This is a genomic window from Halomonas sp. 25-S5 (assembly GCF_029889845.1).
Classification (GTDB): domain Bacteria; phylum Pseudomonadota; class Gammaproteobacteria; order Pseudomonadales; family Halomonadaceae; genus Halomonas.
Map to the genome: position 1 here is coordinate 1 of NZ_JARANV010000007.1, position 110,332 is coordinate 110,332.

The window sequence follows — 110,332 nt, forward strand, 5'->3', positions numbered from 1 at the left end:
TTCATTCGATCTGATTCGTTAAATAGCGGGCTATTCGCCTCATCAGATCGATAAACTTGTCTCGAAATCCGTCTCTCTCGCTACGATCGGTCAAACCCGACAGGCTCCTAGGCGTGAGCTGAGTCAAGAAAGTGAGGCATCATCGCGGGGCGTCGTAGCGCCCCGGGCGTTCGCGCGAGAAGACCACCTGCCAGAGCTGAAGATGCCGGGCGCGGAAGGCACCGGCACAGATCGCCAGATAATAGCGGAACATGCGGTGGGTGCGCTCGTTGTAGCGATGCGCGATTTCGTGCCAGTGGGCGTCGACGTTCGCCAGCCAGGCCATCAGCGTCTTGTCATAGTCGGGACCAAAGTTCTGCCAGTCCTCCATCAGCAGGTGATCCTCGCTGGTCCGTGCGATATCCATGGCCGAGGGCAGGACGCCATTGGGGAAGATGTAGCGATTGATCCAGGGATCCGCCGTGATCTCGGAGCGGTTGGAGCCGATGGTATGCAGCAGGAAGAGGCCATCGGCGGGCATCAGGCGCCTCACCGTCTCGAAGTAGGTGGCGTAGTTGCGGTGTCCCACGTGCTCGAACATGCCGATGGAGACGATGCGGTCATAGAGTCCATCCAGGTCGCGGTAGTCCTGCAGCAGGATCTCCACCGGCAGCTCGGCGCAGCGCTCCCTGGCTAGGGCGGCCTGTTCCCGAGAGATGGTGATGCCGGTGACCTCGACGTCGTGGTGGCGGGCGGCATGCTCGGCGAAGCTGCCCCAGCCACAGCCGATATCGAGGACCTTCATGCCCGGCTTGAGGTCGAGCTTGCGACAGGCCAGTTCCAGCTTGGCTCGCTGGGCCTGGTGCAGGTCATCTGCCGCCTTCCAGTAGCCGCAGGAGTAGCACATGGTAGGATCGAGCATGCGCTCGAAGAGGTCATTGCCCAGGTCGTAGTGGGCTTCACCCACCATATAGGCGCGAGCCTTGCTCTGCAGGTTGAGAAAGCCCGCCTGCAGGCGGTACTTGAGGCGCTCTGTGGTCGAGCGGCCATGCTCGCCGAGGCCGTTGAGCAGCAGTCGGGCGGCCAGCTGGTCGATGTGGTCACACTCCCACCAGCCATCCATGTAGGACTCGCCGAGACCCAGGGTTCCTTGATGCAGCACCCGCGAGAAGAAGTCGGGATGCAGCACGCGGATATCCTGGGGCGCATCCCCGTTGAGGGTGATCCCCGACCCCTCGAGTAGTTGGCCGAAGATCCGGCGGGCACGGGTATCAGGTAAGGCAATAGGGCCGATACGTGGTTCGCTGGTCATGGCGTCCTCCGGGTCCGGTCATGGATGTCAGGCTGGCGAACGCGCCGGGCACGGCTCAGCGGCAATGTCACTATTGCAAATCAGCATAGACCAGCATGCATATGTCGTGTATTCAACGGGTTCACGAAGGAGAGAGAGCCATGAACGTGATCATCGATCTTTGTGTGGTGCCATTGGGCGTCGGGGTGTCGGTCTCGCCGCATATCGCGGCCTGCCAGCGGGTGATCGAGGCGTCCGGCCTCGAACACCGCATGCATGCCTACGGCACCAACATAGAGGGACCCTGGGACGAGGTGATGGCGGTGGTCAAGCGCTGTCACGAGGTCGTGCACGAGATGGGAGCACCGCGCATCACCACGACGCTCAAGCTCGGGACTCGCACCGATCGCGACCAGCACATGGATGACAAGGTGGCCAGCGTCGAGGCCCTGCTAGATCCCTCTTAGCCCCCGCCCGGGGGGCGACGTCGTTGGCGCGCGCGGTTGTTTATCGGCTTGTGCCGAGGGGGTAGTGGCATGCGGCGCGTCGTTTAATTACCATAACGAATAGATATTATTTATTACTGGAGATCTCGGAATATGCAGGTCGGTCACCCACACGATGGCGACCCGCTCGACCCGGGCGTCAGGTTGCCGGCCGGCTCAGCCTTTCCCTCCGGTGGCGTCAGCCTGGTAGGCGCCGGTCCCGGCGACCCGGAACTGCTGACGATCAAGGCGCTGCGCCGCCTGCAGGCCGCCGAGGTGATCCTGCATGATCGGCTGGTCAGCGACGAGATCCTCGACCTGGCGGCCCCGCAGGCGTCTCGGCTCTACGTGGGCAAGGAGCGCTCGCGTCACAGCGTGCCCCAGGATGGCATCAACCAGGCGCTGGTCGACTGGGCCCGGGCCGGCAAGCGGGTGGTCCGGCTCAAGGGCGGCGACCCCTTCATCTTCGGCCGTGGTGGCGAGGAACTCGAGACCCTGGTGGCGGCCGGCATCGAGGTGGAAGTCGTCCCCGGCATCACCGCGGCCTCGGGGTGTGCCGCCTATGCCGGCATCCCGCTGACCCATCGCGATCATGCCCAGTCGGTGCGTTTCGTCACCGGGCACCTGCGCAATGGCAGCAGCGACCTGGACTGGCCGACGCTGGCCGGCCCTGGCCAGACGCTGGTGTTCTACATGGGGCTGGGCAGCCTGGCATTGATCGGCGAGCAGCTTCAGCGCCATGGATTACCCCCCGAGACTCCCGTGGCCTTGATCGAGCAGGGCACCACGGCACGCCAGCGGGTACATGTCGGAACCCTGCAAGAGTTGCCGCCGACAGGCGAAGTGGTTACTATCCGACCGCCGACCTTGATCATCGTCGGCAGTGTCGTGACATTGCACGACCGGCTCGCCTGGTTTGACCAGGGCAGAGCCACGAGTTCGGGTTGGCTGCGGGGCAAGCACCCCGCGCCGTCAACAACCGATCATGGCGCCTGATCGCTGGACGCGAACGTCGGCGCACCACGGTAAGTCATGAGGTGATTGCATGGGGACACGATCCCGCCTGATTCTGACCTGCTGCCTGGCGGGTCTGCTGATGACCGGCTGCGCCGGCAAGGGGCAGGCCCACGAGACGACGGAAGAGACCCAGCAGGGTGTTGCGTCCTTCTACAGCGACCGCTTCCAGGGCCGGACCACGGCAAGTGGTGAGCCCTTCGACCAGCAGGCCCTCACGGCCGCCCATCCGACCCTCCCGTTCGGGACCAAGGTGGTGGTGACCCGCGAGGACAACGGCCGCGAGGTCGAAGTGCTGATCAATGATCGGGGCCCCTATGCCAAGGGGCGTATCATCGATCTTTCCAAGCGTGCCGCCAAGGCGCTCGGCATGTTGCGTCGCGGTACCGCCCCGGTGGAAATTTCCTACGTGCAGTGAGTTGACCCTGGCGGGCGATGTTCCATCGGCGCATCGGTCAGCGTGCTTCCCTGCGCGAGAACTCCCGCTGCCAGCGGGTCAGCAGCGCCTCACGCTTGAGATCGTCCAGGGTGGCCAGCAGGCCGGGGCCCAGGGTGATCGGCCGCAGTGCCTCGCCTCTTTCCTGGCGCAGTGACGTCGCCGTGCCTGGCCCCTCAAGCGCAGGATGGATGGCGCCGAGGGTGGTTTCTCGGGCGAGTACCGCTTGCCCCGTCTCGCCGATGAGATAGTCGAGGAAGCGCTCGGCCGCCGCGGGATGGGGCGCCTGGCGCGGAATCAGGGCCAGGCGCTGGGTCACCAGGGCATAGTCCTCAGGCACCACGATCCTCAGCTGTGGCTGGTCGGCCAGTCGGTCCCGGGCATAGCTCCCCAGCAGGTTGTAGCCCACCAGGTAGCGTCCCTCGATCAGTCCATCCAGCATCTCCCCGGTGGTCTCCACCAGTTCGGCCTCGGCCTGGCCCAGGGCCGCCACCAGATCCCAGTAGCGTGGCGAGAGCCGTGATTCCTCGATGGCATAGGTATAGCCTGCGCCACTGGTGGCCGGGTCATAGGTCACCACCCGGTCCTTCAGGGTCTCTGCATGGCGCTCCAGCAGGACGAGCAGGTCGGCATGGCCACGTACCTCCCCGAAGCGCTCGATGACCGCCTCGTTCACGACCATGACGATGGGCTCGAAGGTGATGGCGAAGAGCTCGTGACGCCAGCGTGCCCAGGCCGGCCAGCGCCGTGCGGCGGAACTCTCCAGGGAGCGGGCATGGCCAGCATTGGCCAGCCGGTACTGCCAGGGCATGGCCGAGGAAAGCAGCACATCGGCCTCGTCCGGCGCGGCCATGAAGCGTTCGTGCAGCGCCAGGGTGGTGAGGTTGCGGTAGCGCACCTCCAGGTCGGGATGCTCGCGGTGAAAGCCCGCCAGCAGAGGGCGCATCTGGGGCAGGTCCAGGGCGCCATGGATCACCAGCGATGCGCCGGACCCGCTGCCGGGCGTGGCGGGGACGTGCAGGGTCTGGTCGGCGCCGGCAGTCGTGGCAACCAGGATGAGAAGCAGCAGCCAGCGACAGACAAGCCGACCCGGGCGATACATATTCATGGGGCCTCTCCCGGAAATTGCAGTGCCACGCGCAGTCCACGGCCGTCATGGCCGGACGACAGCTGCAGGCGTGCGCCATGCGTTCGGGCGATACCATCGACGATGGCCAGCCCCAGCCCGGATCCTTCCGCGTCGTCGCGGTCGCGGTGGAAGGGGCGAAGCATCAGCAAGCGTCGCGACTCGGGGATCCCGGGGCCGTCGTCCTCCACGACCAGGCGGGGTGGTCCGTCCTCGACCCGCACCGTGACCCGTCGCCCGCCGTAGCGACAGGCATTGTCGATGAGGTTGCCGATGGCCTCGGCGAGCAGCCAGTCGAGGCCCGGGATCCAGACCTCGCCCCCGGTGGTCTCCACCCCCAGGTCGACCCCCTGACGGTGGCAGGACGCCCAGTGATCGCGAACGGCCTGGCGGGCGATGGCGTTGAGCTCCAGGGGTACCAGGTCCGGGCGGTACTCGGGGTTGGCCAGCCGGGTCAATGAAAGTAGCTGCACCGCCAGCCTGGCGGTGCGCGCGCTGGTGGCCTGCATGGCGACCAGGGCCTCCTTCCAGCGTGCCGGATCGTCCTGGCGAAGGGCTAGCTCGGCCCGGGCCGACAGGCCCGCCAGGGGGGTGCGCAACTGGTGCGAGGCATCGCCGATGAAGCGTTCCTGGTTGGCGCGCACGCGGCGCATCCTGGCGAGCAGCTCGTTGACGGTATCGCGAAGCTCGGCGAGTTCCCGCGGCAGGGAGAGCTCCAGGGGGGCCAGGGTGCGCGGGTCGCGGGCACGGATCGCGCGGCGCAGGCGGGTCAGCGGCGTCAGCGCGGCACGGATCGCCAGCAGCAACCCCACCGTCGCCAGCGCCGCCATGGCCAGGATCATCGCCAGGTTGGCCCGCCACAGCTCGGCGGCCAGGGCATCACGACCCTCGCGGCTATGTGCGACGCGGACCTCGAAGGGTTCGCGTACTCGCCAGTCCTCGAGGCGCGTGCGGCGTATCCCCTGGCGCAGCGACAGGCCCTGCCAGTCGAGGTGGCGATAGAGCAGGGTGTCCGCGCCCCCGAGGCTCTGCCGCGGATCCCCGGGCAGGTCGGCATTGCCGGTGATCAGGCGACCCTGGCCGTCGACCAGGCTGTAGAAGACCCGCTCCTCGGCATCGGTGGCCAGCATGTCCAGGGCCGCCGGGGGGAGGTCGAGCCACAGTCGATCGTCCTGCCACTGTACCTGTTCGGCAATCGCCAGGGAGGCGGCCTCGAGCAGCCGGTCGAAGGCGCGGTCGGCCGTTCGCTGCGCGTCCACCCAGGCCTGGATCAGGATCAGGCTACCCAGCACCAGCAGGGGCAGCAGCAACCAGCCCAGCAGGCGCCGATAGAGGCTGTCACCTCGCTTCACTGCTCCTCCAGCAGGTAACCCAGACCGCGTACCGTACGCAAGGCCGCCCCGCTGTGACCGAGTCGCTTGCGCAGGCGGTGGACATAGACCTCGATGGCGTTATCGCCCACGGTATCGCCCTGAAAGGCCTCCTCGGCGAGCCGGGCCTTGTCCACCGGCTCGCCGGCATGGCGCATCAGGCAGGCCAGCAGGCGTTGTTCCCGGGGCGGAAGGGCGAGCGGCGCATCCTCGAGCGTGAAACGCTGGTGCCGGGTGTCGAGCTTGAGGGCGCCGACCCTGAGCTGCGGATCAGCACTGCGGCGCCGCAGCAGGGCGCGAACCCTGGCCTCGAGTTCATCCAGGGCGAAGGGCTTGGCCAGGTAGTCGTCCGCGCCCAGGTCGAGGCCCCGCACGCGATCCTCCACGGCGCCCCGGGCGGTCAGGATCAGCACCGGGGTGTCCCGGTCGTGACGGCGCAGTGCCTCGAGGACCGCCAGGCCGCTGCATCCCGGCAGGTTGAGGTCGAGCAGCACCAGCGCGGCACCATGCCCCGGCACCGAGAGGCGTGCCCGCGCCGCGTCGCCGTCGGCGAGGTGGCAGACGTCGTGGCCCTCGAGGCCGAGGGTGTCGACCAGGGTCTCGGCCAGCAGGGCGTCATCCTCCACCAGCAGCAGGGTCATGGGCCTGCCTCCCGGGTCGGGCCGGCCGCCAGCGTCGCCATGGCATCGGCCAGGAGGCGATGCGCCTGCTGCGGGTCCAGGCGTCCGGCGGGGCCCGACAGGGCGAGCCACATCGGCGGCTCGATGGCGTCCCCGGGGAGTGGCTGGCACACCATCACGCCGCCGGGCAGCAGCGGGCGAGGGTCATCCGCCGTCGACGCCACCCAGCGGTCCCCCGGGCGCAGGTCATGACGCAGGGCGGTGTCGGGCAGGGTGACGAGGCGGCACTCCACCATGCCGTCCTCCACCTCGAGCAGGGCGGCGGTCTCGCCGCTATCGGCCGCCAGGCGGACGAGCAGGGGCTGGATCCGGGTCGCCAGGTGTCGGCCGGGGAGGTGGCGGCGTGCCAGGCGTACCGGGGCATGGCCGAGGTGCCAGCGGCCTTGCTGGTCGCGCTGCACATAGTCGAAGCGGGTCAGCGAGCCCAGCAGCCGCAGCAGGGTGCTCTTGTAATAGCCGGTGGCCTGGGCCAGCTCGGCCAGGGTGAAGTGCTCCTGGGGGGAGTCGAATGCCTCGAGCACCGTCAGTGCTCGCTCCACGGCTTCGACGCGGTCCTGTGCCATCGAAGGGGCGCGCCTCCTTGTGTTGTATTGAACCAGCGGTGCGTTGAACTTTGGTCGTAATCGCGACCTCGGGCGTTGACGCCCCTCGGCGCTGGGCCTAACTTTCCATCCTGAGGAATGATGTTCTGCCTTACAGAATTGTAAGGAAGGCCGACAGGTTCCGCAAGTCAACAATCACACAAGCATGACATCAGGAGAAATGCCGCCATGACTCTCAAGCGCCCCGTCCAGCTGGTTGCCGTCGCCGTGCTCGCGACTACCGCCGCTTCGGCCTTTGCCTTCGAGCCCAAGGGCAAGGTGGAATGTATCGCCCCCTCCGACCCGGGTGGCGGCTGGGACTTCACCTGCCGCAGCGTCGGCAACGTGCTCCAGGAGCTCGACCTGGTGCCGGGTAACGTCCAGACCCTCAACATGGCCGGCGCCGGCGGCGGCGTCGCTTACGCCCACGTGGTCAGCAAGCGCGCCGGCGACGAGCAGCTGCTGGTGGCCGCTTCCACGGCGACCACCACCCGCCTGGCCCAGGGCCAGTTTCCGGGGATGACCGCCGACATGGTCAACTGGATCGGGGCCCTGGGGGCCGACTACGGCGTGATCGCCGTGTCGGCCGATTCCGAGTACGACGACCTGAACGAGCTGATGCAAGCCATCGACGAGGATCCGCGCAGCGTCAAGTTCGCCGGGGGCAGCGCCAAGGGGGGCTGGGACCACCTCAAGGTGCTGATCACCGCCGACGCCGCGGGTGTCGATGAGCTGCCGCGCATCCCTTATCTGTCCTACAACAACGGCGGCGAGGCCATGACCCAGGTCGTCGGTGGCCATGTCGATGCCTTTACCGGTGATATTTCCGAGGCCCAGGGCTTCATGGAGTCCGGCGACCTGCGCGTGCTCGCGGTGCTGGCGGAAGAGCGCCTGCCGGGGGATTTCAATCACATCCCGACGGCCATGGAGCAGGGCATCGAGGCACTGGGCCCCAACTGGCGCGGTTTCTACATGCCGGCCGATATCTCCGATGAGGCCAAGCAGTACTGGATCGATGCCATGGATAGCGTCTATGCGAGTGACGAGTGGAAGGAGCAGATGACCAGCAACGGCCTGATGCCCTTTCACATGACCGCTGGCGAGTTCGAGTCCTTCGTCCAGGACCAGATCGCCGACATCGAGCAGCTCTCCAAGGATATCGGGCTGATCCAGTAATGACCTACAACGACCGTACCTTTGGCATCCTGATGATCGTCCTGGCCGTCGCGTACGGCTGGGGCGCCACTCAGCTTCCGGCGCCCTTCGGCGGCAGCGAAGCCGTGGGGCCCGAGACCTTCCCGTTGCTGTTGTCGGTGGTGCTGGGACTTTCCAGCCTCTACATGATCGTGCGCCCCGATCCCGACAACGCCTGGCCCTGGAGCCGCACCGGCGTCGAGCTGGTCGTCGCCGTGGTGATCCTGGTGCTCTATGCGGCGCTGCTCCAGCCGCTGGGGTTCATCCTCAGCACCACCCTGGCGGTCGGCACCCTGTGCTGGCGCATGGGGTCGGCGCCGGTGCGGGCCTATCTGACCGGTGCGGCATCGGGCGTGGTGGTGTTCCTGGTGTTCAACTTCGCCCTTGATCTGGCCTTGCCGCTGGGTCTGCTCTCGTTTCTGGAGGTGAGCTGATGGAGACCCTAGGTTTTTTGATCGACGGTTTCGGTGTAGCGCTGGCGCCACAGAATCTGATGTTCGCGCTGTTGGGCGCCTTCCTGGGTACCCTGATCGGTGCGCTGCCGGGCCTTGGGCCGGCCAACGGCGTGGCGATCCTGATTCCGTTGGCCTTCACCCTGGGGCTGCCTGCCGAGACCGCGATGATCATGCTCACCGCGGTCTATGCCGGCGCGATGTACGGCGGGCGGATCTCGTCGATCCTGCTCAATATTCCCGGCGACGAGCCGGCGATGATGACCTGCCTGGATGGCTATCCCATGGCCCAGCAGGGCAAGGCGGCCGAGGCGCTCGCGATCTCCGCCGTGGCCTCCTTCATCGGCAGCCTGGTGGCCACCATCGGGCTGATCCTGCTGGCGCCGCTGCTGGCGGATTTCGCCTTGACCTTCGGCCCCGCCGAGTACTTCGCACTCTTCCTGCTGGCCTTCGCCACCCTCGGCGGCATCACCGGCAAGAACCCCATGAAGACGGTGGTGGCGGCCGCCATTGGCCTGATGATCGCCACCGTGGGCATCGACAACACCGGGGTGCAGCGCTACACCTTCGGCGTGCTCGAGCTCTACGAGGGGATCGACTTCATCATCGCCATCGTCGGCCTCTTCGCCATCTCCGAGCTGCTGTTCTTCATCGAGGAGAAGGCCGGCGGCGGCAAGGCGAAGATGATGGTCAACAAACTCACGCTTTCCTGGTCCGACATCCGCAACATCCTGCCGTCGAGCCTGCGTGGCGGGGTGCTGGGCTTCATCGCCGGCGTGCTGCCCGGCGCCGGGGCGTCGCTGGGCAGCTTCATCGGCTACACCCTGGAAAAGAAGATCGTGGGCAAGAAGGGCTATTTCGGAAAGGGCGACCCGCGCGGCGTGGCCGCTCCCGAGGCCGGCAACAACGGCGCCTCCAGCGGGGCCCTGGTGCCCATGCTGACGCTGGGCGTGCCGGGCAGCGGCACCACCGCGGTGCTGCTGGCGCTGCTGATCTCGCTGAACATCACCCCGGGGCCCTTGATGTTCACCCAACACGCCGACGTGGTATGGGGCGTGATTGCCGCGCTGCTGATCGGCAACTTCCTGCTGCTGGTGCTCAACATCCCGCTGGTGGGCATCTTCGTCAAGCTGCTCTCGGTGCCGCCGATGTACCTGCTGCCGGTGGTGACCATGATCGCCTTCGTGGGCATCTACTCGATCAGCAACACCACCTTCGATCTGTACTTCATGGTGGCCTTCGGCGTCGCCGGGTATCTGTTCCGCAAGCTGGAGATCCCGCTGGTGCCGGTGATTCTCGGCCTGCTGCTGGGGCCGGAGATGGAGAAGAACCTGCGCCATGCCATGGACATCGGCGATGGCAACTGGATGGTGCTGTGGGACAGCGGCCTGGCCATCGGCCTGTGGGTGTTCGCCGGAATGGGGCTGATCCTGCCCTATATCGTCGGCCCGATCCTGCGCCGTCGGATGCGGGTCACCACCGGCACGGGCGGTCCGGAGGGCGACTGAGCCTCGCGACCATCGCTACTGCCCAGCGGGGGCGTCGGCCGAGCCGGCGCCCCCGTTTTCTGTTTCGGCCGCCCTGCGTCACGACGGTGCACTGCACCAGCGGCGAAGACGATCCTGGGGCAGGGCGGTTTCCTCCTTGCACCAGGATGTTGCCTTCTGGTGCATTTTCCCTTCCGGGACCCAGTGTCCAATTGACTGAATAGAAAGAAATAAACGGACATCTTGCCGATATGGCACATCCCTTGCTAAAGCAGTGAGAGGCATCTTGCGATGTTCTCCCTCGCTGGCCCAGCAAGACCCCATCAAGGTGGGCATCCTGCACTCGCTCTCCGGCACCATGGCGATCAGCGAGAACGGTGCTTCTGCCACCGCCTGACCTCATCCATCCTTCGCCTGACCAAGGAGCCCGCCTCATGAACGCTCGATTTTCGTCAACCATCCGTGCCGGACTCTCGGCAGCTGTCATGCTGCCGACCACTATGGCCCTGGCGCACACCGGACACGGTGCCCCCTCGGTGCATGCCCATACCGGCAGCCCGTCGATGCTGGTCGTGCTCGGGATCGTGACCCTGGGCGTGACCTCGGCCGGGTGCACTGCTTTTTGCAAGGCCTGTCGCTATGCTGGCCGTTAACGTCGCCCGATGGGGTGGCACGGCCGACTGAGGACGTCATGCACGGTATACACAAGCTGGGGCAGGGGAGGCGTCGAATGTGGCCATGGATCCTGATGGCGTTGCTGATGGCCTGGGCCAGCATGGCCGCCTGGCAGCGCTACAAGCCGTTGCCCGAGGGCGTGTCCCGGGCCTTCCCGGCACGCGCCGCCGCCGAGGTGCGCTTTCTCGCCGACGAGACCTGGTATGCCTCCTCGGGGGAGCGCCACACCCGGCGGCAGATCTTCGACGAGGTGCTGACGCTGATCGGCCAGGCCCGGCGCCTGGTGGTGCTCGACATGTTCCTCTTCAACGACTTCGCCGGGGCCGCCGATGGCCAGGCATTCCGCCCGCTATCGGCGGAGGTCAGCGATGCCCTGATCGAGCAGAAGCGGCGTCACCCCGGCCTGGAGGCGGTGGTGATCACCGATCCGCTCAACACCCTCTACGGGGGACTGGAGCTCGACCATCTTCAGGCCCTGCGAGATGCCGGCGTGCGGGTGGTGATCACCGACCTGAATCGACTGCGGGCCTCCAACCCGCTCTGGTCCGGGGGCTGGCATCTGGGCCCGCGCTGGCTCGGCAACGGCAGCGATGGCGGCTGGCTGCCCAATGCCCTGGGGCCGGGGCGCGTGCCGCTGCGCAGCTACCTGGCCTTGCTCAACTTCAATGCCAACCATCGCAAGACTCTGGTGGTAGACCATGGCGATGGCTGGGCGGGCCTGGTCACCTCCGCCAACCCCCACGACGCCAGCAGCCTGCACGGCAACGTGGCGTTGCGTTTCGAGGGGGCGGCGGCGCTGGACCTGCTGGCCTCCGAACGCCCGGTGGCGGGCTGGTCGGGGGTGAGCCTGGCCGGACCGGCGCCGCCCGACGTCGCGGCGGAGCCTCCCGAGAAGGCGAGACTGCAGGTGCTGACCGAGGGTGCGATCCGCGATGCGCTGCTGTCCGCCATCTCGGCCAGCGGCGAGGGGGATCGGCTGGACATCGCCGTCTTCTACCTGGCCCATCGGGAGGTGATCGCCGCGCTGGTGGTGGCCAACGCCCGAGGGGTGGCCCTTCGTGTGCTGCTCGATCCCAACCGCGATGCCTTCGGGCTGGAGAAGGGTGGGATCCCCAACCGGCCCGTGGCCCGCGAACTCCATGAGGCCGGCATCCCGGTGCGCTGGTGTGCTAGCCGGGGCGAGCAGTGCCACAGCAAACTGCTGCTGCGCCGTCCCGCCGAGGCCGGCGCCGAGGCGGAGATGATCCTCGGCTCGGCGAACTTCACACGGCGTAATCTGGACGACCTCAATCTGGAGACCAGCGTGCGCCTGACCGGGCCCGCCGAGATCCCGGCCCTGCGAGACGCCGCGGCCTTCTTCGAGCGCCGTTGGCAGTCGACCCCGCAGCACATCACCAGCGAGCCCTTCGAGGCTCACGACGACACCACGGCCTGGCAACGGCTGCGTTATCGCGTCATGGAAGCGACGGGGCTTTCAACGTTCTGACGGCTGGTGGCTTCCCACCTTCTGAGTGTGAATGGCCCGCTGGGCTTGCATAGCTAGTCGACGTGGGTCACGGCCTGGCGGAGGGGGTCGACGTGCCAGGCCAGGCCGAGGCGGGCATTGCGCTCCAGCTCGGCGATCACCTGAGCCCCGAGCAGCAGGATGATGGCGCCCACCTCCAGGCTTAGCAGCACCACCACCAGGGTGGCCAGGGAGCCGTAGACCGCGTTGACCAGTGAGATATTGGCAAAGTAGAAGACCAGAAGCAGGCGCACGCCCTCCCATAGCAGGGCGGCGACGAAGCCACCCACCACGGCACGACGCAGGGCGATCGTTACCACTGGCAGGACCTTGTAGATGGCGCTGAACAACAGGAAGACGCCGAGGAAGCTGGTCAGGTTGAGCATCGGCCCGGAGAGGCCGGCCAGCGGCAGTTCGCGCTCGAAGAGGGCCACCCACAGGGCATTCATCGTGCTGACCAGGCTGACCAGCAGGGTCAGGGCGAGCAGGCCCGCCCCCAGGACCAGCATAAAGGCATAGGGTAGCAGCACCGAGACCCAAACACTGCGCCGGCGATGGTGCGTGTCCGGCGCGTGGAAGATGATCGCCAAGGCGTCCTCGAGCATGCGAAAGGCGAAGGAGCTGAACAGCAGCAGCACGGGAAAGCCCAGGATGCCGATCACGTCCCGGGAGTCGAGGAGGGTGCGCACCGCATCGAGCAGGACCTCGGCATGGGCGGGCGCCAGGTGGCGTGCCTGGATGGTGAGCACCTCGAGCAGGTGCTGCTGGTCGACCACGCCGGCCAACAGCACCACCATCAGGGCGAACAGCGGCACGATGGAGAGCAGGATGTTATAACCCACGCCGCCTGCCAGCAGGATGCCGCGGTTGCGCAGGAACGCGCACAGCACGCGCCACAGGAAGTGCAGAATGCGCGGCAGCAGGGTGAGGATCAGGCGTCGGTAGCGAACGGGCGGTGATGTCATTGGGGCTGCCGTGCGAGAGTGCTTGCGCCATCATAGGCGTATCCGGCCTCGCTCCGTCAAACCCCGTTCCCGGTGATGCCCCACTCGATGGTCCTGAACACACGCGGAGAGAACCATGGATCCGGATTCCCAGCCCTGGCGCTCGCCCTCTACCTGATGGCGCTGGCGCACAGGCTGGAGTGATGCCGGCCAGCGTTCCGGTTGCCGCGTCATGGCAGCCATAGACGCTGCCGGATGGCATGTCGCCGCCGACCACCGCATAATGCGCGCCTCGTCACACCCCGACACGACAGCGAGAAATCATGGCCAAATTCGAGGAGATCGGCACGGCGAGCATTCCCGGGCTGGGCGGCGAGCTGCGGTTGCTGCAGCGTAATGACGAGTTTTCGATCCGCATCGCCGGCAAGGCCGGAGAGCTGATGAACACTCGCCTGCACGGCTCGGAGGATGCCCTGGCCGAACTAGCCTGCAAGCGACTCGCCGATCGCCCCGGGGTTCGTGTGCTGGTCGGCGGGCTGGGCATGGGCTTTACCTTGGCCGCGGCGCTGAAGGCGTTGGGTGAGGACGCCGAGGTCGTCGTCGCCGAGCTGGTGCCGGGGGTGTTGGACTGGAACCGGGGGCCGCTGGGTGATGCCGCCGGTCGTCCCCTCGACGATCCCCGTACCCGAATCAGCCTGGGCGACGTCGGCGAATTGTTGCGCCGCGACCCCGATGGCTTCGACGCCATCATGCTCGATGTGGACAATGGTCCCGAGGGGCTGATGCGCCGAGAGAACGACTGGCTCTACTCGCCTCGGGGGCTTGCCGCGGCCCAGCAGGCGCTGCGACCCGAGGGTGTTCTGGCGGTCTGGTCGGCCGGTCAGGACCCGGCCTTCAGCGAGCGGTTGCGGCGAGTCGGGATGCTGGTCGAGGAGATCACGGTGCGTGCCCATCGCCCCGGCAAGGGGGCCAAGCACCGGATCTGGCTGGCATACTGAGTCCCCTCACGCTTCATCACTCACTCTTCACCCCGAAAGGCCAAAGTATGCTGGAACTCTCTCGCCAGGTGAGCATTCCCGACCACGAGATCGAGATGCAGGCCGTGCGTGCCCAGGGGGCCGGCGGACAGAACGTCAACAAGGTTGCTACCGCCATCCATCTGCGCTTCGATATTCAAGCTTCCAGCCTGCCCGAGGGCTTCAAGGAGAAGCTTTTGGCGTTGGGTGACCAGCGCATTACCCGCGACGGGGTGGTGATCATCAAGGCCCAGAGCCACCGCACCCAGGAGCGTAATCGTGACGAGGCCCTGGCGCGGCTGAAGGCGCTGATCAAGAGCGTCATGTATGCACCGAAGAAGCGCATCGCGACCCGCCCCAGCAAGGGCGCCAAGCGGCGTCGGCTGGACAGCAAGAAGAAACGCGGCCGGCACAAGGCGTTGCGCGGCAAGGTCGAGACCTGACGTTGACTGTGGCGTCGATGATCGGGTGGCGACTCCACACTGGGCGTGTATGCTGAAGGTCGTGACGACGAAGGCTGGCCATCCTTGGCCGGTGACATCCAACCACGCAGGGGGATACATCGATGGCAGATACGTCGATGAGTGAGCTTTTCAAGGACAACCGCGTCAAGGGCCTGGCGGCCGTGGCGGTGGTTGCCATCATCTGGGCCCTGTTCGCCCAATCCAGCGTCAGTTCCAGCAACGAGGCCCGCGAGTCACTACAGACGCGACTCGAGAACGTCCAGGCCGAGAACGAGTCCTTGTCGGGGCGCGTCGAGGAGCTTCAGAATGCTGCCGGGAACATTGATGAACTGGCCGAGCAGCGCAGCGAGCTCGAGCAGCAACAGCAGGCCGCCGAGGCCGAACTGGAGCAAACCAAAGGCGAGGTTGCCACGGCTCGCACTCAGCTAGAAGAGGCCCAGGCCTCGGTAGAGACGGTGCAGGCCGACCTGGAAGCCCGCCAGAGTGAGCTCGAGGCTGCCGAGGAAGCCCTCGCGACCACTCGAGAGGAGCGTCAGCAGGCCGCTCAGGCCCGCGACGAGGCCCAGGCCTCGCGCCAGGAAGCCGAAGAGGCTCGTCAGGCCGCCGAAGAGGCACGCCAGCAAGCCGCAGAGGCCCGCCAACAGGCCGAGCAGGAGCGCAGCGACGCGGTTGCCGCTCGCGACGAGGCCCGTGCCGAACTCGAGGGCCTGCAGCAGGAGATCGCCTCGGCCGAGGAGAACCTGGCCGGCATCAACAAGCAGATTTCAGCCAGGCAGGAAGAGCGCGAGGCCCTTCGGCAGGAGATTAGCGAGCTCCAGGCCAGCCGCAGCGAGGCGAGCGAAGCGCTGGAGGCGACCCGCAGTGAGATGGAAGAGGCCAGGTCACAGGTCGACCAGGCTCGCGAGACGTTCAAGGACCTCGAGGTCGCCATCAAGGTCGGCCGTGAGGAAGTCGCCGAGATCGAGTCTCAGGTCGAGTCTCGCCAGACCCAGCTCGAGCGCCTGGAAGGCCAGCTCGAGACCTGGCGCAACGAGCTGTCCCGTCTGGAGAACAGCGTGCAGGGCAAGGTGGGGGACGACGCTGCCGCTCAACAACAGGCCGATGCCCAAGCTGATGGCAATGACGGTGCTGCCCAGCAGGAATCCGAAGCCCAGGAAGACGGCAATACCGACTGATCCCTTCGCGGAATGGTCTAGCATTCACGACGGCGAGCCCCTGGCTCGCCGTCACGCGTTGGCAGGCATTGCATGGCAGGGCGACCCGCCGGGTATACTGAGCCTTCGTGCCGCTTGCGTGGCAACCCCAATTACATAAGGAGCGAATCGTGATCGAAGGGGTCAAGCATATCGTCGCCGTGGCATCCGGCAAGGGCGGGGTAGGCAAGTCCACCGTCACCGTCAACCTGGCACTGGCCATGGCCGCCGAAGGCTATCGGGTGGGCATCCTGGATGCCGACATCTACGGCCCCAGCCAGGCCCAGATGCTGGGGGTGGGCGAGGGCGTGCGTCCCCAGTCCGCGGGCGAGAATCGTTTCAAGCCGCTCGAGGCCCATGGCATCCAGGCCATGTCCATGGCCTTTCTGGTCGACATCCGCGAGCCCATGGTCTGGCGCGGGCCCATGGTCGCCGGCGCCTTCCAGCAGATGCTCACCCAGACCGTCTGGGACGATCTCGACTATCTGTTCATCGACATGCCGCCGGGCACCGGCGATATCCAGCTGACCCTGGCCCAGAAGGTGCCGGTGGACGGCGCGGTGATCGTCACCACACCCCAGGACATCGCCTTGCTGGACGCGCGCAAGGGCATCGAGATGTTCCGCAAGGTCAACGTGCCGGTGCTTGGGGTCGTGGAGAACATGAGCCTGCATATCTGCTCCCACTGCGGCCACAGCGAGCCGATCTTCGGCGAGGGCGGGGGCGAGCGCATCGCCCAGGAGTACGAGACTCAGGTGCTCGGTCGCTTGCCGCTGACCCTGTCGATCCGTGAACAGGTGGATGGCGGGCGGCCCACCGTGGTGGCCGAACCGGAGGGCGAGGTGACCGCCACCTTCCGCGACATGGCGCGCCAGGTCGCCGACCAGATCCGCGGCCAGGGCACCGAGGGACCGGAGATCTCCTTCAGCGAGTGAGATGCCAGGCCATTCTGTTACGCACAGCGAAAGGCCCCGGGGACAAGCTGAAGAGGAGGTCCTACGCCATGGGTGAGGAGCACTGCTCCGAACGGGCTGGCCATGGATGGCCAGCACCGGTCCTGCAAGCGGAGCAGGATGCGAGAGCGAAGCAGGGCGTCGGTAGCGCCCACGGATGGGTCCACAGCGCCTCCTTGCAGGCTTGTCGCCGGGCTTGCCTCGAGTGATAGATCCCTCAGCAATCGCCCTGGGTGAGAGGGCGCCTCCCGTGACCTTCCCCGCCGGGGCCGCTATGATGTGGCCCCGGTTTTCTTTCTCCGGTTTCCCCAGACACAGTTCAGGACGTTTCGATGAGCATCAAAGCCGACAAGTGGATACGCCGCATGGCCGAGCGGGAAGGCATGATCGAGCCCTTCGAGCCCGACCAGGTTCGCTATGTGAACGAGCGGCGGGTGATCTCCTACGGGACGTCCAGTTACGGCTACGATGTGCGCTGCGCCAACGAGTTCAAGGTGTTCACCAACATTCACTCCGCGGTGGTGGACCCCAAGAGCTTCGACGAGAAGAGCTTCGTCGACATCAAGGGGGATGCCTGCGTGATTCCCCCTAATTCCTTCGCCCTGGCGCGCACCGTGGAGTACTTCCGCATTCCGCGCAGCGTGCTGACCATCTGCCTGGGCAAGTCGACCTATGCCCGTTGCGGCATCATCGTCAATGTCACCCCGCTGGAACCCGAGTGGGAAGGGCATGTGACCCTGGAGTTCTCCAATACCACCAACCTCCCGGCGCGCATCTACGCCAACGAGGGCGTGGCGCAGATGTTGTTCCTGGAGTCCGATGAGGTCTGCGAGACCTCCTACAAGGACCGCGGCGGCAAGTACATGGGACAGCGCGGCGTGACCTTGCCCAGGACGTGATAGCGCCGAGCTGAAAGCGCCGAGCTACAAGCAAACCCCGAAGGCCGAGACCTTCGGGGTTCTCTTTTGCACGAGATCATCAAACATTGCTGGCCGCTTGGCCGCTTGGCCGCTTGGCCGCTTGGCCGCTTGGCCGCTTGGCCGCTTGGCCGCTTGGCCGCTTGGCCGCTTGGCCGCTTGGCCGCTTGGCCGCTTGGCCGCTTGGCCGCTTGGCCGCTTACTCCTCGACGCCCTCGTCCAGCTCCTCGGCGGCATCGGCATGGGATAGCCGCATGCCGGTAGGCGGCAGGGCGACGCCGTCCATGGTGGCATTGTCGCCCTTGAGCTGTAAGCGCCCCTCCAGGAACCAGCGCACGGCAATCGGGTAGATCAGGTGCTCACGAGCCTGGACCTTGGCCTGGAGGCTGTCTTCCGTGTCGTCTTCGGTGATGGCCACCTCGACCTGCAGGGCGACCGGCCCGCCATCCAGTTCCTCGGTGACGAAGTGCACGCTGCAGCCGTGCGTGGCCACGCCATCGGCCAGCGCGCGGGCATGGGTATGCAGGCCGGTATAGTCCGGCAGCAGCGAGGGATGGATGTTGAGCATCCGGCCCAGGAAGCGGTTGACGAAGCGCGGCGTGAGAATGCGCATGAAGCCGGCCAGCACGATCAGGTCGGGCTCGTGGCGCTCGATGACCTTGATCAGGGCGCCGTCGTAGGCGTCGCGGCTGTCGTACTCGCGATGGGGCAGGGCGACGGCATCGATGCTGGCATCCCGGGCACGCTTCAGTCCGTAGGCATCCGGCTGATTGGAGATCACCGCAACGATCTCGCCGCCCAGGGCATCATGGCGCTGGGCGTCGATCAGCGCCTGGAGGTTGCTGCCGTTGCCGGAGATCAGCACCACCACCCGCCGTGTCTCGCTGGGCTCGGGGGTGAAGGTGTTCAGGGTGTCGCTCTGGTAGTCGGTCCCGCTCATGCCTTGAGGTTCTCCAGCTGGACCTGCTCTTCGGCGTCGCTCCGCGCGGTGATCTCGCCGATGCGGTGGACCGTCTCGCCCAGGGCCTGCAGGTGAGCGCGGGCCTGATCGGCCTTGTCCGCCGGGACCACGATCACCATGCCGATGCCGCAGTTGAGCACGCGGTACATCTCCCGCTCCTCGACGTTGCCCTGCTTCTGGAGCCAGTCGAAGATGGCCGGGCGCGTCCAGCTGGAGGCGTCGATGCGTGCCGCCAGGGTCTCGGGCAGCACGCGGGGGAGGTTCTCGGTGAGGCCGCCACCGGTGATGTGCGACAGGGCATGCACCGGGATGTCGGTCTCCTTGAGCAACGACAGCAGCGGCTTGACATAGATGCGCGTGGGCGCGAGCAGGGCCTCGCCCAGCGGCCGGCCATCGAGGGCGGTGTCCAGCGAGGACTCGCTGACCTCGAGGATCTTGCGGATCAGCGAGTAGCCGTTGGAATGGGGGCCGGAGGAGGCCAGGCCCAGCAGTACGTTACCCTCGCCGACCTGCTTGCCGTCGAGGATCTGGGATTTTTCCACCACACCGACGCAGAAGCCGGCGAGGTCATAGTCGCTGCCCTCGTACATGCCGGGCATCTCGGCGGTCTCGCCGCCCACCAGGGCGCAGCCGGCCTGCTCGCAGCCCTCGCCGATACCGGTCACCACATCGGCGGCGATATCCACGTCCAGCTTGCCCGTGGCATAGTAGTCGAGGAAGAACAGCGGTTCGGCGCCGGCCACCACCAGGTCGTTGACGCACATGGCCACCAGGTCGATGCCGATGGTGTCATGGCGGCCGAGGTCCATGGCCAGGCGCAGCTTGGTGCCGACGCCGTCGGTGCCGGAGACCAGTACCGGCTCCCGGTAGCCGGTCGGCAGCTCGCACAGGGCCCCGAAACCGCCCAGGCCGCCCATCACCTCGGGGCGAGACGTGCGTTTGGCGACGCCCTTGATACGGTCGACCAGGGCATTGCCGGCATCGATGTCGACCCCGGCGTCCTTGTAACTGAGCGATGCTCCGCTCGGGGGATGGGTGGAATCGGTCATGACGCTTCCTGTAGGAGAGTGGCCGTCGCGATGCCTGCTGCACAGGGCGACGCACAACGTTGGGGTACGGATTGTAGCATCACGGCGCGCGGCTGGCAGCCTGCCGGCCGCGCCGACACAGGGAGGGGGCGATGCACAGGCAGTGGTGGGTGATGGCCGCGGTGGCGGCACTGGGGCTGTGGTTCCTGGTCAGTATCGAGCCGGTGCTGACGCCCTTTTTCGTCAGCATGATCCTCGCTTACCTGGGCGACCCCCTGGCCGATCGCCTCGAGGCTCATGGCCTCTCGCGGCGCCTGGCGGTCTCGCTGGTCTTCCTGCTGCTTTCGCTTGCCATCGTGCTCACCCTGCTGCTGGTGGTGCCGATACTGGGCCGCCAGCTCGGCCAGTTGATCGAATCGCTGCCGGCGGTGCTCAACTGGCTGCAGCAGACCGTGGTGCCGCGCATTCAGTCGCTGACCGGCATGGACCTCTCCACTGATATCGACCAGATGCGCCAGGCGGTCGTCGACAACTGGAAGGAGACCGGGACCTTCGCGGCCAGCCTGCTGGCCCAGGCCTCGCGGTCCGGCCTGGCGCTGGTCGCCTGGATCGGTAACCTGGCGCTGATCCCCGTGGTCACCTTCTACCTGCTGCTGGATTGGGACATCCTGGTCGCCAAGGTGCGCGGCTCGCTGCCGCGCAGCTGGGAGCCCGCTGCAGTGCGCCTCGCCGGCGAAGGCGACGAGGTGCTGTCCGCTTTCCTGCGCGGCCAGCTGATCGTCATGCTCTGCCTGGGGATGATTTACGCGCTGGGGCTGACCCTGCTCGACGTGCGCTTCGGCCTGCTGATCGGCCTGCTCGCGGGCTTGGCCAGCATCGTGCCCTATCTCGGGGTGATCGTGGGCATCTCCGTGGCGGGGGTGGTCGCGTTCTTCCAGTTCGGCGACTGGCTGATTCTGCTCGGCGTCGCGGCGGTGTTCGGTTTCGGCCAGCTGGTCGAGAGCGTGATACTCCAGCCCAAGCTGCTCGGCGACAAGATCGGCCTGCATCCGGTGGCCGTGATCTTCGCCGTTCTGGCCGGTGGGCAGCTGTTCGGTTTCACCGGGGTGTTGCTGGCACTGCCCGTGGCGGCCGTGGTGATGGTGGTGTTGCGTTATCTCCACGAGCACTATAAAAACAGCACTCTGTATGACGCCGGACGTCAACGTACCCACGACGAGGAGTCGCCATGAGTCGGGCACCCGCGCAGTTGCCGCTGGGCGTGGGGCTGCGCGATGACGCTACCTTCGCCAACTTCCACCCCGGGCCCAATGCGACCCTGGTCGATCGGCTCGTGCACCAGCTCGACGATGACGGCGAGCCCTTCCTCTATGTCTGGGGCGCCTCCGGCACTGGTCGTAGCCACCTGCTGCAGGCCGCCTGCCATGCGGCCTCCGACCGTGACTGTCGAGCGCTGTACCTGCCGCTGGCGGAACTCGGTCACTTCCCGCCGCTGATGCTCGAGGAGATCGAGCGCCTGGACCTGGTGGCGATCGATGACCTCGAACGCGTGGTGGGGCGCAAGCGCTGGGAGGAGGCGCTGTTCCACGCCTTCAACCGCCTGCGGGATGCCGGCAAGCGACTGGTGATTGCCGCCGAGGCGCCGCCGCGACAGCTGCCGGTGAAGCTGCCCGACCTGGCCTCGCGACTCACCTGGGGCATGACCTTCCACCTGCAGGGGCTGGATGACGCCGGGCGCCTGACAGCGCTTCAGCTGAGGGCGCGGAGGCGTGGCATGCAATTGCCTGACGAGGTGGCTCGCTACATCCTGCATCGCGGGCCGCGACGCATGGATGCGCTCTTCCAGACCCTGGAGGCCCTGGATCGTGCCTCGCTCTCCGCCCAGCGCAAGCTGACCATTCCCTTCGTCAAGCAGGCGCTGGGCTGGTAGCCGCATTACCCTCTGTCAACGACTGAGCTCGATGCTGCGTGACTGGCCGTTGCCCAGGCTGACCTGGTGAATGACCACGCGGGTCTTGCCGGTGGAGGGATCTTGCCCGCTGCCCGAGACATAGAACTCTCCGGCGGGCAGGCCCTCGAGGCGGAAGTCGCCATTGCCGTCGGTGCGGGTGGTGTGGGTGTACGCGCGGGCCCGGGGATCGGCGGGCTCCACGGCGCGGCCCGCCAGGGCCTGCTCCGCGGCCTCGGCCGAGTAGGTGGTCACCGGTGCGACCGAGACGCCCGCGTTCGCCACCGGGCGTCCTCCCAGCAGCAGGCGACCACGGATTGCACCGCTGCCGCTCTTCTCCAGCGCGGCATACTCCTCGGCGGGGAAGGCCACCTGGCGGGCGACCCGTCCGGTCGTGGCAGGGCGATCGGCCCGTTGGGTCTCGCGTGGCGCCTCCATGCCGCGCTCGATCACCTCGACGCGCTGACGCTCACCGGCGGGATAGCGCGGCTCGATGATCTGACAGCCGGCCAGCGAGAGTCCCAGCAGGGCGGGAAGTATCCAACGTGTCATCTGCAGTCTCCCGGGTAGTGGACGATGCCCCGTGCCCGGTGAGCATAACGCAAAAGGGCCGCCGATCATCGATCGGCGGCCCTTCATACGTTCAAGCAAGCGCCGGCAGGGCCGGCGCCGTCAGGCTTACTTGGCTGCCTTGGTGGCAGTCTCGGTTGCCTGCTTGACGTTGTCTTCGGTCAGCTTCTGGCTCTGCTGGACGAAGTCCTGCTGCAGGGAGACGACCTTCTCGGCGTCGCCCTTCAGGCGCTCGGTCAGGTCCTTGGCGACCTTCTGCTGGCCTTCCATGTAGGTGCGCAGGCCTTCGGCATCTTTCACGTTCATCAGGCTGCGCAGCTGCGCCATGCCAGTGTCGGTGTAGGCCTTGCCGGCGTCCAGCTGGGCGTTGACCAGCTTCTCGGTGTAGTCCACGGACAGGGCAGCATAGGTGCGAGCCGGGCCGAAGAACATGGATTCGAACTGTTCAGTGAACTGCTTGGTGTCGAAGTTTTGCATCGTAAGTCCCTCCCAGGGATTTCGGATCAATTCGAAGGCCGTGGCGGTCTGCCGATGCCTTCTGCGTCTCTGTTGCAATGCACAATAGCAGAGCAGTTTGTGCAGTGCAACATTCTTTCTATGTCATCTCTATTGAAGTTGCCCCGAGCGAGGGCCACGCCGGGGGCAGGCCGAAGAGGAGGTCTCTTGCAAGGGCGTCCGCCGGACGCCATGTTGAGGAGAGCAGCATCCATCCCGAACACGAGGAGCCCGACATGAGCGACCATCGCATCGAGCGTGACAGCATGGGCGAGCTGGAGGTGCCGAGGGAGGCCCTCTACGGAGCCCAGACCCAGCGGGCCGTCAACAACTTCCCGGTCTCCGGCCAACCGATGCCCACGGCCTTCATCCACGCCATCGCCCGCATCAAGCTGGCGGCGGCAAGGGTCAACCGTGAGCTGGGCCTTCTCGACGCCGCCCGGTCCCGAGAGATCGTCGCGGCCGCCGAGGCGATCCTCGCGGGGCATCTCGACGACCAGTTCCCGGTGGATGTCTTCCAGACCGGCTCCGGCACCTCCAGCAACATGAACGTCAACGAGGTGATCGCCAGGCGGGCCAGCCGCGACGGGGTGGAGGTCGGTGCCAACGACCACGTCAACATGGGGCAGTCGAGCAACGACGTGATACCCACGGCGATCCATGTGTCCGCCGCGCTGGCGGTGACCAGCCAGCTGCGTCCGGCACTCGAGCACCTGCGCGAGACCATCGACACGCGCGCCGCGGAGCTCGATGACGTGGTCAAGACCGGTCGTACCCATCTGATGGACGCCATGCCGCTGCGCATGAGCCAGGAGCTGGGGGGCTGGTCGAGCCAGGTGGGGCAGGCCATCGAGCGTCTGGACAGCGCCCTGGTGCGGCTCTGTCGCCTCGCCCAGGGTGGCACGGCGGTCGGGACCGGCATCAATGCGCATCCCGAGTTCGCCGAGCGCATGGCGAGCGACCTGAGCGAGCAGACGGGGCTGTCGTTCTCGCCCAATGACAGTTTCTTCGCGAGCCTTGCCTCTCAGGATGCGGCGGTGGAACTTTCCGGACAGCTCAGGGGCCTGGCGTGCGTGGTGATGAAGATCGCCAACGACCTGCGCTGGATGAACTCCGGGCCCCTGGCCGGCCTCGGCGAGATCGAGCTCGAGGCCCTGCAGCCCGGCAGCTCGATCATGCCCGGCAAGGTCAATCCGGTGATCCCCGAATCGGCTGCCCAGGCCGCCGCCCAGGTGATCGGGCTCGACACGGCGGTCACGGTGGCCGGGCAGAGCGGCAACTTCCAGCTCAACGTGATGTTGCCGCTGGTGGCCAGCAACCTGCTGACCTCGATCACCCTGATGACCAACACCACGCGGTTGCTGGCCGATCGCGCCATCGCCACCTTCAAGGTGCGTGATGACCACCTCGCGGGGCCGCTGGCACGCAACCCCATCCTGGTCACGGCGCTGAACTCGGTGATCGGCTACGACGCCGCGGCGGCCATCGCCAAGCACGCCTACCAGGCGGGGCGGTCGATCATCGAGGTGGCCGAGGAGCAGACCGACCTGTCCCGCGCGGAGCTCGAACGCCTTCTCGATCCCGCCACGCTGACGCGAGGCGGCGTCCCGGAGTAGGGCGCACGCCGCGCCGGGCGCAGCTCGGCATGACGCTGGGGCACCAGTGCGGTGCCGTTGAGCTTGATCGAGCCCGAGGTGGGCGCCACCAGGCGGTCGATGCAGCGGCGCATGGTGTGGTGCATTGTCGGATATCGACATCACCGGCGGCGACGATTGATGTCGAAGCACGCCTTCCTGATCCGGAGTTCGTGACAAAACCATGTCAAACACTTTCCCCGCCGCGTCAGGCCATCGACACAACCGCTACCTGTTGATGCGCCACGGTCACAGCCAGGCCAACCAGCAGGGGCTGATCATCGGCTCGCCGGAACGTGGTCTGGCTGGCTTCGGTCTCTCGGCCATTGGCCGCGAACAACTCGAAGAGCTGCTGGCCGACTGGTGCTGGGCGACGCCCGGACGGGTCCTGCACTCGGACTTTCGTCGCACCACCGAGACGGCCGAACGCATCGCGCGGCACTTCGGCCTTTGGCTCGAGACCGAACCACGACTGAGGGAGCGCCACTTCGGGGCGTTCGAGGGTGAGGGAGACGACCGCTATGCTGAGGTCTGGGCTCGGGATGCCGATGATCCGGCGCACCGGCATGCCGGCGTCGAGGCCGTGGTTGATGTGGCTGCACGCATGGCGGGTCTGGTCGATGAACTGGAGCAGCGCCATGCGGGGGAAACGATCCTGCTGGTCAGTCACGGGGATCCGTTGCAGATCCTGCTGACGGCCCTGGAAGGCCGCGAGCTGAGCCGGCACCGCGAGCGGGCGCCGCTCGCGCCGGCCAGCATCACTGTCCTGTGATCATGTGTGAGAGTGACGCTTGACCCGTCAGCTCAGGCGGTGCGTCGCGGTTGGGATCGAGCCGCGTCGGGACGCACTCTGGCGGGCGCTTCCACAGGATGAGCGTGTCGGCTCCCCGGATGGCCGAGCCGCTCGTCCAGGTACACCGCCAGGCGCCGCGTCTCGGCGGTGGTGAGGCGCAGGGCCAACTTGGTGCGCCGCCACAGGATGTCCTCGAGGGATCGCGCCCATTCCTGCTCGACCAGGTAGACCACCTCGGCAGCGGTCAGTCCGGCGCCGAACGCCTGGCCCAGGGCCGCCTGGGAGTCTCTGCCATCCAGGAATTCCCGGCATAGCGAGCCATAGGTGCGGGCAAAGCGCCGGGCCTGGGCGGCATCCAGGAAGGGATAGGCCTCCAGCAGTTGCGTCTCGAAGGTGGCCGGGTCACCGATGTCGCCGCCCGGTAGCGGTGTCTCGGCGGTCCAGGGCTTGGCCATCGTCGGCAGGTGGGGTTCGAGCGCCGCCAGGGCGGCCTCGGCAAGCTTGCGGTAGGTGGTGATCTTGCCGCCGAAGACCGACAGCAGGGGTGCACCACGGGTATCCAGGTCGAGGGTGTAGTCGCGCGTCATCGCCGAGGGGTCGGCCGATTCGTCGTCGCACAGCGGGCGCACGCCGGAGAAGGTGCGGATCACGGCGTCCCGCGAGAGTTGGGTGCGGAAGTGGGCGTTGACGACCGAGAGCAGGTAATCGATCTCCTCCTCGCTGGCCTCGACGCGCGACGGATCGCCCGTGTAGCGCCGGTCGGTGGTGCCGATCAGGCTGAAGTCTTCCTCGTAGGGCAGCACGAAGACGATGCGCTGGTCGGTGTTCTGGAGGATGTAGGCTCGCTCGTCGTGGTTCAGGCGAGGCACGACCAGATGGCTGCCCTGGATCAGGCGCACGCCATAGCGCGATGGCCTCTTGGCCTGGCGGCGCACCACCTGCTCCACCCAGGGGCCGGCGGCGTTGACCAGTGTCCGGCAGCGGCGGGTCAGGCGTTGGCCGGAATCGACCTCTTCGAGTTCCACTTCCCACTGGCCGTCCACCTCGCGGGCGCCGATACAGCGTGTGCGGACCCGGATCTCGGCCCCGTTGTCGCGGGCCTGGATAGCATTGAGCACCACCAGGCGGGCGTCATCCACCCAGCAGTCCGAGTACTCGAAGCCACGGGTGATGCCGGGGGCCAGACCCTGGTTCGCGGTGAGCCTGATACTTCGTGATCCGGGAAGCTTCTCGCGCTTGCCGAGATGGTCATAGAGGAACAGGCCGGCACGCAGCATCCAGGCCGGACGCAGGTGGGCACGGTAGGGGAGGATGAAGCGCAGCGGCCAGATGATGTGGGGGGCCTTGGCGAGCAGCACCTCACGCTCGCGCAGTGCCTCGCGCACCAGGCGGAATTCATGGTGTTCCAGGTAGCGCAGGCCGCCGTGGATCAGCTTGCTGCTGGCCGAGGAGGTGGCGCCCGCGAGATCCCCCTGCTCGCACAGGCCGACCGACAGGCCACGCCCGGCTGCATCGTTGGCAATGCCGGTGCCATTGATGCCGCCGCCGATCACGAAGAGGTCGAGGACCCCATTCGACTCGTCGCTCATGGAATCTCCCCGCCCGGCTCTCCCGGGCCTCGATGATGTTTGATATCGAAAATAGACGAAAACAAAACGAACATCAAGGCGCCGGCGTGGCGCGACATCAGGCGATATGCAGCGCCACATCGTGCTGCGTCAGCTGACGCAGGATGGCCTCGGGTGGCTCGCGGTCGGTGAACAGGGCGTCGAGCTGCGCCAGGTTGCCCTGGCGGACTACCGGGTTGCGCTGGAACTTGGAGTGGTCGGTGGCCAGGAAGACCTTGCGGGAATTGCGGATGATGGCCTGGGCGACCCGTACTTCCTGGTAGTCGAACTCCAGCAGGGAGCCATCCTCGTCGATGCCGCTGATGCCGATGATGCCGTAGTCGACCTTGAACTGGTTGATGAAGTCGATGGTCGCCTCGCCGATGATGCCGCCATCGCGAGAGCGGACCTGGCCGCCGGCGATGATCACGTTGAAGTCCTCCTTGTGCTGGAGGATCGCCGCCACATTGAGGTTGTTGGTGATCACCTCCAGCCCCTGGTGGTCGAGCAGCGCCTCGGCGATCACCTCGTTGCTGGTCCCGATGTTGATGAACAGCGACGAGTGGTCGGGAATGTGACGAGCGAGCAGGGCGGCGATGCGCTGCTTGGCCTCGAGGTTGAGGGTCTTGCGGGTCGAGTAGGCGGTGTTCACCGTGCTCGACTCCAGGCCCGCGCCACCATGAACCCGGCGGATGCGTCCTTCGGCGGAGAGGGTGTTGAGGTCGCGACGGATGGTCTGGGGGGTGACCGTGAAGTGCTCGGTGAGCTGCTCGATGCTGGCATAGCCCTGGCGACGCACCAGTTCGATGATGGCGTCCTGGCGTTGCTGCTGGTTCATGGGATCTCCTTGGCTTCCCGGATTCTACGACATCGTTTCGGCCGATGCAGGAATGGGGCCGTGCATCTCAGGGTTGTTGAACTTGCAGGACCTAGAGGAGCGCTGGGAACAAGCCGTATAGGAGGTCCTACGCCAGGGATGGCGTCGGTAGCGCCCAGGGAGGGGTTCACAGCGCCTCCTGGAGGCTTGTTCCCAGATCAGCTCCGAGCCCAAAGAGCTAACTGCAATGGCTCTGCGGTGCCTACTTCTCCATCCAAAGTCGTAGTGGCTCCGGCGTGCGGATGTTTGAGCGGGGCGATCGGCTGGAGTAGTCTGGATGATCATAAACGAACATTAGCGTTTAAAAGCGAAATCCGCACGCCACTACAACCACAACAGGATGCTTGCCATGGCTTCATACCTTCTGGCCATCGACCAGGGCACCACCAGTTCCCGCGCCATCCTCTTCGATCGCCAGGGGCGCAGCGTCGCCTCGGCGCAGCGCGAGTTCCCGCAGCACTTTCCTCATGATGGCTGGATCGAGCATGACCCGGAGGATATCTGGGAAACCGTGCTCACCACCTGCCGCGCAGTGCTCGAGGAGACGGGCGTGGCGCCCGAGGAGATCGCCGGGGTCGGCATCACCAACCAGCGCGAGACCACGGTGCTGTGGGATCGGGCCACCGGGGAGCCATTGCACAACGCCATCGTCTGGCAGGATCGTCGCACCGACGAGGCGTGCCGGCAGCTGCGCGAGGCGGGCCACCTGGAGGGCGTCCAGGCGCGGACGGGGCTGTTGATCGACCCCTACTTCTCGGCCACCAAGCTGGCCTGGCTGCTCGAAGAGGTGCCCGAAGCCCGGGCGCGGGCCGAGCGGGGAGAACTGGCCTTCGGCACCGTGGACAGCTTCCTGATCTGGCGGTTGACCGGCGGCCGGGTCCACGCCACTGATGCCACCAATGCCTCGCGCACCGCCTTGTTCAATATCCATGAGCAGCGCTGGGACGAGGCGTTGCTGGCCCTGTTCGACATCCCGGCAAGCCTGCTGCCCGAGGTCAAGGATTCCAGCGATGACTTCGGCCACGTCGATGCCCGCTGGCTGGGGAGCGAGTTGCCCATCGCCGGGGTGGCCGGTGACCAGCAGGCCGCACTGGTCGGGCAGGCCTGCTTCTCGCCCGGCATGGGCAAGAGCACCTACGGCACCGGCTGCTTCATGATCGTCAACACCGGGGAGACCGCCGAGACTTCCCGTAATCGCCTGCTGACCACGGTGGCCTATCGGCTGAACGGCAAGCCGACCTACGCCATGGAGGGCAGCATCTTCGTGGCCGGGGCCACGGTGCAGTGGCTGCGCGATGGCCTGAAGCTGTTTGCCGATGCCGCCGAGACCGAAGCCCTGGCATGCCAGACGCGCAGCGGTCACAGTGTCTATCTGGTGCCGGCCTTTACCGGTCTCGGGGCACCGCACTGGGACCCCAAGGCGCGCGGTGCCATCTTCGGTCTGACCCGCGACACCGGTATCGCCGAGATCGTCGCCGCCGGCCTCCAGGCGGTCTGCTACCAGACCCGCGATCTGCAGGTCTGCATGGATGATGACATGTCGGCATCGCCGGGCATTTTGAGGGTCGACGGTGGCATGGTGGCGAACAACTGGGTGATGCAGTTTCTCGCCGACATGCTGGGCGTCCAGGTGGATCGGCCTACGGTGCTGGAGACGACGGCCCTGGGGGCGGCCTACCTGGCCGGTCTCAGGCTTGGCTGGTATCGCGACCTCGAGGAGATCGCCGAGCTGTGGCGCTGCGAGCGGCGTTTTACGCCGCAGATGGACGAGACGGAGCGCGAGCGGCTCTACAGCGGCTGGAAGGAGGCCGTCGAGCGGGTTCGCACCCAGTAGCCCTTGGGCTTCAGGCACGGTGCCGCGCCCTTGGGGTCTGACCCCGAAGATGCATATTACGCCAACCCTCTGATACTACTGAGCAGTAAACGACCTGGGGGTCAGACCCCAAGGGCTACGCCGAGCTCTCGCAGCAGCCATCAGAGCTTGCATTTCCGGGGCGGATGCGTAAAATGCGCATCCGTTGCCACGGCGAAGTGATGCCGCAGCGGTGAGGCAGGACCATAGCTCAGTTGGTTAGAGCGCCACGTTGACATCGTGGAGGTCGGCGGTTCAAATCCGCCTGGTCCTACCAGATCCAGATCCCGCCCGGTGACGCCAGCTTCAGGACCATAGCTCAGTTGGTTAGAGCGCCACGTTGACATCGTGGAGGTCGGCGGTTCAAATCCGCCTGGTCCTACCAGATACCGAAATGCCCCCGCAGCCCTTGGCTGCGGGGGCATTTTTCTTTATTGGGTGTCGGTTTTCGCGATGAACACCGCCACCAGCCGCTCGATGCCCGCATGGTCGGTGTCGCTGAAGCGGTCCCGCCTCGGGCTGTCCAGGTCCAGTACGCCCCACAGTCGGTCATTCACCACGATGGGCACCACCAGTTCGGCCCGGGAGTCCGCATCGCAGGCGATATGGTCGGCGACGGCATGCACGTCCGCCACGCGCTGGGTCTCGCGCGTGCGGGCGGCGGCCCCACAGACGCCCTTCGAGAAGGGAATGGGGTGGCAGGCCGGCTTGCCCTGGAAGGGGCCCAGGCAGAGCAGGTCGGGCTGGCGGTGCAGGTAGAAGCCGACCCAGTTGAGGTCGGGCAGTTCCTGCATCAGGAAGGCACAGGTCTGGGCGCTGTTGGTCAGCCAGTCGCGGCTGTCGAGCAGGGCCTCGAGCTGGCGGGCCAGCAGGGGATAGTCCGGGGTCATGGCGGCGGCTCCTTTAACGAAAGGGGCCGGCACAGCGGCCGGCCCCGAACTCATGAATCTTCAGATAGCTGGATAGGGAAATTATTTCACTTCCAGCCGGGCACCGCCTGCGGCCCGAAGAGTTCTTCCGCCTTGGCCTCGACCTCCTCGGTCTGGTAGGCCTCGACCAGCTGCTGGATGGCCTCGCGGTCCTCGTCGCCGCCGCGCACCACGATCAGGTTGACGTAGGGAGACTCCGGGCCTTCCTTGATCAGAGCGTCGTCCAGGCTCAGGCCGGCTGGCTGGGCGAAGGTATTGTTGATGAAGGCCATGTCCACGTCGGGCAGCACCCGGGGCAGCTGGGCGGCCTCGATCTCGCGGAAGTCGAAGTCGTGGGGGTTCTCGGCGATGTCCAGCGGGGTGGCTTCCAGGAACGTCGGGTCCTCGAGCGTGATCAGCCCCTCGTTGTGCATCAGGATCAGGGACCGTCCCTCGTTGGAGGGATCGTTGGGCAGGGCGATGGTGGCGCCCTCCGGTAGCGCCTCGATGCTGTCGTATTTCTCGGAGTAGGCGCCGATCGGGTAGACGAAGGTGTAGCCGGCGATGGCGAAGTCGTAGCCCCGGTCCTCGACCATGGAGCGCATGTAGGGCTCGTGCTGGTAGGCATTGGCGTCGAGGCTACCGTCGGCCAGGGCGGCGTTGGGTGTCACGTAGTCGGTGAACTCGATGATCTCGACCTCGAGGCCGTACTCACGCTCGGCAATCTCGGCGGCCACCTGCATGACGTCGGTCTCGGGGCCGGCCACGGTGCCGACCTTGAGGGAATGCTCCTCGGCCAAGGCGGTGCCGGCGGAGAGGGCCAGGGTGGGCAGAATAAGGGCGGAAGCCGCCAGGGTGCCGATCAGGCTCTTGCGCATGTCGTGGTTCTCCTCGTTGAAGATGTCGCAGACTCAAGGCTGATGATAGTGGAATAACCAGTAAAATTATAATGCATTCTGGTTATCAAGCCGAAAGCCTCACTTGTGGTCGCTCTTGCGGACCAGATAATCCCCCAGGCTCTGAAAGCCCTGGACCATCACCACAAGGATCACCACGGTGATCAGCATGATGGTGGGGTTGAAGCGGTTGTAGCCATAGCGGATGCCCAGGTCACCCAGGCCGCCGCCGCCCACGGCGCCGGCCATGGCCGAGTAGCTGACCAGGGTGACCGCCGTCACCGTGAGCGCCGTGAAGATGCCGCCGCGTGCCTCGGGGACCAGCACCTTGGTGATGATCTGCCACGGCGTGGCACCCATGGACTGGGCGGCCTCGACCAGGCCCGGGGGGATCTCGTTGAGGGCGCCCTCCACCAGGCGCGCCACGAAGGGGATGGCGGCGATGGTCAGGGGCACGGCGGCGGCATTGGTGCCGATCGACGAGCCGACCAGCATCCGCGTAAAGGGGATGATCGCCACCATCAGGATGATGAAGGGGATCGAGCGACCGATGTTGGTAATCGCCCCCAGCACCCGGTTGAGCGTCGGCTCGGCCAGTATCTGTCGCGGCCGGGTGACATAGAGGAGCACGCCCAGGGGGATGCCCACCAGGGCCGAGATCACCCCCGACACGCCCACCATGTAGAGCGTATCCAGGGTGGCCTTGAGGATCAGGTCAATCATCGCGCTGGACATGGCCGAGCACCTCCACCTGCAGGTCGTGGGATTCGAGATAGTCGAGGGCTTCGCGGGTCTTCTCCGCCGGGCCCATCAGTTCGGCGATCATCAGCCCCAGGGTGCGCTCCTGGATCGATTCCACCTTGGCCTGGAGGATGCTGACGTCCACGCCGCACTCCCGGGCCAGTCGCGAGATCAGCGGGGTCGAGACGGCATCGCCCGAGAAGGCCAGGCGAACCACCGGGTGGCTTTGTGGCCCGGGAGTCTCCTCGAGGCGCTCGATCAGGGCGCGCGGCGGGTCGAGCTCCAGGAAGTCATTGAGAAAATCGCGTCCCAGACGGGTGCGCGGGGCGGTGAAGAAGTCGCCCACGTCGGCCTCCTCGACCAGTTCGCCGTCGGAGATCAGACTGACCCGGTGGCAGATCGACTTGACCACCTCCATCTCGTGGGTGATCAGCAGGATGGTCAAGCCGAGCTTGTGGTTGATGTCACGCAGCAGGTCCAGGATCGACCCGGTGGTATGGGGGTCCAGTGCCGAGGTGGCCTCGTCGCAGAGCAACACCTTGGGGCGGCTGGCCAGCGACCGGGCGATGGCCACGCGCTGTTTCTGGCCGCCCGAGAGCTGTGCCGGGTACTGGTTCGCCTTGTCGGCCAGGCCCACCAGGTCAAGCAGTGGCGTGACCCGCTCGCGGATCTCGCCCCGCTTCATGCCCATCAACTCCAGCGGCAGCGCCACGTTGGCGAAGACGGTGCGCGAGGTCAGCAAGTTGAAGTGCTGGAAGATCATGCCCATGCGATGGCGAGCCTGGTTGAGCGCCGGCCCGGAGAGGGCGGTAAGCTCCTGGCCGTCCACGGTGACGGTGCCGGTCGTGGGGCGCTCGAGCAGGTTGACGCAGCGGATCAGGGTGGACTTGCCGGCACCGGAGAGGCCGATCACGCCATGGATCTGGCCCTGGGGCACGTGGAGGTCGGCATGCTTGAGGGCCGTCACGGCCGAGGCGGTGCTGCGCCGGCCTTTGGAGTAGTAGGTCTTGGAAACGTCGTGGAGTCGAATCATCGCAGCCGCCGGTGGGGCGCCGGTCGAGGGTTGGGCGGGCGGGGCAGTGGGCCGGCATAAAAAAGGCCACCCTGGTGGGTGGCCATCAACGCTGGACACACCCTTTTAGCTGCACTTCACGTCGCGGACTGCCTCGGGAGGCAGTCCGCGACGACGGCGCCCGCAATCCGGGGTCAAATCGGCGCCTTCAAAATGTAGCCGCCAATGCTAGGTTTCGAACGAACGTATGTCAATGAGAATGGGCCGCCATGGACGTCTTCCTCGCGGTTTCCTAGACTGGCCCTCTTTTCCCGACCCGGTCGCGGCTGGCCAGCACGAGGAGCGTTCATGTTCACAGGCATCGTACAGGGCACCGCCGAGGTGGTAGCCATCCATGAGGCGGAGGCCTTTCGCACCCATGTGCTGGCGCTGCCGGCAGCGCTGCGCGAGGGGTTGGTGCTGGGCGCCTCGGTGGCTCACAACGGGGTCTGTCTCACGGTCACTGCCCTCGATGGCGAGCGGGTCAGCTTCGATCTCATGCGCGAGACCCTGCGGGTGACCAATCTCGGTGCGGTGACGGAGGGCGACCGTGTCAATATCGAGCGGGCGGCACGTTTCGGCGACGAGATCGGCGGCCATGCCATGTCCGGCCATGTGATGGCGCTGGCCGAGCTGGTCGAACTCGACGAAGCCCCCAACAATCGCCGGCTCTGGTTCGAGGTGCCCCAGGCGCTGGGACGCTTCCTGTTCGACAAGGGCTATATCGGCGTGGATGGCATCAGCCTGACCATCGGGCAGGTGCAGTCGGTCACCGCGGACCATGGCCCGCGGTTCTGCGTCGATCTGATCCCCGAGACCCTGGCCCGTACGGTCCTGGTGGACCGGGTCCCGGGTGACGCCGTGAATATCGAGATCGACCCCCAGACCCAGGCCATTGTCGAGACAGTGGAGCGGGTGCTGGCAGCGCGTAGCGTGTGACACGAACGAAAAACCTGACCGTTCCGTCAAGTCTGCGTTGGTGGGCCGAGTGGCGAATGGCCCGCAAGTTGCTTAACTAGGTGGGACCGTGCTGCCTGTGGGCACCCGGGGCTATATGCAGGGAGCCTTGAACGCTCGGGGCTGATCCGGCGACAAGCCTACGGGGAGGCGCTGTGAATACCTCCCTGTACGCTACCGACGCCATCCCTGGCGTAGGACCTCCCCTGCGGCTTGTCTCCGGCGCCCCTCGCTTTCGACTGTGGCGAATGCCCAGGGTGTGTAGCCCGGGTGCCTCGCCACACACCGAGGCTTTGGGTACCATAGGCGGCTTTTCTCGCGGGCTTTCTCGCACCCAAGGACCATCGCAATGTCCACGCGCGCAGGAACGACAACCATGCTGAAACGCCTGATCGACAACCAGTTCAAGCTGGCCGAACACAACACCGATGTGAAGACCGAGGTCATCGCCGGGATCACTACCTTCCTAACCATGGCCTACATCATCTTCGTCAACCCGAGCATCCTCTCCCAGGCCGGCATGGACTACGGCGCCGTGTTCGTCGCCACCTGCCTGGCCGCCGCGGTGGGCTGCCTGATCATGGGCCTGTGGGCCAACTACCCCATCGCTCAGGCGCCCGGCATGGGTCTCAACGCCTTCTTTACCTACGGCGTGGTATTGGGCATGGGGTACACCTGGGAGGCGGCGCTGGGTGCCGTCTTCTTCTCCGGCTTCATCTTCTTCCTGCTCAGTATCTTCAGGATCCGCGAGTGGATCATCAACTCGATCCCGCTCTCCCTGCGCTTGGGCATCGCCGCGGGTATCGGGCTCTTCCTGGCGATGATCGCGCTGAAGAATGCTGGCATCGTGGTCGCCAACGAGGCGACGTTCGTGGCCCTGGGAGATCTTTCCGAGCCCGCTGCCCTCTATGCGCTGCTGGGCTTCTTCGTGATCACCGCGCTCGCCTATCTCAGGGTTACCGGGGCGGTGATGATCGGCATCCTCGGCGTGACCGTGCTGTCGATGATCCTTGGCCACAACGAGTTTGGCGGCTTCATGTCAATGCCGCCCGCCATTGCGCCGACCTTCATGGCGCTGGACCTGGCCGGCGCCCTGGATGTGGCGATGCTCAGCGTGATCTTCGCCTTCCTGTTCGTTGACCTGTTCGACACCTCCGGCACCCTGGTCGGCGTGGCTCACAAGGGCGGGCTGCTGGACAAGGATGGTAAGCTGCCGCGCATCGGTCGTGCGATGATGGCTGACAGCACCGCCTCCATGGCCGGGGCCTTGCTGGGAACCTCCACCACTACCAGCTACATCGAGTCCACGGCCGGCATTGTCTCCGGTGGACGTACCGGCCTGACCGCGGTGGTGGTGGCCGTGCTGTTTTTCGTCAGCCTGTTCTTTGCACCGCTGGCGGGTTCCATCCCGGTCTACGCGACCGCTGGGGCCCTGCTCTATGTGGCGGTGCTGATGACCAGCAGCCTGGCCCACGCCAACTGGGACGACCCGACCGACGCTGCCCCGGTGCTGATCGCCGCCCTGGCCATGCCGTTGACCTTCTCGGTCGCCGAAGGCATCGCCCTGGGCTTTATCAGCTACGCCGCGATCAAGACGCTCTCCGGGCGTTTCAAGGACCTGAATCCCGCAGTGATCATGCTAGCGTTGCTGTTTGCCGGCAAGTTCCTGTTCCTTGGCTGATCCGTATCTACCGATTGCATTCACTCACCGAGACTCCTCCCGATGAGCATCTACGGCGACTACATCAAGTCCGTGATCCGCACCGTCCCCGACTGGCCGCAGTCGGGCGTCAACTTTCGCGACATCACCCCGCTGCTGCAGAACAGTGCGGCCTTCCGCAAGCTGGTCGATAGCTTCGTGCACCGCTATCAGGAGATGGATATCGACGCCATCGCCGCCATCGATGCCCGGGGCTTCATCATCGGTGCACCGCTCGCCTACGAGCTGGGTTGCAGCTTCGTGCCGGTGCGCAAGAAGGGCAAGCTGCCGTTCCGTACCATCAGTGAGACCTATACCCTGGAGTACGGCGAGGCCGAGGTGGAGCTACACTCCGATGCGTTCCAGCAGGGGGATCGCATCCTGATCGTCGACGACCTGATCGCCACCGGCGGTACCATGCTGGCCGCGGCCAAGTTGATCACCCGCAGCGGCGGGCGGGTCGTCGAGACCGCCACCATCGTCGACCTGCCGGACCTGGGCGGGTCCCAGCGCATCCGTGAAGCGGGCTACGGGGTCTTCTCGGTCTGTTCCTTCACCGAGGACGAGTGAACGTCATGAGCACCCATCGCTACCACCAGCACTTCACCGTGTCCTGGGACCAGCTGCATCGCGACGTGCGCGAGCTCTGCCACCGGCTGATCGAGCGCGACTTCAAGGGCATCATCGCTATCACCCGCGGGGGCTTGATTCCCGCGGCGTTGATCGCCCGGGAGCTCGATTTGCGTCTGATCGATACCGTCTGCATCAAGAGCTACGAGCACATGGATCAGGGTGGCCTGGAGGTGATGAAGGGCGTCGACCACGACGGCGAAGGCTGGCTGCTGGTCGACGACCTGGTCGATACCGGACGAACCGCCAAGGCCGTGAGCGAGATGCTCCCCAGGGCCCACTTCGTGACCATCTATGCCAAGCCCGAGGGTAAGCCGCTGGTCGACCAGTACCTCACCGAGGTGGCCCAGGACTGCTGGATCCAGTTTCCCTGGGACATGGGCGTGGCCTACGTCGAACCGCTTGTCGACCAGGCGAAGCGCTGACTCATGGCCTGTCCGCTCCCCGACAGCTGGCAGCAGTGGCTGGGCGATCAGTTCCAAGCGCCCTACATGCAGTCGCTGCGCGACTTTCTGGCCGCCGAGAAAGCCGCCAGGAAGGTGATCTATCCGCACTCGGCAGACTGGTTCCGCGCCTTCGAGCTGACGCCGCTGGACCGGGTCAAGGTGGTGATCCTCGGTCAGGATCCCTATCACGGACCGAACCAGGCCCACGGGCTCTGCTTCTCGGTGCGCCCCGGCGTGCGCGTTCCCCCGTCGCTGGTCAACATCTACAAAGAACTGCAGGCTGACGTGGGCTTCCAGCCGGTGGATCACGGCAACCTCGAGCATTGGGCACGCCAGGGGGTGTTGCTGCTCAATACCTCGCTGACCGTGGAGCAGGGCAATGCCGGCTCGCATCGCGGTAAGGGCTGGGAGACCTTCACCGACCGTGCCATCGCCACGGTGAGCGAGCATGCCGAACCCTCGGTATTTCTGCTGTGGGGCAGCCCGGCCCGCAAGAAGAAGGCGCTGGTCGATACCTCGCGCCACCTGGTGCTGGAATCCCCGCATCCCTCGCCGCTCTCGGCGCACCGCGGCTTCTTTGGCAACCACCACTTTTCCCGGGCCAATGCCTTCCTGGTCGAGCACGCACGCGAGCCCATCGACTGGCAGCTGCCCACAACGCCCTAGGGCGATCCTCACTGACCTGAGCGAGGGGCGCCAGGGGCAGGCCGGAGAGGAGGTCCTACGCCATGGGTGAGGAAGACTCTTCCGAACGGGCTGGCCATGGATGGCCAGCACCGGTCCTGCAAGCGGAGCGCGACGCGAGAGCGAAGCAGGGCGTCGGTAGCGTACAGGGAAGTATTCACAGCGCCTCCTCATAGGCCTGCCGCTGGATCAGCTCCGAGCGGTGCTGCGGTGTCCTATTGCTGGATCGCGAGGTGCTCGCACAGCCTTAACCTCAACGCGGGATGCGGTTAGAATGATTGACAATTTGTCGTTGCTGTCCATCCGACGATAGTCGCCACGTACCCACCGCCGTCCAAGAGGTCCCCCATGAGCGTCCACGCCATCCAGCATCCCCTGGTCCAGCACAAGCTCGGCCTGATGCGCGAAGCCGGCATCAGCACCAAGAGCTTCCGCGAACTGGCCGGGGAGCTGGCCAAGCTGCTCACCTACGAGGCGACCAGCGACCTGGAACTGGAGACCCAGGAGATCGACGGCTGGAGCGGCAACAGGATTCCGGTGAAGTTGCTCAAGGGCAAGAAGGTCACCATCGTGCCGATCCTGCGCGCGGGGCTGGGCATGCTCGACGGCGTCACCGACCTGATCCCCAGCGCACGGGTCAGCGTGGTCGGCCTTTATCGCGACGAGGAGACGCTGGAGCCGGTGCCTTACTTTGCCAAGTTCGCCAATGACCTGGACGAGCGCATGGCCATTGTCATCGATCCCATGCTGGCCACCGGCGGCACCATGGTCGCGACCCTGGACATGCTGCGCGAGCGCGGCTGCAAGCACATGAAGGTCATCGTGCTGGTGGCGGCTCCCGAGGGGCTCAAGCGTGTCCAGGATGCCTACCCGGACATCGAGCTCTACACCGCCGCGCTGGATGACCATCTCGACGAGAACGGCTATATCGTGCCGGGTTTGGGCGACGCGGGCGACAAGATCTTCGGCACCCGCTGAACCGCGCCACTGCTCCTTCCTGACGCCTTTCGACCTGCAGGGCGACCGCCCCTGCAGGTGATCTCGGCATTACCTTCCTCACCTCCTGCTCGTCCCGGGGTCTCCTCCACGCGATGTTGCATGATGTTCGTTTTCGATCATGTGGCGACATACTCTCCCGCGTCGGCGTTTCGCCATCTCTCGTCATGGCTTGTTAGACAAAAGTTCAAGGATTGAAGAAAATAAAGTGATAACAAGATGTTGGGCGCCTCTTGGGGCGATTGTCGTGCCAGCCCTGGATGTTTTCGGTTGACGACATTTGTGTTTGAAAGCGAATATCGACTACGTTGTGTTCAGCAGTCTCCGAACCCATCACATAACAACGAACCGTCGAGATCTGTATGTCCTTGATCCTAGATAGCATCGATCATGTGGTCGGTGGCGCTACTCACATCGCGGGCGTGAACCTGGAGCTACAGCCGGGCTCCTTCAATGTCCTGCTGGGGCGGACCCTGGCCGGCAAGACCACCCTGATGCGCCTGATGGCGGGGCTCGATACCCCGACTCGCGGCCGAATCCTGATGGATGGGGAAGACGTGACCGGCCGCTCGGTGCGCAAGCGCAACGTCTCCATGGTCTACCAGCAGTTCATCAACTATCCGGCGCTCTCCGTCTACGACAACATCGCCTCGCCCCTCAAGCTGGCCAAGGTCGCGCGCGCCGAGGTCGACCGGCGGGTGCGGGCGGTCGCCGAAATGTTGCATATCGAGCATCTGCTCGATCGCCTGCCCCTCGAGCTTTCCGGCGGTCAGCAGCAGCGTACCGCCATGGGGCGTGCGTTGGTCAAGGATGCCGATGTCGTGCTCTTCGACGAGCCGCTGGTCAACCTGGACTACAAGCTCCGCGAGGAATTCCGCGACGAGCTGCGGTCGGTGTTCAGCGAACGCAACTGCATCGCCGTCTATGCCACTACCGAACCCGCCGAGGCCCTGGCGTTGGGCGGCAACACCGCCGTGCTCCACGAAGGGCGCCTGCTGCAGTATGGCCGAACGGAAGACGTCTACCACCGTCCGCATGACATCCTGACCGCGGAGATGTTTTCCGAGCCCCCGATCAACATCGTCGAGGGGATCATCTCCGGCGCCGAGGTGACCTTCGACAAGACACTGCATTTTCCCATCAACGACGACCTGCGCAGCCTGGCGCCGGGTGAGTACCGCTTCGGCGTGCGCGCCTCGCACATCTCGCTCGCGCCCCGGGCCAAGGATGACATCGAGGTGAAGATGACCGTCGACCTGGCGGAGATCAGTGGCTCCGAGACCTTCCTTCACGTGCACAACGACCTCTTCCACATGACGGTACACCTCGAGGGGGTCCACGAGTTCCGTGTCGATGCGCCCGTGACGCTCTATTTCCCGACCCACAAGGTGTATGCCTTCGACCGCCAGGGCGCGGTGGTGCATATACCGACGCACCTGGGGGGCATCTGACATGGCAGAGATCACCCTGAAATCCCTCGCCCATACCTACCTGCCCGACCCTCGCTCCCCCGAGGACTATGCCATCCGCGAGATGAATCACGTCTGGCACCAGGGTGGCGCTTATGCGCTGCTCGGGCCCTCGGGTTGCGGCAAGTCGACCCTGCTCAACATCATCTCTGGCCTGCTGGAACCCTCCAGCGGTGAGGTGCTCTTCGACGGCGAGGTGGTCAATGCCCTGCCACCCGAATCGCGCAATATCGCCCAGGTTTTCCAGTTCCCCGTCATCTACGACACCATGACGGTCTACGACAACCTGGCCTTTCCGCTGCGCAATGTGAAGACCCCCGAGGCGCGGGTCCATGAGCGCGTCATGGAAGTCGCCGAGGTGCTGGAGCTCACCGCCCAGCTCAAGCGCAAGGCCAAGAACCTCACCGCCGACGAGAAGCAGAAGGTCTCCATGGGCAGGGGGCTGGTGCGCGAGGACGTCTCGGCGATCCTCTTCGATGAGCCGCTCACCGTCATCGATCCTCAGCTCAAGTGGAAGCTGCGCCGCAAGCTCAAGGAGATCCACCAGCGCTTCGAGATCACCATGGTCTACGTGACCCACGACCAGCTCGAGGCCTCCACCTTCGCCGACAAGATCGCCGTGATGTACGAGGGTCAGGTGGTGCAGTTCGGCACGCCCAGGGAGCTCTTCGAGAGGCCCAACCACACCTTCGTGGGTTACTTCATCGGCAGCCCGGGCATGAATTTTCTGGATGTCATGGTCCGTAACGGGCGCGTGATGGCCGGTGACACCGAGCTGGCGGTCGGGCAGGGCGTCCATGACGCCGTGGCCCGTGCCCGCACCACCAACATCAAGCTCGGCATCCGTCCCGAATTCATCGAGGTGCATGCCGAGCCGGTCGAGGGGGGCATGGAGGCCCGGGTGGATCACGCCCAGGACCTGGGGACCTACTCGATCGTCTATCTGACGCTGGGCAGCATGGCCCTCAAGGCGCGTATCGAGGAGGACCAGGTGACGCCCACCGGCAAGGCATGGCTGCGCTTTCCCGACGAGCGACTCGGCCTTTACGTCGACGAATACCGCGTGGAGATCGAAAATGAATAAAGTCTATAACAATCGCGCATGGTGGTTGATCCTGCCCATGCTGCTGCTGGTGGCCTTTTCGGCCGTCATCCCGCTGATGACCGTGGTCAACTACTCGGTCCAGGACGTCTTCGATGCCAATACGCGCTTCTTCACGGGCACCGAGTGGTTCAAGGAGATGCTCAACGATCCAGCCCTGCAGGCGGCCGTGCTGCGTCAGTTTGCCTTCTCGCTGACTGTGCTGGCCATCGAGGTGCCGCTGGGGATCGGCATCGCCCTGATCATGCCCAAGAAGGGCTGGCAGGCCTCGGCCGTGCTGATACTCGTGACCATGCCGTTGCTGATTCCCTGGAACGTGGTCGGCAGCATCTGGCAGATCTTCACGCGGGGCGATATCGGCCTGATGGGCTGGAGCCTGCGTGAGCTCGGCTATGGCTACAACATCACCGCGAGCCCGGTGGACGCCTGGGCGACCATCATCCTGATGGATGTCTGGCACTGGACGCCGCTGATCGCGTTGCTCTGCTACAGCGGGCTGCGCTCGATTCCCGATGCCTATTACCAGGCGGCGCGTATCGACCGCGCCTCTAAGTGGGCCGTGTTCCGCTACATCCAGCTGCCCAAGCTCACCAACGTGCTGGTGATCGGGGTGCTGCTGCGCTTCATGCACTCCTTCATGATCTACGCCGAGCCCTTCGTGCTCACTGGCGGGGGCCCCGGCAGCTCCACGACGTTTCTCAGCCAGTCGCTGACCACCATGGCCATCGGCCAGCAAGACCTGGGGCCCTCGGCGGCCTTCTCGCTGATCTATTTCCTGATCATCCTGCTGGTCACCTGGGTGTTCTACACCGCGATCATGAACATGCAGAAAGACGACAACAACAAGGAGGCATGACATGAGTGATTCATTGCCCACCACCCCCGATGCCGTGCGCCAGCGCGCCGCGGCTGCCGACAACCGGCGTCGCCGCAAGGCGCGCCCGGCCTCCCGTCAGTGGCGCCGCCGGGGCCTCATGACCGCCTATATCGTGTTCGTGCTGTTGCCGATCTACTGGCTGCTCAACATGTCCTTCCAGTCCAACACCGAGATCCTCGGCGGACTGACCCTGTGGCCCGAGAGCTTCACCATCGAGCACTACGCCAAGATCCTCAGCGAATCCAGCTGGTACATGGGCTACGTGAACTCGATAACCTATGTGCTGATGAACATGCTGATCAGCATCGCGGTGGCACTCCCGGCCGCCTATGCCTTCAGCCGCTACAAGTTCATCGGCGACAAGCACCTGTTCTTCTGGCTGTTGACCAACCTGATGGCGCCGCCGGCCGTCTTCCTGCTGCCCTATTTCCAGCTCTATTACACCGTTGGGCTGTTCGACACCCATATCGCGGTCGCGCTGGCCCACTGCCTGTTCAACATTCCGCTGGCCGTGTGGATTCTCGAGGGTTTCATGAGCGGGGTACCCAAGGAGATCGACGAGACGGCCTTCATCGATGGCTACAGCTTCCCGACGTTCTTCGTGAAGATCTTCATCCCCATGATCAGCTCCGGTATCGGCGTGACCCTGTTCTTCCTGTTCATGTTCTCCTGGGTCGAGTTGCTGCTGGCCAGCACCCTGACCTCCACTGGCGCCCAGCCCATTGCCTCGGTGATGACTCAGACCAAAGGTGCCTCGGGGATCGACTGGGGGACGCTGGCCGCCGCCGGTACGCTGACGATCCTGCCGGGTATCGTGGTGGTCTATTTCGTTCGCAATCACATCGCCAAGGGCTTTGCCCTGGGCCGCACCTGAGGAGGACGCGACATGGAATGGATGGTCTGGACCACCCCCACTACGGTCTTCTTCGTGGTCATCGCGGCCATGCTGGCCAGCATGACGGCCTGGGAGGTCATCTCGCCGACGGTCGAGCGCAAGGGCTTCTTGCCGATTTCGACCACCCGCGGTGATCGGCTCTTCATCGGGCTGCTTTGCGCGGCCTATATCCACCTGGTGGTGGTGGGCTTCACCCCGCTCAACATCTGGCTGGCTCTGGGGGCATCGGTGCTCTGGTTACTGATCCTGATGCGCTGGGGCTGACAGAAACGCATGGAGCCGAATGTCCAGGGACGGACGACGACAACCCAAGAGGTCAATATGAAAGCGACAACAATGCGACTCTCTCTACTGGCGGCCGGTGTCATGCTGGCAAGCCCTGCCCTGCACGCCGACAACCACGACGCGCGCGCCATCGCCGAACGCCTGGTCGATGAACACTTCCAGAACTCGACGCTGTCCCGCGAGGATCAGATCGAGGAGCTGCTGTGGTTCGCCAAGGCGGCCGAGCCCTTTCGCGACATGGAGATCAATACCGTCGCCGAGGGCCTGACCACGCATATCTACGAACGGGATGTGCTGGCCGAGGCGTTCAGCGAACTGACCGGCATCGAGGTGACCCATAACATCATCGGCGAGGGTGATGTGGTCAACAACATGCAGACCCAGATGCAGTCGGGTCGCAACATCTACGATGGCTACGTCAACGACTCCGATGCCATCGGGACCCATATCCGCTACGGTACGACCGTCAATATCTCCAATGCCATGGAGAACGAGTGGGCCGACTATACGCTGCCGACCCTGGATCTCGATGACTTCATCGGCCTGCAGTACGGCACCGGCCCGGATGGCAGCATCTACCAGTTGCCTACGCAGCAGTTCGCCAACCTCTACTGGTTCCGCTACGACTGGTTCCAACGCGAGGACCTCCAGAAGCAGTTCCGCGACATCTATGGCTACGACCTGGGGGTGCCGACCAACTGGACCGCCTACGAAGACATTGCCGAGTTCTTCACCGAGCACGTCGGCGAGATCGACGGCACCAAGGTCTATGGCCACATGGACTATGGTCGTCGCGACCCCTCGCTGGGCTGGCGCTTCCATGACTCCTGGCTCTCCATGGCAGGCATGGGCAGCCCCGGCGTGCCGTTCGGCAATCCGGTGGACGACTGGGGCATCCGCGTCAACGAACAGAGTCAACCGGTCGGCGCGAGCGTGTCTCGCGGCGGTGCCACCAACTCGCCGGCCTCGGTGTTCGCCGTGACCAAGATGGTGGATTGGCTCGAGAAGTACGCCCCACCCGAGGCCAGCGGCATGACCTTCGGTGAGGCCGGGCCGGTGCCGGCCCAGGGCAATGTCGCCCAGCAGATGTTCTGGTACACCGCCTTCACCGCCGACATGACCGACCCCGCTCTGCCGGTCACCGACGAGGAGGGCAATCCCAAGTGGCGCATGGCGCCGTCGCCCACCGGTCCCTACTGGGAAGAGGGCATGAAGGTCGGCTACCAGGACGTGGGCTCCTGGACCTTCTTCGACTCCACCCCGGAAGATCGCCGCACCGCTGCCTGGCTGTTCGCCCAGTTCACCGTCTCCAAGACGGTATCGCTGGAGAAGCTCATGGAGGGTCTGACGCCGATCCGCGAGTCGGACGTGTTCTCCGAGCAGATGACCGAGATGGCACCCAAGCTCGGCGGGCTGGTGGAGTTCTATCGCAGCCCCAACGAGTCCAACTGGACGCCATCTTCCACCAACGTGCCGGATTACCCGCGCATGGCACCGCTGTGGTGGCAGAACCTGGCGCCGGCCGTCAGCGGCGATATCTCGCCCAAGGAAGCGCTCGACAACCTCGCCGGGGATCTCGACAGCATCATGGCGCGCCTGGCGCGGGCCAAGGTCTTCACGACCTATGCCCCCAACCTCAACGACGAGCGCGACCCCCAGTACTGGCTCGACCAGCCGGGTTCGCCCAAGGCGCAGCTGGATGACGAGATGCCGCAGGGCACCACCGTTCCCTACGACGAGATGATGGAGGCGTGGATGGCCGCCGGTTCCCGCGAATGATGGGCGGGCGGGTCGCTTGACCCGCTCACCCTTGCCCCGGGCGCTCTCGGGGCAGTTCAAGATCGTGTAACCGGTTGCCTGAACGGGACCCAGGGCCCAGCTCGGTGCAGTCCGAGCGGGGCCCGTTGCTTTGAAAAAGGGCCAGACATGCAACTCAGAGAGAACAACATCCGCAAGCTCCCCGGCCAGACCTTCGATGCGCTGGTCATCGGTGGCGGTATCAACGGCGCCGCGGCGGCGGCGGCGCTGAGCGGAAAGGGGGCCAGGGTCGCGCTGATCGATCGCGGTGATTTTGCCGGCAGCACCAGCATGCACTCCTCCAACCTGGTGTGGGGTGGCATCAAGTACATGGAGAGCGGCGACTTCAAGCTGGTGCGCAAGCTGTGCAAGAGTCGCAACCACCTGATCAGGAGCTACCCCTCCACGGTCCAGGAGATCCGCTTCCTGACCACCATCAACAAGGGCTTTCGCCATCATCCTCTCTATCCTTGGGCCGGTACCTGGCTTTATTGGCTGATGGGTAGTGCCTTCACGCGCAGGCCCAACTTCCTGCGTCCTGCGGGGATCAAGGCGCGTGAACCGATCATCGATACCCGCAATGCCCAGGGGGGCTTCGAGTATTCCGATGCCTACCTGCATGACAACGATGCGCGTTTCGTCTTCAATTTCGTGCGCGGTGCGCTGGATTTCGGCACCGTGGCCGCCAACTACGTCGAGTCACTGGGGGCGCGCCGTGAAGGCGATCTCTGGATCACCACGGTCCGCGACCGCACCGATGACCGTACCTTCGAGATTCGCTCCCGGGTGCTGATCAACGCGGCCGGCCCCTGGGTCGACCAGCACAACAGCCTCTCGGGACAGCACACCGACCACCATCATGTCTTCTCCAAGGGCATCCACCTGATCGTGCCGCGGCTGACCGACAGCAAACGTGTGCTCGCCTTCTTCGCCGACGATGGTCGGCTGTTCTTCGTCATCCCCATGGGGCCGCGCACCTGTATCGGCACCACCGATACGCGGGTCGAGAAGCCCGAGGTCGGCGCGACGGAGGAGGATATCCGCTTCGTGCTCGATAACATCAACACCCGACTCGAGCTCGAGACGCCACTGGGCAAGGAGGACATCATCGCCACCCGTTGCGGCGTGCGCCCCCTGGCCGTCAAGCCCAGCGGCGGCGGCGACCGGGATTTTCTCAACCTGTCGCGCAAGCATGCCATCGACATCGACAGCGAGAAGCGCCACCTGAGCATCTTCGGCGGCAAGCTCACCGATTGTCTCAATGTCGGCGAGGAGGTGGTGGAGGAGGTGCGCCGGTTCGGTATCGAGATCCCGTTCCCGGACTATCGTTGGTACGGCGAGCCCGATGCCTCGGTTCGCGCGGCTTTCATGCATCAGGCACGGCTGATGGAGCTGGATGCCATGACCGGCGCCGAGGCCTCCGAGCCGCTCAGCTCTCGGTTGTGGCGCCGCTATGGCGCCCAGGCACTGGAGATGCTCGAGGACATCCGCCAGGATCCGCGCCAGGGCGAGGTGCTCATCGAAGGCACCGAATACCTGCGCTGCGAGCTGAAACTGGCCAGGCGCCGCGAGATGGTGACCAAGCTCGAGGACTTCCTGAGGCGACGCGCCAAGGTCTCGCTGGTGGTGCCCGAGGAGAGCATCCGCCACTCGCCGGGACTGCGCGAAGCCTGCGATATCCTCTTCGACGACCAGGCCGAGGCACGCCTGCAGGAGTATCTGGAGACGGCGATACCCGAGCGTTGAGGGACGAGAAGCTATTGGCGCAGCCAGGCTGATAGAATGCCGCGCGATTCCTTCCCCCTCGACCCTTCCGGAGCCCTGGACCATGACCGACAACTCGGCGGCGGCCGCCATGCCCACCGACTCCCCGTTACGCACCCTGCTGACCGGGGCGCAGATGCTCTTCGTGGCCTTTGGCGCCCTGGTGCTGGTGCCGCTGCTCACCGGCCTGGACCCCAATGTGGCGCTGTTCACGGCGGGGATCGGCACCCTGATCTTCCATGGGGTGACCCGGGTCAGCGTGCCGGTCTTCCTGGCTTCGTCCTTTGCCTTTATCGCGCCCATCCAGGGCTCGGTGGCGAACTACGGCATTCCCGCCACCCTGGGGGGGCTGATGGTCGCCGGCCTGGTCTATGTGGTGATCTCCCAGTTCGTGCGCCTCAAGGGCACCGTCTGGCTGCATCGCCTGCTGCCACCAGTGGTGGTGGGGCCGGTGATCATGGTGATCGGCCTGGCCCTGGCCCCGGTGGCGGTGGACATGGCCACCGGCGAGACCAGTGAGAACATCGGCTACGGCGCGGCGATCTTCCTCTCCATGGCAAGCCTCTTGGTCACCCTGGTGCTGGCGGTGTTCGGCCGCGGCCTGATCCGCCTGATCCCGATCATGGGCGGTATCGTCACGGGCTATGCGCTGGCGCTGGTGATGGGCGTGGTGGACTTCACCCCGGTGCAGGAATCGGCCTGGCTGTCGCTGCCGTCGTTCACCGCGCCGAGCTTCCACTGGGCGGCGATCCTGTTCATGATCCCGGTCGCCATCGCCCCGGCGGTGGAGCATATCGGTGACATGGTCGCCATCGGCTCGGTGACCCGCAGGAACTACCTGGAGAAGCCCGGCCTGCATCGCACCCTGCTGGGCGATGGCCTGGCCACCACCGCCGCGGCGATCTTCGGCGGACCGCCCAACACCACCTACTCCGAGGTCACCGGGGCCGTGACCCTGACCCGAGCCTTCGACCCCCGGATCATGGTGGTCGCCGCCTGCATCGCCATCGTCCTGGCTTTCGTCGGCAAGCTCGGCGCGCTGCTGCAGACCATCCCGGGGCCGGTGATGGGCGGCATCATGACCCTGCTCTTCGGCTCCATCGCCGTGGTCGGCATGAACACCCTGGTGCGCGCCGGCAAGCCGCTCACCGCGCCGCGCAACCTGGTGGTGGTCTCCCTGGTGCTGGTCTTCGGCATCGGCGGCATGCAGTTCGGCAACGGCCAGTTCACCCTGCAGGGGGTCAGCCTCGCCGCCCTGGTCGGCATCGTCCTCAACTGGGTGCTGCCCCGCGCCGACGAGGAGTGATAGCGCTCAGGCGTGATGCAGTTCCTGGCCCGCGTCGGAGAAGGTCGGCGGGGTGCTGGCGCTGACGATCACGCACTCCTCGTTGCCGGGGTTGCGGAAGCGGTGGGGCAGGCGGGAGTCGAAATAGTAGGCGTCGCCCGCGCTCAGCACCCCCACCCCGCCATTCACGGTGATCTCGATCTGCCCCGCGATCACCACGCCGCCTTCCTCGCCGTCATGCTCCAGCATCTCCTCGCCGCTGTCGGCCCCGGGTGGGTAGCGCTCGTGGATGATCGACATGCGCCGGTCGGGCCGCCGGGCGGCCACCAGTCGCCAGGAGAGCTTGCCGTCGCCGATCTCGGTCAGCTCGCCCCTCCGGTAGAAGGGTTGTGGCTGGCTCGGTTCGTCGCCGGCGAAGAAGGCGCTGATCGACACCGGCAGGGCGTCGAGTATCTTCTTCAGCGAACTCACCGACGGGCTGACGTTGTTCTGCTCGACCAGCGAGATGGTGCTGTTGGTGACCCCGGCCCGCTTGGCCAGTTCACGCTGGGAAAATCCGCGCGACAGCCGCAGCTGCTTGAGCCGGGCGCCGACATCGAATGCCTCGTCCATGGGTCGGTCCTTGCCGCGGCCGTTGCCGCATTCGTGGAATATTTTCAACATAGTGTACCTCCTTGGCGGCACGGGGATAAGCCACGGCTTGACCGGCGTCAGGACAGGGCGCCAGCGTGGACGGCCGGCATGGCACCCGCCGCCGGGCTGAGGCATCATGACTCACGACATGACCGATTCGTCAGGAGAGCCGATGATCACCCGAGACGACCTCACCGGCCTGATCCTGGCCGGTGGCCAGGGGCGCCGGATGGGCGGTCGCGACAAGGGGCTCGAACCCTTCGCCGGTCGCCCGCTGGTAGCCCACGTTCGCGAGCGCCTGGCGGGGCGGGTCGCCGAGGTGCTGATCAACGCCAACCGCAATGCCGAGGCCTATGCCCCACTGGCCGATCGCGTGATCCAGGATGCCGAGGGCGGCTTCCAGGGTCCGCTGATGGGCATTTATAGCGGCCTGCAGGCCGCGCGCACCCCCTGGCTGCTGGTGGTGCCCTGCGACACTCCGGCCCTGCCCCGGGATCTAGTGGATCGGATGGTGGAACGCCTGGTGGCCGGCGAGTGCGATATTGCCGTGGCCTTCGACGGCGAGCGCCTGCATCCGGTGGTGGCACTGATCCGCACCGCCCTGGTTGATGACCTGGCGGCGGCCCTGGCCGACGGCGAGCGCAAGATCGATCGCTGGTACGCCCGCCACGCCTGGTGCCGGGTGGACGTCAGCGACTGCCCCGATGCCTTCGCCAACCTCAATACCGATGACGAGAAGCAGCGGCTTGAGCGCGCCCTGAACGATGGTGTACCGCGGCGCCTCCCCTTCGACGACGACCTGCCACTGCTCGGCATCGCCGCCTGGAGCGGTACCGGCAAGACCACCCTGCTGGAGCAGTTGCTGCCGCGCCTCGGCGCGCGGGGCCTGCGGGTGGCGGTGATCAAACATGCCCACCACGCCTTCGATGTCGACCAGCCCGGCAAGGACAGCCACCGCCTGCGCCAGGCCGGCGCCTCGCCGATGCTGGTGGCGTCCCGCGCCCGGGTGGCGCTGATGATGGAGACCCCCGGGCGCGAGGAGGCCGATCTGGCCGAGCTCATCGACATGGTGCGTCCCCAGCATCCCGACCTGGTGTTGGTGGAAGGCTTCAAGGCCTGGCCGCTGCCCAAGCTCGAGCTCCATCGCCCGGAGGTGGGCAAGTCGCTGCGCGTCGCCGAGGACCCCTGGGTGCGCGCCGTGGCTAGCGACGCCTCCCTCGCGCTGCCCGAGGGTGTCGAAGCGCTGGACCTCAATGACCTCGAGGCCCTCACCGACTGGATTGCTGCCTGGCCAGCCCGCTGGCCGAGCCGCCAGCTGCCCCGCGAGCACAAGTGCGAGGAGGCCGCGCCATGACGCTCTCCTGCTTCGATCTCGGCGAGCGGATGCTCCCGGTGGCGGAGGCGCGCGCGCGCCTGGCCGGCCTCGTCGAGGCGCCGCTGCCCGCCGAACGAGTGGCGCTGGGCGAGCTCCACGGCCGGGTGCTGGCTGAGGACGCGGTCTCGCCCATCGACGTGCCCCAGAACACCAATGCCGCCATGGACGGCATCGCCCTGGCCTGGCCGGCGGACGACGAGTGGCCCGGCGAGTGGCGAGTCGTCGGCGAGGTGCTCGCCGGCAGGCGCCGTGAAGAGCCGCTGGGTGAGAGCGAGTGCGTGCGCATCACCACCGGGGCGCCGCTGCCGCCGGGCGCCGACACAGTGATCATGCTCGAGCAGCTCGAGGCGCGCGGCGAGACGGTGGTGGTCAATCACCCCGAACGCGTCAGGCCCGGTCAGAATGTACGCCAGGCCGGCGAGGACATCCCCCGGGGCCAGACGGCGTTGCATGCCGGTACGCGGCTGGGGGCGGCCGAACTGGGCCTGCTGGCCTCGCTTGGCCTGGTTGATGCGAGCGTGCATCGTCGCCCGCGGGTGGCGATCTTTTCCACCGGCGACGAGGTGACGGCGCCCGGGAAACCGCTGCCCCCGGCGGGCATCTTCGATGCCAACCGCTATACCCTGGCCGGCCTGCTGGCCGAGCAGGGTGCCGAGTTGCTCGACCTGGGCATCCTTCCCGACGACCGGGAAGCCATGGTCGCGGCCCTGACTGATGCCGCCGGGCGGGCCGACATGGTGATCACCAGCGGCGGCGTGTCGGTGGGCCACGCCGACTTCACCCGCGCAGCGCTGGAGGCGGTTGGCCGCCTGGCGTTCTGGCGCATCGCCATCCGCCCCGGGCGTCCCCTGGCCTGTGGCCTGCTGGGCGAACGGGGTGTGCCCTTCCTGGGGCTGCCCGGCAACCCGGTGGCGGTGATGGTGACCTTCCTGCAATTCGTGGCGCCGCTGTTGTCCAAGTTGCAGGGCAGGCCGCTGCACGAGCCCGAGCGGCTGTTCGCCATCGCCGACGAGGCCCTGAAGAGCCGTCTCGGGCGCACCGACTTCCTGCGCGGCCGCTACCACGCCGACGCCGAGGGCCGCCTGCACGTGTGCAGCACCGGCGCCCAGGGCTCCGGGATCCTGTCCTCGATGGTGGCGGCCAACTGCCTGATCGAGCTCACCGACGACCGCAAGGGGGCGGCCCCGGGCGAGATGGTGAGCATCCAACCCCTTCATCGACTGCCATGAGACGCTGACCCCCATGCCTCTGTCCAACCAGCCACTGACCCATCTCAATGCCCGCGGCGAGGCCCACATGGTCGACGTCGCCGACAAGCCGGAGAGCCGCCGCGAGGCCAGCGCCTCGGGCCTCATCCGCATGCAGCCCGAGACCCTGGCGCTGCTCTCCGAGGGTGGCCTGCCCAAGGGCGATGTGCTGGCTACGGCGCGCATCGCCGGCATCCAGGCCGCCAAGCGAACTCACGAGCTGATCCCGCTCTGCCATGCCCTGGCACTGTCGAAGGTCGCCATCGACTTCGCGCTCGACGAGCCCGAGTCCTGTGTCCATGTCACCGCCACCTGTCGCCTCAACGGGCGGACCGGGGTGGAGATGGAGGCGTTGACCGCGGTCTCGGTGGCCTGCCTGACCCTCTATGACATGTGCAAGGCCGTGGACAAGGGCATGGAAATTGGCGCCATCCACCTCGACACCAAGGCCGGTGGCAAGTCCGGCGATTATCGGCGCGAACAGGCCCGGGGAGAGCGAGCGGTGGCGCCCTCCATCATCGAGTCTGCCCCGTCGCCGATCGTCACCGGCGAGGGCGCCTCCGGCGAGGTCTCGGTGGGGCAGCGTTGCGACATCGCCGCGCCCTGCATCCTCGTCAAGTGCCTGGCCGAACTGCGTGAGCGTCTCGGCATCGGCGATGTCTCGGTCCCCTTTGATCGCTTGCCGAGTTCCGACGTGGCCGGCCTCAAGACCGCGCTCAAGGCGATGGATCCACGTTTCGAAGGCCTCGATCAGGGCCGCGTCCTGTGTGCCGTCAATCAGGTGATGGCCGGCGATGCCACGCCGCTGACCGACAACGACGAGGTCGCCTTCTTTCCCCCGGTGACCGGAGGCTGAGCGATGATCCGCGTGCAGGAAAGCCACTTCGATGCTGGCGCTGAACAGCGCGCCCTGCTCGAGGGGCGCAGCGACATCGGGGCGGTGGTGAGCTTCACCGGCCTGGTGCGTGACTTCAACGAGCGCCCCGAGGTCCAGGCGCTGACCCTGGAGCACTATCCAGGCATGACCGAGGCGGCCCTCGGCGAGATCGTCGAGCAAGCGCGGGCTCGCTGGCCGCTTCAGGGTGTGACCGTGATCCACCGGATTGGACGCCTCGCCCCCTCAGACCCTATCGTATTGGTAGTGGTCGCCAGCGCCCATCGACGCGCCGCCTTCGAGGCCTGCGACTTCATCATGGATTACCTCAAGACCCGCGCGCCTTTCTGGAAGAAGGAGCATACCGCCAGCGGGGACTACTGGGTTTCGGAGCGCGACGGGGACCATCATGATGCCCGTCGCTGGGAGATGTCTTGATGACCGATGAGCTGATCGACGACTTCGGCAGGCGAGTGCGCTACGTGCGCATCTCGGTCACCGATCGCTGCGATTTTCGCTGCGTCTACTGCATGAGTGAGGAGATGACCTTCCTGCCGCGTGCCCAGGTGCTGACCCTGGAGGAACTGGCGATGGTCGCCCGGGCCTTCACCGAGATGGGCGTGGAGAAGGTCCGCCTGACCGGGGGCGAACCGCTGGTGCGGCGTGATATCGATCGTCTCGTCGGTGATATCGGGGCGCTGCCGGGGCTCAAGGACTTTGCCATGACCACCAATGGCGCCAGCCTGCCCAAATTCGCCGCTCGCCTGCGCGAGGGAGGGCTCAAGCGTCTCAATATCAGCCTCGACTCCCTGGATCCCGAGCGCTTCCGTCATCTCACCCGCACCGGCGACCTGCACAAGGTCATCGACGGCATTCGTGCCGCGCGTGATGCCGGTTTCGAGCGCATCAAGCTCAATGCCGTGATCCTCAAGGGACGCAACGACGACGAAGTACTGGACCTCGTCGATTTCGCGCGTGACGAGGGCCTCGATATCAGCTTCATCGAGGAGATGCCGCTGGGCGACGTATCGGACCACTCCCGTGCCGAGACCTTCTGTTCCAGCGACGAGGTACAGGCGCGCATCGAGGCCCGCCACGAACTGATCCCCACCACCGAGTCGACCCTCGGGCCGTCGCGCTACTTCATGATGCCCGACAGCGATTCCCGGGTCGGCTTCATCTCGCCCCACAGCCACAACTTCTGCGACACCTGCAACCGGGTTCGTGTCACCGTGGAAGGGCGTCTGCTGCTGTGCCTCGGCAACGAGCACTCCGTGGACCTGCGCGCCGTGCTGCGCCGCTACCCCGGCGATATCGAGGCGCTGAAGCAGGCCATCGTGCGCGCCATGCCGCTCAAGCCCGAGCGGCATCACTTCACCACCGACGGCGATGTCCAGGTGGTTCGCTTCATGAACATGACCGGCGGCTGAACTGCAGCCCCTCAGGGTCAGACCCCGGCCAAGCCGCCAAGCCCATCATGGTGCGCTTCTCCAGCGGGGTTGCCCTCCACCGGGGCTGACCCAAGGGCGAAGCACTACGCCGACAGCATGGCACAACGGGCGACATCACGATGTCGCCCGTTTGCTGGTTGGCAGGGGCAATCCTTTCGGGATATCGTGAATCACGCTTAGCTGCTTGCCGTTGGGGGTGGCAATTTTCCCTTTCTTTCTTCCGCTTTTTCCCACGACTTTCCTTGCCAATGTGTCGCAAGTGCATATACTTTCAACGTGTCATTACACAACGCAACCGTCCAACATTCGGCATGGAGACCGCCAATGTCCAGCGAATCCCTGGAGCGCATCGCCCGCAACAAGAACGTGGCTCGTGCCGCGGCACGCCAGCTGAGCATGGAACAGCTTCGCAAGCTGGCCGAGGTCATCGGAGAAGTCATCGAGCAGAAGAAGGACGAGGAAGTTCAGCGCCAGGAAGAAGAAGTCGAGAAGGCCAAAAAGCTCGCCGAGATCCGCGAGCAGATCAATGAAGCCGGCCTTTCCCTGGATGATCTGGTGACCGAACAGCCCAAGCGCAAGCGCGGTCGCCCACCGAAGAACGCCAGCAAGGCCTGAGGTGGGGTATTCCCGTCACCGCGCCTTGCCATCAGGGCGCGGTGAGGGCAGGGCTCCTGCTTCGACTTGCTGAGCGATGGGGTGCCCTTGTGGGAGCGGTGCTTGCACGGCGATGGTGTGCCCTCCGCCTATCGCGCTGCAAGCAGTGCTCCTACAACCCTGTGTAGGCTTTGAGGCCCTTGTGGGAGCGGTCGGTTCGACGCTTCGACTTGCACCGCGATTCTTGCCTTCCTCATAGCGACAAGAAGCTCTCTTCCACCAGCGAAAGCTCCCCTTACTTCCCCAGCATCTCGGCTTCCACCGCCAGGATCTGCAGATGCACTTCGGGTAACCGGTGCAGGTGATCGGCGAGCCAGCCGAGCAACCTGGGTTGCAGGGCCAGGCGCAATTCCGCCAAGGAATCCACCTGGATCTCCTCGAGGCAGTCGTCCAGCCAGTCGGCGAAGGCGGCCTCGTCCATGGGGCTCGTCTGGCTGGCGTCGAGCATCAGCCGGCCGATGCGGGTCCAGCCGGTGTCGGTGGCGGCCACCGAAATGGCCAGGTAAAGACTCCCATGGCGTGAGCGGTTGGCCCCGTCGCCGCTGCCCAGGCCGGGCAGGGCGGAGACCGCATCCTGGCTGATGATATGCGGCTGCTGGGGGTGACGCGCCTCCAGGGAAAGCCCCTCGGCATCCAGACGGATCAGGTCGCCGTTCACCGGCGACACCGGTGCCTGGATGCCGAGCTCCTCGGCCAGCGCCCGGTGGGCCTGCTGGTGGCGAGCCTCGCCATGTACCGGCAGCAGGTGGCGGGGTTTCACCCAGCCGTAGAAGGTGCGCAGTTCGTCCTGGGCCGGGTGGCCCGAGGCGTGCAGTTCGGGGTGATTCTCGTCGTCGAGGATGGCCACGCTGAAGTGCCTGAGGCCGCGCTTCAGGCGGTCGATCAGCCGCTCGTTGCCGGGGATGGCCTTGGCCGAGAAGATTACCGTGTCGCCGGCCATCAGCTCGAAGTGGGAATGGCGGCCTCGGGAGAGGCGGGACAGCGCGGCCCGCGGTTCGCCTTGGCTGCCAGTGGCGATCACCAGCACTTCTTCCGGCGGCAGATAGCCGAGGTCGGTCACCGGTACCAGCGGCGGCAGGTCGTCCAGGTAGCCAAGCTGGCGTGCCACGCCCACCATGCGCTCCATGGAGCGCCCCATCAGGCTGACCCGGCGGCCGCAGCGCTCTGCCGCGCGGCCGATGGCCAGCACCCGCGCCAGGTTGCTGGCGAAGCAGCTCACCACCACGCGTCCCTCGCAGCGGGCGATGGCATGGGTCAGCGCCTCGGCGACCTCGCCCTCGCTGCGGGAGTGGCCGGGCATCGGCGCGTTGGTGGAGTCCCCCACCACCAGGTCCACGGGCGCGATGGCGCGAAAGGTCGCGGCCGAGATCGGCGGCCCGATCAGCGGCTCGGGATCGAGTTTCCAGTCACCGGTGTGCAGCACCCGGTGGTCGCCGGCGGCGATCAGCAGCGCGCAGCTCTCGGGAATCGAGTGGGTCAGCGGCAGGAAGCGCAGGGTGAAGGGGCCGGCCTCCAGCGCCTCGCCGGGCTCGATGACCCGGATGGCATCGGTAGCCAGCCCGCGTTCGACAAACTTGGCCCGCAGCAGGCCGGCGGCCAGCGGGGTGGCATGAATCGGGCAGCCCCACCGGGGCCACAGCCAGGCGGCGGCGCCGATATGATCCTCGTGGCCATGGGTGATGATCAGCGCCCGGGGACGGATCGAGAGTGTCTCCAGGGTGGAGAGATCCGGTACCTGGAGTGGATTGTCCGGGAGGTCCTGACGGATCATCATGCCGCAGTCCACGGCGATCCAGGCCTCCTTGCCCCTCTCCCCATGACCCCTCTCTTCACGACCCAGGCCATAGAGGCTGAGGTTCATGCCGATCTCGCCACAGCCGCCCAACGGCAGGAAATGCAGGGGAGGGCGGCGACGAGGACGGATCTGGACGCGTGGTTGTGGCATCGACGGGGGAACGGGCCTGGGAAAGTGTACGAACACTATACGGGAAGCCCGCTGGGCCCCACAACGCGGCCCTCAGGCATTCGCAGGGCAATCGCAGTTAGCCGAAGCGAGAGGCGCCGGGGACAGGTCAAAGGGGAGGTCCTATGCCAGGGATGGCATCGGTAGCGTACAGGGAAGTATTCACAGCGCCTCCCCGGCGGCCTGTCGCCGGAACAGCCTCGAGCGTTACTTCCATCTGCGATAGCCTTGAAGGCAGTCGGCTCAGGTCGGAGTGTCCAGCGCTACCTGGGTCGCCAGTACCTTGCGCAGGAAGTCCCGGGTGCGGGGGTCCTTCGGTGAACCGAAGAGCTGGCCGGGTGGTCCCTGTTCGACGATGCGCCCTCCCTCCATGAAGATCACCCGGTCCGCCACGTCCTGGGCGAAGCTCATCTCGTGGGTGACCACCAGCATGGTCTGGCGCTCCCGGGCCAGCTGCTTCATCAACCCCAGGACTTCCTCGACCCATTCCGGATCCAGTGAGGAGGTCGGCTCATCGAAGAGGATCACCTCGGCCTGGGCCGCCATGGCGCGCCCGATGCCGACCCGCTGCTGTTGGCCGCCGGACAGGGAGGCGGGGTAGGCATCGGCCTTGTCGGCCAGGCCGATGCGTTCCAGGATCTCCCTGGCCCGCGCATGGGCCTTCGCCTTGGGCCAGCGGTTGACGACGATCAGCCCCTCGGCGATGTTCTCCAGCGCCGTCTTGTTGGCGAACAGCGCATAGTTCTGGAACACGAAGGCCGTGCGCCGCCGTGCCGTCAGGATGTCGGCCTGGCTGGCCCGGGTGACGTCGACATCCAGATCGCCGATGGTCAGCCGGCCGGCATCCGGCCGCTCGAGGAAGTTCAGGCAACGCAACAGCGTCGACTTGCCGGTCCCTGAAGGGCCGATGACGACGATGATCTCGCCCTGCTCGATGGCCAGGTCGATGCCGTCGAGCACGGCGGTTCCGCCGAAGCGCTTGACGAGTCCCTGTACCTTGATCATCGGCGATACGCCTTGTTGAGTCGGGTTTCCAGACGCCGCTGAAACCAGGCCAGCAGCTCGACGATGATCCAGTAGAAGACCGCCACGGTGATGAAGGCCTCGAAGTAGAGAAAGCTGCCGGCGGCCTCCTTCTGGGTGGCGCCCATCAGCTCGGTGACTCCCAGGGTGAATGCCAGGGAGGTGGCCTTGATCATGTCGATGAAGTAGTTCATCAGCGTCGGGACCGCGACCCGCGTGGCCTGGGGCAGCACGATGCGCCGCATCAGCTGGCCGTTGGTCATGCCGATGGAGAGTGCCGCCTCCGTCTGGCTGCGATCGACCCCGACGATGGCGGCGCGAATGGATTCCGCCATGTAGGCCGAGAAGTGCAGGGTCAGGCCCATGATGGTGGCGGTAATGCCATTGATCTGGGTCAGGAAGGCCATCAGCTGGGGCAAGCCATAGTAGAACAGGAACAGTTGCACCAGCAGCGGCGTGCCACGAAAGAAGGAAATGAACAGCAGGGTGGCGGCGTTCAGCCCCGGGATGCGCAGCACGCGGATCACGGCGAGGCCACAGGCCAGCACCAGGGCCAGCGCCATCCCCACGGCGGCCATCTGCAGGGTCAGCGGCAGGTAGCGCAGCAGGACGGGCACCAGCCCCAGCATGTAGTCGACATCGAGCACTTGCATAGGAGCGACTCAACGCCTCACGGGCGAGTGATGTCGGTGCCGAACCACTCTTCCGAGATCGCCTGCAGCTTGCCCGACTCGCGCAGGCTGGCCAGCGCGGCGTCGACCCGGTCACGCAGGGCGCGGTCCTCCTCGGTGTCGCGGAAAGGCAGGGCATTGCGGATCTTGGAGAACGGCTGGCCGGCCAGCGCCAGGGGCAGCGGCTTCTCCTTGATCACCTGGCTGGCACTCACTCGGTCCATGACGAAGGCGTCGACGCGGCCCAGGGCGGTGTCCTGCTCGATGTTGCTTTCGTAGGTCCGGATGTCGATCTCGTCGGCGTAGGGCAGTTCGCGCAGCAGCTGCTCGTAGTTGGAGCCGAGGTTGACGGCAACCGTCTTGCCTTTCAGGTCCTCGGCACCCTGGACTTCTTCGTTGCCCGCCTTGACCACGACCTGGGCGCCGTCGTAGACGTAGGGCTCGGTGAAGGCGTACTTGGCGGCCCGCTCCTCGGTGATGGTGATCTGGTTGGCGATGGTGTCGATCCGGCCGGACTCGAGCATGCCGAACAGCCCCGAGAAGTTCGCCGTGACGAACTCGACCTCGACGTCCATCTCCTCGGCCACGGCTTCCATGACATCCACCTCGAAGCCCTGGAGCTCGTCCTGCTCGACGAAGGTGAAGGGGAAGTAGCCGCCGGACATGCCGACCCTGATGGCGTGATCATCGGCCTGAGCCAGGCTGCCGGTGGTCATCAGGCCAGCGGTCAGGGCGGTGAGGGCAATGCGTTTGAGCATGGGATTGCTCCTGTGGTTTCGCTGAAACTAGGAAATCCGGCACGGCGTTCGTGTCGTTGATGGATAAATACACTAGGGAATAAGAAAACGTTTTTCCAATAGCCTTTGGTTATGAGCTATGCAGGGGTAGGCCGCCGGGTAGGTTCGGTGTGGTAAGCCGTCATGCTGCCTATGCGAAAGGGGATGACCGAATGTCGACTCCCCTTGGATGTGGAAGTGTTGCTCCGAGTGCTCAATTCACTTGATTCAGACTATTCGCGTCGGTCGCTGCTCTGAGGCGAGCCAGCATGGGCCTCAGATCCGGTCCCAGAGACTCGAGCGCAGGCCGTGCGTAGTAATACCCCTGCTGGCGTGTAATGCCCATGCCTGCTAGCCACAAGGCTTCGCCGCGGGTCTCGACACCTTCTGCGATCAGCAGTACCCCCAGCTCGTCTCCGAGGCCCTTGACCGCGCGGATCAGTGCCTGTCGTCGGATGTCGTGGTGGCACCCCATCACCAGCTCTCGATCGATCTTCAGCCGGTCGGGTTTCAGGTCGGTGAGCAGGTCCAGGTTGGCATAGCCGTTGCCGAAGTCGTCCAAGGCAGTCGCGAACCCCATGGATCGGTAGCTCTCGATGATCCGGTTCAGGTGGTGCCGGTCTGTGACGCGTTCTGTCTCGGTGAACTCGAAGACAAGTCGATTGGTCGGCCATCCTACGCGATGACAAACATCAAGCGTGGCCTGGATGCACGCCTCGGGCTCATAGACGGCGTTGGGTAAAAAGTTGATCGATAGGTTTTGCTTCATGCCGAGCCTGCTTGCCAGCTCGATGGCACGGACGCGGCAGGCCTGGTCGAAACGGTAAAGCAGGTCGTCGGTTACCTGGGAGAGTATGCTCCATGCCGACTCGCCCCGCGGGCCGCGCACGAGCGCTTCATAGGTGGTGATCTGTGCTTCACTGATGTCAACGATCGGCTGAAACGCCATTGTGAAGTCGAAAGGGAGTTCCCCTATGCACCTTCCGCAGTGTCCCTCAGCCCTTGCGCAATGACTCATATATTGTCCTTTTTACAACAGCTTATCGGTTTCTTCATCCGCCGCTGGTGAGCAATAGCTCGACACGACGGTTGGCCGCACGTCCACTGCTTGTCTCGTTGTTCTCAAGAGGTTGGGTATCGGCATAGCCGATGGCACGCAGACGCCCCTCGGGTAGACCGGCCGATGCAAGGTAGCGCAGTACCGAGATGGCACGGCCGGTGGAGAGCTCCCAGTTGGAGGGGAAGCGTTTCGTGGAGATAGGAATGTTGTCGGTATGCCCCTCGACCGATATTCGCCCATCGAATGTCAGAAGAGTCTCCATCAGTCCTTGCAGGACTATCCGTCCCCGAGGAGTCAGCCTGTCCTGCCCACTGGCAAACAGCAGGTTATTGTCGATGCGTAGCGTGATCCCTCTGTCGCCCTCGGCAACGCTGACACCCTCAATCTCCAGTCCTTTGAAACGCGGCTGCAGGCCCTCGTGACGAGGCCTCAGGCCGGAGGTCATTGGGGCAACGCCGGTAGCGGCAGCGATGGAGGCAGATTGAGCCTGGGGAGATACCGATGGCATTGCCTGGCCGGGGAGCTGGTTGCCACTGGTGGCCTGGCCTTTGCCTGTCATCGAAAGGAGAAGGACGAAAAGGGTGATCAGCAAGGTGAGGACGTCCAAGTAGCTCATCAGCCAACTCTCACTGTCTCCGTCACCCTGGCTGGGTGGGCTGAGTGCCTGGCGGATGTCCCGGTCACGCATGCTGGCTGGTCTCACTGCTGTCACGCTGCCGGGCGGGAGGCTCCGGGTCACGAATCTCGTCATGATAGTTGGCGACGAAAGAATTCAGGGTCTCTTCGATGAACGATGGCAGGCGACGCTTGGTGATCAGCGAGATGCCCTCGAGCACCATGTTCATCGCAATCAGGCGCTCCTCGGTGCGACGCTCGAGCTTCACCGCAATCGGCTTGAAGATCAGGTTGGCCAGCAGAATGCCGTAGAAGGTGGTGAGCAGGGCAACGGCCATCCTGGGGCCGATCACGTTCAAGTCACCTGCCTCCATGACTTCCAGCATGTTGACCAGACCCACCAGCGTTCCGATCATCCCGAAGGCAGGTGCGTAGTTGGCCATGGTGCGGAAGATCTGTGCTTCGGCGTGCTCGCGGGCCTTGAGCCGGGAGATCCGCCAGCGAAGCAGGTCGAAGATCTCGTCCTCCTTGGTATTGGCGATCACCAGCTGGATGCCGGTACGCAGAAAGGGGTTGCGTGTCTGCTCCAGGGACGCCTCCACCGCGCGGACGTCACCCTTCAGCCACAGCCGGGACATATCGACCAGCTCGCTGATGTCATCGCGGATATAGGTGTTCTCTCGACGGAATACGATGGCGACCAGTCGCACTACCCTCAGCACCTCCTTGAGGGGGTAGCTGATGAAGGTCGCGGCCAGGGTGCCGGCCACGACGATGCCGAGTCCCGGGAGGTTGATGAAGCTTTGTGGTGATTCGGCGGTAAAGAGCAGGACGCTGGCGAGCAGCACGCAGCTGGCCAGTATTCCGATCAGTGTCGAGGGGTTCATGAACGGCTCCTGACCGTAGAGTGCATTCGCATACTTCAGTTATCGGACGCCGTGCAGGATACTTTAATGTTGCTGCTCCAGGGCGCGGACAGCCGAGAAAGAGGGTGATACCCTTGGGGCCACCCAAGCCTGCCGAGAATGGCACTCCACCGCCCGCAGAGCAGGTAGGCATCGCAGGGAGTGATACATCATGACAGGGCGAGAAGAGACGGATCGCTTCACCATAGCCATGCATCCGATTCACGACGTCGAGTATGAGCATGTGGCCGACCGCCTCATCTATCAGCACCATGACCGCGATCCTGATGATCCGGTGAGCCGCACGGCGAAGGCCCTGAGCAGCGTCCTGTATGAACTGGACGAGCGGCAGTCCCGTGAGCTCTTCATCGAGCTTCCCGCGGAGTGGCTGGTACGCCTCGACCTGTTGCCGACGCCACCCTACCAGGTGGTCATCGGCCTGCCCCGGGGCCTCGAGATCACGCCGGAGCTGGCGGAGAGCCTGCGCAGTATCCGCGAGCGGAATTACCGCATCGCCGTGCCCGACCCCGCGCCTCAGGCCATGGGGTCCGACCTGCAAGCCGTGGCTGACATCATCGAGATTGATGCCTCCCAGGCCCTTGACCTCGAGCGGCTGGACACCCTCAAGGCGAAGGGGTATCGGTTGCTGGCAGAGCATATCCAGGACCATGAGCAGCTTGAGCAATGCCTGGCCGCCGGCTGCGACTACATCAATGGCCGCTATCTCTCAGAGCCCCACTATCACGCTTCCAGGCCGCGAGGGCGCCACGGCAATCGTGCCGCCCAGTTGAGGCTGATCAACGAGCTCTATCGTGAGGACGCCGACCTTCATCGTCTTCATGACCTTCTCCTGCAGATGCCGCACCTGCATGTGGCGATCCTGCGCCGAGCCAACTCCAGCTATTTCGGCCAGAGCCACCAGCAATCTGATCTGCGACGCGCGATGCAGGTGATCGGCCTCAACGAGTTGCGCCGGCTGGTGATGACGATCTCGCTGGCCAGCGAGATGCCGTCATCGCGCATCACGGTGAGGCTGGCATTGATCCGCGCCTACATGTGCCAGAACCTGGCCGAGCCCTTCCGCAATATCGATCCTGAGGACGCGTTCACCACGGGCCTGTTTTCGATGATGGCGGCGCTGCTGGATGAGGATCAGGCCACCCTGCTGGCCCAGCTGCCGCTCGACGACGCCATCCTTCGGGCCCTTGAGCATCACGAGGGCCACTTGGGAGCCATCCTGGCGATCTGCGAGGAGCATGAGCAGCAGCTGGCGGGCAACACGCCTGACCACACCGCCGAACGGCTGCAGGAATGCTATCTCGAGGCCCTGGAGAGGACCGCCACCCTGATGGGGCGCTTCTAGCGCCGCCGGGTGACGTGCCGCCATTTCCATCCCGGAGAGCGCGGCGTCAGCTGGGCTCGTAGAGCCTTGCCCGCAGGCGGCTGACCGCCTGGCTGTGCAGCTGGCAGACTCGCGATTCCGATACGCCCAGCACTGCCCCGATCTCCTTCAGGTTGAGCTCTTCCTGGTAGTAGAGCGCCATGAGCAGCGTCTCACGCTCGGGCAGCGCCTCGATGGCCTCGATGATCTGCTCCCGTTTTTCCTGATCCACCAGCCGGGAGAACGGGCTTTCCAGGGCTCGGCTTTCAAGCCGAGACTCTCCCCCTTCGGCCATCAGTTCCTCGAAGGGCAGCAGCTGGCCACTGTTGGTATCGTTAAGCAGGCGCCGATAGTCCGCCAGGGGCATCTCGAGCTCCGTCGCGATTTCCGTCTCCTCGGGTGGTCGCCCCAGATGCTGCTCCAATCGCCGCACTGCTTCATCAACGGCCCTGGCGCTGCGCCGAACGCTGCGTGGCAGCCAGTCCCGGCTGCGTAGCTCGTCCAGCATGGCACCGCGGATACGCTGGTTGGCGAAGGTCGCAAAGCTTGCGCCCTTACCCGAGTTGAATCGACCCATGGCTTCCAGCAACCCGACAGTGCCGGCCTGAATCAGGTCGTCCAACTCGATGCTGGCTGGCAGTCGTACCTGCAGGGCGAGTGCCTGACGGCGCACCATGGGCAGGTACTCTGTCAGCAGTTCTCCCTGATCGATCTTCCCTTGTGCCGTATACATCCTCTTGCCTCACAGCTGGTCAGCAGTACCACCTGCTTGTTCGGGTGGTGTTGTCGGATTCGTTTTTACCGATGGTTCACTATCACCTGAAGCCCACTTACCGTCACTGGAGGATGCCCCTCCGGTAGGGAGAAGCGGAATTCCAGCGCGACGTCGGCTGCCAGTCCGGCCAGTGCGCGGGTTGTGCCGCGTGGGCTTGGTAGCGATGTGCAATCGGCCGGGTGGCAAAGTCTGACGTTCAGGGTGTCTCCCGGTGGGAGCCGGTAGTGCCAGACGATACTCTGGATCACTCGATTGCCGGCTTGCGTACCGACGGGGCCTAGAGAGTCAGACGATGTTTCGCGGTCTGCCATGCTGACCCTGGTCTCAGAGGCATTGGCGACCCAACTGCCAGCGGCATGCCCTTCAGCGCAGGCGACCGCGAGAACCAATCCCAGGGCATATCGTCCGGTGCGCCTCATGTCGACATCACCAGCAGGTCAATACCCAGGCAACTCCACGCCGCCTGTTGCAGGTTGTCCAGTAGTCCCTTGCGGGGCATCTCCGGCGCATGTACCGCCAGCAGACGATGAGGCCTCTGTTGGTCATGGAGCCGCGTCAATACCCCGAAAGCCCGGCGGAAGGCATTCGGATCGTTGTCCACCCAGAGGGCCCATCGTGACTGTTGCGTGAGCAGCAGTGGCAAGTGTGGACTGGCGATCTCCACAGGGACGACCCGCCACTGTGCTGCTGAGCCCACCCAGCGTCGTCCTTGCGCATCCCAGTACTCCAGCAGGTCGCGGACGCGCTGGGCCTGGAAGGGCGATACGCCAGGTAGCCCGACAACCATCAGCGTTTTGCAGGCTGGGACTACGTCGCGACGGTTGTCATCGCGAGGGGAGGAGACATGGTGAGTGCCTGCCCCCTGCCGCAGTCCTGCTGCCTGATCGGCGAAGGTCACGGCATACCCTCCAGGCCGGCTGAGCCGACATGGCGAATGGCATCCCTGGCGCTGAACAGGTAGAGCAAGGCGTCAAGCAGGGCGGTGTCACGTCGGCGGCGCCGCCCTCCCAGAAGGCCCAGGAGTTCCGAACGGAGATCCATGGCGGCCACGTCGCTGCCATGGTCGAGATGGTTGGCGGCGGCGGCGATCCCGGTGGCCAATAGTAGCTGTAGCTCAGGACGTGTCTGAGCCGGCAGCAGCGCGGACAATCGTTCCTTGGCACGACGTGTTTGCTGCGCAAGGCCCTCGGCCTGCAGATGGCTGAGCAGAAGGGGCAGGGCATCCTCGTGGTTGCTGATGGTCATCAACCAGTAGCGCCGGCCCAGCTCCTTTCCGCTTTCGGGATCGCTCAGTGTGCCGAACCAGGCTTCCAGGGATTTACCGGACAGACCTTCCTTGCGACGAGTCGGAAACGCCGTGACAGTGAGCTGTGACAGCGCCACGTGGCAAGGTTGGCCTCGAAGTCGGCAGTTGGCCTGTGCGGACCGGGTGGCCAGTGGGGCAAGTTCGGACAGGGCACGACGTTCTGCGCTATGAATGACCCGCTGCCCAGGGCGTACCTGGCTGGACCAAATGACCTGCCCTCTATCAAGCCATTGCCAGGCATCGCTTTCCGGTAGGGAGGGAAGCAGATGGACCTTGACCCCCTGCATCTCGTCCGACATGGCCAGCCGGTTGACCTGGCCGATGGGTTGCCTGTGTTGCAGGTCCGGCAGGGTTAGCCAACGGCCCCGTGCGTCCAGCCCCAGGTCCGGCATTGCCCAGTCACAGCCCTTCAAGGTTCGCCGGGAGGCCCATAGCATGCCTGTGCGTTCGCATGTCCTGGCAGCCTGGTCGAGCAGGGTATCCAGGCGAGCTGCCTGGAGTTCATCGGGAAGTGTGGAGATGTCCCAGGCAGCCTCCAGGTCACTGAAACCCGCCAGTCGCTGACGAAGCCCCTGCAGGGTGGACGACAGCCGCCGTCCCTGTCCGAGCAGGTCACCTCTCGGGGAGAACCCGCTCGTTGCCCGGGGCTGCAGTGAGGCCGACGGTTCGGCCAAGGCTAGTGGGGCGCGCGTGGCAAGGGCCTGCGTGATCAGAGCCATCGGATCGGGTATTTCCAGGTCTTCCGGGACACGCTGGCCTTGAGCGCTGTACATCAGGCGAAGGCCATGGCGGATGATCGTCTCTAGCGCTGGAGCCAATCGTCCTGCCTCGTCCTGCTTGGTCAGCAGGCAATCACTCAGTTCAGCCCCTGCCGCTCGCGCGGCCTGGCGGTAACGTGTAACGACTTCCTCTAGAGTCTCAGGCTGACTGGCCGCGTTGAGCAGCAGCACCATCCGGACCCGGACTCGCCCTCCCTGCAGCTGGGCAATCTGCTCGATGATCCTCTGGTCACGTTGGCTCATCCCTACGGTGTCGATGATCACCCAGCGGCGGCCCCGGAGGTCCCGGGCCAGGCTGTCGATAGGCTGGCCCGGCGCGAGGGCATGCATCGGAATGCCCAGAAGCCCGGCATATATCCGCAGCTGTTCGTGGGCGCCAATGCGGAAGCTGTCAGTGGTGACCAGCGCGACCTGTTCTGCGCCGTGGCGCTGAACGAAGCGAGCCGCCAGCTTGGCAGTTGTGGTGGTCTTGCCGACCCCGGTCGGGCCAACCAGCGATATGACCCCGGGGGGGGCAAGGAAGTTATCCTCGTGCTCAAGGGCGGGCAGTCTGGCCGCCAGCCGTCGTTGCAGCCAGGAAAGCGGACGGTTGTCGTCGATTTCGCAGTCGTTGAGTTCGCCAGGGAGCGCTTGCAGCAGCTCGTCGGCCAGCAGGGCACTGAAGCCCGCTTCTCCTAGCAGGCGCTTGAGTCGTGTTCGGGAGTCCTGAGTGGGGGTGTGGCGCGCCTGTTCCCGGGCCAGAAGTGCGCGCATATCCTGCATCTCATGCAGCAGCTGCTCGCTCATGGTCTGCAGGGTGCGTCCGTCGATCGCTGCATCACTGTATTGTGGAGCCGGTGGTACAGAGGAGGGGGATGGGGCCTGTGGCGCAGACGCTGCGGTCATGTTCTCCATGGCGCCATCCGCCATGGCCAGGATTTCCACGCCCTGCTCGGTGCGACGATTGGCCAGGATCAGCGCATCATCCCCAAGCGACTCGCGCACCTGGCGCATGGCCTCTCGACTGGTGTTACCCGTGAATCGAATGACGCTCATCTATCAGCGGCCTCCTAGCAGGGTGGTAACACGCAGAGTGCGATCGTCGGGAATCTCTGCCTGAGACATGACGACGAGGTGGCGCAGGCGCCGTCGCAGGAAACGTGACAGAAGGGCCCGCAGGCCGTGCTGCACCACCAGGACCGGTGGCTCGCCACTTGCCTCATGGCGCTCAAGCGCTTTCTCGGCTTCGGTCATCAGGGTCTCGGCCAGCCCTGGCTCCAATGCGCCGTTACCGTTCATGGCCTGGGTCAGGATCTGCTCAAGCTGGCTTTCCAGGCCGATGACCTTGAGTTCCTCGCGACCAGCAAACCACTGCTGAGTGATACCTCTGCCCAGCGCGATCCGCACCATCGCCGTTAATTCGTTGGCATCCTGCTGCTGCGGGGCATGTTCGGCCAAGCAATCGAAGATGGTGCGCATGTCGCGGATCGAGACCTCCTCATCGAGCAGGTTCTGCAGCAAGCGCTGAAGCACGGTGAGAGAGATGGCCTTGGGCACCACGTCTTCCACCAGGCCCTGTTGCTCTTCGCTCAGCTTGTCGAGAAGCTTTTGTACCTCTGAACGGCCGAGCATCTCGGCGGCGTACCGGTGGAGCAGGTGATTGAGGTGGGTGGCAACCACCGTGCTGGCATCCACCACGGTATAGCCATAGACCTGTGCATGCTCACGCTGACCGGTATCCACCCAGACGGCCGGCAATCCGAAGGCCGGGTCCTGGGTCATCATGCCCTTGAGTTCGCCGGTCACCTGGCCCGGGTCGATAGCAAGCCACTGGCCCGGGAAGGCTTCGGCTCGACCGATTTCTGCGCTCTTGAGGGTCAGCAGGTAGGTGTTGGCTCCCAACTCAAGGTTGTCGCGGATGTGTACCACAGGAGGAAGAAAGCCGACCTCTTGAGCAAATTTCTTGCGTACGCTCTTGATCCGACCCAGTAACTCACCCTGTTGGCGGGCATCCACGAGGGGGATCAGTCGATGTCCGACTTCCAGACCTAAGGTGTCCACCAACTGGACGTCCTCCCAGCTGGCTTCCGGCGCTTCTGACCTCGGCTGAGGCTCGGTCGCGATCTCCTCCTCGACCAGGCGACGCTCCTTTTGGCGAAGTAGCCACCAGGCAAGCCCGCCCAACAATGCCGTGAAGATCAGGAACACCAGGTTGGGCATTCCCGGAACCAGTCCCAGTAGTCCCATGACCGCAGCCGCCAGGATCATGACCTGGGGGTTAACGAACAGCTGACTGATCATCTGCTGCCCGACGTCCTGGTCAGTGGTGACCCGTGAGACGGTCACGCCGGCAGCTGTGGAGATCACCAGAGCTGGAATCTGGGCGACCAGGCCGTCACCAATGGTCATCAGGGTGTAGGTCCGTGCCGCACTTCCGAAGTCCATGTCGTGCTGAAGCATCCCGATCAGTAGGCCACCAATCACATTGACTACCATGATCACCAGGCCGGCCATGGCGTCGCCACGCACGAACTTGCTGGCACCGTCCATGGAACCGTAGAAATCGGCCTCCTGAGCCACGTCGCTACGTCGTTGCCGTGCATCATCTTCGCCGATCAGTCCGGCATTGAGGTCGGCATCGATTGCCATCTGCTTGCCCGGCATGGCGTCGAGCATGAAACGGGCCCCGACTTCAGCGATGCGTCCGGCGCCTTTGGTGATAACCATGAAGTTGATGATCACCAGGATCAGGAATACCACCAGGCCCACCGCAAAGTTGCCGCCGAGGAGAAACTCGCCGAAGGCCTCGATGACCTTGCCCGCTGAGTCGCCGCCCTGATGCCCCTCCATCAGGATGACGCGGGTGGAAGCGACGTTCAGCGATAGTCTCAACAAGGTAGTGAACAGCAATACGGCCGGGAAGGCAGCGAAATCCAGTGGCTTCTGGGTGAACATGCTCACCAGTAGCACCATGACCGCCAGGGCAATATTGAACGTGAACAGCAGGTCCAGTGCGAAGGGCGGCAGTGGCAGGATCATCATGGAGAGGATCATGAGGATCAGCACGGGACCGGCCAGCAGTTTCATGGGCACATTGCCCATCCAGTCCCGTTGGCCCAGATAGTTATTCAAGGCCTTCATGAACGTGCCTCGTGAGAGTCGGTATCGCGCGCAGGGACCTCCATGGAGGCTGGTACCGGAAGGTTTTCAGGGGAGGGCGGCGCTTCGCCGCCTTCCTTGGCTGCACGTCTCAGCCCGAAGGCCCAAGCCAGGACCTCGGCCACAGCGGTATACAGGTCCACTGGAATCTCGGCATCGAGATCCACGTGGTGATAAAGGGCCCTCGCCAACGGTGGTGCTCCTAATCTTGGGATCCCGTGTTCCTCACCGACCTCGCGAATACGAGCAGCCACCGCATCAGCCCCCTTGGCGATGACCCGGGGCGCAGACATGCCGGTCTCCTGATACTGCAGAGCCACGGCGTAATGCGAGGGATTGGTAATGATCACATCAGCTTCCGGGACCTGGCTCATCATGCGACCGCGTGCCATCGCCTGTTGCTGTTGACGGATGCGAGCCTTCACCTGGGGATCCCCCTCGGATTCCTTGTGTTCGCGCTTCACTTCATCCTTGCTCATGCGCAGCTTCTTGGCATGGCTCCACAGTTGGTAAGGCACATCAATCAGAATGACGACCAGCAGTGTCAGGACCATCAGGCCGCTGGCCTGGGCCGCCATCCACATCGCCTTGGCCAGCGCTTGCTGAATCGGCTGATCCATCAGGGCCATGAACTCACCGCGGTTCAAGTAGAGAAACGTCACTGCCGCGCTGCCGACCAACACTGACTTGGCGATGGCCTTGGCCAGTTCCACCAGTGCCTGAACACCGAACAGGCGTTTCAGCCCCTTGAGAGGGTTCAGCTTCGATAGCTGTGGCTGGAGTGATTTGGCCGAGATCAGCCATCCCCCAAGCAGTGCCGGTGCGACCAGGGCCACGACCGTGAGCAACAGGAACAGGGGCAGAAGGGCATACAGTGTTCGCTGGCCGAGATTCAGGGCATGCGCAAGCATCGGGGTGGTTTCCAGCGCATGGCGTCGTTCGAACAGGAAGGCCTGTTCCATGACCAGCCCAAGCTGGTCATAGAGCATGCTGCCCATCGACCACAGGCCGACGACGCCTCCCAGCAACAACATGAAGGTGGCCAACTCCCGGGAACGGGCGACCTGGCCCTCCTCGCGCGACTTTTCCAGTCGTCGCGGGGTGGCCTCTTCCGTCTTTTCCTGGTCGCTATCTTGATCGGACATGGCCATTCACCGGGCGGTCGTGCAGACCTTGGCCATTCTGTCGAGGAAGGGGAAGGGGTGATGCGCCAAAAAGGGCCGGTAATCGCTGTCTTATCCGCGACTACCGGCATGATCAGGGCTGGAGGAGGGCGCGGGGTTAGAAGCCGAGCTGGTCCAGCAGATCGTCGACCTGGTCCTGGCCGGTGACGATGCTCTCGCCCTCCGGCTTGATCTGTGGGCCGTTCAACAGCCCCTCCTCACGGCGTCGTTCATCGGTTTGCCACTGGTTCGTGGCACGTTTCTGGAGGTCCTCGCGAGCCTTGCCCTGAGGCACGGTATCGATCAACACCTGCACTAGCTGATGCTCGATCTCGCGGATCATATCCATCATCTTCTTGATCACCTGGCCTGTCAGGTCTTGAAAGTCCTGCGCCATCATGATCTCGAGCAGCTCCTGGTTCGTCGCCTGGGTACGTTTCGGCACCTCGGCAAGATATTCCCGGGTGTCCTGGACCAGGTCGCGCGCGTCGTCCAGTTCCTTGGGTTCGGCAAACCACTCTGCCCAGCGCTTGTCCAGCGCGTTTGCCCGTTCACTGAGCTCATCCTGTAGCGGTTGGGCACGGTCGATGGCGTTGAGAGCACGCTCTGCTGCCTGCTCGGTCATGGTCGCCACATAACTGAGGCGGTCGCGGGCATCAGGTATAGCCTCTGCGGCCTTCTCGATCTCCTTGTCAAGTCCCAGCTCGCGCATGCTCTCACGCAGCATGCGTGTCAGCTGCCCGATGCGCTGTACCAGCTCGTCGCTGGACTCCTGGGGGAGATCCTGCGATGGCATCTCGTTGCTCATCATCATCGCTCCTTGGTGCCGGGACATTCCCGGAAGCCTTACATGCCCAGTTTGTCGAAAATCTTGTTGAGCTTTTCTTCCAGGGTGGCCGAGGTGAAGGGCTTGACGACATAGCCATTGGCACCTGCCTGGGCAGCCGCGATGATGTTCTCCTTCTTGGCCTCGGCAGTGACCATCAATACCGGAAGATCCTTGAGGGCGCTATCCGCGCGGATCTGCTTGAGCATCTCCAGTCCATCGAGGTTCGGCATGTTCCAGTCAGAGACCACGAACTCGAAACTGCCGCTGCTGAGCTTGTTCAGGGCGTCCTGGCCATCCTCGGCCTCTTCCACGTTGGTGAAGCCGAGCTCCTTCAACAGACTGCGCACGATGCGGCGCATGGTCGGGAAGTCATCTACCACCAGGATGCTCATGTCCTTGTTTGCCATCGGATATCCTCTTCAATCACGGTATTCAGGCGCCGGCACGCCAGTGCCGACATGACTCAGAACTCTTCCCACTCTTCTTTGGCTGCTGCCTGATGCACAGGACGACGGGATGCCGAGTGCATCGGGCGTGGGGCGGCATTCGCCGGATTGGCCCGGGGTGTAGTCGCCTCATGGAGCTGCTGGGCAGTATTCATGGCTCCCGTCAGCTTGAAGACAGCCACTGCCTGCTCCAGGCGGTTGGCTTGTTCTTCATTGTTCACCGGCTCGTGCCGCCTCCACCGAGGCATTCAATGCCAGGATGTTGGGCTGGAAAGCGATCGAGTCGATGACTCCGGTGATATCCGCGATCTTTTTCGAGCTGCCCGAGATGCCATGCATCGTCCTGACCACACGTTCCACCACCTCACCGCCTCGCTCGGCGGTGCTGGACGCATCAAGTGCCAGGCCACTGGCTTGGCGGGCGTTGTCGGCATTCTGCTTCACCGTGGTGGTGAGCTCTTCCATGCTCGAAGCCGTCTCTTCCAGGGAAGCCGCCTGTTGCTCGGTGCGCGAGGAAAGGTCGGCATTGCCGCTTGCGATCTCGCGACTGCCCACGTGGAGGGAGCCACTGCTGTCACGAACATCAGTGACGATGCGTGTCAGGTTCTGCTGCATGTCACGCATCGCCGCAAACAACTTGCTGATCTCATTACGTCCGTAAACACGGATCTCGCGGGAGAGGTCCGCTTTGGCAATGGCCTCCAGGGTTTCCACGGCCACCTGAAGGGGCGTAATGACGATTCTGCGCAGACCCATGTAGATCATGGCTACCATCAGCGTCACTATCACCAGGATGCCGATTTGTATGCGCTGGAACAGGGTGGACATCGCGTCGTAGTCGGCCAGCATCATCTCGCCGTGCTCATCGGCATAGCGAACGAACTCGGTGAGGGGCGACTCCTGGGTCTCTGCCGGCCCCACCATCTGTTCTCGCAGCACGTTGACCCGGTCGAGAGTCTCCAGGGTGTTGTTGGCCGAATGGCTGGCCACCTGCCCCATGATGGCCACCGCGGCGAGCAACACCACGAAGCAGGCAAGAACGGCCACCATGGCCGCGTGGATGCTGATACTGCGCAAGAGGCGTGTCATGCCAGCACTTCCTTCTACGTATGGACCAGGCGCATGACCCGGTGACGGTATTGGACTTGTTGTCTATACCCGTTGGGTTCGCCCCGAGGCTGCCGCCAAAGAAAGCAGACGAGGGGCGATTTCCTCCAGTGGCAGCACCTCTGCCGCCGCACCGAGTGCAACCGCCTCTCTCGGCATGCCATATACCACGCAACTGGTCTCGTCCTGCGCCAGGGTGGCCGACCCCGCTTGACGCATTTCCAGCAGGCCGGCCGCACCATCCTTGCCCATCCCGGTTAGGAGCACGCCGATGGCATTGCGTCCTGCCTGGGTGGCGGCGGAGTGGAACAGCACATCCACAGAGGGGCGGTGTCGGTTGACCGGCGGCCCGCCATCAAGGCGTGCGACATAGTTGGCGCCACTCCGTGCCAGCTCGAGATGAACGTCGCCGGGGGCGATGTAGGCATGGCCTGGCAGAAGGCGTTCGCCGTCTTCTGCCTCCTTGACGCTGATCTGGCAAAGGCGATCGAGACGCTCGGCAAAGGAACGGGTGAAGCCCCCCGGCATGTGTTGGGTAATCAAGATGGCTGGGCTGTTGGCCGGTAAAGGCTCCAGGACGTTACGGATCGCCTCTGTGCCACCGGTGGACGCCCCTATGATGATCAGCTTTTCGCTGGAGACCATGGGGGCCTTGAGTAGTCTGGGGCCTGGGCTATCCGGTCGTCTTGCCTGCCGCGGGCGTGATCGCGCAGCGGCCCGGAGCTTTTCGGTAATCTCCGTTGCGTACTCCATCATGCCGTGCCGGATGCCCAGTGATGGCTTCGCCACGAAATCCACGGCACCCAGTTCCAGGGCGCGCAGAGTTACCTCGGAGCCGGCCTGGGTCAGAGAGGAGACCATCAATACGGGCATGGGGCGCAGGCGCATCAGACGCTCGAGGAAGTCGAGGCCGTCCATGCGTGGCATCTCGACATCCAGTGTGAGCACATCCGGGTTGTGATGCTTGATCAGATCACGAGCCGCGATGGGGTCAGGGGCAACGGCCACAACTTCCATATCGGGCTGGGTATTAATGATTTCTGTCAGCAGGTCGCGTATCAGCGCCGAATCGTCGACACACAGCACCTTGATTCTGTTGGCGCTCAAGGGGTTGTCTCCTGTTGTCTTAACAGCCCGCGGGGAGACCGCTCAGGCCGGCCATGATCTCCCTATCGGCCAGAGGAGGTGAGACTTTAGTGATTCAGCGCGCAGACTTGCGTGTGTAGACGGTCTGGCCACGCAGTTGGAAGGCTTCGGTAATGTAGGAAAAGCTCTCTGAATGGCCAGCAAACAGCAGGCCATCAGGCTTGAGGAGCGGGGCAAATCTCTCAAGGATCCGTGACTGGGTTGTCTTGTCGAAGTAGATCATGGTGTTGCGGCAGAAGATCGCATCGAAGGGGCCGGCCACCGGCCACTGGGGAGCGAGCAGATTGAGTGACTGAAAGTCGACCATCTCCGCGACCTCCGGGCGAATACGTGCGAAGTCCTGATGGGGCCCCTTGCCGCGCTGGAAGAAGCGCTTGACCCTCGACTCTTCGAGCTTGTACACCTGCTCCAAGGGATAGATGCCTGCTCGAGCTCTGGTCAGGGCATCAGTATCGATGTCCGTCGCCACGACCTCGGCTTGACTGGCCCGTTGCCCCATGGCTTCCATCAGGGTCATGGCGATGGAGTAGGGCTCTTCTCCCGTCGATGCTGCGGCACACCAGATACGAACCCTGCCCGGGCGCGTGCGCACATGATCGGCCAGCAGGGGGAAATGGTGTGCTTCACGGAAGAAGGCCGTGAGATTGGTGGTCAGCGCGTTCGTGAATGCCTCCCATTCCCGGGCATCGGGCTGGCGCTCCAGTCGACCCAAATAATCGGCAAAGCGAGTCAGGCCATGATGGCGTAAGCGTTTTGCCAGCCGGCTATAGACCATCTCGCGCTTGTGCTCGGCGAGCACGATGCCTGATCGCTGGTAGATCAGCTGGCGGATTCTGGAGAAATCACTAGCGGTCAGCTCGAGATCTCGCTCGAGCCGACCATTTCCCCAGCTTTTCTCCTCCGCCGGCATGGTGACACCCCGATGATCGTTCAAAACTCCTCCCACTCCTCGACAGCCGTGGCCTGGCGGGCCCCGTCCTTGCGCTCAACTGGCGGGCTGGCCTCATGATGAGAGGATGAAGAGGGCTGCGATTTGGTGTCAGGGCGCTGAGGTCGTGCTCGGCGTTCGGCCAGGGAAGGGGCCTGTTCCACCCCCGCGCCGCGCAAACGGAAGGCTGAAATGGCATTTCCGAGTAAGCCGGCTTGCTGCTCGAGCTCGCTGGCAGCGCGGGCTGATGCCTGAACGCGTGAGGCGTTCTGCTGGGTTACCTGATCCATTTCCACCACTGCCTGGTTGATCTGGCCAATTCCGTTGCTTTGCTCCTCGGATGCGGCGGTGATCTCTCCCATGATGTCGTTGACGCGAGTGGACGCTTCCATGACCGCATTGATGGATGTCTCCGCCTTGCGTACCTGCTCGGCACCACCGTCGATCTGGCGAGCCGAGCCATCAATCAGCTCACGAATCTCGTTGGCAGCGTCGGCGCTGCGGCCGGCTAGCTTGCGGACCTCTCCGGCGACGACGGCAAAACCGCGACCTTGCTCGCCGGCCCGAGCCGCTTCGACCGACGCATTCAGCGCCAGTATGTTGGTCTGGAAGGCAATGGAATCGATGACATTGATGATTTCTGTCATCTTGCGAGAGCCTTGGGTGATCTGCCCCATGGTGTCCACGACCTGGTGCATCAGCTCGCCGGTCTCCTGGGTGCGTGCAGCATTTTCCGAGGCCAGTCCGCTGGCCTGTCGAGCATTGTCCGAGTTGTGTTGCACCGTCGTGGTCATCTCTTCCATGCTCGAGGCAGTCTGCTGGAGAGAGGCGGCCTGCTGTTCGGTGCGCGCAGAAAGATCTTCGTTGCCCGACGCGATGTCGCGAGCGGCAGGTGTCACAACACGGATCCCACTGTTGACGTCGCCAACGATGCTCCCGAGGCTCTTGCGCATGATATCGAGGGCTTCCAGTAGGCGGCCGAGCTCATCGCGCCGGCGTGATGGCGCGTCGGCGGCCAGGTTGCCCGAGGCGATTTGCAGAGTGAAGGCTTCTGCAGCACGCAGCGGGCGCAACATGGCGCGGAGGGTCAGGGCGCCAATCACGATCAGCACCAGCAGGCCGATGGCCAGCATGCCGGCTTGCACCATCAGCATCAGCTGTTGTTCTGCTCGGGCCTCACTCGCCAATGCTGCCGCGTCAGCCTGTTTGCCCTCGATCAGGTCATTGACCTCGGTGGAAAGGGTCGCGCCCATCGCCTGCATCTCCTCAATATGCGGAGGCAGGTTGGTGAACAAGTCGAAATTATCTTCGCTCTGAAGCAGGGTGATGGCTTGTGCTATGCCGGATTCCAGATAGTTTTGCAGCACGGTATCAAACGTATCGGCTTGCCCGCCCTGATTCGTCTCTCTGGCCCGGTAGGCGGTCCACAGAGCTTCCACGGATGTCTCTATCTCCTGCAGCTCCTCGGTGTGCTGGTCCTTGTTTTCCAGCAGCATGAACCGCTCACTCTGGGCGAGCGATTGGTGGGCCCGGGTAGCAAGTTGGTCGATCTGTTGTAGGCGGGCTACGTCTTGCAGGCCGTCTCGGTCCAGGGACTGCAGGCGCTCGCCGGACACCTGCAGACCGAAGAGCCCCATGGCGCCACTTGCCGAGAGCAACAGGCCGGCGACAACCACCATGGTCACTACCCGTGCTCGCAAGCTGCGCATATTGAGCTTTGACAAGCGGCCACCGAGACCGCGACGACGAAGTTGTCCGCGCTCGAGAGCGAAGCGGCTACCCTTGCCTTCACGAATGAGGGCATAGGCTTTCTCGGCTTTCTCGACGTCGAGAGGATTCGGTTTGACTCTGACCGATGCGTAGCCGACGACCTGATCGTCTTCGACAATGGGCGAGACGCTGGCTTCTACCCAGTAATGATCACCATTCTTGCGTCGATTCTTGACCAGGCCTTTCCAGCTCTCTCCGGCTTCCAGCGTGTCCCACAGGTTCTGGTAGGCTGCCTCAGGCATGTCCGGGTGGCGTACGAGGTTGTGGGGCGCGCCGAGCAGCTCATCGTGGCTGAAACCGCTGACTTCGATGAAGGCTGGATTGGCATAGGTGATGCGGCCCTTGAGGTCCGTGCGGGAGATCAGGAAGTGCTCGTCATGGAGCGGGTATTCCTGTTGTGTGACGGGCTGGTTGTTTCGCATGCGATGTCCTCTGCTAAGGCAACAGGCGAAGGCCTGGTGATTATTATGCTGTACCGCTGGCTATGGGCGGCTCCCAAAGGTCGATGCTAGAAGGACTCCCACTCATCGTCGCGACGGCTGTGTCCGTTATCGTGCCCCTCGCGGGTCGCCTGGCGAGCCGTGCTATTGGCTGACATCAACGCCGGCATCCAGCGAGCCAGGTCACGGCTTTCGTCTGCTTGTCGCGAGCTTTTTTCCGAGGTGTCGAGGTTGCCTTCACCGAGTTGGAAGCGGGTGACGGCTACCTTGAGCCGGCTGGCTTCCGCTTCTAGTTGGTTGGCGGCGCTGGCCGCCTGCTGGACAAGTTCAGCATTTTGCTGAGTGACCTGGTCCATCTGAGCGACGGCATCGTTGACCTGGCCGATCCCGTTGCTCTGTTCGGAGGACGCCGAGGCGATCTCGTCCATGATGTCGCTGACACGCTGCACGGCGGCAACGATTTCGGTCATGGTCCGCCCGGCACGGTCGACACGAGATGTCCCGGCATCCACTTGTTTGACAGATGTCTGGATCAGCGTGCGGATTTCGCTCGAGGCATTGGCACTGCGGCTGGCCAGGTTGCGGACTTCCTGGGCTACCACCGCAAACCCTCGGCCATGTTCGCCGGCTCTGGCGGCTTCGACAGAGGCGTTCAAGGCCAGGATGTTGGTCTGGAAGGCGATTGCATCGATGGTGCCGATAATCTCGGCGACTCGATGAGACCCTTGGCTGATCTCATGCATGGTCGTGACCACCTCGCTGACGACCTCACCGCCTTGCTGAGCTGTCCGTGTGGCGTCGGCGGCCAGCTGACTGGCTTGGCGGGCATTGTCCGCGTTCTGGTTCACGGTGGAAGAAAGCTCCTCCATGCTGGCGGCAGTCTCCTGCAGCGAGGACGCCTGCTGTTCGGTACGGGCAGATAGATCGTTATTTCCGTGCGCAATATGCTGAGTGCCAAGATAGATGGATTCGCTGCTGTCACGCACCGTGCTCACGGTGTTGGCAAGGCCGTGTTGCATCTCGTCCAGCGAGGCATAAAGTCGACCTATCTCATTGTCCCCGAGTTGTGGAATCTTCTGGTCCAGGTTGCCTTCTTTCATAGACTGGAAGTAGCTGACCAGTTCGCCCAACGGACGAACGACATTGGCCGTGACTCCCCACAAGACCACCATCACGGTGAGAATCGTGATCAGCAACGCCGCCAGGATGGCCAGCTGCATCCAGCGTGCAAAGTCAGCAAATGATGCCTCGAGAGCGGCACCATCTTCACCGGCATTCGGTGCGATCTGGGCAACAACGGCCTTACCTTCCTCCAAAGCGAAGAGGCCGAGGAGGCTGACGGCCAAGACCAGTACGGTGAAGGTCGCCAGCACCAGTAGCCAGCTGACCCGTACCGTCATGTTGTCGAGTATCCTCACGTTCCACTCCCTTTCTCAGGCGGCATGGTAGCCACCAGTGGTTGGCTGGCCTGACGTGTCAGGCCTCTGCCAATTCACGTCGTGGATGATGCGTCGCTTTCGGCGGCTCCTCGCTTTCACTCGAGACCACCAAGTGTTTGTTCGCTTGCGCACGCTGGCTGGCGATGGTGATGTTGAAACGCGCCACGTGATCGCGCAACTGGTAACTCTGCGCGATCAGACGTTGCGAAGCTCCGGTATGCTCTTCCACGAGGCCGGCATTTTTTTGGGTCATGCGATCCATCTGGGAAACCGCTTCGCTGACCTGCTCAATGCCGTGGCTTTGTTCTTCTGATGCCGAGGAGATTTCGCCGATCAACGTACTGAGCTGTTGGATATCGGTGACCATGGTCTCGATGATCTCTCCGGTCTCCTTGACCATTTGGGCCCCTTCGACGACCTTGCCGTCGGAGGTCTCGATCAGTGCCTTGATCTCCTGGGCGGCTTCTGAGCTTCGGCTGGCCAGCTTACGTACTTCCTCAGCCACCACGGCAAACCCGCGACCGTGTTCGCCAGCGCGGGCCGCCTCCACCGAGGCGTTGAGCGCCAGGATGTTGGTCTGGAAAGCAATGGAATCGATGGTGTCGACGATCGTGCTCATCTGGCCGGCACTCTCGTTGATACCGCTCATCGACGCCTCTACGCGCACCATGGACTCATGGCCACGGGCAGCGTTGGAGGCGGTCTCGCCGGACAGTTCGCGGGCCTTGCCGGAATGTTCCGCGTTTTGTTTCACGGTCGCGGTCAACTGTTCCATGCTGGAAGCGGTCTCTGCGAGTGATGCGGCCTGCTGCTCGGTCCGAGTCGCAAGTTCATCGTTGCCGGCGCCGATCTCTTCTACTACCCCATTGACTTCGTCGGCGCTACGATGGATATCGCCGATGGTGTCGGCCAGCGAGGCACGCATTCTCTCGATATCGAAGAGGAGACTTTCGCGATCGCTGTCTCGCAGGCGGATGGCGTGTGCCAGGTTACCCTCGGCGATATGCCGCACCATCTCGGCGGCGTAGTGCGGGTCGCCGCCCAGGCGACGTGTCACACCGCGAATGACTAGACCCATCAGCAGGGACACCGGGATGCCAATGCCAAGCAGCGCGAGCAGTGAACGAGTCAGGCCAGCCAGGAAGGCGGCGTCGATATCGTTGATGTATACCCCCGTACCCACATACCACCCCCACTGCTCGAACAGGGCATTGAGGGAAGACTTCTCGGCGAGAGCATCTTCCTCGGAGGCATGGGCCCAGAGATAGTCCACGACACCATCGTCTGTCTTCACGTCCTCGACGAACTCGCGGAACAGGTAGCGTCCTTCATCATTCTGGAAGTCCGCGACCGACGTGCCTACCGGCAGGCGTGGGTGGGCGAGAAGCTCATAATCGCCATTGAAGATGTAGATGTAGCCGCGGCCCTGGTCATAGGTCATTTCGCGAACGGTCGAGGCCGCCTGGTGCTGGGCTTCCTCGAGGGATAGTTCACCATTTTTGCTACGCTCGGCATGGTCTCGGATCACGTTCATGGCCATGTCGACATAGTCGCCCAGGGCATTGCGCCGTTCCTCAAGCATGGTCTGGCGGTTTTCCCACGCCCCCCAGCCGACCAACACCAGCATGGCTACCCAGATGATGCCGAGTGAGCCCCAGAGTTTCTTTGTCGTTGTCATCTGTCGCATCGTTTATCTCCCTACGTGGGCTGCCTTACGCACTGGTTCGCTCGACCAACGCCATTTCCTCGCTGGTGAGCAGCTTGTCGATGTCGACCAGTACGAGCATGCGGTCCTCGAGGCTACCCAGCCCGCTGAGGAAGTCGGATGACAGGGTGACGCCGAACTCGGGGGCCGGCTTGATTTGCTCGGGCGTGAGGGTCATGACATCGGAGACGCCATCGACCACGATGCCCACCACGCGATCAGCGACGTTAACCACGATCACCACGGTCTGACCGCCGTACTCGACCTTGTCGAGATGGAATTTAATGCGTAGATCGACGATGGGCACAATGATGCCGCGCAGGTTGGTCACGCCCTTGATGAACTCTGGCGCATTGGCGATGCGCGTGACGTTTTCGTAGCCTCGGATCTCCTGCACCTTGAGGATATCGATGGCGTACTCTTCCTCACCCAACGAGAACACCAGAAATTCACGGTTCTGGGCCTCGGATGCCGCGTAGTCTTCATGCCGAGATAGGCTGGTCATGATGGCTCTCCCTCCTTGCGGAAAAATGACTCGTAATCGGTGGAGGCGCGTTGTGGTCGTCTAGCCTCCTTCTTGGCACGGCTCAGGCGATGCAGATCGGCGATGTCCAGGATCAGGGCCACACTGCCGTCACCCAGAATGGTCGCGGCCGATACGCCTGGCACTTTGCGATAGTTGGTTTCCAGGTTTTTCACGACCACTTGCTGCTGACCGATCAGGTCATCTACCAGCAGGGCATAACGGCGCCCTTCACCCTGAACGATCACAGCGATGGTCTCGTTCAGCTCTGTCTTGGCGCCCTCCACATCCAGTGCCGCATGGACGGCTACCACGGGCAGATACTCATCGCGGACCTTGAGGACCACGTCATCGCCGGCCATGGCATACAGATCCTCACGAGAGGGCTGCAGGGATTCGAGCACGGTGGAAAGCGGCAGGATAAAGACTTCACCACCGACCTTGATCGACATGCCATCGAGGATGGCCAAGGTCAGTGGCAGAACGATTCGTGTGGTGGTGCCTTGTCCCTTGCGGGACATGATCTCGACGTGCCCTCCCATGCCCTGGATGTTGCGCTTGACCACATCCATGCCTACGCCACGCCCCGAGACGTCGCTGACTTCCTTGGCGGTGGAGAATCCGGGGGCAAAGATCAGCTGCCACACGTCATCGTCACTCATGGTGTTAGAGACTGGCAGGCCACTTTCGCGGGCCTTGGCGAGCAATCTGTCGCGGTCCAGGCCGGCACCGTCATCGATAACTTCGATGAGGATGTTGCCGCCCTGGTGCTGAGCGGACAGAGTCAAACGGCCGGTTCGTGGCTTGCCGGCCGCCTCGCGGGTGTCGGGATCCTCGATACCGTGATCAAGGCTGTTGCGTACCAGGTGGGTGAGGGGGTCGATGATGCGCTCTGTGAGACTCTTGTCGAGTTCAGTGGATTCACCCTCGGTAACGAGTTCGACATCCTTGTCGAGCTTGCCTGCCAGATCGCGCACCAGACGTGGATAGCGGCTGAAAACATAATCCATGGGGACCATGCGCACTGACATGACCGCCTCCTGGAGGTCCCGGGCATTGCGCTGCAACAGACTCATGCTGTTGAGAAGGCCACTATGCGTGACACCATCCAGCTCGCTGACGGTCTGGTCGAGCATCGACTGGGTAATGATCAGCTCTCCCACCAGGTTGATGATCTGGTCCACCTTGTCCACTGAGACGCGTATCGAGCTGGATTCGCCGCCCGCCTTGGCCTTCTTCGTCTTTGGCTTGCCACTCTCGCCTGGACTGACGGTGGATGTCTGGGCGGTGGGCCCGGTGGCTTTCTGCTGGACGGGGGAGGGCGTGAGGGCGTCCTTCTCCGGAGCTTCTTGTGCTTGTGTATCCCAGGAGCTGCTTTCCTGCTCGGCAGGACGGATCTGTAGCTGTTCGGGTTCGACGATGAAGCACATCACGGCTTCGATGTCGTCACGGCTGACGTTGGTGAGCAGCGTGACCTCGTAGCAGTTTTCATCGCCATGTTGGTCTTGCACAGTTCCCAGCTGTCCGAGCTCTTCCACCAGCAGGCCACGATCCTTCTCGCCGACGTTCAATAGGGCCACGGCCAGAACCTGTTCACCCATCTGGGGGTGAGCCGTATCGCTATCGGAGAAAGACTCGCGAGGCTGCGCTGGCTGTGGCGCCTCAGTGGGGGGCTCGCCAGCTCCGCCCGGCGTACCGCCTGCTGCCTCGAGCTCCTGACCGATCTCCTCGCGGGCCAGCTGTTGCAGGGTCTGGCAAATTCGCGTGAAAGCCTCCTGGTCGGGCTCTTCCTCGTTGCGGTAGGCATCCAGCTGGTCGTGCAGCATGTCCTTGGTTTCCAGAAAGGTGTCGACGATGTCCCGACGTAGGCTCAGTTCCCCGCGGCGTGTGTGATCCAGCAGGTTCTCGAAGAGGTGAGTGGTCTTCTGCAACACGTCAAAGCCAAAAGTGCCTGCGCCACCCTTGATGGAGTGAGCAGCGCGGAAGATTGCATTGAGCTGCTCCGCGTCTGGCTCCTCGAGGTCAATTTCGAGCAGGTGGCGCTCCATATCCGCTAGAAGCTCCTCTGCCTCCTCGAAAAAGGTGTCATAGAAATCGGTGATATCCATGCGCGTGTCCCCACCCTGGAATGGTTTTCGCCCCTCAGGGCCCTGGTTGTTCCGTACCGAGTGCCTGTTGCAGGCTTCTGGTAAATCGTTCCATTGGTGCCGTATCGACCGGCTGTATCGATTGATGGCCGATTGGTGATGGCGTACCAGCACCGTTGAGCAAGCCTGGTGAGCGGATACGCTCAGCGACCTGGCGGAACAGCACCAGTAGTTCGATGCGGCGGTTGATGGGGTCACTGGCCTCCGTCTCGGGCATCACGACCCGGTCGGCAAAGCCCGACACCCTCAAGAGCTTGGCGGGATTCAGGCCACCGGAGACCAGTTCCCGGCGTGAGGCATTGGCCCGGTCACTCGAGAGCTCCCAGTTGCTGTAGCCCCGATAGCCGTTCAGGTACGCCAGGTTGTCGGTGTGGCCACCGATGCTGAGATCGTTGGGCAGCTCATTGAGCAGGGGAGCCATGGTGCGAAGCAGGTCGCGCATGTAGGGCGCCACCCGGTCGCTGCCAAGGGCAAACATCGGGCGCTGCTCGGTGTCGAATAGCTGGATTCTCAGGCCCTCCGGCGTCATGTCGAAACGCAGTTGCTGGCGCAGCTGACGTAGGTCCGGGTCGGCATCAATGGCCGTCTCGATGCGCTGCTGGAGATCACGGAAGGCTCGCCGCTGTTGTTCGCTGGGGCGTGTCTGTGTACGCAGGTCGATGCGCGCCCTCTCACCGTCAGAGTGCACCGGGTCTGGGCCGCCCCCTGGAATCACATTGGCACTTTGTGCGGAGCCTTCCCCGCCGGTGATGGCGGTAAGCAATGGCGTACGGAAGTATTCGGAAACGGCTTCGCGCTGCTGCTGGTCTGCTTGAGAGAGGATCCACATGACCAGGAACAGGGCCATCAGGGCCGTCATGAAGTCCGCCAAGGCAATCTTCCAACTGCCTCCGTGGTGCCGATGAATGACTTTCTTACGGCGGATGATGATGGGTCTGCGATTCGGGGTCATGCGCCGCCTTCACCTGCCTTGGCATTGCGAACGTACTCCTCCAGCTCTGAGAAGCCGGGGCGTTCCTCGGTATGCAGCGCCTTACGCCCGAACTCCACGGCAAGCTGAGGCGCATAACCATGCAGGCTGGCCAGCAGGGTGACCCGCATGCACTGGAGGATCTTTTCCACCTCTTTCGCCTGCCGCTCGACACGGCTTGCCAGAGGGTTGACGAAGCCATAGCCGGCCAGGATCCCCAGGAAGGTGCCGACCAAGGCATGGGCGATCATCTGGCCCATCTCATCGGGAGCGGCATCCGCCGCGCTCAACGCCTTCACTACCCCCATCACCGCGGCCACGATGCCGAAAGCCGGCATGGCATCCCCGACCTTGATGATGGCATCGGCAGGGATATGGGCTTCTTGTTCGAACGCCTCGATCTCGTGAAGCATCAGCTCGTCGAGCTCCATGGGATCCATGCTGCCGCTCACCATCAGGCGAAGGTAGTCGGTGAGGAAGGTCATGATCAGCGGGTCGGCGAGCACGCGCGGGTGCTCGTTGAGCAAGGCGCTTTCCTCGGGGTTATCGATGTCGCGCTCAATACCCAGCATGCCGTCTCGACGAATCTTGGTGAGGATCTTGTACTGGAGTGCCAACAGCTCCATGTAGAGCGATTTGTCGTACTTCTTGGAGCGGCGCAGCCGAGCAAAGATGCGAAAGGTGGCCTTGATGGCCTTGCCGTTGTTGGCGGCGATGAAGGCGCCGATACCGGCGCCGAAGATTATCAGGAATTCCGTGGGCTGGAAGAGCGGGCCCAGGTGACCGCCCGACAGAGCGAAGCCCCCGAACACGGAGAAGATGACGACAAGGTATCCGATGGGTATCAGCAAGGCCGGTATCCCCTAACGAGGCGATGAATGATGTCCTGCATCGGATATCGGCTGTCTCGGGCGAGACTTGAGGGAGGTGATGAAATTGTCCTGCATGGCCGCGGGGAAGGGGAGTCCCCGCGGTATCAAGCCTTGATAGTGGTTCAGGCCAGGCGGTGCACAGGAGACGCTTCTGCTTGGGCCCTGTCGACCGCACTCTGCTGGCGCTTGCGGGTCTTGCCGGCCCGAGAGGGAGGCTGACAGATGCCGCAGACATAGTCATGAGCTGGGCTGTGGGCATGCGCCACGAAATGCCCATCGCAGCGGGTGCAGGCCGAGAGCTGCAGCAGGTCGCTCTCGAAGAAGCGAACCAGGGTCCAGGCGCGTGTCAGGCCGAGCACGGTCTCGGCGTCATCGGTCTCCACCTGCTCCGCATATAGCTGATAGGCCTTGATGAAGGCTTCCATTCGCTCGCAGCCATGGTCCTCCTGCAAGCGCAGGAAGATGTTGTAAAACAGTGACGAGTGGATGTTCGGCATCCACGTGATGAACCAGTCGGTGGAGAAAGGCAGCATCCCCTTGGGCGGTGACATGCCGCGCACTTCCTTGAACAGGCGAAGGAGACGGGCCCGGCTCAGGTCGGTTTCGGTCTCCAGGACCTGCAGCCGCGCACCGAGCTCGATCAGGTCGATGGCCAACTGCACCTGTTGCATTTCCAGTAGCAGGCTCTTGCTGGCCATGCCTATCCCTCTGCGGTGGATGGGACCGCCGGACGGGATGCCATCAGCAGCGATGCATGAAACTGGGCAAGACCCTGTTCCCGGGGGTTATGGGTCAGCTGGCGTAGATGTTCGGCGCGGTCATGACCAAAATGGCAGAGCAGTTGATTGACCCGCGAAAGCCGTGTCAGCTGGCGCGCGTTCAGCCCCTGAATCAGATCTGCCATCTCGTCATCGATCTTGAGGCGAAACCTGGCCGTGGCCCGATCCTCATTGATCAGACGCTGGGCAAGGAGTAGATATGCGAGGTTCAGTTCGTGAATCTCGTCAACTAAGTTATTGATTTCCATGGTTCCCTGTCGGCTATCACGCTTTTTCATGGCCTGGGCCATGTGAGGTTATTGTGTTGCCCTGTGCTCGCTGATCCTCTTCGAGGCTGGCACATCTCATACGCGTGTATTGTCTGTGGTTGAGGCGCAGATGCAATCAGCCTCAAGGGGTACCCGGCCATGGCCGCCTGGGAATATTGGTAAGACCTAATAAAAAAAGATGAGAAAAATCATACCGATGAGACTGTTGCTGGGTAGTTACATAATACTTAGATATTTACATATCTTTACACAAAGGAGCAGAATTCTTCCTGGTGTAACAGCGGTTCACGTCCGGCTCTTGTCCGAGGTCTCACCTGGAGCAAGCTCGTATACCCAGACAAGCAGCTCTGCGATGACCTGGTAGAGCCGTGACGGAATCGCTTCGTCCAGATCCAGCTGCATCAACAGGCCGACAAGCTCCGGTGCATCATGAACGTGAATCCCTTGGCGCCGGGCTTCCGTGATGATGCGCTCGGCGAGCTCTCCATACCCTTGCGCTACGACCCGCGGTGCGCCATCGCTTTCGTGATAGGCGAGGGCGACGGCCTGGCGACGGTCTTCATGGTCCTTGCCCTTCATGACATCTGCCCCTCTTCAAACCTTTGCAGGTCGATCTTGATTTCCTCGAAGCCATGGCCGGTCAGTCGAGACCTCAGGCTGTCGAGGCCTCTCTCGAGTTCTTGGCGAGACGGATCGTGTGCCACGCGTAACTCGATTTCCACGCTATTGGCCTTCATCCGCAGCGAGGCCTGCAATCGACCAATGCCGGCGATATCCAGATCGATCTCTGAGCGCCACCCTTGCTTTTCGGTGGTTTTCCGTTGCTGATCGGTGCCCTCGCTATCAGAGCGGTCTTGAGGTCCAGGCGGAAGCTGGATCATCAGCGCCATGAACAGGCCGCTCCAGACGTCACCTTCCCAGCGCAGTGCCGGCGTCACCAACATCTCGAGCTGATGGCGGACGATTCCCTGTAGGCTCTCCTGAACAGCTTGACTTGTGTGAGGGCGAAGGCCGGTATCAGACAGCGGCTCACGCACCTTGGCATTGGCTGCATCTTCCATTCCGGGAGCTGAGAGGGGCGCAGTGGCTGGGCTAGCCTGGGACGGCTTGCTGGTCGCGGTCGGGGAGTTCCCCCGGGATGTCGCCTGCGAGGGGGTTCCTTGGGAATTGGGCGAGTACAGAGGGGAGGAGTGGCGACCGCCTTCGGGGAGTAATGGTACAGGTGGAAAGGGGGTATCGCGGATGCCGGCGGGATTGCCCGGCGGGATTGCGACATGATTTGTCCCTGAAGACGTGAACTGGAGGGTTCGCCACATCTGGGGCTCCCGCTCGAGTTGCTGGCGCGGTAGTTCCCCCTTGTACCAGCGGGCAAGGTGCGATTCATAGAACAGACCGCTATGGCGAATACTGTCTTCCAGGCGGGTCGCTACTACGGTTGGATCTGGAATCTGCCTGGGTGCCATCAGTGGCGTCGGAGTTGTCACGATGGAGGGCGGCGCGGGAAAGCGAACCAGCAGGTCGGCGATGGTCCGCGCCGAGTTACTGAAGTGGGTTTGGGCCGAGGCGGGGGGCGGGCCGTGCGGCTGTAGCGGCCGTGAGGTGGTATCTGAAGGGGCCCGTGTGGTTTGTCCGAGCTCCGGCAGCTGGAGTGGGCGAGTCCGAGCGTCAAGCCGTGAGTCGCTGTGCACGGCTCTTGGAGCATCCGAGGGTGATGTTGGCTTGACCGGCTGGTTCAGGTCTCGGGCCGGGGGGATATCGACCCGTTTACCCAACACCTGGTGCAGCAGGGTGTCCAGCAGGGGGGTTATGCCACTCACGGGGCTCTCTTGCTAGGGGGTAGGTCAATGGGGGGTGTTGATGTTCCCTCTCTGACCCCGTAGGCGTGTCGAAGATTCCGTTGGCGCTGTGAGGCGCTGATCAGCTTGCCAAGCTCGTTGCGACGCTCGATCAAGCGTTCGCGAATCTCGAGATCGTTTTCCAGGATCCGCTCAAGTAACTCCACCTTGCGTGCCCGATGATCGTCATCAAGGTGGTTGTCGGGATCGAGCTTTGCCAGTTGCTCCACCTGCATGATGTATGTGCCTTCCTGATCGACCAATGCCGGCCAATTGGCGTCGCGTGCCGAATCCAGCATGAGGCGCGTGCGTGACAGCAGCGCCTGGTATCCCTCGATCAGCGCTTGCTGGGTGTTGGGCTCTCCGCCATGTTCCATCATCAGCCCCTTGCCACCTGATCGCCGATGTCTCGCCAGGCCGAGGCGATGTCGTTGAGCAGCATCTCTGCCTGGTCAAGGCTCTCGACATCGTTATGCAGGTTGGCCGCCAGCAGCAGGCGCGTCACATAATCATAGAGCGAGGCTAGTCGCTCGGAGATTTCGCCGCCACGTTCCGTGTCCAAGGCGGCCAGCAGGCCGTTATTGACAATATCCAGCGCCTTGGAGATCGCCTTGCCCTTTTCGGCCGAGTTGCCATCCTGGAGGTGGATGCGTGAGGTGCGGATGGCGGCCAGGGCGCCATCAAACAGCATCACGATCAACTGGTGCGGGCTGGCTGACATCACGCCGCTCTCGACGCCGACCTTGGCATAGGCGCTTGCACCGCGACCGTAGGCGGACGCTCCTCGCATGGCACTCATGGCTGTCTTGCTCCTCTCTGGTGAGGCACCTGTCAGGTGCCAGTGTTTGAGGTACCGTCACTATTGAATAGTCTGACGAGAATCGGGACGGGCATAACCGTGAACAGGCTCTGTCAGATCAGTTATTTTCGGTTATCGGCAAGTGATGGGGCGACTTTAGACCGATATGGGGAGTTCTTCCTGAATGCTGCCGAGGCGTTGCAATGCGGTGCTTTGAAGTATCTCGCCCAGTGTCGGCCCGGGAGGCTCAAGTGAGTCTGCGAGCTGGACCTGACTGGGGCGACCCTGGGTGTCGAGGGCCTGTACCCATGCAAGCTGACCGCTATCGAAGCGAACCAGGGAGCCAATCGGATAGAGGCCGAACTGCTTGATGTAGCGTTTTACCCAGCGTTGGTCGAAGTGTTCAGGATGGCTCAGCAGGTGGCGGTAGATGGCGTCGATCCGCCAGGCGGGGCGGTCCGGCCGGTCTCGCCGCATGGCATCGACAACGTCTACTACTGCAGCGGCTCGCGCCAGTTCGTGCAGGTCGTCTGCAGCCAGGGAGCGAGGATAGCCACTGCCATCCAGGCGTTCATTGATGTTGTGTGCCACCGAGTCGAGGATATTGGCAGAGAGCCAGTGGCAGCGTCCCATGCGACGCATCAACTTTTCTACATGACTCTGCATCTGCAGATGCTGGTGCTCGTCGGGGTGGGTAACCTGCCAGAGCTCGGTGGGCAGCAGGGCCTTGCCCAGATCATGCACCATGGCACTCGCCGCCATGGCCTTGCTCAGCTTGCGGGGAATGGACGAGAGTCCGGCCAGATCCAGCAAGCCGACACTCACCCCGAGGCTATGGCGCACCAATCGTGGCTCGTGTTGCAGGCAGCGTGTAGCAAAGAGTAACCCATCGCGGTCCTCGTCGTGGAGCAGCAAGAGACGATCGGCATGACGCGACAGCTGTACCGAGTCTACCTCTCCGCCTTGCTGTAGCTCGAGGAGCTGAGCATCCAGGTAGCCGGCGATGCATGCTAAGCGCCTTGCCATGGGCGTGGGATATTCTTGAGTATTGCGTCGTCCCACCGCAGGCGGCGTTGCCGTCCGTGTCTGGAAGAGCAGTGAGGGTAGGCGTGACGCCTCGCTGCCTTCGGCGTAGCGGGCTGACTCACGCTCAATCTCGCGGACGAAGAACCACAGTTGTCGATCTTGCTCGCCCGTGGTGTGGTCGAAACAAAAACCGGCGAGAATGGCCTGGCGGTCGGTATCCACCTCCTGGTGCCGTGGCGATGCGCGAACAGCGAATCGTGTGTCATTGGGGAAGCATAGCTCCACCTCCAGGGGCTGGCTGGTGTTAGCCAACAAGGCGCCGGCGAAGAGCGGCAGTTCCAGCTGGCAGCCCTCCAGTGAGAGGTCCTTTAGATCCCCCTGTGTTGACCCGCCCTCCTCGCCGCGAAGGATGGCGCCAACCTCCATGCCCAGTCGGAGCCGGGCCCGGAAGGATTCGCGGCGCTGCAGAACCTCAAGGCTGTAGGGAAACTGGCAGGTGCACACCAGGCGGCCATCCTCCTCATGGCACTCTTTCATTGCCATGCTGGGGGTGCGTAGCATTTTGCCCTGAGCCTGACCCAGAAGGCGGAACTCCTGGCCGCGCTTCAGCTCGCCGGCGATCTCGCGAATGGCGCTGATATCCAGCACCAGGATGGCGCCGGGCTGCTGCTCCATGACCAGCACCGGGAGTGGCTTGCTGCCTGGGGTGCTCACCTGAAGCGATGCCCCGCCGGGTTCGATCAGGGCCTCTAGCAACGCCTCGATCTCGGTGGGGCTCTCCACGCGGGTATAGCCATCCTGTTGCTGCGACATCCTTCCCTCTTGCTCGCCGGTTGGTCCTACACCTTGTATCGGCCGTTCCTCTGCTGTCTTGAGGCTTGGCAAACCCGGCTCCTCAAGTCTGGGGTCAGACGGTCGATAGCTAGGGGTTGTGGACCTGCGCTTTGAGTATGCGACGAAGGAGCCTGCCCCTCACACCTGGGGGTGATGTGTTTCAGCCATGTCTCTATTCCGCAGAGACAGCGGTGCTCCGCTCGGCAGTGGTCTCGGGCCCTGTCCTTGAAAATGGAAATGAGGTATTGGTTTGTGGGCGGTGGTGAAGATTGCTTGATTCTTCTATTTTCCAAGAAAATTAAGGTCCGTGACCTTCCCGGGAGTTATTCATGTCCGATGATGGTGCTGGATCACCGCCACAACACCCTTCCGGGAATGGCGTGAAGGACGACTCGATTCTTGATCGCCACCCCGCCTTGCTGTCTCGACTCGTGCTGGAGCATGCCCCGATGGCCCTGGTGGCGCTCGATGTTCACGGCAAGGTGACATGGGCTAACCCCAGTTTCCTGGCGTTGCTCGGGTCGGTGAAGGAGAGGCTGATTGGCAAGCCGTTGACCGATATCATGCGTATGGTGTCGTGGCTTCCGGTTCCGTATGAGAGTGATGCTGAACTGGCCACGCAGCAGTGGCAGCGTATCTGGTTGGCCAGTGAGGGGATCGAGTCGTCCAGAATGGTACTGATGTCTGAGATGACCCCTGAGCCCGCTCCATCCGGGGTTGCCAGGATGCTGGCGTTCGTGGACCTCCGGGCAGGTCAGGCTGGAGAATTTCCACCGTTCTCGGATCCACATACGGGCCTTGCGAGCCAATGGGTTTTCGAGGACCGTCTACGTCACGCCATTGAACGCGCTGATCGGCACGACCAGCGCTTGGCTGTATTGCTGATTCGGCTGGACCGTGCCGACGATGTCCGGCAGGTCTATGGTGAGCCGGTGATGCAAGCGTTGCTGCCTCAGATCAGCCGTCGGCTGACGAGCACCCTGCGCAGTGAGGACAGCATTGCCTATCTCGGTGGCGATCGCTGGGGCGTGCTGATAGAGCATCCGGTGTCCCCGGAGAGCCTGCAGTCTGCTGCGCTGCGGTGCCTGGAGGCTATGGAGGCGCCCTTCACGTTGGGCCGTCCGCCGTTGCTGCTTACCCTGTCCATCGGCATCGCCATGTTTCCGGACAACGGCAGTTCACCGGAGCAGTTGATGGAGAGCGCCGGTCAGGCGCTGGTCAAGGCTCGCCCTGGAGGTCATGCGTTCTTCGACCAGGGCCTCAAGCGCCAGCTCTCGCAGCGCATGGCGCTTCGGCACTGCCTGCAGGAGGCGCTGCTGTGTCCCGACCGTCATTTCGATGTGGTCTACCAGCCTCAGGTTGATCTGGAGAACGGCTGTTGCGTCGGTGTCGAGGCACTCGTGCGCTGGCGACACCCTAAGCAGGGGGTCCTGCAGCCTGACGCCTTCTTGCCGATGGTGGCCGAAATGGCGCAGATGGTCAGGCTCGACCGTTGGGTCATCGAGCAGGTCATTGCTCAGCACCAGCGCTGGCAGTCAGAAGGGTCGCCCCTGGCGGGCCTTAGGATATCCATCAATCTTGATGCAAGCCTGCTGGAGCAGGCGGTCTTCGATGGCCGTCCACTTGATCGCTTCCTGCGTCAGTCGTCTGGTGAGCTGAGTTGGTTGAGCCTGGAGGTCGATGGAAAGGTGCTCTCCGAGCAGGCGGAAGTCCATGGCCTGTTGCTGCGTCGTCTCTCCAGAATGGGGATTCGGCTGGCAGTCGATAACCTGGGGGGTGCCCCCGTGGACTTGATACGCCTGGCGATGCTTCCGGTTTCCCATGGAAAGATCGGACGTGAGCTAGTGCATGGCCTGGCGGATAGCAGCTCGTTTGCCCGCCAGGCGCTGAGTGCGCTGTCGCAATGCCTGAAGGCATTGCAGCTGGAAAGCGTCATGGTGGGGGTGGAAACGGCCGAGCAGCTCACAGCAGCGCGGCATAAGGGGGTTGATCAGGTCCAGGGAAATCTGCTGGGCCCGCCGATGGCGGCTGGCGAGCTGGCAACGTGGCTAGGACGTTATCCCGATCTGCAGGTGCTCTCGAAACCATGAGTCTTGAGTAGAGAGCGCCGGAGGGTAGGCGCGTGCAGGGCTGGTTGCATGCTGCCATGCGATCAAGCAGAGGTGTTCAGTCGTCTCTGGCCTGATGTCGTGCGGCCGTCGGGTGTGTACACGGGCTTCTCGGCGATGCGGTGAATGTAGTCCAGCATCTGCTGATTGTGCGACATGCGCAGGCTTACCAGGCGACCGTTGCGGTCATTCAGGCGGGCAGTGTGTGCCGCCATCTCAAGGGTGGCCTGCCACTGGGTGAGGCAGCCCGCATCTTCGGCCGCCAGACGCGCACCGTCGCCGCCAGTGGTATAGCCAAGCCTCTGCTGGATCCGGGCACGAGTCGACTCGGTTTCCTCGAGGCTGGCTAGCAGGCGTGACTTTTCCTGCGCGATCTTCTCGAGTTGTGGGCCATCGATGGTTCCGCTGAGCAGCTGCTCCTGTTCGTTTTCGAGCAGGCGGGTCAGTGCCCCCAGTCGAGACCGCTGTTCCTCGAGCAGGCGGCGAAGGCTCATTCGTTGGCGTCCTTGCTGTTCAGCAGATCCTGGACGCTCGCAATCAGGCCATCGGCAATGCGGTCGGCCCGCATGTCCAGTCGGCCCTCGCGGATGGCGTCTCGAAGCTCTTCAACACGCACCGTGTCGATGTCCTGACTGCTGTCCGTGGCGGCCTGGCTCAGGTGGGTCGTGGCTGACGGGCCGTCATCCTGCTGGTGGGCGCGATCTGACCCCTGAGTCTTGCGGGTGTCGTCACGCGGCTCCGCCTGGGCAGGACGCTGCAGGGGATGGTGGTTGTCGATTTTCACGGTGATGGCCTCGTGACCGATGTGGTAATGAAGGGTATCGGCCGTCGATTCGATAACTTTAACGCGGTGTGACGCTCAGATGCGAGTGTGCTGCTGGTGAGCTTAAAAGTCCACGGTCATGCGCCCCTCGCCAACGACCCTTGCCTCGAGGATCTCGCGATCAGGGAGTCGCACGCGGACATGCTCCCCCTTGCCCCCCGGCTCCAGCGCCTCAGCCTCTCTTGCGATCCGGAATCCCGCTCCGTGGGCCTCGATCACCACACGCTGCCCTCGCTTGACCAACTGGCGGGGACGCAGATGGTGACGCTGCAGCGTCATGCCCGCGGCGAGCGGGCGGGTAGCTTGCTGGCCGATCGCCTGGCCCGGATCCAGGATGGTCTGCTGGGGCAGTCGCCCCAGGCTCCCTTGCCGTTCGGTCAGATGCTCGGGTCGGATGACCTCCCCGGCGCCGATATCACGAGCAAGCTCGACATAGTTGCCGGTGACATGAATCTCGGCCTGAAGATAGCGCACCTGTCGCCCCTGGTCGCCACAGCGCACGCCTACCGAGACGCGTCCGACCGGTCGTGAGGAGGCATTGGGTAGAAAGGGGGTGGGGTGCTCGCAGGTTGGCAGGCTGGCGCGTGGCGGATGAACCTCGATCACGACCTCGTCGCCTGAGGCCCTGGCTTGCTCGTAGAGGAAGGCGTGAATCTTCGCCAGCAGGGCATCTTCTCCGGCCTGGCTCGGTCCTGCCAGCAGCAACAAGGTCATCGCCAGCAGGTGGGCCATATGCCGGGCGGAGCGTGACGATAGACAATGTCGGAGCATGTCGAGGCCAGGTTGGGTGACTGATGCCACGATTCTAGCGACTGTCATCTTCGATGAAACTCGTGAATTGGCAACCCGAATGACGACTGTTCGGGCCTTTGTTATGACACGAGCTTGGCTATTCTCCATAGTCGACTCATACCTTTTCTGGGGAGTGCCGGGATGATCGATCGGCTCGAAGCCTCTTTGAACTTCCATCAGCAGGCCCTTGGGCTGCGTCAGGAGCGCCAGAAGGTGCTGGCCAGCAATATCGCCAATGCTGATACGCCGGGCTACAAGGCCCGGGACATGGACTTTGCCAGCGAGTTGAAGAAAGCCGTCAAGCAGGGCGGTGATGGCAGCGGACTGGCCCTGTCGAGGACCTCCGCGCGCCATATCGAGGGCCAGGGGCTCCCCAGCGCGTCTCGCGAGCTGCTGTACCGGGTGCCCGACCAGCCAAGTCTCGATGGCAATACCGTGGACATGAATCGTGAACGGACTCAGTTCGCCGACAACTCGGTCCGTTACCAGTCGGCGCTGACGATTCTCAACAGCCGCATCCAGGGCCTCAAGAAGGCCATGCAGCCCGAATAATCCAGGAGTGACCGCATGTCGATGTTCTCCATCTTCGATATCTCCGGCTCGGCCATGAGCGCCCAGTCACAGCGCATGAATGTCACCGCCAGCAATCTGGCGAACGCGGACAGCGTGTCGGGCCCTGACGGAGAGGCCTATCGCGCCAAGCAGGTCATGTTCGAAACCCGAGCACAGTCGCGCGACGGCATCGGAGGGGTTGGTGTCCGCGAAGTGGTCGAGGATCCCTCACCCATGCGCATGGAGTATCGGCCGGGCCACCCCCTGGCGGATGAGGAAGGCTACGTGACCATGCCCAATGTCGATCCGGTGGGCGAGATGGTCAACATGATCTCGGCCTCGCGCTCCTACCAGGCCAACGTCGAGGTCATGAACACCAACAAGCAACTGATGCTCAAGACACTGACATTGGGCGAGGGGTAAGCACATGGCGACCACCATCGACAGCAGCGTGCTCAACAGCCTGAATGCCGGCGGACCGTCCGCAAACCAGGCCAAGAACCAGTCCGCCGACTTGCGCAACAACTTCATGACCCTCCTGGTGACTCAGTTGAAGAACCAGGATCCCCTCAACCCGATGGACAACAACGAGACCACCTCGCAGCTGGCCCAGATCAATACCGTCAGCGGCATCGAGGAGCTCAACCAGTCCCTGAAGGACATCAATGGCCAGATCAATGCCGGCCAGGCGCTGCAGGCCAGTGGCCTGATCGGTCAGGGCGTGCTGGTGCCGGGAAACCGGGTTCTGCTCAACCACGGCGAGACCGGTGAAGTGAACACCACCCCCTTCGGCATCGAGCTCGATGCCCCCGCCGACAACGTGAAGGTCACCATTACCAATGGTGCCGGAGAAGTGGTCAACCGCTATGACATCGGGGCGGTGTCTGCCGGCGTTGAGTCCTTCCGCTGGGATGGGTTGACCAGTGAGGGGCAGAAGGCCGCGGACGGCTCCTATCAGGTCAGCATCGAGGCGACTCGAGGGGACAAGCCGCTTGCCGCCGAGACCCTCAACTACGCCATGGTCAATGGCATCACGCCGGCCGATGAGAATGGCACCTTCTCGCTGGACCTGGGGGCCATCTACGGTCAGGTTGGTATTGCCGACGTCAAGCAGATTCTCTAGTAGCCTCGTTCCAGACAACAGAAGAATGATCCGCAGGGGAAAAGACATGGGATTTTCACAAGCACTGAGTGGGTTGAACGCCGCCGCCTCCAGCCTGGACGTCCAGGGCAACAACATCGCCAACTCCCAGACCGTGGGCTTCAAGAGCAGCAACGCCCAGTTTTCCGATGTCTTTGCCAACTCCAAGGTCGGCCTGGGGACGCGGGTTTCCACCGTGTTACAGGACTTCAGTGAGGGCAATCTGGAAGCGACCAGTCGCAACCTGGATCTTGGCATCAGCGGTCAGGGCTTCTTCCGTTTCCAGCAGGCAGGGCAGGTGGTCTACTCCCGCAACGGCCAGTTGACCATGACCCCGGATGGCTACCTGCAGAACTCACAGGGCGCGCGCCTCATGGGCTTCGGGGCCAATGCAGCAGGGGACGTGCAGCGCGGTGGCCAGCCCGAGATACTACGCGTGGCGGCCGACGAGATGCCGGCCAGTGCCACCACCCAGGTGGCCACCACCTTCAACCTGGATTCGCGCGTCACCGACCAGGATCTACGGCAGACAACGCTGCGCACCGACAGTGCCACCCCGCCGGCCACTGAGAACATCGAGTATCATTTCTCGAACAACTTTACGGCCTATGACTCCCTGGGCAATCCACGCAATATCAGCGTCTACTACGAAAAAACAGGCGCAAATAACTGGACAGCCCGTATGGCGATGGACGGTCAGGCGCTGATGGACAATGCCGCCCCACCTGCTGTCGAAGAGTATGACCTTCTGTTCGATGTAAACGGCCAATTGCGTGCCGGCGTAGGTGACGTCGACGCAGATGGCAATATCGCGGGTGGCATTCCCTTCTCCTCAGCTGACTTCATGGCAAATGAGCCAGCTGATCTGAATTTTGCCATGAACATTGCCGGTTCCACCCAGTTCGGCAATACCTCGACCACCAGCTCCCTGACCCAGAATGGCTACACGTCCGGCGCCCTGATCGGCATCGCCATCGAGGACGATGGCACCGTCACCCGCAACTACGCCAACGAGCAGTCGCTGGCGGCGGGGCAGGTCGCCATGGCCAACTTCCGCAACCCGGAGGGCCTGAAGCCCGAGGGTGACAACGCCTGGTCCGCCACCCAGGCCTCCGGGCAGGAGCTGGTTGGCCCTCCCGGCACGGGGCTGCTGGGCACGATCGAGTCCGGCGCGATCGAGACCTCCAACGTCGACATGGCGAGCGAGCTGGTCAGCATGATCGTGACCCAGCGCGCCTACCAGGCGAACTCCCAGACCATCAAGACCCAGGACGAGGTCCTGCAGACCGCCATCAACCTGCGCTGATCGCGTCGACGGAGTTTGACCCATGGATCGCATTCTCTATACCGCCATGAGCGGCGCCAGACAGAGCATGGAGCAGCAGTCGGTGGTGAGTCACAACCTCGCCAACGTCGATACCGCCGGCTTTCGTGCGCAGCTTCACGCCATGCGCGCCGTGCCGGTGCAGGGCGACGGCGTGCTGCCCACCCGCGTCTCGGTGGCGGCCTCTACACCGGGCGTAGATCTCTCGGCCGGCAGCATCAACCAGACCGGGCGTGCCCTGGACGTGGCCATCGACGGGCAGGGGTGGCTCGCCGTGCAGGCACCGGACGGCGGGGAAGCCTATACCCGCCGCGGTGACCTTCAGGTGGACGGCAATGGCCTGCTGACCAGTGTCGGCCGCCCGGTGATGGGTGACGGCGGTCCCATCCAGCTGCCGCTGGGCGCGCAGGTCTCCATCGGGGCGGATGGCACCATCAGTACCATCGGCGCCGGGGAGGATCCCGATGCCTTGGTGCCGGTCGGGCGTCTCAAGCTGGTCAACCCGCCCGAGGGGGAGCTTGCACGCGGCGATGACGGGCTGTTCCGCCCCGTCGGCGGGGCGCAAGACGCGCCAGCGGCGCTGCCGGCCGATGAGAACGTGCGTCTCGCCAGCGGGGCGCTGGAGAGCAGCAACGTCAGCGCCGTGGACGCCATGGTGTCGATGATCGACGTGGCGCGCCGCTACGAGATGCAAACCAAGGTGATCAGCACGGCCGACGAGAACGCGCAGCGTGCCAACAGCCTGCTGTCGCTGCAGGGTTAAGCACCAGAGTCGTCACCTACTATCGAGAGGAACCCGGAATGATCAAGTCACTCTGGACCGCCAAGACAGGCCTGGAATCGCAGCAGGTCAAGCTGGATGTCATTTCCAACAACCTGGCCAACGTCAGCACCAACGGCTTCAAGCAGTCTCGCGCCGTGTTCGAGGACCTGCTGTACCAGAACATGCGACAGCCCGGTGCCCAGAACAACATTCAGGACCGCCTGCCCTCGGGCATGCAGGTGGGAACTGGTGTGCGCCCCGTGGCCACCGAGCGGCTGCATACCCAGGGTGGGCTGGAGGCGACCGGCAATTCGCGGGATATGGCCATCAATGGCAACGGTTTCTTTCAGGTGCTGATGCCGGATGGCTCCACCGCCTATACGCGGGACGGCAGCTTCCAGCTTAATGAAAATGGCCAGATGGTCACGGCCAACGGCTATCCGCTCGAGCCGGCGATCATCGTGCCCGACAACGCCCTCTCGGTGTCCATTGGCGAGGATGGCGTCGTGACCGTCACCGAGCCGGGTAGTAGCCAGGACAACCAGGTGGGCCAGATCACCCTGTCCACGTTCGTCAACCCGACCGGGCTCGAGAGTATGGGAGGCAACCTCTATGCCGAGACGACCTCCTCCGGGCCGCGCAACGAGTCCATGCCCGGGATGAACGGTGCGGGTCGCCTCTTCCAGGGCTATGTGGAGACCTCCAACGTCAACGTGGTGGAGGAGATGGTCAGCATGATCCAGACCCAGCGGGCTTACGAGATCAACAGCAAGGCGGTGCAAACCAGCGACGAAATGCTGGCGCGCCTGACCCAGCTGTAACCAGGAGTGGCGCGGCATGCTGGGGCAGAGAATGGTGGGGCGGAAAACTCACGGGCGGTGGCGCTGCAAAGGCGAGATTGGCGTGCGGTTACTGATGGTGACCGTGGTCCTGATGGTGCTGGGAGGTTGTGCGCAGATCCCGCGTGCCTCGGTAGTCGGTGAGCAGGAGCGTATCGAGATTGCCGACCGACCCGCACCCCGTGCCAATGGCTCTATCTATCAGGCTGAGCGAGGCTATCATCCCCTCTTCGAAGATCGCCGCCCGCGGATGGTGGGGGATATTCTGACCATTGTCCTGGACGAAGAGGTCAGTGCCAGCAAGAACAGCCAGTCCAACGCTGATCGAAGTGGTTCATCCAGTCTCGACCTGGCACAGCTGCCAGACGCCCTGGAGACGTTGGCCGAATATGGCTTCGATGTCAGTGGTGACAGCGACTTCAGCGGTGGCGGCGGGTCCGCGGCCAATAACTCCTTCACCGGCACCATCACCGTGTCGGTACTCGAGGTCATGAACAACGGCAACCTGCGGGTACGAGGCGAGAAGCAGATCGCCATCAATCAGGGAACCGAATTCATCCGTTTCTCGGGTGTGGTCAACCCACGCACCATCACGGCCCAGAACACCGTGCTCTCCACCTCGGTCGCCGATGCGCGTATCGAGTATGTCGGCGACGGCTATATCAACGAGGCGCAGCACATGGGCTGGCTGCAGCGCTTCTTCCTCAACGTCTCGCCCTTCTAGGTGGTGGCATGATGCGTGTTGAACGTTTGGCGAGAAATCCTTTCGTGCGGCTCCTGCTGTTGGCCATGGTCGCGCTGATGACCCTGCCGGCCCACGCCGAGCGGATCCGCGAACTGGCGTCGTTCAGTGGTGTGAGAGACAACGTGCTGGTGGGCTACGGGCTGGTGGTCGGCTTGGACAACTCGGGTGATCAGACGACACAGGCGCCGTTCACCGGCCAGAGCCTGTCCAACATGCTCTCGCAGCTGGGCATCACCGTGCCGCCAGGGACCAATATGCAGCTGCGCAACGTGGCAGCCGTGATGGTCACTGCTGACCTGCCCCCATTCTCGCGTCCCGGTCAGCGTCTCGACGTGACCGTCTCCTCCGTGGGCAATGCCCGCAGCCTGCGCGGCGGCACGCTGTTGATGACGCCGCTCAAGGGGGCCGATGGCGATACCTACGCCATCGCCCAGGGGAATCTGTTGATTGGCGGGGCCGGGGGCCAAGCCGGTGGCAGCAGCATCCAGATCAACCAGCAGGCCAGCGGTCGTATTGCTGGTGGGGCCATGGTCGAACGCGAAGTGCCCCTCGATCTGGGTGCCAACGGCGGAGTGCTCGAACTTGCGCTCAACGAAGCGGATTTCGGAACAGCCCAACGTGTGGTGAGCGCGATCAATGCCGAGTTCGCTCGCCCGGTAGCGGCGGCCCGCAATGGTCGGGTCATCGCCCTTGACGGCCCGCAGAATGCCAACTCGCGCGTCAACTTCATGGCGCGTGTCGAGAACGTTCAGGTCACGCCCGCCGAGGCTCCCGCCCGGGTGGTGCTCAACTCACGCACCGGCTCCATCGTGCTCAATGGCAACGTGAGGCTGCGCCAGGCGGCCGTGGCCCACGGCAACCTCTCGATTGTCATCGATACCGATGTGGGCGTCAGCCAGCCGAATCCCTTCGGGGGTGGCGAGACCGTGGTGGTTCAGGACACCGAGATCAGCGTCGAGCAGCAGCCCGGTACTCTCAAGGTCGTGGAGGGCGCGGACCTGCTGGAAGTGGTGGATGCGTTGAACTCCTTGGGGGCAACGCCCGCCGACCTGATGTCGATTCTCGAGGCGCTCAAGGCTGCGGGATCGCTGCGTGCCGAGCTGGAGATCATCTGACATGAGCCTGGGAAGCAACATCGACGGCCAGTTCGCGCTGGATATGCAGGGCCTGCAGCGGCTCAAGCATACGGCCCGGCAGGATCCTGCCGATGGGGCCGGGGAGGCCGCCAAGCAGTTCGAGGCACTGTTCATCCAGATGATGATGAAGAGCATGCGTGATGCCATACCGACCTCGGGTCTCATCGACAGCAAGCAGACCGACTTCTACCAGTCGCTGCTTGACCAACAGTGGTCACAGACCCTGGCAAGTCGCGGTATCGGCCTGGCCGACAAGCTGGTCGCGGAGTTGGAAGGGCGCGGGTTTGTTCCTCCTGAAGCAGACAGCAGGGCCGCTGATATCGAGTCACTGGTGGCCGGTATACCCCGGGGCACCCCCAGGGTGCTGACGGATGCCATCCAGCCCGAGGCAGCGGATGACAAGGTGACGATGCCGGAGCAGTTCCTCGACGAACTGATGGCGATCCCCGTCGCGGCATCGAAGGGCGGTGAGGCTAGGTATTCACCGCAGGTGGCACGTGACGAGTTGCCCGTTCACGTGCGGAACTTCCTCGAGCACCTGGAAGCGCCGGCCCAGGCAGCCAGCCGAGCCACCGGCGTGCCGGCCGAGCTGATCCTGGCCCAGGCGGCCCTGGAGACCGGCTGGGGGCGGCATGAGATTCCCACCCGTGACGGGGGCAACAGCCACAACCTGTTCGGCATCAAGGCCGGTAGCCGCTGGCAGGGCGAGACCACCGAGATCACCACGCATGAGGTGATCGGCGGCCAGCGGCAGCGCGGTCGTGACGACTTTCGAGTCTATGACTCCTTCGAAGAAGCCTTTACCGACTACGCAAGGCTGATCGGCGATAACCCCCGTTATGCCTCGGTGACCCATGCGGCTAGCGCCGAGCAGGCGGCCCGCGCACTGCAGCAGGGCGGTTATGCGACCGATCCGGCCTATGCCGACAAGTTGATTGCCGTGATGGACACCATGGGGCCGCTGGTCGGTAGCACGACCCTGGCGAGCAGCAGTGCCCTATCCGGATTCACCGCTGCGTTCTGAACCAGCTCTCAAGATTGTCGCCGCAGAGCCGATAACGTTCTTGTCGGCTTAAGGAAAACACGCCAATGAGCATCTTCTCGACTGGACTGAGTGGTCTCAACGCGGCACAGAACGCCCTGAGCACCACCAGCAATAACATCAGCAACGTCTATACGCCGGGCTATAACCGCGAGGTGACCCTCCTCGGCGAAAGTCGTGCCGACGGTGGCGTCCAGGTCAATGACATCCAGCGCCAGTTCAACCAGTACGTGGCCTCGCAGCTCGATGCCGCGACCAGCAAGTCCAGTGCCCTGGAGGCCTATGGCAACCAGGTGGACCAGATCGATAGCCTGCTGGCGGATCGTGACGCCGGCCTGGCCCCCTTGATGCAGAACTTCTTTTCTTCCCTGGAGGATCTGGCCAGTGCCCCCTCGGATCCGGCGGCTCGACAAGGGGTTCTCGGCACGGTCGATACCCTGAGTGCCCAGTTTCGCTCTTTCGATGGCTACCTGCAGGACATGCAGGAAGGTATCAATGGCCAGATTGCCGACGAGGTCACCCAGATCAACAACACCACCGAGCAGCTGGCCGGCATCAACCGGGAGATCGCCCTGGCCCGGGCGCGGACCGGCGAGGCCCCCAATGGCCTGCTCAACCAGCGCGATCGACTGGTCAACGAGCTGAGCGAGCGTATGGATGTTCGTCTCAACATCCAGGATGGCAAGACCTACAACATCAGCCTGCCCAGCGGCCAGCCGCTGGTAGCCGGCACCAATCACTACACCCTGGAGGCGATGGCCTCACCCGCTGACCCCCAGCGCACCGTGCTGGGCTATAAGGACTCCGGCGGTAATTTGGTGGCACTGACTGAGGATACCGTGACGGGCGGTACCCTCGGTGGACTGATGGACTTCCGCGCCGAGACCCTGGACAAGTCCCAGAACCAGATCGGCCAACTGGCCGTTTCGCTGGCGGCCGGCGTCAATGCCCAGCATCGGCTGGGTACTGACCTGGACGGCGATCCGGGTGGGGCGCTCTTCACATTTGGCGAGCCTCAGGTCTACTCCAACGCTCGTAATAGCGGCAATGCCACAGCGACCGCCAACTTCGATGACGCCAATCTCAATAACCTGAGGGCAACGGATTACACCGTGCGTGTCACGGATAGTGCCAGTACGCCTCCCACCTTCGAGGTGACACGCAAGGACAGCGGTGAAACGGTTGCGACCAGTTTCGACGTTTCCAGTCAAACGTTGAGCGTTGGTGGCCTACAGGTGGCATTCCAGGATCTGAATACTGCCCTGCAGGGCGACCGCTTCGAGGTGCAACCCGTAAGGCGTGGTGCAGCCAATATGGAAAGCGCCATCCGCGATCTGGACAAGATCGCCGCCGCGAGTAGCTCAGGCGGTACCGGAAACAACGAGAACGCCCTGCGTATGCAAGAGTTGCAGGAGCAGTCACTGGTGGGTGGCAGCGCCTCATTCAGTGGCGCCTACGGCGCCATGGTCAGCGACGTGGGCAACCGCACCAATATCGTCCAGGTCAATCTCGATGCTCAGCAGGGCCTGACCGACCAGCTCAAGGCCGTGCAGCAGTCCGAGTCCGGCGTGAACCTGGACGAGGAGGCCGCCAACCTGATTCGCTACCAGCAGTTCTACCAGGCGAATGCAAGGGTGATCGAGACGGGCCGGACCGTCATCGACACCATCCTTGGCCTGCGCAACTGATTCCAGGAGAGCCCCTAGATGCGTATCAGCAGCGTCACCATGTTCGAGCAGAGCGTCTCGTCCATGAATCGTCAGCAGGGCGAGTTTCTCAAGGTCAGCCAGCAGATTGCGAGTGGTCGCCGGGTAGTCAATCCCTCCGACGACCCCCAGGCGGCCTCTCGCGCCGTAGGCGTCGACCAGGCCCGGGCGGTCACCCAGCAGTATGCCGACTCACGGGTCAGCGCGCGTAACTCTCTTGCTCAAGGCGAGAGTGTGCTCAACAGCGTGAGTGATGCCATCACCAGTGCCAAGACCCTCCTGGTTCAGGCCGCAAGCGATACCTTGAGCGACGTGGATCGCCAGTCGGTAGCCTCAGAACTTCGCGGTATCTACGAGACGGTGCTCGGCCAGGCTAACGCCACCGATGGCAACGGCCGCTATCTCTTCGGCGGCTATCAGGACAGTTCGGCCCCCTTCGTACGTGCCAATGATGGCATCGACTACGTCGGAGACAGCAACACCCGCGAGCAGCGCATCGACGCTTCACGGTTGATGAAGGTCAGCGACAATGGCAAGACCATCTTTCAAAGCGTGCCCAGCGGTGCCGGCTATGTGGCCGAGGCGGACCCTGGCAATGCCGGCAGCGTCACCTTCTCCGGCCCACAGGTGATCGACAACGAGGACGCCGACTACGGGGAGGCGTTTCGTGTCATCTTTACCAGCGATACGGACTATGACATCGAAAAGAAAAACTCGACTGGCGGCTGGGACGCGCTGACTAGCGGCAACCCATACAACGGAGAGTCCGGCATCGTGGAAATCGGCGGTCTGCGTCTCGAGCTCAAGGGCGAGGCCGTTACTGGCGATAGGGTCGAATTCGCCCCGGCTGACGAGATGAACACCGATCTCTTCAGGTCCTTCGAGAAGGCCCTGGGGGTGCTGGAGAGTCCCGCCGAGACGGAGGGGGAAAAGGCCGCGCTGCGCAACACCCTCAATACGGCGATGCGCGAGTTCGATAACAGTCTGGATAACGTCCTGACCACTCGAGCTTCCGTCGGGGCGCGCCTCAACGAGCTGGACGTGGTCGACAGCGTGGGTGGCAACCGCATGCTCAATTACGAGCAGACGCTCTCTGATCTGGTCGACCTCGACTACGCCCAGGCGATCTCCGATTACAGCCTGCGCCAAGTGGGCCTCCAGGCGTCCCAGAAGACCTTTGCCGACATGAAGGGCATGTCACTCTTCAACTATCTTTGATAACAGGTCTCTGACATTCGTATCTTTGATAACAGGTCTCTGACATTCGGTCCCTGATGACCATGGTGCCGGGCCTAGCTCAGCCATGGTCTTTTACCGCTTCGGTGCCTTTCATGGCCGGGGCGGTTTTTTTAATTCGCTATCGGCAGCGGTGCCAAGATCTCCAGCAGGTTCTGCAGGAAGGCCAACCCCTGGCTGAACAGTCGCTCCAGGAAGCTTGCCAGGTCGGTCATCAGGACCATCAGCAGGGTCAGGCCGACGGTCAGCGATGTCGGGAAGCCGATATTGAAGACCGTCAGCTGGGGCGCTGAGCGGTTGAGGATACCCAGTGACAGGTTGATGATCAGTAGCGATGCCACCAGTGGCAAGGCAAGCAGCATGCCCGCCGTATAGATGGTGCCGCCGTAGCGGGCCAGCATGATGAAGGCGTCTGGATTGAAACGGCCGATTCCGATTGGCAACGTCTGGAAGCTGGTGACCAGAACTTCCAGCACCATCAGATGGCCATTGAAGGCCAGGAACATCAGCAGCGTGACCATGTAGAGGATGCGTGACAGCACCACCATGTTGGTACCGCTGGAGGGATCAAAGAAGGTGGCGAAGGCCAGGCCCATCTGCAGCCCGATGAAATCGCCTGAGGCCTGCACCACGGCCAGCATCACCCTGACCGTCAGGCCCATGGCGGCGCCGATCAGCAGTTGCTCGACCAGGATGCCGAATCCCGCCCAGGAGAAAAGCGGCACCTCCGGCATGGGCGGCAGTACCGGGGCGATCACCACCGCCACGGCGCCGGCCAGGGCCAGCTTGGCCTGGCGCGGTATGCTGGAATGGCCCCACAGCGGAGCGCTGAGCATCAACGCCGTGATCCGTGCGAAGGGCCACAGGAAGGCAACCAGCCAGCCATGGAGCTGGTCAAAGGTGACCTCGACCATCAGCGGGCGCTGCTCTTCACAAGCTCATTGGGAGTCACGAGATCATCGAGGGGATGTTGGTGAACAGCTCGATGGTGAAGTTCGTGATTAGCTTGAGCAGCCAGGGCCCGGCCAGCACCAGCACGGTGAACACGGCGAGGATCTTGGGGATGAACGAGAGGGTCATCTCGTTGATCTGGGTGGCCGCCTGGAACAGGCTGACCAGCAGGCCGGTGGCCAGGGCGGTCAGTAGCAGGGGGCCCGCCAGCAGCAGCGTGACACGCATGCCCTGGTAGGCAATGTTCATTACCTCTTCCGGTGTCATGTTGGCCTCCTCGGGCGTGCGTTCACAGGTAGAAGCTTTCCGCCAGCGACCCGATGATCAGCTGCCAGCCGTCCACCAGCACGAACAGCATCAGCTTGAAGGGCAGCGAGATGGTGATCGGAGGCACCATCATCATCCCCAATGACATCAGTACGCTGGCCACCACCAGGTCGATGATCAGGAAGGGGATGAAGATGGTGAACCCGATCTGGAACGCTGTCTTCAGTTCGCTGGTGACGAAGGAGGGCACCAGCACCCTCATCGGCACGTCTTCAGGCCCCTGAAGCTCTCCGATATCGGCGAGGCGGGCGAACATCGCCAGGTCGGGTTCGCGGGTCTGGGCCAGCATGAATTCCCGGAAGGGGCCCTGGGCCAGCTGCAGAAACTCATCGAAGTTGATGTCGTCATTGGAGAGCGGTGCCCAGGCCAGTTCGTGCACCTGACTCAGCACCGGCGCCATGATGAACAGGGTGAGGAAGAGGGCCAGCCCCAGTAGCACCTGGTTGGGTGGGGTAGCCTGCGTGCCCATGGCCGTTCTCAGTAAGCTCAACACGATGATGATGCGCGTGAAGCAGGTCATCATCAGCAGCACGGCAGGCAGGAAGGCCAGTGAGCTGAGCAGCAGGAGCGTCTGCAGCGATAGCGACCACTGCTGTCCCCCATCGTCCAGGGGGCGGCTGACGATACCGGGGATCTGCTGGGCCAGGGCCAGTTCGGGCAACGTCAACAGGACCGCCAGGGCCAGCGTATAAAGCACATGTTTGGCCGCGACTTGCCTCACGCCTTCCCCCGTCGTCCCAGGCCGGCATTGTGTCGGACGGCCTTGGCGAAGCGCGTCCCGAAGGCGTCTCCTGCATCAAATCCCGGTCCGCCAGAGGTGACGGATTCCCGATGCTCGTCCGGGGCCGGCATGTCATGCAGTTTGTTGACCTGGCCACCGCCGACACCGAGTACCAGCCAGGTGTTTTCCACCTCGACAATCACGACGCGTTCCTTGGTACCCACCGCCGTGCTGCCGACGACTCGAAGGTGGCGGCCATGGCGCTGGTGGGGGAGTCCCCAGCGGCGTAGCACGGCGGCAGCCACCAGGATAATGACCAGTATCAGTCCCAGCGCAGCAGCGGTCTTGCCAAGCGTGGCCATGCCGATCAAGGCCTCTCCACCAGTTACGGCCGCATCCAGGCCCGCCTGGGGCTCATCGGGTATTGCCGCGGTCATCGATTCAGCTTCTGGACCCGCTCGGAGGGGGTGATGATCTCGGTGATACGGATACCGTACTTGTCCTCGACAACCACGACCTCGCCCTGGGCGATCAGGTAGCCATTGATCAGGATATCCATGGGCTCGCCCGCCAGACCGTCCAGTTCAATCACCGACCCCTGGGCAAGTTCCAGCAGCTGCTTGATGGTCAGCTTGGTCCGGCCGAGCTCCACGGTGAGCTTGACCGGGATATCCATGATCATTTCCAGGTCGCGTCCCTGGGCCACCCCCTGGCCCGCCTCGAGAGGGCGGAAGACGCTGCTGCACGCGGACTGAGCAGCGGGCGCAGCGGTGGGCTCTTCTGCCTCCTGCTCCTGACCGGCAGACTCGGTGGCCGCCTGCTCGGCCATCGCCTCGGCCCAGGGGTCGTCATCGTCAGCGGGGGCGTCGTCCTGCTGCTCCGACATGGCGGCGGCCCAGTCGTCTTCGCTGATATTCTGATCGGGGTTGTTGGGATCAGTCATGGTTGGATTCCTTGGATTGCGGCCTGGAGCCTTTGACGAAGGCATCGGCCGGCGCATGGTCGGCGGCATGGTCGAAGATGTGCAGCACGCGCAGGGCGCGCTGCTCATGCTGGCTGCCGTATTCGCACTCCATCACGGGCACGCCATCCACGCTGGCCGTCACCATCTCGGGAAGTTCCATGGGCAGCACATCGCCGGCCTTCAAGGCCATCACGTGGGCGATGCGACTCGCGATATCGGTAAAGTTGGCCACCAGTTCCACCTCGGAGTGGCGTATCTCGCCGGCAATGCGCTTCGTCCAGGTGCCGTCCTGATCCTGGCTGCCATCACTGAGCGGGTTGGTCAGCAGGTCACGCAGCGGTTCGATCATGGCGTAGGGCATGCAGATCTGGAAGCTGCTGGCGAGATTGCCCACCTCGAGATTGAAACTGGTGTTCACCACGATCTCGTTTGGCGAGTTGGTGATGTTGGCGAACTTGGATTGCATCTCCGAGCGCAGGAAGCTGATCTCGAGGGGATAGACGGACTTCCAGGACTCGCTGTAGGCGTCGATGGCCAACTGCAGAAGGCGCTGGATAATGCGCTGTTCGGTGTTGGTGAATTCACGCCCCTCGGACTTGGTCACGAAGCGTCCGTCACCGCCAAAGAGGTTGTCCACCACCATGAAGACCAGGCTGGGGGGGAACACGATCAAGGCCGAGCCCCGCAGGGGCTTCATGGCGATCATGTTGATATTGGTCGGCACCGGCACATTGCGGGAGAACTCGCTGTAGCTCTGGTAGCGCACCGAGTCCACGGTGATATCGGCGCTGCGACGAATCAGGTTGAACAGCCCCATGCGAAAGTGACGCGCAAAGCGCTCATTGATGATGTCCAGGGCATGCAGGCGCTCGCGGATGATGCGATGCTGGGATGCCGGGTCATAGGGGCGCACGCGTGATGTCCCGTTGCTCTTGGCCTCGGGTTCGTCATCACCGCTCACCCCCTTGAGCAGGGCATCGATCTCTTCCTGGGACAGCAGATCATCTTGGGACATGGCGTCTTGGCTACCCTCTGCCTATTGCACGATGAACTCGGTGAAGAGCACGTCGTTGATGGCCACTTCCGGCTGGTTTTCGGACATGGGTGCCTCCAGGGCGGCAATCACCTGGGCTGCCAGGCGCTGCTTGCCACCTGGCGAGGTCAGTTCACTGGCCTGCTTGCCGGAGAACAGTGTCAGCAGACGGCTGCGAACCTGGGGCATGTGCTGCTCGAGGATCTCCTGGCTGGTCTCGTCAGCCAGCTTCAGTGACAGGCCGGTATAGAGCAGGCGAGGCCCGTATTCGTCATCGGCAAGGTTGACGGTGAAAGGCTTGATCGGCAGGAAAATCGGCGCCTTCTGTTCAGGCATCTCCTGGGTGTTGATCGCCGATTGCGCCGCGCTTCCCTGCTGGGTAAAGACCATATAGAGCGCTACCGCTGCCACGGATGACGACAGGATCAGCAGCACCATCATCGACCACAAAAGCTTGCGGGAGCCACCACGCGATTTCGCCATTCTCTTTCCTAGGTTGCAGTGTGTTGCCGATGCTGACCTCGCAGTATGCGTGTCGCATCGTGATCACGATGACCCGAACAGCCCCGCTGATTGCGCCTATCTTGTCCGTTTGGCGCCTAGCGTAGCTGGGGGTCAGGCATAGAGGTCCACGCTACCATCCAGATTCAGCTCACGCGTCAACTTGGCATCGATGGCGCCTGATGACCCTTCATCACTCCCTTCCACCCCGGCTGATGCCAGCATGTCGCCTGGCTGTCGAGGGGCGCCGTCGCCGTTACCGGTTCGCTGTTCGCCTACCGACGTCTCACCCAGGCTGATGCCCTGTTCGGCGAGGGCATCACGCAATTGCGGGATGGCCTGCTCCAGCGCCTGGCGGACCTGGGCATGGGCGGAGATGAACTGCGCCTGTGCGCCGTGGTCGCCCATCTTCAGGGACACTGACAGAGGCCCGAGCTCCGCTGGATGCAGCTGCAGCTCGACGCGTTGTTCACCGCCCTGCTGGCTCAGTCGCACCAGCTGCTGACCAAGCTGCTGGGGCCAGGCAGGGCTGGCGACCGGCGCCGGCAGGCTGGCCTGGGCCGGCATCGATGGGGCGCTGGTCATCGCCCCGCCCGTCGCACCGTTTATCGCATTCGCCGCGCCCTGGCCGGCCAGTTCGAGGGCGCCGGCGCCCCCCGACGCCTCGCCACGCTGGGCCAGTAGGGCGTCGCCGGCGGTCGCGACGCGCAGCGCCTCGTCGCTCGCCGCTGAGGCCTGGCCGGCGCCGGCCAGGGAGGGGGCGAGTCGCTCTGCCGCGGCGGAGCCTGCCGCCGCGTTCGGCTGGGGCGCGCGGCGATCGGCGGCGATCGCTTCGAGCAGCGGATTGGTGCGCAGCGCCTGACCGGACATGTGAGACTCAGGGCCGGCGACACTCGCCGCGTTGGGCGCGTCGGTACTGCCGGTGGCCGGGAACCCGGTGGCGGCCAGGGACAGCAGCGCGAGGGCGTCGTCCGCCTCGGGGCGGCCGGCCTGTTCGATCAGCGCGAGGTGCTCCTGCAGCGCGTCCCAGACGCCGTTACCGGCCGCGTCGCTGCCGGCCGACCGCGGCGTGCCCTGCTCGAGCGACTGGAGGGCCGACTCGACGTCTTCGGCCGAGAGGCGCGACCAGGCGGCCCTCCCGGCCTCGGCGCCAAGCAGCGGGGTCAGGCCGGCGCTCTCGCCCGTCTTCCCGTGCTCGACCCTGGTGTCCGTCGTGCCCGATACCTCGGCCAGCCGAGCCTTGAGCGCCTCGTCCCGCATGGCGGCGCCGGCGGGCGTATCGCCCTGGCCGTGCGTCGCGGCCGCTGGCGCCTGCGAGGACGACGCCTGTGGCGTCGGGGTGCCGGCCCCCTCGCCGCGGGCCTGGCTCGCCCCGGCCAGGTGGCGGGCGAACGCGTCCCCCGGTGCCTTGTCCCCCTCGGGCGAGGCGCGGTTTCCGGCGGCATTCACGGGGGCATTGACGAGCAACTGGATATCCATCGACAGTCTCCTTGCTGGCTCAGTACTCGCCCTGGGGCGAGCGCTGGCGAACCAGGCGGTTGTTGACCAGGTCGTCACTGACGTGCTGTTCCCGGCGTTGTTCATCGCGGCGGCTGGCGATATTCCGCCGTTCGGCCAGGGTGTCGTAGGACGACAGGCGTTGCTGCTGTTGCTGCCAGTGCTGGCGAGTCTTCTCGACCCGCTGCTGCTGGGCGGCCACTGCCTGCCGGGCACGCACCAGGGCGTCGTCCAGCGAGGCGAGGAATTGCTGGTAGTTGCGCATGGTGGCCGGGTCGATGCCATCGCGCATGGCCGCATTCAGCTTTTCGGCATACTCCTGCCGATAGCGATGCAGGGATTCCAGCTGCTGGCTGACCTGCTGGCTGGTGCGCTGTTCGCCGGCCAGGTTCTGCCCGGCCTGGTCCCGGTCATTCCGGGCGAGGTCGGCGAGGGTATCGAGCGGCGAGTGGCGGCGACTCATGACGTGC

At 64.0% G+C, this 110,332-nt stretch carries 113 protein-coding genes, 2 tRNA genes and 3 pseudogenes (1 of these 118 cut by a window edge); 55 read left to right on the forward strand and 63 right to left on the reverse strand.

Translation table 11 applies throughout. From position 1 onward, the window contains the following. Window positions 1-139 precede the first annotated feature (139 nt). Complete coding sequence (gene cfa, locus OP498_RS06835; protein ID WP_280553024.1) at window positions 140-1,291, reverse strand: cyclopropane fatty acyl phospholipid synthase; 1,152 nt, start codon at window positions 1,289-1,291, stop codon at window positions 140-142. Window positions 1,292-1,431: 140 nt separating this feature from the next. Between cfa and OP498_RS06840 the strand changes: the two genes are divergently transcribed. From OP498_RS06840 to OP498_RS06850, 3 genes are all read left to right on the forward strand, one after another. Further along, window positions 1,432-1,737 (forward strand): MTH1187 family thiamine-binding protein, encoded by a 306-nt coding sequence (locus OP498_RS06840; protein WP_280548126.1) that lies wholly within the window; start codon window positions 1,432-1,434, stop codon window positions 1,735-1,737. 132 nt (window positions 1,738-1,869) lie between these two features. Then, the gene (gene cobA / locus OP498_RS06845; protein WP_280553025.1) at window positions 1,870-2,751 is read left to right on the forward strand and encodes a uroporphyrinogen-III C-methyltransferase; all 882 of its coding nucleotides are present in this window, start codon (window positions 1,870-1,872) and stop codon (window positions 2,749-2,751) included. Window positions 2,752-2,800: 49 nt separating this feature from the next. After that, the gene (locus OP498_RS06850) at window positions 2,801-3,187 is read left to right on the forward strand and encodes a septal ring lytic transglycosylase RlpA family protein (RefSeq protein ID WP_280553026.1); all 387 of its coding nucleotides are present in this window, start codon (window positions 2,801-2,803) and stop codon (window positions 3,185-3,187) included. A 37-nt stretch (window positions 3,188-3,224) separates the two neighbouring features. Here the strand turns inward: OP498_RS06850 and OP498_RS06855 are convergent, their stop codons facing one another. The 4 genes from OP498_RS06855 to OP498_RS06870 are packed head-to-tail and all read right to left on the reverse strand — an operon-like array spanning window position 3,225 to window position 6,944. After that, a complete protein-coding gene (locus tag OP498_RS06855; RefSeq protein WP_280553027.1) occupies window positions 3,225-4,313 on the reverse strand; it encodes an ABC transporter substrate-binding protein in 1,089 nt (362 codons plus the stop codon). Then, window positions 4,310-5,683 (reverse strand): sensor histidine kinase, encoded by a 1,374-nt coding sequence (locus OP498_RS06860; RefSeq protein WP_280548120.1) that lies wholly within the window; start codon window positions 5,681-5,683, stop codon window positions 4,310-4,312. Before OP498_RS06860 ends, OP498_RS06855 begins: the two co-directional genes overlap by 4 nt. Further along, a complete protein-coding gene (locus OP498_RS06865) occupies window positions 5,680-6,342 on the reverse strand; it encodes a response regulator transcription factor (RefSeq protein ID WP_280553028.1) in 663 nt (220 codons plus the stop codon). Before OP498_RS06865 ends, OP498_RS06860 begins: the two co-directional genes overlap by 4 nt. Further along, entirely contained in the window at window positions 6,339-6,944 is a 606-nt protein-coding gene (locus OP498_RS06870) for a helix-turn-helix domain-containing protein (RefSeq protein WP_280553029.1), read from the reverse strand. Before OP498_RS06870 ends, OP498_RS06865 begins: the two co-directional genes overlap by 4 nt. A gap of 207 nt (window positions 6,945-7,151) precedes the next feature. On the opposite strand from OP498_RS06870, the gene OP498_RS06875 reads away from it, so the two are divergent. The 6 genes and pseudogenes from OP498_RS06875 to OP498_RS06900 all read left to right on the forward strand — a co-directional run bounded on the left by OP498_RS06875 (window position 7,152) and on the right by OP498_RS06900 (window position 12,256). Next, window positions 7,152-8,138: a tripartite tricarboxylate transporter substrate-binding protein gene (locus OP498_RS06875; protein WP_280548117.1), complete on the forward strand. Its 987-nt coding sequence runs from the start codon at window positions 7,152-7,154 to the stop codon at window positions 8,136-8,138. After that, window positions 8,138-8,590, forward strand: a complete 453-nt coding sequence (locus OP498_RS06880; RefSeq protein WP_280553030.1) for a tripartite tricarboxylate transporter TctB family protein — start codon at window positions 8,138-8,140, stop codon at window positions 8,588-8,590. Before OP498_RS06875 ends, OP498_RS06880 begins: the two co-directional genes overlap by 1 nt. After that, window positions 8,590-10,116 (forward strand): tripartite tricarboxylate transporter permease, encoded by a 1,527-nt coding sequence (locus OP498_RS06885; RefSeq protein ID WP_280548115.1) that lies wholly within the window; start codon window positions 8,590-8,592, stop codon window positions 10,114-10,116. Before OP498_RS06880 ends, OP498_RS06885 begins: the two co-directional genes overlap by 1 nt. A gap of 199 nt (window positions 10,117-10,315) precedes the next feature. Then, window positions 10,316-10,478, forward strand: a pseudogene (locus OP498_RS18570) (urea ABC transporter substrate-binding protein); the annotation flags it as partial. A 51-nt stretch (window positions 10,479-10,529) separates the two neighbouring features. Continuing rightward, a complete protein-coding gene (locus tag OP498_RS06895; protein ID WP_280553032.1) occupies window positions 10,530-10,748 on the forward strand; it encodes a hypothetical protein in 219 nt (72 codons plus the stop codon). Window positions 10,749-10,825: 77 nt separating this feature from the next. Beyond that, complete coding sequence (locus OP498_RS06900) at window positions 10,826-12,256, forward strand: phospholipase D family protein (protein WP_280553033.1); 1,431 nt, start codon at window positions 10,826-10,828, stop codon at window positions 12,254-12,256. 53 nt (window positions 12,257-12,309) lie between these two features. Here the strand turns inward: OP498_RS06900 and OP498_RS06905 are convergent, their stop codons facing one another. Continuing rightward, the gene (locus OP498_RS06905; RefSeq protein ID WP_280553034.1) at window positions 12,310-13,239 is read right to left on the reverse strand and encodes a YihY/virulence factor BrkB family protein; all 930 of its coding nucleotides are present in this window, start codon (window positions 13,237-13,239) and stop codon (window positions 12,310-12,312) included. A gap of 302 nt (window positions 13,240-13,541) precedes the next feature. Between OP498_RS06905 and OP498_RS06910 the strand changes: the two genes are divergently transcribed. The 5 genes from OP498_RS06910 (at window position 13,542) to dcd (ending at window position 17,743) form a co-directional block, all read left to right on the forward strand. After that, window positions 13,542-14,216, forward strand: coding sequence for a hypothetical protein (locus OP498_RS06910; protein WP_280553035.1), 675 nt, complete (start codon window positions 13,542-13,544; stop codon window positions 14,214-14,216). Between the two features lie 47 nt (window positions 14,217-14,263). Continuing rightward, the gene (arfB, locus tag OP498_RS06915; protein ID WP_280553036.1) at window positions 14,264-14,677 is read left to right on the forward strand and encodes an alternative ribosome rescue aminoacyl-tRNA hydrolase ArfB; all 414 of its coding nucleotides are present in this window, start codon (window positions 14,264-14,266) and stop codon (window positions 14,675-14,677) included. 137 nt (window positions 14,678-14,814) lie between these two features. Continuing rightward, window positions 14,815-15,873: a kinesin gene (locus OP498_RS06920; RefSeq protein WP_280553037.1), complete on the forward strand. Its 1,059-nt coding sequence runs from the start codon at window positions 14,815-14,817 to the stop codon at window positions 15,871-15,873. 149 nt (window positions 15,874-16,022) lie between these two features. After that, window positions 16,023-16,826: an iron-sulfur cluster carrier protein ApbC gene (apbC, locus tag OP498_RS06925; protein ID WP_280548096.1), complete on the forward strand. Its 804-nt coding sequence runs from the start codon at window positions 16,023-16,025 to the stop codon at window positions 16,824-16,826. A gap of 350 nt (window positions 16,827-17,176) precedes the next feature. Further along, on the forward strand, window positions 17,177-17,743 hold the full coding sequence (gene dcd / locus OP498_RS06930; protein ID WP_280548095.1) for a dCTP deaminase: 567 nt from the start codon (window positions 17,177-17,179) through the stop codon (window positions 17,741-17,743). Window positions 17,744-17,960: 217 nt separating this feature from the next. Here dcd and purN read toward each other — a convergent pair whose 3' ends face one another. Then, window positions 17,961-18,701: a phosphoribosylglycinamide formyltransferase gene (purN, locus tag OP498_RS06935; protein WP_280553038.1), complete on the reverse strand. Its 741-nt coding sequence runs from the start codon at window positions 18,699-18,701 to the stop codon at window positions 17,961-17,963. Then, window positions 18,698-19,771: a phosphoribosylformylglycinamidine cyclo-ligase gene (gene purM, locus OP498_RS06940; protein WP_280553039.1), complete on the reverse strand. Its 1,074-nt coding sequence runs from the start codon at window positions 19,769-19,771 to the stop codon at window positions 18,698-18,700. Before purM ends, purN begins: the two co-directional genes overlap by 4 nt. 131 nt (window positions 19,772-19,902) lie before the next feature. Between purM and OP498_RS06945 the strand changes: the two genes are divergently transcribed. Further along, window positions 19,903-20,982: an AI-2E family transporter gene (locus OP498_RS06945; RefSeq protein WP_280553040.1), complete on the forward strand. Its 1,080-nt coding sequence runs from the start codon at window positions 19,903-19,905 to the stop codon at window positions 20,980-20,982. Then, window positions 20,979-21,680, forward strand: coding sequence for a DnaA regulatory inactivator Hda (gene hda, locus OP498_RS06950; protein WP_280553041.1), 702 nt, complete (start codon window positions 20,979-20,981; stop codon window positions 21,678-21,680). The genes OP498_RS06945 and hda overlap by 4 nt, the downstream gene beginning before the upstream one ends. Before the next feature lie 15 nt (window positions 21,681-21,695). On the opposite strand, the gene OP498_RS06955 is transcribed toward hda, so the two are convergent. Beyond that, window positions 21,696-22,250 (reverse strand): carboxypeptidase-like regulatory domain-containing protein, encoded by a 555-nt coding sequence (locus tag OP498_RS06955; RefSeq protein ID WP_280553042.1) that lies wholly within the window; start codon window positions 22,248-22,250, stop codon window positions 21,696-21,698. A gap of 126 nt (window positions 22,251-22,376) precedes the next feature. Then, window positions 22,377-22,745 carry a phasin family protein gene (locus tag OP498_RS06960; RefSeq protein ID WP_280548088.1) on the reverse strand — a complete coding sequence of 123 codons (369 nt, stop codon included), beginning with the start codon at window positions 22,743-22,745 and terminating at the stop codon, window positions 22,377-22,379. Window positions 22,746-22,999: 254 nt separating this feature from the next. On the opposite strand from OP498_RS06960, the gene OP498_RS06965 reads away from it, so the two are divergent. Continuing rightward, window positions 23,000-24,379 carry a class II fumarate hydratase gene (locus OP498_RS06965; RefSeq protein ID WP_280548087.1) on the forward strand — a complete coding sequence of 460 codons (1,380 nt, stop codon included), beginning with the start codon at window positions 23,000-23,002 and terminating at the stop codon, window positions 24,377-24,379. A gap of 5 nt (window positions 24,380-24,384) precedes the next feature. On the opposite strand, the pseudogene OP498_RS06970 reads toward OP498_RS06965, so the two are convergent. Next, a pseudogene (locus tag OP498_RS06970) lies at window positions 24,385-24,495 on the reverse strand (phosphonate ABC transporter ATP-binding protein); the annotation flags it as partial. 86 nt (window positions 24,496-24,581) lie between these two features. On the opposite strand from OP498_RS06970, the gene OP498_RS06975 reads away from it, so the two are divergent. Further along, window positions 24,582-25,169: a histidine phosphatase family protein gene (locus OP498_RS06975; RefSeq protein WP_280553044.1), complete on the forward strand. Its 588-nt coding sequence runs from the start codon at window positions 24,582-24,584 to the stop codon at window positions 25,167-25,169. 32 nt (window positions 25,170-25,201) lie between these two features. Here the strand turns inward: OP498_RS06975 and glpD are convergent, their stop codons facing one another. Then, window positions 25,202-26,779 carry a glycerol-3-phosphate dehydrogenase gene (gene glpD / locus OP498_RS06980; protein WP_280553045.1) on the reverse strand — a complete coding sequence of 526 codons (1,578 nt, stop codon included), beginning with the start codon at window positions 26,777-26,779 and terminating at the stop codon, window positions 25,202-25,204. Between the two features lie 97 nt (window positions 26,780-26,876). Beyond that, complete coding sequence (locus OP498_RS06985; protein WP_280548077.1) at window positions 26,877-27,635, reverse strand: DeoR/GlpR family transcriptional regulator; 759 nt, start codon at window positions 27,633-27,635, stop codon at window positions 26,877-26,879. Between the two features lie 388 nt (window positions 27,636-28,023). Between OP498_RS06985 and glpK the strand changes: the two genes are divergently transcribed. The 3 genes from glpK (at window position 28,024) to OP498_RS07000 (ending at window position 29,911) form a co-directional block, all read left to right on the forward strand. Then, window positions 28,024-29,508, forward strand: coding sequence for a glycerol kinase GlpK (gene glpK / locus OP498_RS06990; RefSeq protein WP_280553046.1), 1,485 nt, complete (start codon window positions 28,024-28,026; stop codon window positions 29,506-29,508). Between the two features lie 218 nt (window positions 29,509-29,726). Continuing rightward, a tRNA-Val gene (locus OP498_RS06995) sits at window positions 29,727-29,803 on the forward strand. Between the two features lie 31 nt (window positions 29,804-29,834). Further along, window positions 29,835-29,911 (forward strand) — tRNA-Val (locus OP498_RS07000). 46 nt (window positions 29,912-29,957) lie between these two features. Here OP498_RS07000 and OP498_RS07005 read toward each other — a convergent pair. From OP498_RS07005 to OP498_RS07020, 4 genes are all read right to left on the reverse strand, one after another. Continuing rightward, entirely contained in the window at window positions 29,958-30,416 is a 459-nt protein-coding gene (locus tag OP498_RS07005; protein ID WP_280548075.1) for a GAF domain-containing protein, read from the reverse strand. Window positions 30,417-30,502: 86 nt separating this feature from the next. Beyond that, window positions 30,503-31,312, reverse strand: coding sequence for a MetQ/NlpA family ABC transporter substrate-binding protein (locus tag OP498_RS07010; RefSeq protein WP_280548074.1), 810 nt, complete (start codon window positions 31,310-31,312; stop codon window positions 30,503-30,505). Window positions 31,313-31,411: 99 nt separating this feature from the next. After that, a complete protein-coding gene (locus tag OP498_RS07015) occupies window positions 31,412-32,065 on the reverse strand; it encodes a methionine ABC transporter permease (protein WP_280548073.1) in 654 nt (217 codons plus the stop codon). Next, the gene (locus OP498_RS07020; protein ID WP_280548072.1) at window positions 32,046-33,104 is read right to left on the reverse strand and encodes a methionine ABC transporter ATP-binding protein; all 1,059 of its coding nucleotides are present in this window, start codon (window positions 33,102-33,104) and stop codon (window positions 32,046-32,048) included. The genes OP498_RS07015 and OP498_RS07020 overlap by 20 nt, the downstream gene beginning before the upstream one ends. Window positions 33,105-33,431: 327 nt before the next feature. Here OP498_RS07020 and OP498_RS07025 point away from each other — a divergent pair, with 327 nt between their 5' ends. The 14 genes from OP498_RS07025 (at window position 33,432) to OP498_RS07090 (ending at window position 48,029) form a co-directional block, all read left to right on the forward strand. Beyond that, complete coding sequence (locus OP498_RS07025) at window positions 33,432-34,061, forward strand: riboflavin synthase subunit alpha (RefSeq protein WP_280549532.1); 630 nt, start codon at window positions 33,432-33,434, stop codon at window positions 34,059-34,061. A gap of 394 nt (window positions 34,062-34,455) precedes the next feature. Continuing rightward, window positions 34,456-35,760 carry an NCS2 family permease gene (locus OP498_RS07030; RefSeq protein ID WP_280553047.1) on the forward strand — a complete coding sequence of 435 codons (1,305 nt, stop codon included), beginning with the start codon at window positions 34,456-34,458 and terminating at the stop codon, window positions 35,758-35,760. A 42-nt stretch (window positions 35,761-35,802) separates the two neighbouring features. Then, a complete protein-coding gene (locus OP498_RS07035; protein ID WP_280549522.1) occupies window positions 35,803-36,348 on the forward strand; it encodes an adenine phosphoribosyltransferase in 546 nt (181 codons plus the stop codon). A 5-nt stretch (window positions 36,349-36,353) separates the two neighbouring features. Beyond that, window positions 36,354-36,833, forward strand: a complete 480-nt coding sequence (gene gpt, locus OP498_RS07040) for a xanthine phosphoribosyltransferase (protein ID WP_280549517.1) — start codon at window positions 36,354-36,356, stop codon at window positions 36,831-36,833. Between the two features lie 3 nt (window positions 36,834-36,836). After that, on the forward strand, window positions 36,837-37,520 hold the full coding sequence (gene ung / locus OP498_RS07045) for a uracil-DNA glycosylase (RefSeq protein WP_280553048.1): 684 nt from the start codon (window positions 36,837-36,839) through the stop codon (window positions 37,518-37,520). Between the two features lie 366 nt (window positions 37,521-37,886). After that, complete coding sequence (gene upp, locus OP498_RS07050; protein ID WP_280549513.1) at window positions 37,887-38,516, forward strand: uracil phosphoribosyltransferase; 630 nt, start codon at window positions 37,887-37,889, stop codon at window positions 38,514-38,516. Between the two features lie 380 nt (window positions 38,517-38,896). Continuing rightward, complete coding sequence (locus tag OP498_RS07055) at window positions 38,897-39,985, forward strand: ABC transporter ATP-binding protein (protein WP_280549512.1); 1,089 nt, start codon at window positions 38,897-38,899, stop codon at window positions 39,983-39,985. Window position 39,986: 1 nt separating this feature from the next. Next, window positions 39,987-41,087, forward strand: a complete 1,101-nt coding sequence (locus OP498_RS07060) for an ABC transporter ATP-binding protein (protein ID WP_280549511.1) — start codon at window positions 39,987-39,989, stop codon at window positions 41,085-41,087. Further along, window positions 41,080-41,961, forward strand: coding sequence for a sugar ABC transporter permease (locus tag OP498_RS07065; RefSeq protein ID WP_280549509.1), 882 nt, complete (start codon window positions 41,080-41,082; stop codon window positions 41,959-41,961). Before OP498_RS07060 ends, OP498_RS07065 begins: the two co-directional genes overlap by 8 nt. 1 nt (window position 41,962) lies before the next feature. Then, window positions 41,963-42,856: a carbohydrate ABC transporter permease gene (locus OP498_RS07070; RefSeq protein ID WP_280553049.1), complete on the forward strand. Its 894-nt coding sequence runs from the start codon at window positions 41,963-41,965 to the stop codon at window positions 42,854-42,856. Window positions 42,857-42,868: 12 nt separating this feature from the next. Beyond that, a complete protein-coding gene (locus tag OP498_RS07075) occupies window positions 42,869-43,141 on the forward strand; it encodes a DUF2160 domain-containing protein (protein WP_280549505.1) in 273 nt (90 codons plus the stop codon). A 57-nt stretch (window positions 43,142-43,198) separates the two neighbouring features. Beyond that, the gene (locus OP498_RS07080; protein WP_280549503.1) at window positions 43,199-44,941 is read left to right on the forward strand and encodes an ABC transporter substrate-binding protein; all 1,743 of its coding nucleotides are present in this window, start codon (window positions 43,199-43,201) and stop codon (window positions 44,939-44,941) included. Window positions 44,942-45,088: 147 nt separating this feature from the next. Continuing rightward, complete coding sequence (locus tag OP498_RS07085; RefSeq protein WP_280549501.1) at window positions 45,089-46,705, forward strand: FAD-dependent oxidoreductase; 1,617 nt, start codon at window positions 45,089-45,091, stop codon at window positions 46,703-46,705. Between the two features lie 82 nt (window positions 46,706-46,787). Beyond that, on the forward strand, window positions 46,788-48,029 hold the full coding sequence (locus tag OP498_RS07090; RefSeq protein WP_280549499.1) for a uracil-xanthine permease family protein: 1,242 nt from the start codon (window positions 46,788-46,790) through the stop codon (window positions 48,027-48,029). 6 nt (window positions 48,030-48,035) lie between these two features. Here OP498_RS07090 and OP498_RS07095 read toward each other — a convergent pair whose 3' ends face one another. Continuing rightward, window positions 48,036-48,620 carry a cupin domain-containing protein gene (locus OP498_RS07095; RefSeq protein WP_280549541.1) on the reverse strand — a complete coding sequence of 195 codons (585 nt, stop codon included), beginning with the start codon at window positions 48,618-48,620 and terminating at the stop codon, window positions 48,036-48,038. 193 nt (window positions 48,621-48,813) lie between these two features. On the opposite strand from OP498_RS07095, the pseudogene mobA reads away from it, so the two are divergent. The 7 genes and pseudogenes from mobA to OP498_RS07130 form a co-directional block, all read left to right on the forward strand. Then, window positions 48,814-49,395, forward strand: a pseudogene (gene mobA / locus OP498_RS07100) (molybdenum cofactor guanylyltransferase MobA); the annotation flags it as partial. A 3-nt stretch (window positions 49,396-49,398) separates the two neighbouring features. Beyond that, window positions 49,399-49,995, forward strand: a complete 597-nt coding sequence (gene mobB, locus OP498_RS07105; protein ID WP_280553129.1) for a molybdopterin-guanine dinucleotide biosynthesis protein B — start codon at window positions 49,399-49,401, stop codon at window positions 49,993-49,995. Continuing rightward, complete coding sequence (gene glp / locus OP498_RS07110) at window positions 49,992-51,245, forward strand: gephyrin-like molybdotransferase Glp (protein ID WP_280553050.1); 1,254 nt, start codon at window positions 49,992-49,994, stop codon at window positions 51,243-51,245. Before mobB ends, glp begins: the two co-directional genes overlap by 4 nt. A gap of 13 nt (window positions 51,246-51,258) precedes the next feature. Further along, entirely contained in the window at window positions 51,259-52,119 is an 861-nt protein-coding gene (gene moaC, locus OP498_RS07115) for a cyclic pyranopterin monophosphate synthase MoaC (RefSeq protein WP_280549495.1), read from the forward strand. Between the two features lie 3 nt (window positions 52,120-52,122). After that, window positions 52,123-52,575, forward strand: coding sequence for a molybdopterin synthase catalytic subunit MoaE (moaE, locus tag OP498_RS07120; protein WP_280549493.1), 453 nt, complete (start codon window positions 52,123-52,125; stop codon window positions 52,573-52,575). Then, window positions 52,575-53,567, forward strand: a complete 993-nt coding sequence (gene moaA / locus OP498_RS07125; RefSeq protein WP_280553051.1) for a GTP 3',8-cyclase MoaA — start codon at window positions 52,575-52,577, stop codon at window positions 53,565-53,567. Before moaE ends, moaA begins: the two co-directional genes overlap by 1 nt. Before the next feature lie 345 nt (window positions 53,568-53,912). Further along, window positions 53,913-54,203 (forward strand): hypothetical protein, encoded by a 291-nt coding sequence (locus OP498_RS07130; protein ID WP_280549490.1) that lies wholly within the window; start codon window positions 53,913-53,915, stop codon window positions 54,201-54,203. Window positions 54,204-54,477: 274 nt separating this feature from the next. Here the strand turns inward: OP498_RS07130 and OP498_RS07135 are convergent, their stop codons facing one another. The 7 genes from OP498_RS07135 to OP498_RS07165 all read right to left on the reverse strand — a co-directional run bounded on the left by OP498_RS07135 (window position 54,478) and on the right by OP498_RS07165 (window position 61,237). Beyond that, window positions 54,478-56,103, reverse strand: a complete 1,626-nt coding sequence (locus tag OP498_RS07135) for a ribonuclease J (RefSeq protein ID WP_280553053.1) — start codon at window positions 56,101-56,103, stop codon at window positions 54,478-54,480. Window positions 56,104-56,448: 345 nt separating this feature from the next. After that, window positions 56,449-57,210, reverse strand: coding sequence for an amino acid ABC transporter ATP-binding protein (locus tag OP498_RS07140; RefSeq protein WP_280553054.1), 762 nt, complete (start codon window positions 57,208-57,210; stop codon window positions 56,449-56,451). Beyond that, complete coding sequence (locus OP498_RS07145; protein WP_280553056.1) at window positions 57,207-57,881, reverse strand: amino acid ABC transporter permease; 675 nt, start codon at window positions 57,879-57,881, stop codon at window positions 57,207-57,209. Before OP498_RS07145 ends, OP498_RS07140 begins: the two co-directional genes overlap by 4 nt. 17 nt (window positions 57,882-57,898) lie before the next feature. Continuing rightward, entirely contained in the window at window positions 57,899-58,615 is a 717-nt protein-coding gene (locus tag OP498_RS07150) for an amino acid ABC transporter substrate-binding protein (protein ID WP_280553130.1), read from the reverse strand. A 274-nt stretch (window positions 58,616-58,889) separates the two neighbouring features. Further along, the gene (locus OP498_RS07155) at window positions 58,890-59,693 is read right to left on the reverse strand and encodes an EAL domain-containing protein (protein WP_280553057.1); all 804 of its coding nucleotides are present in this window, start codon (window positions 59,691-59,693) and stop codon (window positions 58,890-58,892) included. A gap of 34 nt (window positions 59,694-59,727) precedes the next feature. Further along, the gene (locus OP498_RS07160) at window positions 59,728-60,423 is read right to left on the reverse strand and encodes an OmpA family protein (protein WP_280553058.1); all 696 of its coding nucleotides are present in this window, start codon (window positions 60,421-60,423) and stop codon (window positions 59,728-59,730) included. After that, entirely contained in the window at window positions 60,416-61,237 is an 822-nt protein-coding gene (locus OP498_RS07165; RefSeq protein WP_280553059.1) for a MotA/TolQ/ExbB proton channel family protein, read from the reverse strand. The genes OP498_RS07160 and OP498_RS07165 overlap by 8 nt, the downstream gene beginning before the upstream one ends. A 190-nt stretch (window positions 61,238-61,427) precedes the next feature. Here OP498_RS07165 and OP498_RS07170 point away from each other — a divergent pair, with 190 nt between their 5' ends. Beyond that, window positions 61,428-62,618: an HDOD domain-containing protein gene (locus OP498_RS07170; RefSeq protein ID WP_280553060.1), complete on the forward strand. Its 1,191-nt coding sequence runs from the start codon at window positions 61,428-61,430 to the stop codon at window positions 62,616-62,618. 46 nt (window positions 62,619-62,664) lie between these two features. Here OP498_RS07170 and OP498_RS07175 read toward each other — a convergent pair whose 3' ends face one another. The 25 genes from OP498_RS07175 to OP498_RS07295 form a co-directional block, all read right to left on the reverse strand. After that, window positions 62,665-63,369 carry an RNA polymerase sigma factor FliA gene (locus OP498_RS07175; RefSeq protein ID WP_280549479.1) on the reverse strand — a complete coding sequence of 235 codons (705 nt, stop codon included), beginning with the start codon at window positions 63,367-63,369 and terminating at the stop codon, window positions 62,665-62,667. Window positions 63,370-63,826: 457 nt separating this feature from the next. After that, on the reverse strand, window positions 63,827-64,309 hold the full coding sequence (locus tag OP498_RS07180) for a hypothetical protein (protein WP_280549477.1): 483 nt from the start codon (window positions 64,307-64,309) through the stop codon (window positions 63,827-63,829). Then, window positions 64,306-66,531, reverse strand: a complete 2,226-nt coding sequence (gene flhF / locus OP498_RS07185) for a flagellar biosynthesis protein FlhF (RefSeq protein WP_280553061.1) — start codon at window positions 66,529-66,531, stop codon at window positions 64,306-64,308. The genes OP498_RS07180 and flhF overlap by 4 nt, the downstream gene beginning before the upstream one ends. A 3-nt stretch (window positions 66,532-66,534) precedes the next feature. After that, on the reverse strand, window positions 66,535-68,616 hold the full coding sequence (gene flhA, locus OP498_RS07190) for a flagellar biosynthesis protein FlhA (RefSeq protein WP_280553062.1): 2,082 nt from the start codon (window positions 68,614-68,616) through the stop codon (window positions 66,535-66,537). Continuing rightward, the gene (gene flhB, locus OP498_RS07195; protein ID WP_280553063.1) at window positions 68,613-69,779 is read right to left on the reverse strand and encodes a flagellar biosynthesis protein FlhB; all 1,167 of its coding nucleotides are present in this window, start codon (window positions 69,777-69,779) and stop codon (window positions 68,613-68,615) included. Before flhB ends, flhA begins: the two co-directional genes overlap by 4 nt. A gap of 136 nt (window positions 69,780-69,915) precedes the next feature. Next, the gene (gene cheZ, locus OP498_RS07200) at window positions 69,916-70,608 is read right to left on the reverse strand and encodes a protein phosphatase CheZ (RefSeq protein ID WP_280549469.1); all 693 of its coding nucleotides are present in this window, start codon (window positions 70,606-70,608) and stop codon (window positions 69,916-69,918) included. Window positions 70,609-70,643: 35 nt separating this feature from the next. Beyond that, complete coding sequence (gene cheY / locus OP498_RS07205) at window positions 70,644-71,033, reverse strand: chemotaxis response regulator CheY (RefSeq protein ID WP_280549467.1); 390 nt, start codon at window positions 71,031-71,033, stop codon at window positions 70,644-70,646. 56 nt (window positions 71,034-71,089) lie between these two features. Then, window positions 71,090-71,293, reverse strand: a complete 204-nt coding sequence (locus tag OP498_RS07210; RefSeq protein WP_280553065.1) for a hypothetical protein — start codon at window positions 71,291-71,293, stop codon at window positions 71,090-71,092. Continuing rightward, window positions 71,283-72,161 (reverse strand): methyl-accepting chemotaxis protein, encoded by an 879-nt coding sequence (locus tag OP498_RS07215; RefSeq protein WP_348533476.1) that lies wholly within the window; start codon window positions 72,159-72,161, stop codon window positions 71,283-71,285. Before OP498_RS07215 ends, OP498_RS07210 begins: the two co-directional genes overlap by 11 nt. A gap of 63 nt (window positions 72,162-72,224) precedes the next feature. Further along, a complete protein-coding gene (locus OP498_RS07220) occupies window positions 72,225-73,286 on the reverse strand; it encodes a chemotaxis response regulator protein-glutamate methylesterase (protein WP_280553066.1) in 1,062 nt (353 codons plus the stop codon). Window positions 73,287-73,380: 94 nt separating this feature from the next. Beyond that, window positions 73,381-74,235 carry a CheR family methyltransferase gene (locus OP498_RS07225; protein WP_280553131.1) on the reverse strand — a complete coding sequence of 285 codons (855 nt, stop codon included), beginning with the start codon at window positions 74,233-74,235 and terminating at the stop codon, window positions 73,381-73,383. Window positions 74,236-74,255: 20 nt separating this feature from the next. Beyond that, window positions 74,256-76,445 (reverse strand): methyl-accepting chemotaxis protein, encoded by a 2,190-nt coding sequence (locus OP498_RS07230; protein WP_280553067.1) that lies wholly within the window; start codon window positions 76,443-76,445, stop codon window positions 74,256-74,258. A gap of 86 nt (window positions 76,446-76,531) precedes the next feature. Further along, entirely contained in the window at window positions 76,532-77,881 is a 1,350-nt protein-coding gene (locus OP498_RS07235; RefSeq protein WP_280553068.1) for a methyl-accepting chemotaxis protein, read from the reverse strand. 58 nt (window positions 77,882-77,939) lie between these two features. Beyond that, window positions 77,940-79,589 (reverse strand): methyl-accepting chemotaxis protein, encoded by a 1,650-nt coding sequence (locus tag OP498_RS07240; RefSeq protein ID WP_280553070.1) that lies wholly within the window; start codon window positions 79,587-79,589, stop codon window positions 77,940-77,942. Between the two features lie 25 nt (window positions 79,590-79,614). Then, entirely contained in the window at window positions 79,615-80,112 is a 498-nt protein-coding gene (cheW, locus tag OP498_RS07245) for a chemotaxis protein CheW (RefSeq protein WP_280549454.1), read from the reverse strand. Further along, a complete protein-coding gene (gene cheA, locus OP498_RS07250; protein ID WP_280553071.1) occupies window positions 80,109-82,238 on the reverse strand; it encodes a chemotaxis protein CheA in 2,130 nt (709 codons plus the stop codon). The genes cheW and cheA overlap by 4 nt, the downstream gene beginning before the upstream one ends. A 34-nt stretch (window positions 82,239-82,272) precedes the next feature. Further along, window positions 82,273-83,229 carry a flagellar motor protein MotB gene (motB, locus tag OP498_RS07255; protein ID WP_280553072.1) on the reverse strand — a complete coding sequence of 319 codons (957 nt, stop codon included), beginning with the start codon at window positions 83,227-83,229 and terminating at the stop codon, window positions 82,273-82,275. Further along, on the reverse strand, window positions 83,226-84,098 hold the full coding sequence (gene motA, locus OP498_RS07260; RefSeq protein WP_280553073.1) for a flagellar motor stator protein MotA: 873 nt from the start codon (window positions 84,096-84,098) through the stop codon (window positions 83,226-83,228). The genes motB and motA overlap by 4 nt, the downstream gene beginning before the upstream one ends. Window positions 84,099-84,241: 143 nt before the next feature. After that, entirely contained in the window at window positions 84,242-84,817 is a 576-nt protein-coding gene (gene flhC / locus OP498_RS07265; protein ID WP_280549446.1) for a flagellar transcriptional regulator FlhC, read from the reverse strand. A 2-nt stretch (window positions 84,818-84,819) separates the two neighbouring features. Next, window positions 84,820-85,146, reverse strand: a complete 327-nt coding sequence (gene flhD, locus OP498_RS07270) for a flagellar transcriptional regulator FlhD (protein ID WP_280549444.1) — start codon at window positions 85,144-85,146, stop codon at window positions 84,820-84,822. Between the two features lie 306 nt (window positions 85,147-85,452). Continuing rightward, window positions 85,453-85,746, reverse strand: a complete 294-nt coding sequence (locus OP498_RS07275; RefSeq protein ID WP_280549442.1) for an EscU/YscU/HrcU family type III secretion system export apparatus switch protein — start codon at window positions 85,744-85,746, stop codon at window positions 85,453-85,455. Then, window positions 85,743-86,228, reverse strand: coding sequence for a flagellar hook-length control protein FliK (locus tag OP498_RS07280; RefSeq protein ID WP_280549440.1), 486 nt, complete (start codon window positions 86,226-86,228; stop codon window positions 85,743-85,745). Before OP498_RS07280 ends, OP498_RS07275 begins: the two co-directional genes overlap by 4 nt. A gap of 752 nt (window positions 86,229-86,980) precedes the next feature. Further along, window positions 86,981-87,382, reverse strand: coding sequence for a flagellar protein FliT (locus OP498_RS07285; RefSeq protein WP_280553074.1), 402 nt, complete (start codon window positions 87,380-87,382; stop codon window positions 86,981-86,983). Next, window positions 87,382-87,801, reverse strand: a complete 420-nt coding sequence (fliS, locus tag OP498_RS07290; RefSeq protein ID WP_280549436.1) for a flagellar export chaperone FliS — start codon at window positions 87,799-87,801, stop codon at window positions 87,382-87,384. Before fliS ends, OP498_RS07285 begins: the two co-directional genes overlap by 1 nt. Before the next feature lie 156 nt (window positions 87,802-87,957). Further along, window positions 87,958-89,640, reverse strand: coding sequence for an HD domain-containing phosphohydrolase (locus OP498_RS07295; protein WP_280553075.1), 1,683 nt, complete (start codon window positions 89,638-89,640; stop codon window positions 87,958-87,960). Window positions 89,641-89,990: 350 nt separating this feature from the next. Here OP498_RS07295 and OP498_RS07300 point away from each other — a divergent pair, with 350 nt between their 5' ends. Beyond that, entirely contained in the window at window positions 89,991-91,751 is a 1,761-nt protein-coding gene (locus OP498_RS07300) for an EAL domain-containing protein (RefSeq protein ID WP_280553078.1), read from the forward strand. Between the two features lie 62 nt (window positions 91,752-91,813). Here OP498_RS07300 and flgN read toward each other — a convergent pair whose 3' ends face one another. From flgN to flgA, 3 genes are all read right to left on the reverse strand, one after another. Beyond that, on the reverse strand, window positions 91,814-92,263 hold the full coding sequence (gene flgN, locus OP498_RS07305; RefSeq protein ID WP_280549064.1) for a flagellar export chaperone FlgN: 450 nt from the start codon (window positions 92,261-92,263) through the stop codon (window positions 91,814-91,816). Beyond that, the gene (gene flgM / locus OP498_RS07310; protein ID WP_280553081.1) at window positions 92,260-92,553 is read right to left on the reverse strand and encodes a flagellar biosynthesis anti-sigma factor FlgM; all 294 of its coding nucleotides are present in this window, start codon (window positions 92,551-92,553) and stop codon (window positions 92,260-92,262) included. Before flgM ends, flgN begins: the two co-directional genes overlap by 4 nt. 102 nt (window positions 92,554-92,655) lie before the next feature. Beyond that, complete coding sequence (flgA, locus tag OP498_RS07315) at window positions 92,656-93,411, reverse strand: flagellar basal body P-ring formation chaperone FlgA (RefSeq protein ID WP_280553082.1); 756 nt, start codon at window positions 93,409-93,411, stop codon at window positions 92,656-92,658. A gap of 114 nt (window positions 93,412-93,525) precedes the next feature. Between flgA and flgB the strand changes: the two genes are divergently transcribed. From flgB to flgL, 11 genes are all read left to right on the forward strand, one after another. Continuing rightward, window positions 93,526-93,936, forward strand: a complete 411-nt coding sequence (flgB, locus tag OP498_RS07320; protein ID WP_280553083.1) for a flagellar basal body rod protein FlgB — start codon at window positions 93,526-93,528, stop codon at window positions 93,934-93,936. A gap of 15 nt (window positions 93,937-93,951) precedes the next feature. Further along, window positions 93,952-94,359 (forward strand): flagellar basal body rod protein FlgC, encoded by a 408-nt coding sequence (gene flgC, locus OP498_RS07325; protein ID WP_040187020.1) that lies wholly within the window; start codon window positions 93,952-93,954, stop codon window positions 94,357-94,359. A 4-nt stretch (window positions 94,360-94,363) separates the two neighbouring features. Beyond that, on the forward strand, window positions 94,364-95,059 hold the full coding sequence (gene flgD / locus OP498_RS07330; RefSeq protein ID WP_280553084.1) for a flagellar hook assembly protein FlgD: 696 nt from the start codon (window positions 94,364-94,366) through the stop codon (window positions 95,057-95,059). A 46-nt stretch (window positions 95,060-95,105) separates the two neighbouring features. After that, on the forward strand, window positions 95,106-96,383 hold the full coding sequence (gene flgE / locus OP498_RS07335) for a flagellar hook protein FlgE (RefSeq protein WP_280549080.1): 1,278 nt from the start codon (window positions 95,106-95,108) through the stop codon (window positions 96,381-96,383). Window positions 96,384-96,405: 22 nt separating this feature from the next. After that, a complete protein-coding gene (gene flgF, locus OP498_RS07340; RefSeq protein WP_280549049.1) occupies window positions 96,406-97,164 on the forward strand; it encodes a flagellar basal-body rod protein FlgF in 759 nt (252 codons plus the stop codon). 38 nt (window positions 97,165-97,202) lie between these two features. Further along, window positions 97,203-97,985 carry a flagellar basal-body rod protein FlgG gene (gene flgG, locus OP498_RS07345; RefSeq protein ID WP_280549047.1) on the forward strand — a complete coding sequence of 261 codons (783 nt, stop codon included), beginning with the start codon at window positions 97,203-97,205 and terminating at the stop codon, window positions 97,983-97,985. A gap of 94 nt (window positions 97,986-98,079) precedes the next feature. Next, window positions 98,080-98,727: a flagellar basal body L-ring protein FlgH gene (locus tag OP498_RS07350; RefSeq protein WP_280553132.1), complete on the forward strand. Its 648-nt coding sequence runs from the start codon at window positions 98,080-98,082 to the stop codon at window positions 98,725-98,727. Between the two features lie 65 nt (window positions 98,728-98,792). Beyond that, window positions 98,793-99,863: a flagellar basal body P-ring protein FlgI gene (locus tag OP498_RS07355; protein WP_280553133.1), complete on the forward strand. Its 1,071-nt coding sequence runs from the start codon at window positions 98,793-98,795 to the stop codon at window positions 99,861-99,863. 1 nt (window position 99,864) lies between these two features. Continuing rightward, window positions 99,865-100,908, forward strand: coding sequence for a flagellar assembly peptidoglycan hydrolase FlgJ (gene flgJ, locus OP498_RS07360; RefSeq protein WP_280553085.1), 1,044 nt, complete (start codon window positions 99,865-99,867; stop codon window positions 100,906-100,908). 65 nt (window positions 100,909-100,973) lie between these two features. Then, window positions 100,974-102,614, forward strand: a complete 1,641-nt coding sequence (gene flgK, locus OP498_RS07365) for a flagellar hook-associated protein FlgK (protein WP_280553086.1) — start codon at window positions 100,974-100,976, stop codon at window positions 102,612-102,614. Between the two features lie 18 nt (window positions 102,615-102,632). Next, complete coding sequence (gene flgL, locus OP498_RS07370) at window positions 102,633-103,850, forward strand: flagellar hook-associated protein FlgL (protein ID WP_280553087.1); 1,218 nt, start codon at window positions 102,633-102,635, stop codon at window positions 103,848-103,850. Between the two features lie 131 nt (window positions 103,851-103,981). Here flgL and fliR read toward each other — a convergent pair whose 3' ends face one another. The 10 genes from fliR to fliI all read right to left on the reverse strand — a co-directional run. Beyond that, complete coding sequence (gene fliR, locus OP498_RS07375) at window positions 103,982-104,782, reverse strand: flagellar biosynthetic protein FliR (RefSeq protein WP_280553088.1); 801 nt, start codon at window positions 104,780-104,782, stop codon at window positions 103,982-103,984. Between the two features lie 34 nt (window positions 104,783-104,816). Then, window positions 104,817-105,086 carry a flagellar biosynthesis protein FliQ gene (gene fliQ / locus OP498_RS07380; protein ID WP_280553089.1) on the reverse strand — a complete coding sequence of 90 codons (270 nt, stop codon included), beginning with the start codon at window positions 105,084-105,086 and terminating at the stop codon, window positions 104,817-104,819. A gap of 22 nt (window positions 105,087-105,108) precedes the next feature. Then, window positions 105,109-105,831, reverse strand: a complete 723-nt coding sequence (fliP, locus tag OP498_RS07385; RefSeq protein WP_280549076.1) for a flagellar type III secretion system pore protein FliP — start codon at window positions 105,829-105,831, stop codon at window positions 105,109-105,111. 32 nt (window positions 105,832-105,863) lie between these two features. After that, window positions 105,864-106,304, reverse strand: a complete 441-nt coding sequence (gene fliO, locus OP498_RS07390; protein ID WP_280549033.1) for a flagellar biosynthetic protein FliO — start codon at window positions 106,302-106,304, stop codon at window positions 105,864-105,866. Then, window positions 106,301-106,810: a flagellar motor switch protein FliN gene (gene fliN / locus OP498_RS07395; protein WP_280553090.1), complete on the reverse strand. Its 510-nt coding sequence runs from the start codon at window positions 106,808-106,810 to the stop codon at window positions 106,301-106,303. Before fliN ends, fliO begins: the two co-directional genes overlap by 4 nt. Continuing rightward, entirely contained in the window at window positions 106,803-107,846 is a 1,044-nt protein-coding gene (gene fliM, locus OP498_RS07400) for a flagellar motor switch protein FliM (RefSeq protein WP_280553091.1), read from the reverse strand. Before fliM ends, fliN begins: the two co-directional genes overlap by 8 nt. A gap of 21 nt (window positions 107,847-107,867) precedes the next feature. Then, complete coding sequence (gene fliL / locus OP498_RS07405) at window positions 107,868-108,347, reverse strand: flagellar basal body-associated protein FliL (protein ID WP_280553092.1); 480 nt, start codon at window positions 108,345-108,347, stop codon at window positions 107,868-107,870. Between the two features lie 132 nt (window positions 108,348-108,479). Continuing rightward, window positions 108,480-109,844 carry a flagellar hook-length control protein FliK gene (locus tag OP498_RS07410; RefSeq protein ID WP_280553094.1) on the reverse strand — a complete coding sequence of 455 codons (1,365 nt, stop codon included), beginning with the start codon at window positions 109,842-109,844 and terminating at the stop codon, window positions 108,480-108,482. Window positions 109,845-109,863: 19 nt separating this feature from the next. Then, window positions 109,864-110,325, reverse strand: a complete 462-nt coding sequence (fliJ, locus tag OP498_RS07415) for a flagellar export protein FliJ (protein ID WP_280553095.1) — start codon at window positions 110,323-110,325, stop codon at window positions 109,864-109,866. Continuing rightward, on the reverse strand, window positions 110,322-110,332 hold the 3' end of the coding sequence (fliI, locus tag OP498_RS07420; protein ID WP_280553097.1) for a flagellar protein export ATPase FliI. Its footprint extends 1,381 nt past the window's final position; the window shows 11 of its 1,392 coding nt (coding positions 1,382-1,392); its start codon lies beyond the right edge, outside the window — the gene reads right to left on this strand; it ends in the stop codon at window positions 110,322-110,324. The genes fliJ and fliI overlap by 4 nt, the downstream gene beginning before the upstream one ends.

What these genes read in the sequence shown, in the direction of transcription:
- OP498_RS07355 (WP_280553133.1), top strand. Translation starts at nt 98,793, where the DNA reads ATGGTCGCGCTGATGACCCTGCCGGCCCACGCCGAGCGGATCCGCGAA.
- OP498_RS07055 (WP_280549512.1), top strand. Translation starts at nt 38,897, where the DNA reads ATGTCCTTGATCCTAGATAGCATCGATCATGTGGTCGGTGGCGCTACT.
- flhB (WP_280553063.1), bottom strand. Translation starts at nt 69,779, where the DNA reads ATGTCCGATCAAGATAGCGACCAGGAAAAGACGGAAGAGGCCACCCCG.
- OP498_RS06965 (WP_280548087.1), top strand. Translation starts at nt 23,000, where the DNA reads ATGAGCGACCATCGCATCGAGCGTGACAGCATGGGCGAGCTGGAGGTG.
- moaA (WP_280553051.1), top strand. Translation starts at nt 52,575, where the DNA reads ATGACCGATGAGCTGATCGACGACTTCGGCAGGCGAGTGCGCTACGTG.
- flgL (WP_280553087.1), top strand. Translation starts at nt 102,633, where the DNA reads ATGCGTATCAGCAGCGTCACCATGTTCGAGCAGAGCGTCTCGTCCATG.
- OP498_RS06840 (WP_280548126.1), top strand. Translation starts at nt 1,432, where the DNA reads ATGAACGTGATCATCGATCTTTGTGTGGTGCCATTGGGCGTCGGGGTG.
- OP498_RS06945 (WP_280553040.1), top strand. Translation starts at nt 19,903, where the DNA reads ATGCACAGGCAGTGGTGGGTGATGGCCGCGGTGGCGGCACTGGGGCTG.
- moaE (WP_280549493.1), top strand. Translation starts at nt 52,123, where the DNA reads ATGATCCGCGTGCAGGAAAGCCACTTCGATGCTGGCGCTGAACAGCGC.
- cheY (WP_280549467.1), bottom strand. Translation starts at nt 71,033, where the DNA reads ATGGCAAACAAGGACATGAGCATCCTGGTGGTAGATGACTTCCCGACC.
- OP498_RS07175 (WP_280549479.1), bottom strand. Translation starts at nt 63,369, where the DNA reads ATGTATACGGCACAAGGGAAGATCGATCAGGGAGAACTGCTGACAGAG.
- OP498_RS06905 (WP_280553034.1), bottom strand. Translation starts at nt 13,239, where the DNA reads ATGACATCACCGCCCGTTCGCTACCGACGCCTGATCCTCACCCTGCTG.
- OP498_RS07280 (WP_280549440.1), bottom strand. Translation starts at nt 86,228, where the DNA reads ATGGAAGATGCAGCCAATGCCAAGGTGCGTGAGCCGCTGTCTGATACC.
- OP498_RS07075 (WP_280549505.1), top strand. Translation starts at nt 42,869, where the DNA reads ATGGAATGGATGGTCTGGACCACCCCCACTACGGTCTTCTTCGTGGTC.
- upp (WP_280549513.1), top strand. Translation starts at nt 37,887, where the DNA reads ATGAGCGTCCACGCCATCCAGCATCCCCTGGTCCAGCACAAGCTCGGC.
- cfa (WP_280553024.1), bottom strand. Translation starts at nt 1,291, where the DNA reads ATGACCAGCGAACCACGTATCGGCCCTATTGCCTTACCTGATACCCGT.
- fliQ (WP_280553089.1), bottom strand. Translation starts at nt 105,086, where the DNA reads ATGACACCGGAAGAGGTAATGAACATTGCCTACCAGGGCATGCGTGTC.
- OP498_RS06975 (WP_280553044.1), top strand. Translation starts at nt 24,582, where the DNA reads ATGTCAAACACTTTCCCCGCCGCGTCAGGCCATCGACACAACCGCTAC.
- fliJ (WP_280553095.1), bottom strand. Translation starts at nt 110,325, where the DNA reads ATGAGTCGCCGCCACTCGCCGCTCGATACCCTCGCCGACCTCGCCCGG.
- fliS (WP_280549436.1), bottom strand. Translation starts at nt 87,801, where the DNA reads ATGAGTGCCATGCGAGGAGCGTCCGCCTACGGTCGCGGTGCAAGCGCC.
- OP498_RS06920 (WP_280553037.1), top strand. Translation starts at nt 14,815, where the DNA reads ATGAGTGAGCTTTTCAAGGACAACCGCGTCAAGGGCCTGGCGGCCGTG.
- OP498_RS06870 (WP_280553029.1), bottom strand. Translation starts at nt 6,944, where the DNA reads ATGGCACAGGACCGCGTCGAAGCCGTGGAGCGAGCACTGACGGTGCTC.
- flgC (WP_040187020.1), top strand. Translation starts at nt 93,952, where the DNA reads ATGTCGATGTTCTCCATCTTCGATATCTCCGGCTCGGCCATGAGCGCC.
- OP498_RS07150 (WP_280553130.1), bottom strand. Translation starts at nt 58,615, where the DNA reads ATGACCACCGGCAGCCTGGCTCAGGCCGATGATCACGCCATCAGGGTC.
- gpt (WP_280549517.1), top strand. Translation starts at nt 36,354, where the DNA reads ATGAGCACCCATCGCTACCACCAGCACTTCACCGTGTCCTGGGACCAG.
- flgB (WP_280553083.1), top strand. Translation starts at nt 93,526, where the DNA reads ATGATCGATCGGCTCGAAGCCTCTTTGAACTTCCATCAGCAGGCCCTT.
- moaC (WP_280549495.1), top strand. Translation starts at nt 51,259, where the DNA reads ATGCCTCTGTCCAACCAGCCACTGACCCATCTCAATGCCCGCGGCGAG.
- purM (WP_280553039.1), bottom strand. Translation starts at nt 19,771, where the DNA reads ATGACCGATTCCACCCATCCCCCGAGCGGAGCATCGCTCAGTTACAAG.
- OP498_RS06960 (WP_280548088.1), bottom strand. Translation starts at nt 22,745, where the DNA reads ATGCAAAACTTCGACACCAAGCAGTTCACTGAACAGTTCGAATCCATG.
- OP498_RS07095 (WP_280549541.1), bottom strand. Translation starts at nt 48,620, where the DNA reads ATGGACGAGGCATTCGATGTCGGCGCCCGGCTCAAGCAGCTGCGGCTG.
- OP498_RS07090 (WP_280549499.1), top strand. Translation starts at nt 46,788, where the DNA reads ATGACCGACAACTCGGCGGCGGCCGCCATGCCCACCGACTCCCCGTTA.
- fliM (WP_280553091.1), bottom strand. Translation starts at nt 107,846, where the DNA reads ATGTCCCAAGATGATCTGCTGTCCCAGGAAGAGATCGATGCCCTGCTC.
- purN (WP_280553038.1), bottom strand. Translation starts at nt 18,701, where the DNA reads ATGAGCGGGACCGACTACCAGAGCGACACCCTGAACACCTTCACCCCC.
- cobA (WP_280553025.1), top strand. Translation starts at nt 1,870, where the DNA reads ATGCAGGTCGGTCACCCACACGATGGCGACCCGCTCGACCCGGGCGTC.
- OP498_RS06885 (WP_280548115.1), top strand. Translation starts at nt 8,590, where the DNA reads ATGGAGACCCTAGGTTTTTTGATCGACGGTTTCGGTGTAGCGCTGGCG.
- glp (WP_280553050.1), top strand. Translation starts at nt 49,992, where the DNA reads ATGACGCTCTCCTGCTTCGATCTCGGCGAGCGGATGCTCCCGGTGGCG.
- flgJ (WP_280553085.1), top strand. Translation starts at nt 99,865, where the DNA reads ATGAGCCTGGGAAGCAACATCGACGGCCAGTTCGCGCTGGATATGCAG.
- flhF (WP_280553061.1), bottom strand. Translation starts at nt 66,531, where the DNA reads ATGAGCGTCATTCGATTCACGGGTAACACCAGTCGAGAGGCCATGCGC.
- OP498_RS07295 (WP_280553075.1), bottom strand. Translation starts at nt 89,640, where the DNA reads ATGTCGCAGCAACAGGATGGCTATACCCGCGTGGAGAGCCCCACCGAG.
- OP498_RS06910 (WP_280553035.1), top strand. Translation starts at nt 13,542, where the DNA reads ATGGCCAAATTCGAGGAGATCGGCACGGCGAGCATTCCCGGGCTGGGC.
- OP498_RS07230 (WP_280553067.1), bottom strand. Translation starts at nt 76,445, where the DNA reads ATGCGAAACAACCAGCCCGTCACACAACAGGAATACCCGCTCCATGAC.
- OP498_RS07350 (WP_280553132.1), top strand. Translation starts at nt 98,080, where the DNA reads ATGGTGACCGTGGTCCTGATGGTGCTGGGAGGTTGTGCGCAGATCCCG.
- OP498_RS07085 (WP_280549501.1), top strand. Translation starts at nt 45,089, where the DNA reads ATGCAACTCAGAGAGAACAACATCCGCAAGCTCCCCGGCCAGACCTTC.
- flhA (WP_280553062.1), bottom strand. Translation starts at nt 68,616, where the DNA reads ATGAAGGCCTTGAATAACTATCTGGGCCAACGGGACTGGATGGGCAAT.
- OP498_RS07240 (WP_280553070.1), bottom strand. Translation starts at nt 79,589, where the DNA reads ATGCGACAGATGACAACGACAAAGAAACTCTGGGGCTCACTCGGCATC.
- cheA (WP_280553071.1), bottom strand. Translation starts at nt 82,238, where the DNA reads ATGGATATCACCGATTTCTATGACACCTTTTTCGAGGAGGCAGAGGAG.
- OP498_RS07155 (WP_280553057.1), bottom strand. Translation starts at nt 59,693, where the DNA reads ATGAGTCATTGCGCAAGGGCTGAGGGACACTGCGGAAGGTGCATAGGG.
- OP498_RS07005 (WP_280548075.1), bottom strand. Translation starts at nt 30,416, where the DNA reads ATGACCCCGGACTATCCCCTGCTGGCCCGCCAGCTCGAGGCCCTGCTC.
- OP498_RS07140 (WP_280553054.1), bottom strand. Translation starts at nt 57,210, where the DNA reads ATGATCAAGGTACAGGGACTCGTCAAGCGCTTCGGCGGAACCGCCGTG.
- OP498_RS07010 (WP_280548074.1), bottom strand. Translation starts at nt 31,312, where the DNA reads ATGCGCAAGAGCCTGATCGGCACCCTGGCGGCTTCCGCCCTTATTCTG.
- flgG (WP_280549047.1), top strand. Translation starts at nt 97,203, where the DNA reads ATGATCAAGTCACTCTGGACCGCCAAGACAGGCCTGGAATCGCAGCAG.
- OP498_RS06880 (WP_280553030.1), top strand. Translation starts at nt 8,138, where the DNA reads ATGACCTACAACGACCGTACCTTTGGCATCCTGATGATCGTCCTGGCC.
- flgK (WP_280553086.1), top strand. Translation starts at nt 100,974, where the DNA reads ATGAGCATCTTCTCGACTGGACTGAGTGGTCTCAACGCGGCACAGAAC.
- OP498_RS07065 (WP_280549509.1), top strand. Translation starts at nt 41,080, where the DNA reads ATGAATAAAGTCTATAACAATCGCGCATGGTGGTTGATCCTGCCCATG.
- motB (WP_280553072.1), bottom strand. Translation starts at nt 83,229, where the DNA reads ATGACCCCGAATCGCAGACCCATCATCATCCGCCGTAAGAAAGTCATT.
- OP498_RS07165 (WP_280553059.1), bottom strand. Translation starts at nt 61,237, where the DNA reads ATGAACCCCTCGACACTGATCGGAATACTGGCCAGCTGCGTGCTGCTC.
- glpK (WP_280553046.1), top strand. Translation starts at nt 28,024, where the DNA reads ATGGCTTCATACCTTCTGGCCATCGACCAGGGCACCACCAGTTCCCGC.
- OP498_RS07025 (WP_280549532.1), top strand. Translation starts at nt 33,432, where the DNA reads ATGTTCACAGGCATCGTACAGGGCACCGCCGAGGTGGTAGCCATCCAT.
- ung (WP_280553048.1), top strand. Translation starts at nt 36,837, where the DNA reads ATGGCCTGTCCGCTCCCCGACAGCTGGCAGCAGTGGCTGGGCGATCAG.
- OP498_RS07020 (WP_280548072.1), bottom strand. Translation starts at nt 33,104, where the DNA reads ATGATTCGACTCCACGACGTTTCCAAGACCTACTACTCCAAAGGCCGG.
- fliR (WP_280553088.1), bottom strand. Translation starts at nt 104,782, where the DNA reads ATGGTCGAGGTCACCTTTGACCAGCTCCATGGCTGGCTGGTTGCCTTC.
- flgN (WP_280549064.1), bottom strand. Translation starts at nt 92,263, where the DNA reads ATGAGCCTTCGCCGCCTGCTCGAGGAACAGCGGTCTCGACTGGGGGCA.
- OP498_RS07135 (WP_280553053.1), bottom strand. Translation starts at nt 56,103, where the DNA reads ATGAACCTCAGCCTCTATGGCCTGGGTCGTGAAGAGAGGGGTCATGGG.
- cheW (WP_280549454.1), bottom strand. Translation starts at nt 80,112, where the DNA reads ATGACCAGCCTATCTCGGCATGAAGACTACGCGGCATCCGAGGCCCAG.
- glpD (WP_280553045.1), bottom strand. Translation starts at nt 26,779, where the DNA reads ATGAGCGACGAGTCGAATGGGGTCCTCGACCTCTTCGTGATCGGCGGC.
- OP498_RS07160 (WP_280553058.1), bottom strand. Translation starts at nt 60,423, where the DNA reads ATGCGTGACCGGGACATCCGCCAGGCACTCAGCCCACCCAGCCAGGGT.
- OP498_RS06985 (WP_280548077.1), bottom strand. Translation starts at nt 27,635, where the DNA reads ATGAACCAGCAGCAACGCCAGGACGCCATCATCGAACTGGTGCGTCGC.
- OP498_RS07030 (WP_280553047.1), top strand. Translation starts at nt 34,456, where the DNA reads ATGCTGAAACGCCTGATCGACAACCAGTTCAAGCTGGCCGAACACAAC.
- flhD (WP_280549444.1), bottom strand. Translation starts at nt 85,146, where the DNA reads ATGGAAATCAATAACTTAGTTGACGAGATTCACGAACTGAACCTCGCA.
- flgE (WP_280549080.1), top strand. Translation starts at nt 95,106, where the DNA reads ATGGGATTTTCACAAGCACTGAGTGGGTTGAACGCCGCCGCCTCCAGC.
- hda (WP_280553041.1), top strand. Translation starts at nt 20,979, where the DNA reads ATGAGTCGGGCACCCGCGCAGTTGCCGCTGGGCGTGGGGCTGCGCGAT.
- OP498_RS06875 (WP_280548117.1), top strand. Translation starts at nt 7,152, where the DNA reads ATGACTCTCAAGCGCCCCGTCCAGCTGGTTGCCGTCGCCGTGCTCGCG.
- OP498_RS07215 (WP_348533476.1), bottom strand. Translation starts at nt 72,161, where the DNA reads ATGACACGCCTCTTGCGCAGTATCAGCATCCACGCGGCCATGGTGGCC.
- OP498_RS07275 (WP_280549442.1), bottom strand. Translation starts at nt 85,746, where the DNA reads ATGAAGGGCAAGGACCATGAAGACCGTCGCCAGGCCGTCGCCCTCGCC.
- dcd (WP_280548095.1), top strand. Translation starts at nt 17,177, where the DNA reads ATGAGCATCAAAGCCGACAAGTGGATACGCCGCATGGCCGAGCGGGAA.
- flhC (WP_280549446.1), bottom strand. Translation starts at nt 84,817, where the DNA reads ATGGCCAGCAAGAGCCTGCTACTGGAAATGCAACAGGTGCAGTTGGCC.
- fliN (WP_280553090.1), bottom strand. Translation starts at nt 106,810, where the DNA reads ATGACTGATCCCAACAACCCCGATCAGAATATCAGCGAAGACGACTGG.
- OP498_RS06855 (WP_280553027.1), bottom strand. Translation starts at nt 4,313, where the DNA reads ATGAATATGTATCGCCCGGGTCGGCTTGTCTGTCGCTGGCTGCTGCTT.
- OP498_RS07070 (WP_280553049.1), top strand. Translation starts at nt 41,963, where the DNA reads ATGAGTGATTCATTGCCCACCACCCCCGATGCCGTGCGCCAGCGCGCC.
- OP498_RS06895 (WP_280553032.1), top strand. Translation starts at nt 10,530, where the DNA reads ATGAACGCTCGATTTTCGTCAACCATCCGTGCCGGACTCTCGGCAGCT.
- flgF (WP_280549049.1), top strand. Translation starts at nt 96,406, where the DNA reads ATGGATCGCATTCTCTATACCGCCATGAGCGGCGCCAGACAGAGCATG.
- OP498_RS06900 (WP_280553033.1), top strand. Translation starts at nt 10,826, where the DNA reads ATGTGGCCATGGATCCTGATGGCGTTGCTGATGGCCTGGGCCAGCATG.
- OP498_RS07035 (WP_280549522.1), top strand. Translation starts at nt 35,803, where the DNA reads ATGAGCATCTACGGCGACTACATCAAGTCCGTGATCCGCACCGTCCCC.
- OP498_RS07410 (WP_280553094.1), bottom strand. Translation starts at nt 109,844, where the DNA reads ATGGATATCCAGTTGCTCGTCAATGCCCCCGTGAATGCCGCCGGAAAC.
- OP498_RS07225 (WP_280553131.1), bottom strand. Translation starts at nt 74,235, where the DNA reads ATGCCGGCGGAGGAGAAAAGCTGGGGAAATGGTCGGCTCGAGCGAGAT.
- OP498_RS06955 (WP_280553042.1), bottom strand. Translation starts at nt 22,250, where the DNA reads ATGACACGTTGGATACTTCCCGCCCTGCTGGGACTCTCGCTGGCCGGC.
- OP498_RS07060 (WP_280549511.1), top strand. Translation starts at nt 39,987, where the DNA reads ATGGCAGAGATCACCCTGAAATCCCTCGCCCATACCTACCTGCCCGAC.
- OP498_RS07285 (WP_280553074.1), bottom strand. Translation starts at nt 87,382, where the DNA reads ATGATGGAACATGGCGGAGAGCCCAACACCCAGCAAGCGCTGATCGAG.
- flgA (WP_280553082.1), bottom strand. Translation starts at nt 93,411, where the DNA reads ATGACAGTCGCTAGAATCGTGGCATCAGTCACCCAACCTGGCCTCGAC.
- OP498_RS07015 (WP_280548073.1), bottom strand. Translation starts at nt 32,065, where the DNA reads ATGTCCAGCGCGATGATTGACCTGATCCTCAAGGCCACCCTGGATACG.
- OP498_RS07080 (WP_280549503.1), top strand. Translation starts at nt 43,199, where the DNA reads ATGAAAGCGACAACAATGCGACTCTCTCTACTGGCGGCCGGTGTCATG.
- OP498_RS06865 (WP_280553028.1), bottom strand. Translation starts at nt 6,342, where the DNA reads ATGACCCTGCTGCTGGTGGAGGATGACGCCCTGCTGGCCGAGACCCTG.
- OP498_RS07170 (WP_280553060.1), top strand. Translation starts at nt 61,428, where the DNA reads ATGACAGGGCGAGAAGAGACGGATCGCTTCACCATAGCCATGCATCCG.
- cheZ (WP_280549469.1), bottom strand. Translation starts at nt 70,608, where the DNA reads ATGATGAGCAACGAGATGCCATCGCAGGATCTCCCCCAGGAGTCCAGC.
- flgD (WP_280553084.1), top strand. Translation starts at nt 94,364, where the DNA reads ATGGCGACCACCATCGACAGCAGCGTGCTCAACAGCCTGAATGCCGGC.
- OP498_RS07145 (WP_280553056.1), bottom strand. Translation starts at nt 57,881, where the DNA reads ATGCAAGTGCTCGATGTCGACTACATGCTGGGGCTGGTGCCCGTCCTG.
- arfB (WP_280553036.1), top strand. Translation starts at nt 14,264, where the DNA reads ATGCTGGAACTCTCTCGCCAGGTGAGCATTCCCGACCACGAGATCGAG.
- fliL (WP_280553092.1), bottom strand. Translation starts at nt 108,347, where the DNA reads ATGGCGAAATCGCGTGGTGGCTCCCGCAAGCTTTTGTGGTCGATGATG.
- fliO (WP_280549033.1), bottom strand. Translation starts at nt 106,304, where the DNA reads ATGACCGCGGCAATACCCGATGAGCCCCAGGCGGGCCTGGATGCGGCC.
- OP498_RS07130 (WP_280549490.1), top strand. Translation starts at nt 53,913, where the DNA reads ATGTCCAGCGAATCCCTGGAGCGCATCGCCCGCAACAAGAACGTGGCT.
- OP498_RS06850 (WP_280553026.1), top strand. Translation starts at nt 2,801, where the DNA reads ATGGGGACACGATCCCGCCTGATTCTGACCTGCTGCCTGGCGGGTCTG.
- OP498_RS07300 (WP_280553078.1), top strand. Translation starts at nt 89,991, where the DNA reads ATGTCCGATGATGGTGCTGGATCACCGCCACAACACCCTTCCGGGAAT.